This is a genomic window from Microbacterium sp. Root1433D1 (assembly GCF_001426835.1).
Classification (GTDB): Bacteria; Actinomycetota; Actinomycetes; order Actinomycetales; family Microbacteriaceae; genus Microbacterium; species Microbacterium maritypicum.
In genome coordinates this window covers 282,257-397,599 of sequence record NZ_LMFN01000003.1, presented here as the reverse complement: position 1 = coordinate 397,599, position 115,343 = coordinate 282,257, and the positions used below count along the sequence as shown (strand labels likewise).

The 115,343-nt window shown below is 68.5% G+C and carries 99 protein-coding genes and 4 tRNA genes (2 of these 103 running past the window's edge); 32 read left to right on the top strand and 71 right to left on the bottom strand.

What is annotated here, in order from left to right; all coding sequences use genetic code 11:
- The 4 genes from ASD13_RS12865 to ASD13_RS12850 form a co-directional block, all read left to right on the top strand.
- Positions 1–294: the 3' end of an ion channel gene (locus tag ASD13_RS12865; RefSeq protein WP_055876881.1), read on the top strand. The gene continues 417 nt to the left of window position 1, outside the view; only the last 294 of its 711 coding nucleotides appear in the window; its start codon lies off the left edge, out of view; the stop codon is at positions 292–294.
- 186 nt (positions 295–480) lie between these two features.
- Positions 481–1,956: a DUF2252 domain-containing protein gene (locus ASD13_RS12860; RefSeq protein ID WP_055869808.1), complete on the top strand. Its 1,476-nt coding sequence runs from the start codon at positions 481–483 to the stop codon at positions 1,954–1,956.
- Entirely contained in the window at positions 1,953–3,566 is a 1,614-nt protein-coding gene (locus ASD13_RS12855; RefSeq protein WP_055869804.1) for an MFS transporter, read from the top strand. The genes ASD13_RS12860 and ASD13_RS12855 overlap by 4 nt, the downstream gene beginning before the upstream one ends.
- A gap of 83 nt (positions 3,567–3,649) precedes the next feature.
- The gene (locus ASD13_RS12850; RefSeq protein WP_055869801.1) at positions 3,650–6,244 is read left to right on the top strand and encodes an alpha-L-rhamnosidase; all 2,595 of its coding nucleotides are present in this window, start codon (positions 3,650–3,652) and stop codon (positions 6,242–6,244) included.
- Positions 6,245–6,257: 13 nt separating this feature from the next.
- Here ASD13_RS12850 and ASD13_RS12845 read toward each other — a convergent pair whose 3' ends face one another.
- Entirely contained in the window at positions 6,258–8,543 is a 2,286-nt protein-coding gene (locus ASD13_RS12845; protein WP_055869798.1) for a glycoside hydrolase family 3 C-terminal domain-containing protein, read from the bottom strand.
- Positions 8,544–8,636: 93 nt separating this feature from the next.
- On the opposite strand from ASD13_RS12845, the gene ASD13_RS12840 reads away from it, so the two are divergent.
- Positions 8,637–9,221: a TetR/AcrR family transcriptional regulator gene (locus ASD13_RS12840; protein ID WP_055869795.1), complete on the top strand. Its 585-nt coding sequence runs from the start codon at positions 8,637–8,639 to the stop codon at positions 9,219–9,221.
- Positions 9,222–9,250: 29 nt separating this feature from the next.
- On the opposite strand, the gene ASD13_RS12835 is transcribed toward ASD13_RS12840, so the two are convergent.
- The 4 genes from ASD13_RS12835 to serS form a co-directional block, all read right to left on the bottom strand.
- On the bottom strand, positions 9,251–10,504 hold the full coding sequence (locus ASD13_RS12835; RefSeq protein WP_017831501.1) for an LCP family protein: 1,254 nt from the start codon (positions 10,502–10,504) through the stop codon (positions 9,251–9,253).
- Positions 10,505–10,553: 49 nt separating this feature from the next.
- A tRNA-Ser gene (locus ASD13_RS12830) sits at positions 10,554–10,638 on the bottom strand.
- Positions 10,639–10,680: 42 nt separating this feature from the next.
- Entirely contained in the window at positions 10,681–11,502 is an 822-nt protein-coding gene (locus ASD13_RS12825; protein ID WP_055869792.1) for an HAD family hydrolase, read from the bottom strand.
- A complete protein-coding gene (serS, locus tag ASD13_RS12820) occupies positions 11,499–12,815 on the bottom strand; it encodes a serine--tRNA ligase (protein ID WP_055869789.1) in 1,317 nt (438 codons plus the stop codon). Before serS ends, ASD13_RS12825 begins: the two co-directional genes overlap by 4 nt.
- A gap of 109 nt (positions 12,816–12,924) precedes the next feature.
- Here serS and ASD13_RS12815 point away from each other — a divergent pair, with 109 nt between their 5' ends.
- Complete coding sequence (locus ASD13_RS12815; RefSeq protein ID WP_055869786.1) at positions 12,925–13,305, top strand: YybH family protein; 381 nt, start codon at positions 12,925–12,927, stop codon at positions 13,303–13,305.
- 36 nt (positions 13,306–13,341) lie between these two features.
- Here the strand turns inward: ASD13_RS12815 and ASD13_RS12810 are convergent, their stop codons facing one another.
- Positions 13,342–13,872 carry an RNA polymerase sigma factor gene (locus tag ASD13_RS12810; RefSeq protein ID WP_055869783.1) on the bottom strand — a complete coding sequence of 177 codons (531 nt, stop codon included), beginning with the start codon at positions 13,870–13,872 and terminating at the stop codon, positions 13,342–13,344.
- 83 nt (positions 13,873–13,955) lie between these two features.
- Between ASD13_RS12810 and ASD13_RS12805 the strand changes: the two genes are divergently transcribed.
- On the top strand, positions 13,956–14,954 hold the full coding sequence (locus tag ASD13_RS12805) for a diacylglycerol/lipid kinase family protein (RefSeq protein ID WP_055869779.1): 999 nt from the start codon (positions 13,956–13,958) through the stop codon (positions 14,952–14,954).
- A gap of 21 nt (positions 14,955–14,975) precedes the next feature.
- Here the strand turns inward: ASD13_RS12805 and ASD13_RS12800 are convergent, their stop codons facing one another.
- The 3 genes from ASD13_RS12800 to ASD13_RS17570 form a co-directional block, all read right to left on the bottom strand.
- Positions 14,976–15,707, bottom strand: coding sequence for a hypothetical protein (locus tag ASD13_RS12800; RefSeq protein WP_055869776.1), 732 nt, complete (start codon positions 15,705–15,707; stop codon positions 14,976–14,978).
- A gap of 47 nt (positions 15,708–15,754) precedes the next feature.
- Complete coding sequence (gene cls / locus ASD13_RS12795) at positions 15,755–17,215, bottom strand: cardiolipin synthase (RefSeq protein WP_055869774.1); 1,461 nt, start codon at positions 17,213–17,215, stop codon at positions 15,755–15,757.
- 86 nt (positions 17,216–17,301) lie between these two features.
- Positions 17,302–17,475 (bottom strand): hypothetical protein, encoded by a 174-nt coding sequence (locus tag ASD13_RS17570; protein ID WP_017831493.1) that lies wholly within the window; start codon positions 17,473–17,475, stop codon positions 17,302–17,304.
- Between the two features lie 112 nt (positions 17,476–17,587).
- Between ASD13_RS17570 and ASD13_RS12790 the strand changes: the two genes are divergently transcribed.
- Positions 17,588–18,706: a DUF4192 family protein gene (locus ASD13_RS12790; protein ID WP_055871139.1), complete on the top strand. Its 1,119-nt coding sequence runs from the start codon at positions 17,588–17,590 to the stop codon at positions 18,704–18,706.
- A gap of 32 nt (positions 18,707–18,738) precedes the next feature.
- On the opposite strand, the gene lysS is transcribed toward ASD13_RS12790, so the two are convergent.
- Positions 18,739–20,271 carry a lysine--tRNA ligase gene (lysS, locus tag ASD13_RS12785; protein ID WP_055869772.1) on the bottom strand — a complete coding sequence of 511 codons (1,533 nt, stop codon included), beginning with the start codon at positions 20,269–20,271 and terminating at the stop codon, positions 18,739–18,741.
- A gap of 80 nt (positions 20,272–20,351) precedes the next feature.
- Here lysS and ASD13_RS12780 point away from each other — a divergent pair, with 80 nt between their 5' ends.
- Complete coding sequence (locus ASD13_RS12780; protein ID WP_055869769.1) at positions 20,352–22,229, top strand: DUF2207 domain-containing protein; 1,878 nt, start codon at positions 20,352–20,354, stop codon at positions 22,227–22,229.
- A gap of 49 nt (positions 22,230–22,278) precedes the next feature.
- Here ASD13_RS12780 and ASD13_RS12775 read toward each other — a convergent pair whose 3' ends face one another.
- The 10 genes from ASD13_RS12775 to hpt all read right to left on the bottom strand — a co-directional run bounded on the left by ASD13_RS12775 (position 22,279) and on the right by hpt (position 30,998).
- Entirely contained in the window at positions 22,279–22,971 is a 693-nt protein-coding gene (locus tag ASD13_RS12775) for a DUF2520 domain-containing protein (RefSeq protein ID WP_055869766.1), read from the bottom strand.
- Complete coding sequence (locus ASD13_RS12770; RefSeq protein WP_055869763.1) at positions 22,961–24,982, bottom strand: PH domain-containing protein; 2,022 nt, start codon at positions 24,980–24,982, stop codon at positions 22,961–22,963. The genes ASD13_RS12775 and ASD13_RS12770 overlap by 11 nt, the downstream gene beginning before the upstream one ends.
- Positions 24,979–25,560 carry a PH domain-containing protein gene (locus ASD13_RS12765; protein ID WP_055869760.1) on the bottom strand — a complete coding sequence of 194 codons (582 nt, stop codon included), beginning with the start codon at positions 25,558–25,560 and terminating at the stop codon, positions 24,979–24,981. Before ASD13_RS12765 ends, ASD13_RS12770 begins: the two co-directional genes overlap by 4 nt.
- Entirely contained in the window at positions 25,511–25,993 is a 483-nt protein-coding gene (locus tag ASD13_RS12760; protein WP_055869757.1) for a DUF3180 domain-containing protein, read from the bottom strand. Before ASD13_RS12760 ends, ASD13_RS12765 begins: the two co-directional genes overlap by 50 nt.
- Entirely contained in the window at positions 25,990–26,529 is a 540-nt protein-coding gene (gene folK, locus ASD13_RS12755; RefSeq protein WP_017831485.1) for a 2-amino-4-hydroxy-6-hydroxymethyldihydropteridine diphosphokinase, read from the bottom strand. Before folK ends, ASD13_RS12760 begins: the two co-directional genes overlap by 4 nt.
- Positions 26,526–26,921, bottom strand: a complete 396-nt coding sequence (gene folB / locus ASD13_RS12750; RefSeq protein ID WP_055869756.1) for a dihydroneopterin aldolase — start codon at positions 26,919–26,921, stop codon at positions 26,526–26,528. Before folB ends, folK begins: the two co-directional genes overlap by 4 nt.
- Before the next feature lie 32 nt (positions 26,922–26,953).
- Entirely contained in the window at positions 26,954–27,763 is an 810-nt protein-coding gene (folP, locus tag ASD13_RS12745; RefSeq protein WP_055869753.1) for a dihydropteroate synthase, read from the bottom strand.
- A complete protein-coding gene (gene folE / locus ASD13_RS12740) occupies positions 27,763–28,371 on the bottom strand; it encodes a GTP cyclohydrolase I (protein ID WP_055869750.1) in 609 nt (202 codons plus the stop codon). The genes folP and folE overlap by 1 nt, the downstream gene beginning before the upstream one ends.
- Position 28,372: 1 nt before the next feature.
- Positions 28,373–30,373 (bottom strand): ATP-dependent zinc metalloprotease FtsH, encoded by a 2,001-nt coding sequence (ftsH, locus tag ASD13_RS12735; RefSeq protein ID WP_055869747.1) that lies wholly within the window; start codon positions 30,371–30,373, stop codon positions 28,373–28,375.
- Positions 30,374–30,446: 73 nt separating this feature from the next.
- Positions 30,447–30,998 (bottom strand): hypoxanthine phosphoribosyltransferase, encoded by a 552-nt coding sequence (gene hpt / locus ASD13_RS12730; protein ID WP_017831480.1) that lies wholly within the window; start codon positions 30,996–30,998, stop codon positions 30,447–30,449.
- 132 nt (positions 30,999–31,130) lie between these two features.
- On the opposite strand from hpt, the gene ASD13_RS12725 reads away from it, so the two are divergent.
- Positions 31,131–31,727, top strand: a complete 597-nt coding sequence (locus ASD13_RS12725) for a DUF937 domain-containing protein (RefSeq protein ID WP_055869744.1) — start codon at positions 31,131–31,133, stop codon at positions 31,725–31,727.
- A gap of 63 nt (positions 31,728–31,790) precedes the next feature.
- Here ASD13_RS12725 and tilS read toward each other — a convergent pair whose 3' ends face one another.
- Complete coding sequence (tilS, locus tag ASD13_RS12720) at positions 31,791–32,783, bottom strand: tRNA lysidine(34) synthetase TilS (protein ID WP_055869742.1); 993 nt, start codon at positions 32,781–32,783, stop codon at positions 31,791–31,793.
- 76 nt (positions 32,784–32,859) lie between these two features.
- Between tilS and ASD13_RS12715 the strand changes: the two genes are divergently transcribed.
- Complete coding sequence (locus ASD13_RS12715; RefSeq protein WP_235562586.1) at positions 32,860–33,525, top strand: TMEM175 family protein; 666 nt, start codon at positions 32,860–32,862, stop codon at positions 33,523–33,525.
- An 83-nt stretch (positions 33,526–33,608) separates the two neighbouring features.
- Positions 33,609–34,100 (top strand): inorganic diphosphatase, encoded by a 492-nt coding sequence (locus ASD13_RS12710; protein ID WP_055869737.1) that lies wholly within the window; start codon positions 33,609–33,611, stop codon positions 34,098–34,100.
- A gap of 79 nt (positions 34,101–34,179) precedes the next feature.
- On the opposite strand, the gene ASD13_RS12705 is transcribed toward ASD13_RS12710, so the two are convergent.
- Positions 34,180–35,550 carry a M23 family metallopeptidase gene (locus ASD13_RS12705; RefSeq protein ID WP_055869732.1) on the bottom strand — a complete coding sequence of 457 codons (1,371 nt, stop codon included), beginning with the start codon at positions 35,548–35,550 and terminating at the stop codon, positions 34,180–34,182.
- Positions 35,551–35,760: 210 nt separating this feature from the next.
- Between ASD13_RS12705 and ASD13_RS12700 the strand changes: the two genes are divergently transcribed.
- The 6 genes from ASD13_RS12700 (at position 35,761) to ASD13_RS12675 (ending at position 37,468) form a co-directional block, all read left to right on the top strand.
- Positions 35,761–35,833, top strand: a tRNA-Glu gene (locus ASD13_RS12700).
- Positions 35,834–35,862: 29 nt separating this feature from the next.
- Positions 35,863–35,936, top strand: a tRNA-Asp gene (locus ASD13_RS12695).
- A gap of 69 nt (positions 35,937–36,005) precedes the next feature.
- Positions 36,006–36,078: transfer RNA gene (locus ASD13_RS12690), tRNA-Phe, on the top strand.
- A gap of 288 nt (positions 36,079–36,366) precedes the next feature.
- Positions 36,367–36,594: a hypothetical protein gene (locus ASD13_RS12685; RefSeq protein ID WP_157535637.1), complete on the top strand. Its 228-nt coding sequence runs from the start codon at positions 36,367–36,369 to the stop codon at positions 36,592–36,594.
- Positions 36,591–36,923 carry a hypothetical protein gene (locus tag ASD13_RS12680; protein ID WP_055869727.1) on the top strand — a complete coding sequence of 111 codons (333 nt, stop codon included), beginning with the start codon at positions 36,591–36,593 and terminating at the stop codon, positions 36,921–36,923. Before ASD13_RS12685 ends, ASD13_RS12680 begins: the two co-directional genes overlap by 4 nt.
- Positions 36,924–37,177: 254 nt before the next feature.
- On the top strand, positions 37,178–37,468 hold the full coding sequence (locus ASD13_RS12675; protein WP_055869726.1) for a hypothetical protein: 291 nt from the start codon (positions 37,178–37,180) through the stop codon (positions 37,466–37,468).
- 39 nt (positions 37,469–37,507) lie between these two features.
- Here the strand turns inward: ASD13_RS12675 and ASD13_RS12670 are convergent, their stop codons facing one another.
- From ASD13_RS12670 to ASD13_RS12660, 3 genes are all read right to left on the bottom strand, one after another.
- Positions 37,508–38,353, bottom strand: a complete 846-nt coding sequence (locus tag ASD13_RS12670; RefSeq protein ID WP_055869723.1) for a hypothetical protein — start codon at positions 38,351–38,353, stop codon at positions 37,508–37,510.
- Between the two features lie 47 nt (positions 38,354–38,400).
- Entirely contained in the window at positions 38,401–39,726 is a 1,326-nt protein-coding gene (locus tag ASD13_RS12665; protein ID WP_051056645.1) for a VCBS repeat domain-containing M23 family metallopeptidase, read from the bottom strand.
- Positions 39,727–39,858: 132 nt separating this feature from the next.
- Positions 39,859–40,122 carry a hypothetical protein gene (locus ASD13_RS12660; RefSeq protein ID WP_235562622.1) on the bottom strand — a complete coding sequence of 88 codons (264 nt, stop codon included), beginning with the start codon at positions 40,120–40,122 and terminating at the stop codon, positions 39,859–39,861.
- Positions 40,123–40,256: 134 nt separating this feature from the next.
- Here ASD13_RS12660 and ASD13_RS12655 point away from each other — a divergent pair, with 134 nt between their 5' ends.
- The 3 genes from ASD13_RS12655 to ASD13_RS12645 all read left to right on the top strand — a co-directional run bounded on the left by ASD13_RS12655 (position 40,257) and on the right by ASD13_RS12645 (position 42,754).
- Positions 40,257–40,562, top strand: coding sequence for a DUF7882 family protein (locus ASD13_RS12655; protein ID WP_017831470.1), 306 nt, complete (start codon positions 40,257–40,259; stop codon positions 40,560–40,562).
- 47 nt (positions 40,563–40,609) lie between these two features.
- Complete coding sequence (locus ASD13_RS12650) at positions 40,610–41,134, top strand: hypothetical protein (protein WP_235562585.1); 525 nt, start codon at positions 40,610–40,612, stop codon at positions 41,132–41,134.
- A 228-nt stretch (positions 41,135–41,362) separates the two neighbouring features.
- Positions 41,363–42,754 (top strand): hypothetical protein, encoded by a 1,392-nt coding sequence (locus tag ASD13_RS12645; RefSeq protein ID WP_055869715.1) that lies wholly within the window; start codon positions 41,363–41,365, stop codon positions 42,752–42,754.
- An 86-nt stretch (positions 42,755–42,840) separates the two neighbouring features.
- Here the strand turns inward: ASD13_RS12645 and ASD13_RS12640 are convergent, their stop codons facing one another.
- From ASD13_RS12640 to ASD13_RS12625, 4 genes are all read right to left on the bottom strand, one after another.
- Positions 42,841–43,959 (bottom strand): fatty acid desaturase family protein, encoded by a 1,119-nt coding sequence (locus ASD13_RS12640; RefSeq protein ID WP_200942491.1) that lies wholly within the window; start codon positions 43,957–43,959, stop codon positions 42,841–42,843.
- A gap of 147 nt (positions 43,960–44,106) precedes the next feature.
- Positions 44,107–44,391, bottom strand: coding sequence for a hypothetical protein (locus tag ASD13_RS12635; protein WP_151486879.1), 285 nt, complete (start codon positions 44,389–44,391; stop codon positions 44,107–44,109).
- A 201-nt stretch (positions 44,392–44,592) separates the two neighbouring features.
- Positions 44,593–45,546 (bottom strand): dioxygenase family protein, encoded by a 954-nt coding sequence (locus tag ASD13_RS12630; protein ID WP_055869709.1) that lies wholly within the window; start codon positions 45,544–45,546, stop codon positions 44,593–44,595.
- Between the two features lie 75 nt (positions 45,547–45,621).
- Positions 45,622–46,764: a low temperature requirement protein A gene (locus ASD13_RS12625; protein WP_055869706.1), complete on the bottom strand. Its 1,143-nt coding sequence runs from the start codon at positions 46,762–46,764 to the stop codon at positions 45,622–45,624.
- Positions 46,765–47,115: 351 nt separating this feature from the next.
- Here ASD13_RS12625 and ASD13_RS12620 point away from each other — a divergent pair, with 351 nt between their 5' ends.
- From ASD13_RS12620 to ASD13_RS12610, 3 genes are read left to right on the top strand one after another with little or no spacing between them, the layout of a single operon-like run.
- Positions 47,116–48,642 (top strand): sugar transferase, encoded by a 1,527-nt coding sequence (locus ASD13_RS12620; RefSeq protein WP_055869702.1) that lies wholly within the window; start codon positions 47,116–47,118, stop codon positions 48,640–48,642.
- A gap of 4 nt (positions 48,643–48,646) precedes the next feature.
- A complete protein-coding gene (locus ASD13_RS12615) occupies positions 48,647–49,840 on the top strand; it encodes a glycosyltransferase (RefSeq protein WP_055869699.1) in 1,194 nt (397 codons plus the stop codon).
- Entirely contained in the window at positions 49,840–50,976 is a 1,137-nt protein-coding gene (locus ASD13_RS12610; RefSeq protein ID WP_055869697.1) for a glycosyltransferase, read from the top strand. Before ASD13_RS12615 ends, ASD13_RS12610 begins: the two co-directional genes overlap by 1 nt.
- A gap of 66 nt (positions 50,977–51,042) precedes the next feature.
- On the opposite strand, the gene ASD13_RS12605 is transcribed toward ASD13_RS12610, so the two are convergent.
- The 9 genes from ASD13_RS12605 to ASD13_RS12565 form a co-directional block, all read right to left on the bottom strand.
- Positions 51,043–52,353 (bottom strand): lipopolysaccharide biosynthesis protein, encoded by a 1,311-nt coding sequence (locus tag ASD13_RS12605; RefSeq protein WP_055869694.1) that lies wholly within the window; start codon positions 52,351–52,353, stop codon positions 51,043–51,045.
- A gap of 10 nt (positions 52,354–52,363) precedes the next feature.
- The gene (locus tag ASD13_RS17405; protein WP_055869691.1) at positions 52,364–55,162 is read right to left on the bottom strand and encodes a right-handed parallel beta-helix repeat-containing protein; all 2,799 of its coding nucleotides are present in this window, start codon (positions 55,160–55,162) and stop codon (positions 52,364–52,366) included.
- 191 nt (positions 55,163–55,353) lie between these two features.
- Positions 55,354–56,706, bottom strand: a complete 1,353-nt coding sequence (locus ASD13_RS12595) for a polysaccharide biosynthesis tyrosine autokinase (protein ID WP_017831458.1) — start codon at positions 56,704–56,706, stop codon at positions 55,354–55,356.
- Between the two features lie 56 nt (positions 56,707–56,762).
- A complete protein-coding gene (locus ASD13_RS12590; protein WP_055869688.1) occupies positions 56,763–58,073 on the bottom strand; it encodes a hypothetical protein in 1,311 nt (436 codons plus the stop codon).
- Between the two features lie 11 nt (positions 58,074–58,084).
- A complete protein-coding gene (locus tag ASD13_RS12585) occupies positions 58,085–62,791 on the bottom strand; it encodes a PKD domain-containing protein (RefSeq protein ID WP_055869685.1) in 4,707 nt (1,568 codons plus the stop codon).
- Between the two features lie 92 nt (positions 62,792–62,883).
- Entirely contained in the window at positions 62,884–63,417 is a 534-nt protein-coding gene (locus tag ASD13_RS12580; RefSeq protein ID WP_017831456.1) for a DUF4352 domain-containing protein, read from the bottom strand.
- A 198-nt stretch (positions 63,418–63,615) separates the two neighbouring features.
- Entirely contained in the window at positions 63,616–64,233 is a 618-nt protein-coding gene (locus tag ASD13_RS12575) for an arsenate reductase/protein-tyrosine-phosphatase family protein (RefSeq protein WP_055869682.1), read from the bottom strand.
- Positions 64,230–64,949, bottom strand: coding sequence for a CDP-alcohol phosphatidyltransferase family protein (locus ASD13_RS12570; RefSeq protein WP_055869677.1), 720 nt, complete (start codon positions 64,947–64,949; stop codon positions 64,230–64,232). The genes ASD13_RS12575 and ASD13_RS12570 overlap by 4 nt, the downstream gene beginning before the upstream one ends.
- Entirely contained in the window at positions 64,940–65,893 is a 954-nt protein-coding gene (locus tag ASD13_RS12565) for a glycosyltransferase family 2 protein (RefSeq protein ID WP_235562579.1), read from the bottom strand. The genes ASD13_RS12570 and ASD13_RS12565 overlap by 10 nt, the downstream gene beginning before the upstream one ends.
- Before the next feature lie 190 nt (positions 65,894–66,083).
- On the opposite strand from ASD13_RS12565, the gene ASD13_RS17660 reads away from it, so the two are divergent.
- Entirely contained in the window at positions 66,084–68,081 is a 1,998-nt protein-coding gene (locus ASD13_RS17660) for a glycosyltransferase (RefSeq protein ID WP_055869674.1), read from the top strand.
- A 27-nt stretch (positions 68,082–68,108) separates the two neighbouring features.
- On the opposite strand, the gene ASD13_RS12555 is transcribed toward ASD13_RS17660, so the two are convergent.
- Positions 68,109–69,131 carry a glycosyltransferase family 4 protein gene (locus tag ASD13_RS12555; protein WP_055869670.1) on the bottom strand — a complete coding sequence of 341 codons (1,023 nt, stop codon included), beginning with the start codon at positions 69,129–69,131 and terminating at the stop codon, positions 68,109–68,111.
- A gap of 94 nt (positions 69,132–69,225) precedes the next feature.
- A complete protein-coding gene (locus ASD13_RS12550) occupies positions 69,226–70,446 on the bottom strand; it encodes a glycosyltransferase (RefSeq protein WP_055869668.1) in 1,221 nt (406 codons plus the stop codon).
- 120 nt (positions 70,447–70,566) lie between these two features.
- Here ASD13_RS12550 and ASD13_RS12545 point away from each other — a divergent pair, with 120 nt between their 5' ends.
- The gene (locus ASD13_RS12545; RefSeq protein WP_055869665.1) at positions 70,567–71,022 is read left to right on the top strand and encodes an adenylyltransferase/cytidyltransferase family protein; all 456 of its coding nucleotides are present in this window, start codon (positions 70,567–70,569) and stop codon (positions 71,020–71,022) included.
- A 19-nt stretch (positions 71,023–71,041) separates the two neighbouring features.
- Here the strand turns inward: ASD13_RS12545 and ASD13_RS12540 are convergent, their stop codons facing one another.
- Positions 71,042–71,434 carry an SIP domain-containing protein gene (locus ASD13_RS12540; RefSeq protein ID WP_055869661.1) on the bottom strand — a complete coding sequence of 131 codons (393 nt, stop codon included), beginning with the start codon at positions 71,432–71,434 and terminating at the stop codon, positions 71,042–71,044.
- A 140-nt stretch (positions 71,435–71,574) separates the two neighbouring features.
- Between ASD13_RS12540 and ASD13_RS12535 the strand changes: the two genes are divergently transcribed.
- From ASD13_RS12535 to ASD13_RS12525, 3 genes are read left to right on the top strand one after another with little or no spacing between them, the layout of a single operon-like run.
- The gene (locus tag ASD13_RS12535) at positions 71,575–71,838 is read left to right on the top strand and encodes a glutaredoxin family protein (RefSeq protein ID WP_017831447.1); all 264 of its coding nucleotides are present in this window, start codon (positions 71,575–71,577) and stop codon (positions 71,836–71,838) included.
- A gap of 31 nt (positions 71,839–71,869) precedes the next feature.
- Positions 71,870–73,264, top strand: a complete 1,395-nt coding sequence (locus ASD13_RS12530) for an MFS transporter (protein WP_055869658.1) — start codon at positions 71,870–71,872, stop codon at positions 73,262–73,264.
- Positions 73,265–73,292: 28 nt separating this feature from the next.
- Positions 73,293–75,089, top strand: a complete 1,797-nt coding sequence (locus tag ASD13_RS12525) for an aldehyde dehydrogenase family protein (protein ID WP_055869656.1) — start codon at positions 73,293–73,295, stop codon at positions 75,087–75,089.
- 3 nt (positions 75,090–75,092) lie between these two features.
- Here the strand turns inward: ASD13_RS12525 and pip are convergent, their stop codons facing one another.
- Both pip and ypfJ read right to left on the bottom strand, forming a co-directional pair.
- Positions 75,093–76,070, bottom strand: a complete 978-nt coding sequence (gene pip / locus ASD13_RS12520; RefSeq protein ID WP_055869653.1) for a prolyl aminopeptidase — start codon at positions 76,068–76,070, stop codon at positions 75,093–75,095.
- Positions 76,071–76,136: 66 nt separating this feature from the next.
- Complete coding sequence (gene ypfJ, locus ASD13_RS12515; protein ID WP_055869650.1) at positions 76,137–77,021, bottom strand: KPN_02809 family neutral zinc metallopeptidase; 885 nt, start codon at positions 77,019–77,021, stop codon at positions 76,137–76,139.
- A gap of 52 nt (positions 77,022–77,073) precedes the next feature.
- Between ypfJ and ASD13_RS12510 the strand changes: the two genes are divergently transcribed.
- Together ASD13_RS12510 and ASD13_RS12505 are read left to right on the top strand one after the other, a co-directional pair.
- Entirely contained in the window at positions 77,074–78,063 is a 990-nt protein-coding gene (locus ASD13_RS12510) for a malate dehydrogenase (RefSeq protein ID WP_055869646.1), read from the top strand.
- Positions 78,064–78,117: 54 nt separating this feature from the next.
- Positions 78,118–78,594, top strand: a complete 477-nt coding sequence (locus ASD13_RS12505; protein ID WP_055869643.1) for a dehydrogenase — start codon at positions 78,118–78,120, stop codon at positions 78,592–78,594.
- Positions 78,595–78,614: 20 nt separating this feature from the next.
- Here the strand turns inward: ASD13_RS12505 and ASD13_RS12500 are convergent, their stop codons facing one another.
- The 28 genes from ASD13_RS12500 to ASD13_RS12365 all read right to left on the bottom strand — a co-directional run bounded on the left by ASD13_RS12500 (position 78,615) and on the right by ASD13_RS12365 (position 114,154).
- Positions 78,615–79,256, bottom strand: a complete 642-nt coding sequence (locus ASD13_RS12500; protein WP_055869640.1) for a hypothetical protein — start codon at positions 79,254–79,256, stop codon at positions 78,615–78,617.
- A gap of 33 nt (positions 79,257–79,289) precedes the next feature.
- A complete protein-coding gene (locus ASD13_RS12495; protein WP_055869637.1) occupies positions 79,290–80,978 on the bottom strand; it encodes an alpha/beta hydrolase in 1,689 nt (562 codons plus the stop codon).
- Complete coding sequence (locus ASD13_RS12490; protein WP_055869634.1) at positions 80,959–81,273, bottom strand: hypothetical protein; 315 nt, start codon at positions 81,271–81,273, stop codon at positions 80,959–80,961. The genes ASD13_RS12495 and ASD13_RS12490 overlap by 20 nt, the downstream gene beginning before the upstream one ends.
- Positions 81,274–81,440: 167 nt before the next feature.
- Positions 81,441–81,728, bottom strand: coding sequence for a WXG100 family type VII secretion target (locus ASD13_RS12485; protein ID WP_052678951.1), 288 nt, complete (start codon positions 81,726–81,728; stop codon positions 81,441–81,443).
- A 209-nt stretch (positions 81,729–81,937) separates the two neighbouring features.
- Positions 81,938–82,615 carry a hypothetical protein gene (locus ASD13_RS12480; protein ID WP_055869631.1) on the bottom strand — a complete coding sequence of 226 codons (678 nt, stop codon included), beginning with the start codon at positions 82,613–82,615 and terminating at the stop codon, positions 81,938–81,940.
- Positions 82,612–83,499 carry a hypothetical protein gene (locus tag ASD13_RS12475; protein ID WP_055869628.1) on the bottom strand — a complete coding sequence of 296 codons (888 nt, stop codon included), beginning with the start codon at positions 83,497–83,499 and terminating at the stop codon, positions 82,612–82,614. The genes ASD13_RS12480 and ASD13_RS12475 overlap by 4 nt, the downstream gene beginning before the upstream one ends.
- 40 nt (positions 83,500–83,539) lie before the next feature.
- Positions 83,540–84,148, bottom strand: a complete 609-nt coding sequence (locus tag ASD13_RS12470; protein ID WP_157535635.1) for a hypothetical protein — start codon at positions 84,146–84,148, stop codon at positions 83,540–83,542.
- The gene (locus tag ASD13_RS12465) at positions 84,145–85,446 is read right to left on the bottom strand and encodes a putative T7SS-secreted protein (protein WP_055869622.1); all 1,302 of its coding nucleotides are present in this window, start codon (positions 85,444–85,446) and stop codon (positions 84,145–84,147) included. The genes ASD13_RS12470 and ASD13_RS12465 overlap by 4 nt, the downstream gene beginning before the upstream one ends.
- Positions 85,447–85,460: 14 nt before the next feature.
- Positions 85,461–85,808, bottom strand: coding sequence for a hypothetical protein (locus tag ASD13_RS12460; RefSeq protein WP_055869619.1), 348 nt, complete (start codon positions 85,806–85,808; stop codon positions 85,461–85,463).
- 86 nt (positions 85,809–85,894) lie between these two features.
- Positions 85,895–86,794: a hypothetical protein gene (locus ASD13_RS12455; RefSeq protein WP_055869616.1), complete on the bottom strand. Its 900-nt coding sequence runs from the start codon at positions 86,792–86,794 to the stop codon at positions 85,895–85,897.
- A gap of 78 nt (positions 86,795–86,872) precedes the next feature.
- Positions 86,873–87,160 (bottom strand): WXG100 family type VII secretion target, encoded by a 288-nt coding sequence (locus ASD13_RS12450; protein WP_028501988.1) that lies wholly within the window; start codon positions 87,158–87,160, stop codon positions 86,873–86,875.
- Positions 87,161–87,285: 125 nt separating this feature from the next.
- The gene (locus ASD13_RS12445) at positions 87,286–88,152 is read right to left on the bottom strand and encodes a hypothetical protein (RefSeq protein WP_157535634.1); all 867 of its coding nucleotides are present in this window, start codon (positions 88,150–88,152) and stop codon (positions 87,286–87,288) included.
- A gap of 5 nt (positions 88,153–88,157) precedes the next feature.
- Positions 88,158–88,775: a hypothetical protein gene (locus tag ASD13_RS12440; RefSeq protein ID WP_055869612.1), complete on the bottom strand. Its 618-nt coding sequence runs from the start codon at positions 88,773–88,775 to the stop codon at positions 88,158–88,160.
- Complete coding sequence (locus tag ASD13_RS12435) at positions 88,762–89,310, bottom strand: hypothetical protein (protein ID WP_055869609.1); 549 nt, start codon at positions 89,308–89,310, stop codon at positions 88,762–88,764. Before ASD13_RS12435 ends, ASD13_RS12440 begins: the two co-directional genes overlap by 14 nt.
- Positions 89,310–90,572 carry a hypothetical protein gene (locus ASD13_RS12430; RefSeq protein ID WP_055869606.1) on the bottom strand — a complete coding sequence of 421 codons (1,263 nt, stop codon included), beginning with the start codon at positions 90,570–90,572 and terminating at the stop codon, positions 89,310–89,312. The genes ASD13_RS12435 and ASD13_RS12430 overlap by 1 nt, the downstream gene beginning before the upstream one ends.
- Before the next feature lies 1 nt (position 90,573).
- Positions 90,574–90,909: a hypothetical protein gene (locus tag ASD13_RS12425; protein WP_055869603.1), complete on the bottom strand. Its 336-nt coding sequence runs from the start codon at positions 90,907–90,909 to the stop codon at positions 90,574–90,576.
- 124 nt (positions 90,910–91,033) lie between these two features.
- The gene (locus ASD13_RS12420; protein ID WP_055869600.1) at positions 91,034–95,545 is read right to left on the bottom strand and encodes an FtsK/SpoIIIE domain-containing protein; all 4,512 of its coding nucleotides are present in this window, start codon (positions 95,543–95,545) and stop codon (positions 91,034–91,036) included.
- 43 nt (positions 95,546–95,588) lie between these two features.
- A complete protein-coding gene (locus tag ASD13_RS12415; RefSeq protein ID WP_055869598.1) occupies positions 95,589–96,953 on the bottom strand; it encodes an RDD family protein in 1,365 nt (454 codons plus the stop codon).
- Positions 96,950–97,687, bottom strand: a complete 738-nt coding sequence (locus ASD13_RS12410) for a hypothetical protein (RefSeq protein ID WP_055869596.1) — start codon at positions 97,685–97,687, stop codon at positions 96,950–96,952. The genes ASD13_RS12415 and ASD13_RS12410 overlap by 4 nt, the downstream gene beginning before the upstream one ends.
- The gene (locus ASD13_RS12405) at positions 97,675–99,303 is read right to left on the bottom strand and encodes a serine/threonine-protein kinase (RefSeq protein WP_055869593.1); all 1,629 of its coding nucleotides are present in this window, start codon (positions 99,301–99,303) and stop codon (positions 97,675–97,677) included. Before ASD13_RS12405 ends, ASD13_RS12410 begins: the two co-directional genes overlap by 13 nt.
- Positions 99,300–100,583, bottom strand: a complete 1,284-nt coding sequence (locus ASD13_RS12400) for an FHA domain-containing protein (RefSeq protein ID WP_055869590.1) — start codon at positions 100,581–100,583, stop codon at positions 99,300–99,302. The genes ASD13_RS12405 and ASD13_RS12400 overlap by 4 nt, the downstream gene beginning before the upstream one ends.
- Entirely contained in the window at positions 100,583–101,398 is an 816-nt protein-coding gene (locus ASD13_RS12395) for a PP2C family protein-serine/threonine phosphatase (protein WP_157535633.1), read from the bottom strand. Before ASD13_RS12395 ends, ASD13_RS12400 begins: the two co-directional genes overlap by 1 nt.
- Complete coding sequence (locus ASD13_RS17215) at positions 101,395–102,702, bottom strand: RDD family protein (RefSeq protein WP_082531501.1); 1,308 nt, start codon at positions 102,700–102,702, stop codon at positions 101,395–101,397. Before ASD13_RS17215 ends, ASD13_RS12395 begins: the two co-directional genes overlap by 4 nt.
- Complete coding sequence (locus ASD13_RS12385; RefSeq protein ID WP_055869585.1) at positions 102,699–105,095, bottom strand: transglutaminase family protein; 2,397 nt, start codon at positions 105,093–105,095, stop codon at positions 102,699–102,701. The genes ASD13_RS17215 and ASD13_RS12385 overlap by 4 nt, the downstream gene beginning before the upstream one ends.
- Positions 105,092–106,354, bottom strand: coding sequence for a DUF58 domain-containing protein (locus ASD13_RS12380; protein WP_055869583.1), 1,263 nt, complete (start codon positions 106,352–106,354; stop codon positions 105,092–105,094). The genes ASD13_RS12385 and ASD13_RS12380 overlap by 4 nt, the downstream gene beginning before the upstream one ends.
- Positions 106,354–107,325, bottom strand: a complete 972-nt coding sequence (locus ASD13_RS12375) for an AAA family ATPase (RefSeq protein WP_055869575.1) — start codon at positions 107,323–107,325, stop codon at positions 106,354–106,356. The genes ASD13_RS12380 and ASD13_RS12375 overlap by 1 nt, the downstream gene beginning before the upstream one ends.
- Positions 107,326–107,371: 46 nt before the next feature.
- Positions 107,372–113,455, bottom strand: coding sequence for an Ig-like domain-containing protein (locus tag ASD13_RS12370; RefSeq protein WP_055869572.1), 6,084 nt, complete (start codon positions 113,453–113,455; stop codon positions 107,372–107,374).
- A 129-nt stretch (positions 113,456–113,584) separates the two neighbouring features.
- On the bottom strand, positions 113,585–114,154 hold the full coding sequence (locus ASD13_RS12365) for a DNA-3-methyladenine glycosylase I (RefSeq protein ID WP_055869567.1): 570 nt from the start codon (positions 114,152–114,154) through the stop codon (positions 113,585–113,587).
- Positions 114,155–114,273: 119 nt separating this feature from the next.
- On the opposite strand from ASD13_RS12365, the gene ASD13_RS12360 reads away from it, so the two are divergent.
- Positions 114,274–115,343: the 5' portion of an alanine/glycine:cation symporter family protein gene (locus ASD13_RS12360; RefSeq protein ID WP_055871128.1), read on the top strand. The gene runs 397 nt beyond the window's last position; 1,070 of the gene's 1,467 nt are visible here — the first part of the coding sequence; its start codon is at positions 114,274–114,276; its stop codon lies off the right edge, out of view.

The window sequence follows — 115,343 nt, the reverse complement described above, 5'->3', positions numbered from 1 at the left end:
ATCACCGCGTACATCCTGGTCGGGATGTTCTTCGCCTTCGTCTACAACCTGATCTCTCAGTTCTCACCCACCCCCATGTTCGGCGACGAGAATCTCGACTCGCTCGGCAACCAGCTGTTCTTCTCCTTCACGACGCTGACCACGACCGGATACGGCAACCTGGTACCGGTCGGCGCCACCGGACAGGGGATCGCCATCGCCGAGGCCATCACCGGGCAGCTGTTCCTGATCACCGCGGTCGCGCGGATCATGCGGGGTGCCAGCGCGAAGCGCGCCGCGTCATCCGACGCCTGACCCTGTGGCCGCGGTCGAGGAGCGTCGCCGACACCTCCCCGACCTCGCCCGAAAGGGGTGATGCCCTCCCCGTGATCCCCCCGCGGACTGCGACGATGAGCACTGCGACGCCGCCCGCATCCGGCCCGGGATCCTCCTCCGGCCCTCCGGCTCCCGCGCCGTCGACAGACGGGTGGGAGGTACGGCATGGGGGACATCGGAAGCGCCGAGGAGCGCGACGAGTTCGCGCCACCGGATGCGGTCGCGCCGGAGTTCGTCGCCAGGTGGAGCCGCGGTCGCGACGCCCGTGCTCGTGCCCCTCGCTCACACCAGGGCCCGTGGCGTCCGGGAGCGGACCGGCCCGACCCGGTCGCGCTGCTCGAGGGGCAGGCCACCACGCGGGATCTCGACATCGTTCCGTTGCGGTACGAGCGGATGTCGGCCTCGCCGTTCGCGTTCTACCGGGGGGCGGCTCTGCTGATGGCCGCCGACCTCGCCACCGCACCGCACACCGGCATCACTGTGCAGCTGTGCGGTGACGCGCACCTGTCGAACTTCGGCCTGTTCGGCACTCCGGAGCGCCGGCTCATCTTCGACATGAACGACTTCGACGAGACGTTCCCCGGCCCGTTCGAATGGGACGTGAAGCGCCTGGCGACGAGCTTCGCCGTGGCCGGCCGCCATCGTGGTTTCTCCGCGGACGAGGTGCGTGCGTGCGTCCGCGCGTCGGTCGTGGGCTACCGGAAGGCGATGCGGCGCGCGGCCGACTCCCCTGTCCTGGACGCCTGGTACGACCGTTTCGACGCCGAGAGCGCGCGCCGACGGATCCGCGCGGAACGAGATCGGCGACGTGCGGACGACGTGACGGTCGCTCGACTGGATGCGGTGGTGAAGAAGGCACGCAAGCGGGACCGGATGCGATCGTTCGCGAAGCTCGTGCACGTCGTCGACGGACAGCTCCGGATCATCTCGAACCCGCCGCTGGTGACGCCCGTCGAGGACTTCCTGCCGGGGGCCGGCGCCGACTTCGACGAGGCCGCGCTGATGCGGAATCTCCTCTCCGAGTACCAGCACACATTGCCGGGCGAGCACCACCCGATCTCCGAGTACCGCTACCGCCACATGGCCCGGACGGTGGGAGGGATCGGCAGCGTCGGCACGAGGGCCTGGGTCGTGCTCCTCAGCGGCAGAGACGATCACGATCCTCTGCTCCTGCAGGCGAAGACCGCGCAGCCTTCCGTCCTCGAGCGCTACCTCGGTCCGGGAACGCACGGGAACGAGGGAGAACGGGTGGTGCGCGGGCAGCGACTCATGCAGGCGGCCAGCGACATCTTCCTCGGATGGCAGCGGGTGGCCGGCGCCGACGGCACGACCCGCGACTTCTACGTGCGCCAGCTGCACGACTGGAAAGGCGGGATCGATCCGGAGACGATGACTCCGCGCGGGGCGGCGCTGTATGCGCGCATCTGCGGCGAGACCCTCGCCCGAGGGCACGCCAGGAGCGGGGACCGTGTCGAGGTCGCCGGGTATCTCGGCCGTGGGCGGGCATTCGAGGAGGCGATCTGCGTCTTCGCCGACACCTACGCCGATCAGAACGAGCGCGACTTCACGAGCTTCCGCGACGCGCTCACGGCGGGGAGGCTCCCCACGAGGGGATCCGCTCCCTCGAAGGAGTCGCCATGAAGCGCTGGGGTGTCATCGCCGTCCTCGGATCCGCGCAGTTCGTGATGGTGCTCGACGGCACCGTGATGAACGTGTCGATCTCGACGGTGGTGTCCGACCTCGACACCACCGTCACCGCGATGCAGGGCGCCATCACCTTCTACACCCTCACGATGGCCGCGTTCATGCTGTTGGGCGCGAGGCTGGGCGACGTATGGGGTCGTCGCAGGGCGTTCGTGATCGGGTCGTGCGTGTACGCGGCGGGCTCGCTGATCACTGCGTTGAGCCCGAACGTGCAGTTCCTCTTCCTCGGCTGGTCGATCGTCGAGGGGCTGGGTGCTGTGCTCGTCATCCCGGCCATCGCGGCGCTCGTCGCCGACAACTACCGGGGAAGCGAGCGCATCACGGCCTTCGCGATCATCGGCGCTGTGTCCGGAGCGGCCGTCGCAGCGGGACCCCTGATCGGAGGATTCGTCACGACGTACTTCGACTGGCGCTACGTGTTCGCCGCCGAGGTGCTCATCATGATCGGTGTGGTGCTGTGCGCCCGCATCGTCACGGATCCGACGCCACGGCAGAGCGTGCGCATCGATCTCCTCAGCGTCGCCCTGTCCTCGATCGGACTGGTCGCGGTGGTGTTCGGGATGCTGCAGAGCAAGACCTGGGGATGGGTGCTTCCGCTGAATCCGCCCACCATCGGCGACGTCGCCATCGCACCGCTCGGCATCTCCCCCGCCGCCTGGTTCATCGTGCTCGGCATCGTGCTCCTCGCACTCTTCTTCTCCCGCCAGCGTCTTCTCGAGAGCCTGGGCCGCTCTCCGCTCATCCACGTGGGCATGTTCTCGATCACGTCGCTGCGCAGCGGGCTCTTCGTGCTCGGAGCGCAGTACACGGTGACGGCGGGGCTGTTCTTCGTGGTGCCGGTCTATCTGCAGATGACCCTCGGCCTCGATGCGCTGGAGACCGGCGTCCGGATCTTCCCGCTCTCGATCGCCCTCGTGCTGTTCTCCATCGTCGGCACCCGGCTCTCGCGCGTGCTCTCGCCACGCATGATCGTGCGCATCGGGCAGGTGTCCCTCGTCGTGAGCGCCGTCATCCTGCTCGGCTCCGCGACGAGCGACCTGCGCAGCGTGTTCTTCGCCACCGGGATGTTCCTCGCCGGAGCAGCCCTCGGACTGCTCGCCTCGCAGCTGGGGAATGTCAACATGTCGAGCGTGACGGAGAAGGAGACGAGCGAGGTGGGCGGGCTCCAGGGCGTGTTCCAGAACCTCGGCTCGTCGCTGGGGACGGCGCTGATCGGCTCGATCCTCATCGGTGCCCTGTCGACCTCGTTCGCATCGGGAGTCGCGTCGAGCGCTCTCCCTGACGCCACGAAGACGACGGTGGCGAGCGCCACGCAGCAGGGCGTCGCGATCGTGCCGGCAGCGGACGTGGCCGCCATCGCGGAGAAGGCCGGTCTGAGCGACGCGGACGCCGACTCCCTCGCCACGATCTACCGCGACTCGCAGCTGTCTTCACTGCGCATCGCGTTCTTCGCGCTGATCCTCATCAGCCTCCTGTCGCTGTTCTTCTCGAAGGAGATACCCCGCACGAACGACGCCCACCTGCGCCGCACCCCGACGACCGGGTGACCCCGGGGCGGCACAGAAGTCGTGGGGCACGAGATCGTCCGACTCCATCGCCGTTGTCCTCGGGATCGGCAAGGATGAGGAGCATGACGATCGTCTCCGCGCCGCGCATCGAGCACCACCGGGATCCGCTCGGCATCGGCGAGAGCCGCCCCCGTCTGAGCTGGAGGCTCTCCGGCGCACCCGACGGCTGGCGCCAGGAGCGGTATGCGGTCACCGTGGTGCGCGAGGACGGCGAGGAGCGCGTCGAGGTGACGTCCGCCGCCCAGGTCCTGGTCCCCTGGCCGGGCCGGGCGCTCGGTTCGCGAGAGCGCGTCCGCGTGCACGTCGCGGTGCAGGGCGTCGACGGCAGCTGGTCGGACCGGAGTCCCGAGACCTGGCTGGAGACGGGGCTGCTGCATGCCGACGACTGGTCGGCGCAGCCGGTCGGGCTCGATCTCGACGAGGATCCGGAGAGCGACGCCCGCCGCGCCACCCTGGTCCGGCGGAGCTTCCGCATCGACGGCACGATCGCCCGCGCCCGGCTCTACGCCACCGCGCACGGCCTGTACGAGGCCGAGATCAACGGCATCCGCGTCGGCTCCGACACGCTCTCACCGGGCTGGACGGTCTACCGCGAGCGACTGCGGTACTACACCTACGACGTGACCGACCTGCTCGTCGACGGCGAGAACGCGCTCGGCGCCTGGCTCGGAGACGGCTGGTATCGCGGACGTCTCGGCTGGCGCGGCGGCCACCGCAACGTTTTCGGCGGCGATCTCTCCTTCCTCGGGCAGTTGGAGATCGTCTACGCCGACGGGCGACGCGAGACGGTCGTGACCGACGGTTCGTGGAAGGCGGCACTCTCCCCCATCCTGCGGTCCGGGATCTACGACGGTGAGGACTACGACGCGCGCCAGGAGATCCCCGGGTGGACGACGGCGTCGTTCGACGACGGCGGGTGGCTGCCGGTCGCGGTGCGCACGCGCGACCCGCGCACCCTCGTCGCCCCGACCGCCCCGCCCGTCCGGGTGACGCAGGAGGTCGCGCCGATCGCCGTGCTCACCTCGCCCGGTGGCGCGCGCATCCTCGACTTCGGGCAGAACCTCGTCGGACGGGTGCGCATCCGCGTCGCCGGGCCCCGTGGCGCGACCGTCACACTGCGCACCGCGGAGGTGCTGCAGGAGGGCGAGATCTACACGCGCCCTCTGCGCAGCGCACGCTCCAGCGACTCCTACACACTCGACGGACGTCCCGCGGGCGAGGAGTGGGAACCGCGCTTCACGTTCCACGGCTTCCGGTACGTCGAGGTCTCGGGGTGGCCGGGAGACCTCGATGCGGATGCCGCGGCCGGCGCCCTCATCGCGCGCGTGCTGCACACCGACCTGGAGCGCACCGGATGGTTCTCGTGCTCCGACCCTCTGGTCGAGCAGCTGCACCGCAACGTCGTCTGGGGCATGCGCGGGAACTTCGTCGACATCCCCACCGACTGTCCGCAGCGCGATGAGCGCGTGGGCTGGACCGGCGACGTGCAGGTGTTCGGGCCGACCGCCTCGACACTGTACGACGTCTCCGGGATGCTGTCGGGATGGCTCCGCGACGTCGAGGCCGACCAGCTGCCCGACGGCACGGTGCCCTGGTTCGTGCCGGTGATCCCCTCGCACAAGGTGTGGTCCCCGATCAGGGCGGGAGCCGCCTGGGGTGATGTCGCCACGCTGCTGCCCTGGACCCTCTACCAGCGCTTCGGTGATGACGGCGTGCTGGCGACGCAGTTCGAGAGCGCACGCCGCTGGGTCGACAAGGTCGACTCCCTGGCCGGGCCCGACCGCCTGTGGAACGAGGGCTTCCAGCTCGGCGACTGGCTCGACCCCGCCGCTCCCCCACAGGATCCCGCCGATGCGCGCACCGATCGATATCTCGTGGCGACGGCCTACTTCGCGCGGTCGGCGCGAGCCGTCGCGGATATGGCTCGCGTGCTCGGGCGCACGGCCGACGTCGCGCACTACGAAAGCCTCGCCGCCGACGTCGCCGCCGCGTTCCGGGATGCGTATGTGCGCGCCGACGGCACGATGACCTCCGACGCACAGACCGCTTACGCCCTGGCGATCGTGTTCGACCTGCTCGCCGACGACAGGCGGCGTGCTGTGGCAGGCGCCCGCCTCGCCGATCTCGTGCACGCCGCCGGCAACCGCATCGCGACCGGATTCGTGGGCACGCCGCTCGTCTGCGACGCGCTCACCATGACCGGCCACACCGATGCCGCCTACGATCTGCTTCTCGAGCAGGAGTGCCCGTCGTGGCTCTATCAGGTCGTGCAGGGCGCGACCACGGTCTGGGAGCGATGGGACGCGATGCTGCCGGATGGCACCGTGAACCCCGGAACCATGACGTCGTTCAACCACTACGCGCTGGGAGCGGTCGCCGACTGGCTGCACCGCAGCGTGGCCGGACTCGCCCCGGCGGAGCCCGGCTATCGTCGCATCCGCTTCGCCCCGCGGCCGGGCGGTGGTCTGACGCACGCGTCGGCGACGCAGCGCACACCCTACGGAGAGACCTCGATCTCCTGGCATGTCGAGCAGGATGAGCTGCGGGTCGAGGTCGTGGTGCCGGTCGGTGCCATCGCCGAACTCGATCTGCCAGGCGCGGTCCGTGAGGAGCTCGGGCACGGCGCGCACACGCGCGCCGTGGCCCTGAGTGCGTGACGGCGGTCGCGGCTCAACCGGCCGTGGAACCACCCGCGTTCGCCGCCGCGATCAGCTGCTCGATCTGCTCGAAGTCGACGGGAAGCCCGGGGAATCCGGCGAGGCGTCCGATCGGGAAGGACGCCATCATCTTCTGCATCGCCTCGTCGTTCGGCATCATCGATGCCGCGGCCGCATCTCCGCCTAGCCCGCCCATCAGGCCGCCGAGCGCCTGCTGCACGATGGGTCCGGCGATCGGGTGTGTCATCAGGTCCCCGACGGAGGAGTTCATGGTCAGCTCCTGGTGCACCGCGTCACCCGAGATCTCGACCGAGACACGGGAGCGGATGTCACGGCTGGAGGCGGCCACCTCGACGGTGTACTCGCCGCCCTCGACGACCCAGCGGTCGACGCGGATGTCCCAGTAGGCGAGGTCCTCACGCCGCACGACGAGCTCGACGGAGCGGGTCTCCCCCGCGGCCAGGGCGACCGAGGAGAATGCCTTGAGCTCGCGGGGCGCGCGCTGCACGATCGAGGTCGTCGGTGCGACGTAGACCTGCACGACTTCGCGGCCATCGCGGTCGCCGGAATTGGTGACGTCGAGGCGCACGACGATACCGCCGTCCGCTCCGACCTCGGCCGTCGCACCGGTGTACTCAAACGTCGTGTACGAGAGTCCATGGCCGAACGGGAAGGTCACGTCGAGACCCTTCGCGTCGTACCAGCGGTAGCCGACCAGCAGGCCCTCGCCATAGCGCACGTGTCCGAACTCGCCGGGGAAGTTGCCGAAGGACGGGTTGTCCTCGAGCCGCACGGGCACCGTCTCGGTGAGCTTGCCCGAGGGGTTCACCGCACCGTAGAGCACATCGGCGACGGCGCCGCCACCAGCCTGGCCCAGCAGCCAGCTCTCGATGATCGCGGGCACGCGGTCGGCGAAGGGCAGTGCCACGACCCCGCCGTTGGACAGGACGACCACGACGCGCGGGTTGACCTCGAGCACGGCATCGAGCACGGCCAGCTGCTCGGCAGGCAGGTCGATATGGTCGCGGTCGAAGCCCTCCGACTCCTCCGCAGCCGGCAGACCGAGGAACAGCACCGCCACGTCCGCCGTCCGGGCGACGCCGACGGCCTCGGCCCGCAGCTCCTCCGCGGTGCGACCGGATGCCTCGACGGCTCCGCCTTCGACCGCGAAGCCCGCGGCATAGCTGACGTTCTCGCCGCCCACGACACGCAGCTCGTCGAGCGCCTTGTCCACGCGGGTGGGGTTGATCAGCGACGAGCCGGCGCCCTGGAAACGCGGCTCGGTCGCGAAGGCACCGATCACGGCGACCTTCTGGTCTGCGGCGAGCGGCAGCAGCGCGCCGTCGTTCTTCAGCAGCACGATCGAGCGACCGGCGGCTTCCCGCGCGAGCGCGTGGTGCGCGTCGACGTCGAGCGGACCTGCGACGGCCGGACGCTTTCCCGCTTTGCGCACGAGGTCGATCGCACGGGCGGCAGCGGTGTCGAGCACGCTTTCGGGGAGGGTTCCCGCACGAACGGCCGCGACGAGCTGCGCGTCGGTCCGTCCACCCGAGGCCGGCATCTCCAGGTCGAGCCCTGCCGCGACGCCGACGACGCGATCGTTCACGGCTCCCCAGTCCGAGACCACGAGACCGTCGAAACCCCAGTCGTCGCGCAGCACACTGGTGAGCAGCCACGGGTCCTCCGAGGTCCAGACCCCGTTGAGCTTGTTGTACGAGCACATGACGGTCCAGGGCGCCGCGTCCTTCACGACCCGCTCGAATCCGCGCAGGTAGATCTCGCGCAGCGGGCGCGGGTCCACATCCGAGCTCGCGCGCATGCGGTCGAACTCCTGGTTGTTGGCCGCGAAGTGCTTGAGCGAGGTGCCGACGCCCTTCGACTGGATGCCACGGACCGATGCGGCGCCGAGGATGCCGGACACGATCGGGTCCTCCGAGAAGTACTCGAAGTTGCGTCCGCACAGCGGTGAGCGCTTGATGTTGATGCCGGGGCCGAGCACGACAGCCACGTTCTCGATCGCGGCCTCCACCCCGATCGCGGCACCCACCCGTTCGATGATCTCCGGATCGAAGGACGAGCCGATGCCGACGGCGGGCGGGAAGCAGGTGGCGGGGACGCTGCTGGCGAGACCGAGGTGATCGGTGCTGCCGGACTGCTTGCGCAGGCCGTGCGGACCGTCGGTCATCATCACCGACGGGATGCCCAGGCGGTCGATGGCCTTCGTGGTCCAGAAGTCCGCACCGCTGGTGAGCGAAGCCTTCTCCTCGAGGGTGAGGTCGGAAGCCGAGTTCTCGGTCATTGTGTCCCTTTCGCGCACGACGTCGATGTCCTGCGAAAACCATATGCCCTTCAGTATTAGATATCAAACGACATTCAGGATTAGGGTCGAGGCATGGCACGACGAGGTTCGTACGCGAAGGGCGTGGCGCGACGCGAGGAGATCCTCGAGAGCGCCCTCGACGTGATCGGGCGCAAGGGGTATCAGAACGCCTCGCTCAAGGAGATCGCCGAAGTCGTCGGAGTCACCCCCGCCGCTCTGCTGCACTACTTCGGTTCGAAGGAAGAGCTCTTCACCGAAGTCCTTCGAAAGCGCGATGAGCACGACGGCCTCGATCCCTCGGGCCTCAGTGACGCCGAGGCTCGGACCGGGTTCATCGAGGTGATCCGCCACAACACCGAGGTCCCGGGGCTGGTCGCCCTGTTCTCACGCCTCTCGGTCGACGCCGCCGACCCCGAGCATCCTGCCCACGAGTACTTCCTCGACCGCAGCGCCCGCCTGCGTGAGTCGATCGCCGACAGCTTCGGCGCCGAAGAGCGGCGCTCCGCCCTCGATCCCGACACACTCGCTCGCGTGATCCAGGCAGCATCCGACGGTCTTCAGCTGCAGTGGATGATCGACCCGAGCGTCGACATGCCCGGCATCATGAGCGCTCTCATCGACGCACTCCATCCGCCCGCGCCACCCACCGACGACTAGACCGTCACCGCATGTCGCTCCCGGGGGGGTCAGCGCACGTTGCCGTTGGAGCAGGTCTGCTGCGCGGCGGAGTTGCCCTTGATCGAATCGGGCAGAGCCACGACATTGTCGGGGGTCGCTGCCGGATCCGGAGTCGCTGCGGGGTCGGTCGCCGGCTCCTCGACGGGTGCCGTCGGCTCCTGCACGACCACGCCGTCGTTCTTGTTGTTCTCATGCGTGATCTGCAGCTGCGCGTTCGCCGCGAGCGCCTCCCAGAGCGCCGAGGCGGCGGTGTAGTTGGGGACGACCTTGTTCGGGTTGGCCGAGTCCGTGCCGTTCGGGTACTGCACGAAGACGATGTCCTCGAACGGGACCGACTTGACCGCGAGAGCGATCTGGACCAGCGTCATCGGGTTCGTGAGGGACTCGCTCGGCTCCAGGTTCTGGATCGCGGTGTTCGCGAGCTTCAGCATGACGGGGACGTTGCCGAGCACGTCACCGCTGATCATCTTGCGGGCGAGGCTCGACATGTACTGCTGCTGGTTCCCGATGCGGCCCAGGTCGCTCCCGTCGCCGACTCCGTGACGCGTGCGCAGGAACTGCAGGGCCTGCAGCCCCTCGATCGTGTGAGTTCCTGCGGCCATGTCGAGGCCCGTGTAGCGGTCCTTGATCGGGTTGGCGAGGCAGACGTCGACGCCGCCGATCGCGTTGGTGATCTCGATCACACCACCGAAGGTCACGCCGGCCGCGAACTGGATCTCCTGGTCGGTGAGTTCGGAGATCGTCTTCACGACGCAGTTCAGGCCGCCGTCGGTGTACGCGGTGTTGAGCGGCTGCTTGCTCATCGCGGAGGTGGCGTTGCCGTCCTTGTCGGTGCAGGCCGGGATCGGGACCATCAGGTCGCGCGGGAAGCTGACCACCGTGATCCGGCGCGGCTCCTGCGAGACATGAACCAGCAGGTTCACATCGTTGAGCGTGCCCTCGGAGTCCGCTCCGGAGCATCGCTCGCCGAAGAGGTCCTTGTACTTCTCTTCACAGGTGTCGACCCCGGTGAGCACCATGTTGAAGCCGCCCTCGTACTCGCCGATGTCCGGCGGGATCGGGTCCTGGCCCTCGATCTCGACCGCGTTCGCCGAGACGGTGCTCGAGAGGTCGTAGAAGACGTAGGCGCCGACGCCGAGCCCGCTCACCAGAACCACGGCGAGGCCGATCGCGATGAACTTCAAGAGCTGACCGACGGTGCCAGGAGTGCCCAGCTGACCATGGCGCGCGATCGTGTGACGGCGTCGGGTGTTCTGGCTCACTCGGGTCCTTTCGGATTAAGCGCCGGTGCGGGGGCACCGTGCTCAAATGCGGAGGGTGTGGGATTCGAACCCACGAGACATCTCTGCCCACTGGTTTTCAAGACCAGCTCCATCGGCCGCTCGGACAACCCTCCCGACAGACGCTTCTGTCGACCAGGCGTGAGTCTAGCCGAGAACTATTCTCCTGCGCTGACCTGGGCGGGGGCTGGAAGCGTGTCGAGCGCTCGCGCCAGGCCACCGTCGGCCACGTCTGCGGTGACTTCCCCGGCGGCCTCCTTCACCACGTCGGGCGCCTGACCCATCGCGACGGCGCGACCACCGAGCGCGCGAGCCCAGCCGAACATCCCGATGTCGTTGCGTCCGTCGCCGGCGACGAGGATGCGTCCCTCGTCGAGGCCCAGCTCGGTGCGCACCTGCTCCAGAGCGGTTCCCTTGTCCACGCCCTGCGGCGCGATGTCCAGCCATGCCGTCCAGCCGATCGCGTACGACACCTCGTTGAGACCGGCGTCCGCCACCAGGCGATGGAAGTCGTCTTCGTCATGGCCGGGCGAGACGACGACGATGCGTGAGACGGGGAGTTCCCCGAGCTCGTCGAAGTCGACCTGACGCCCGCCGTCGAGCGTCCAGTCATCGAGTTGCTCGGTGAACAACCGCTGCCCGGAGGCGAGTTCGACCATGTACCTGGCCTCGGGAAGACGCTCTCGCAGCAGGCCGAGGACCGGAGTGGGATCGAACGTCTCCACGTTCCAGCGCTCCCAGTCGTCGCCCGAGCGGCGCATCGTCACCGCGCCGTTGGAGCACACCACGTAGTCCGCGGTCAATCCGAGTTCCTCGACGTATCGTCGGGTCGCCATCCAGCTGCGACCGGTCGCGATGGTGACCACGTGCCCGCCGTCGCGAAGCCGGGCGATCGCTTCCGGAACACCGGGGCTCATCGTCTCGTCCTGCAGCAGGATGGTCCCGTCGACGTCGAGGCCGACCAGCCAGGGGCCCGTCATCGAGCGGCCCGCCCATCGACGAGGGGCTGGATCACGTCGAGGCCGCCGAGGTAGGGGCGCAGGACCTCGGGCACGCGCACGGATCCATCGGCCTGCTGGTGCGTCTCGAGCAGGGCGACGATCCAGCGTGTCGTGGCGAGCGTGCCGTTCAGCGTGGCGACGTGCTGCGTCTTCGCTGCTCCCTGCGTCGCTCCATCCGCCGCATCGACGGGAGGGCGATGACGCACTTCCAGGCGGCGCGCCTGGAAGGTCGTGCAGTTCGACGTCGAGGTGAGCTCGCGGAAGGCGCCCTGCGTCGGCACCCACGCCTCGATGTCGTACTTGCGAGCGGCGCTGGAGCCGAGGTCTCCCGCTGCCACATCGATCACGCGGTAGGCGAGACCGAGCGAGGTCAGCATCTCCTCCTGCAGGGCCACGAGGCGCAGGTGCTCGGCTTCGGCCTCCTCCGCAGTCGTGTAGACGAACATCTCCAGCTTGTTGAACTGGTGCACCCGGATGATGCCGCGGGTGTCCTTGCCGTGCGAGCCGGCCTCGCGGCGATAGCAGGTCGACCAGCCGGCGTAGCGGAGGGCACCGTCTGCCAGGTCGACGATCTCGTCCTTGTGATACCCGGCGAGCGCGACCTCGCTGGTGCCGACCAGGTACAGATCGTCGTCCTTGTCGAGGTGGTAGACCTCATCGGCGTGCTCGCCGAGGAAGCCGGTGCCCTGCATGATCTCCGGGCGCACGAGCGTCGGGGTGATCAGGGGCACGAATCCGTTCTGGAGCGCCTTGTCGAGCGCGAGGTTCATCAGCGCGATCTCGAGACGTGCGCCGATGCCGCGCAGGAAGTAGAAGCGCGCGCCGGAGACCTTGGCACCGCGTTCCATGTCGATCGCTCCGAGGAGCTCGCCGAGCTCGAGGTGGTCCTTCGGCTCGAAGTCGAACGCCGGGACGTCACCGACGCGGCGCAGTTCGACGAAATCGGCTTCGCCGCCGGCCGGCACGCCGTCGATCACCACGTTCTCGATCCGAGCCAGAGCGGCAGCCGCGGCTTCGGCGGCCTCGTTCGCCGCGTGCTGGGCCTGCTTGACGCGCTCGGCGAGGTCTTTCGCCTGCGCGACCAGCGCAGCCTTCTCCTCTTTCGGAGCCTTCGCGACGAGCTTGCCGAAGGCGTTCTGCTCGGCGCGCAGCTCCTCGAACGCGGAGAGCGCGGCCCTGCGCGATCGGTCGGCCTCGAGAGCGACGTCGACGGTGCTCTGGTCGTTTCCACGAGCAGCCTGCGAGCGGCGGACGATCTCCGGATTGTCGCGGAGGAGTGCGAGGTCGATCATCCACCAAGTCTACGGTGAACGCTCCGAGGTGCCGGATGTCACACTCTCGGACCGGTGGCGTCTTCCTCTGCAGTGGTCGGCACCCCGTCGACCCGTGGAAAGGAATCCCATGAGCATCCGCGTCACCTCCCTCGACCAGCTGAACCTCGCCTTCGCCGATCGCTTCAACGCCCGCGACCTCGACGGGCTGATGGCGCTGAACACCCCGGACGTCGTCTTCGTGCCCGCACCGGGAGCGGCCGTGACGGGCACGGACGCGGTCAGAGGGGCTCTCGAGCAGTTCCTCGGTCTGAACCTGCCGATCTCGATGACGGTCCGTCACGTCTTCGAGAGCGAGGGCACCGGACTCGCGGTCGCCGACTGGACGATCACCGGCACGGGTCCCGACGGATCCGCGATCGACCTCGCCGGCACGACGGCCGACGTCGCTGTGCACGACGACGAGCACGGCTGGCGCTACGTGATCGACAACCCCTTCGGCACGGCCTGAGGCGGCTCGGAGGCCCGGCCCTGTGCCCGGCCTCCGTCAGCCCTCGTCCATCCCGGCACGTCGGCACACCCGCAACGCTCTCCGGGCACGCGAGATGCGCTGCCGCGCGGCCGCGGGTTCGATTCCGAGCCGGATCGCCACCTCCTCGGTGGAGAGGCCGTCGACCACGGTGAGCAGCAAGGGCTCCCGGAGCGTCTCCGGGAGCGAGTGGAGGGCAGCGAGCGCGCCGTCGAGGAACACCCGGACCTCCACGGCGGACTCCACGCTCGCCCCCTCGCCCGCGACGTCATCCTCCAGGACGGCCTCCGGCCGCCGCGCACGCTGCCGCGCGAGATCGATGGCGACGTTCCTGGCGATGACATCGAGCCAGGCGCACATGCGTCCCGGTTGCGGGGTCTCCAGGTGCGAGACCGAGCGCCACGCCCGCAGGAGCGCAGTCTGGGCCGCGTCCTCCGCGTCGGAGACAGGGACCCCCAGCGAGATGCTGCGCCGCCGAAGCCGGTCGGGCTCGGTCTCGATCAGCGCGGAGAGCACGGCCTGCGAATCGCCCTGGGAGACATCGCGCATTCGTTCGCTCCCCTCGTCGCGGTCGAGCAGGGTCGCCCTCGCGGATGAGGAGACCCGAGCAGTTCCCGGTTTAGAGTAGCGCCATGACCACCAGCGCCCCCGTCCCGCGACAGGCGGCGCTCGTCTACAACCCGATCAAAGTCGACGGCAAGCACCTTCGAGCCCGTGTCCGCGAGCTCTCGCGCGAGGCGGGATGGGAGCATCCGGCCTTCTACCCGACGACCGTGGAGGATGCGGGTCAGCATGCCACGGCACAGGCTCTCGAGCGCGGCGTGGACGTCGTGCTGGTCGCGGGCGGCGACGGCACGGTGCGCGCCGTGTCGGAAGCGATTGCGAACAGCGGTGTGCCGCTGGCGATCCTGCCCAGCGGCACCGGGAACCTGCTCGCCCGCAATCTCGGACTCCCCCTGGGCGATCCGACGGAGATGATCCGCGCAGCGCTCGGTGACTTCCGGCATCCGATCGACATCGGCTGGGCTCGCCTCACGCGACAGGACGGTGAAGAAGCCCGGCACGCCTTCGTGGTGCTGGCCGGCATGGGGCTCGATGCCGACATGATCGCGAACACCCGCTCCGATCTGAAGAGATCAGTGGGGTGGATCGCGTACGTCGATGGCGCCGCCCGTTCCCTGCCGCGCGCGAAGCCCTTCCGCGCCGTCTACCAGGTCGATGAGGGACGCCTGCATTCGCACCGCGCATACAGCCTGCTCTTCGCGAACTGCGGCACCCTTCCGGCCGGCATCTCCCTGATCCCCGACGCGTCGATCACGGATGCCGCCCTCGACGTCGCCGTCATCCAGCCGACCGGCATCTTCGGCTGGTTCGGGGTGTGGCGGAAGATCTGGTGGGACAACTCCGTGCTGCATCGCTTCCGCGCGGGACGCCGCGTGCTCGAGCATCGCGGCAAGAACGCCTCGGTGCACTACTTCCACGGATCAGCAGCAGAAGCCGCGTCAACCGACCCCGTCCCTATCGAGCTCGACGGCGACGAGTTCGGCGAAGCCGTGCGCATCACCTGCTGGGCTGATCCCGGAGCCCTGCTGCTGGCACTGCCCTCCGGTCACCCGGTACACACCCTCTGAGAGCCGAAGGGCGCCTCGGGATCAGCGGACCTCGACCGTGCCGTCGAGAGCTCCGCCGACGAGGGTCAGGGTGAAGGGAGCATCGTCGTCGACCGTGTCCTCACCGAAGGAGAGGATGGTCGCACGCGGCGCCATGTCCATCGTGCAGGCCTGGTCGGCGTCGGTCGCGAACGTCGCCGTCCCCGCGTTCCCCGATCCCTCGAGCGAATCGACGACCGGCGGGCAGGACGAAGAGCCCCAGGTGAGCAGGACGAGACCGCCGTCGTCGAACCAGCCGGCGGAGGGCAGGTACTCGGTCGAGGTGCCCGGCGTCCCCGTCGCGGCCGGGTCGGCGTCGAGGTCCACATCGTCGGTGATGTCTCCGTAGGAGACGTTGAGGGTGATGTCGGCGGTCGGATCCACTCCCTCGGGAAGCGCACCGATGCTCGCGCGCGGCGCGAGGTCGGCCGTGCAGGCCTTCTCGGCGCCATCGCCGTCCGGATCCACGAGCGTGACCGTGACGGTCTGACCCTGGGCCTCGACCGTGTCGACCTGCGGCACACACGTCGACGAGCCCCAGGTGACGACGGCGAACATGCGTCCGTCATCGAGCAGTGTGCCCTCGACATCGTTCTGGTCGTCGACGCCGCCTGCGCTGGGGGCAGGCGAGCTTGTCGGCGTCTGCGCACCCGGCCCAGCGGTGCACCCGGCGACGAGGAGCGCAGCGGCGACGAGACCGATGACGGAGGCGAGAGGACGAAGTGCGAGGGTCATGCTCACAGGGTAGACCCGGAGAAGTTCGCGCGGATAGCCCGCATCGCCTACTGAAGAGCGGAGGTGAGCCGGGCCAGGTTGTCGAGCACGGTCGAGCGCAGCGGCTGCTGCATCCACTCCTCCAGGGTCAGCTCGCGGCTGAGGGAGCGGTACTTGTCTTCGACCTCGCGCATCTCGGCGACGAACTCCTCGCCGCGCACCAGCATCGAGACCTCGAGGTTCAAGCCGAAGGAGCGCATGTCCATGTTGCTGGAGCCGATGACCGCGACCTCGTCGTCGATCGTCAGCGTCTTGGTGTGCAGGATGTAGGGCTTGCGGTACATCCAGATGCGAACGCCCGCCTTGAGCAGCACCTCGTAGTAGCTGCGCTGAGCGTGATAGACCATCGCCTGGTCGCCCTCTTCCGAGACGAACAGCTCGACGTGCACACCGCGGTCGACGGCTGCCGTGACTGCGAGCAGCAGCGCCTCGTCGGGGACGAAGTAGGGGCTGACGATCATGATCTTCTTCTTCGCCGCATAGAGCAGCGCGAGGAAGAGACGGAGGTTGTTCTCGACTTCGAACCCCGGTCCTGACGGCACCACCTGGCAGTCGAGGTCGCCGGAGCCGATGTTCGCGTGGGCGATGTCGATGCCCTCGAGCACCGTGTCGGTCTCGCTGTACCAGTCGGCGACGAAGATCGCGTTCACGCTCAGCACCACCGGGCCGTCGAGACGCACCATCAGGTCGACCCAGTGCAGGCCGCGCCTGATGTTCTTCTTCAGGTTGTAGGTCGAGTCGGTGACGTTCTGTGATCCGAGGAAGGCGATGTTGCCGTCGACGACGAGGAGCTTGCGGTGATTGCGCAGATCGGGACGCTGCATCTTGCCCTTGAGCGGCTGCACCGGAAGCATCAGGTGCCAATCCGCGCCCATCGCATTGAGCCGCGCGATGGTCTGCTTGTAGCGGGGCTTACCGCGGTTGGCCCAGTGGTCGAGCAGCACGCGCACCTCGATGCCGCGCGCGCGGACCTCTTCGAGAGCACGGAAGAAGTTGTCGGTCGCGGCATCCGACTGCAGGATGTAGAACTCGACGTGCACATACTCCTGCGCCGTGCGGATCGCCTCGGCCATCTCGTCGAGCGACTCCTGGTAGTCGGAGATGAGATGAGCGCCGTTGTCGCCCGAGAGCGGGAGGGCGCCGAGCTTCTGGTTCATCTGCACGATCGGCCCGAACCACGCGGGGGCGTTCGGTCGGAGCGTGCCGAAATGCAGGTGCTCACTGGTCTCGGCGATGTACTCGTTGATCTGGTCCTGCTTGCGCCGGCGAGCCCGCGGGAGACGCGGATTGCCGATCACGAGGAACAGGAAGACACCGACGAACGGGATGAAGAAGACCGCCAGCAGCCACGCCATCGCCGCGGTCGGGCGGCGGTTGCGAGGGATGACGATGATCGCCGTGACACGGATGATGACATCGAGCACCAGCAGGAAGGCGGCGATCCACCATCCCCAGGTCTCCGCAGTCATCGCGCCCCCTTGCCACCGCAGTGACCATCACAGCAGTTGCGCACCAGAGTGGGTGCGCTGGCTTCACAGTAGCCGATGGGTCGGACTCAGGCGCGCGGCGGAAGACCCCGCGCGGCGCGCTCCTCGGCCTCGATCTGCGCGTGCACCTTGCGCTCGGTGCGGTCGAAGCGGAGGATGCCGCGGACCACGAAGAAGAACACGATGCTCACCCCGACGGTCGGCAGAAGCGACCATGCCGCGGCGAGCCAGAAGTTGTCCATCACTCCATGGTACGCGAGCCACTGTTCGTGCACAGTTCCGGGCTCACAGGATCTGTGTCCACAGGCCCCCGTTCGGCGCCCACCGGTGCGCGCGCTCGACCACACTCTGGGGATGACCACAGTTCTCCGCGCCGCAGATTCCGCCGCCTTCCTCGGCATCGTCCCCACTCTCGCGGGCTTCACGCCTCGTCGGAGCACCGTGCTCCTCCCCTTCCGGGGCACCCGCACTGACGGGGCCATGCGTCTCGACCTCCCCCGCGACGGCACCGACCTCGAGGCCTACGCCGACGCCGCGGTCGGCCTCGTGGCTCGCGTATCCGGGACGGATGCGGTCGCCGTCGTCGTCTACACCGACGAGGAGGCGCACCCCACACGAGACGGCCTCGTCCTCCCGCATGCGGTGATGCTCGACGAGCTCTTGGGATGCGCCGAGGATGCGGGGCTCCGCGTGGTCGATGCCCTCTGCGTGACCCCTTCCGGGTGGTCGAGCTACATCGACGACGAGCCGGAGCTCGGATCGCTGACGCAGATCTGCCATCCGTCCGATCTGCTGCCGACGGGCGATGTCTCCGGAGACCAGAGCGTCGGCGCGGAACTCCCCCCGATCGATCTCGCGGAGAAGGAGCGTGTGGGAAGAGCATCGGTCGAGCTCGCCGCGCTCCTCGACGGGAAAGGACGAGGTCGGCTGACGGCGCGGGAGAATCCGCAGCTCGTCGCCGCGCTCGTCCTGCTCGAAGACGTTCCGGCCTTCTTCGAGTCCGTGCTGGCTGCGCCCGACGGTCTCCCGCCTCTCGCGACGGCCACGCTGCTGTGGTGCTTGGAACGACCTCTGCTGCGCGACGTCGCGATCGCTCAATGGGCGACCGACCTCGCGGGCGGCATCCGCACGCTCGATGCACAGACTGCTTTCGCCGCGTCCGGGGTGATGGTCCCCGACGAGGTGGGCCAGGTGTTCCTCGGACGCGGTCCCACCCCTGACACCGACCGCCTGCGATGCGCGCTGTCTGCGATGCGCGAAGCGGCCGCGAGGGCACCGCGCCCCGCGCGACCTGCCCCGCTCACCGTCGCCGCGTGGCTGTCCTGGGCCCTGGGGCGCGCGAGCCACGCGGGCCGATACCTCGATATGGTGCGCGAAATCGACCCCCGCTACCCCCTCGCCGCCCTCCTCGAGACGATGATCGGCGGTGCGATGCTCCCGGAGTGGGCGTTCCGGTCTCGCTCGGCGGAGTGAAGGCGGGGCGGGTGAAGGCGGAACGGATCGAGCTACTTGACCAGGGGGAAGAGGATGGTCTCGCGAATGCCCAGGCCGGTGATGGCCATCAGCAGGCGATCGATTCCCATGCCCATTCCTCCGGACGGCGGCATACCGTGCTCGAGAGCCCGCAGGAACTCCTCGTCGACCGGCATCGCCTCGACATCACCGCGGGCTGCGAGCTTGGCCTGCTCGACGAAGCGCTCGCGCTGGATCACGGGGTCCACGAGCTCGGAGTACCCGGTCGCCAGTTCGAAACCGCGGATGTACAGGTCCCACTTCTCCACGACGCCCGCGATCGAGCGGTGTTCACGGACCAGGGGCGACGTGTCGACGGGGAAGTCCATCACGAACGTCGGGCGAACGAGATCGCCCTTCACGAAGTGCTCCCACAGCTCCTCGACGAGCTTGCCATGGGTGGCTTGCGGCGGCAGGTCGACGTCGTTCTCCTGAGCGAACGCGATCAGGTCTTCGACCGAGTCCTGAGGGGTGACGGTGCGACCCGAGGCGGCGGAGAGCGACTCGTACATCGAGATGCGGTCCCACTCGCCACCCAGCTCGTACTCGGTGCCGTCGGCCCAGGTCACGGTCGTGGACCCGGCGACCGCGATCGCCGCGTTCTGCACGAGCTCCTGCGTGAGCGCGGCCATCTGGTTGTAGTCGCCGTATGCCTGGTAGGCCTCCAGCATCGCGAACTCGGGGCTGTGCGTGGAGTCGGCGCCCTCGTTGCGGAAGTTGCGGTTGATCTCGTAGACGCGCTCGATGCCGCCGACCACCGCGCGCTTCAGGTAGAGCTCCGGCGCGATGCGCAGGTAGAGCTCGGTGTCGAACGCGTTCGAGTGGGTGATGAACGGGCGAGCGGAGGCCCCGCCGTGCTGCACCTGCAGCATGGGAGTCTCAACCTCGAGGTACTCGTGGCTCGTGAAGGTCGAACGCAGGCTCGCGTTGACGGCGGCCCGGGCGCGCACCGTGTTGCGCGCCTGCTCCCGCACGATCAGGTCGAGGTAGCGGCTGCGCACACGTCCTTCCTCGCTGAGCTCGGAGTAGGCGTTGGGCAGCGGCAGGATCGCCTTGGCCGCGATCGTCCAGTCGTCGGCCATGATCGACAGCTCGCCGCGGCGGCTGGAGATGACCTCGCCGTGCACGAACACGTGGTCGCCCAGGTCGACGTACTCCTTCCAGTCCGCCAGCGATTCCTCGCCGACGTTCGCAAGGGAGATCATCGCCTGGATGCGCGATCCGTCACCCGCCTGCAGTGTGGCGAAGCAGAGCTTGCCGGTGTTGCGGCTGAACACCACCCGACCCGCGACCCCGACGATGACGCCGGTCTCGGCGCCTGCCTCGAGCTCGCCGTACTCGGCGCGCAGCGCGGGAATCGTGTGCGTCACGGGCACGCCGACCGGGAACGCCCCGCCGCCCGCGTCCGCCCGCTTCTCGATCAGGCGCTCGCGCTTGGCGAGACGCACGGCCTTCTGTTCGTGGACGTCCTCTTCGAGGGAAGAGTCGGTCGAGGCCGATTCGGGCGCGGCGGACGCGTCAGTCATGTGCGGGGCTCCTTGGAAGTCCCTCCCAGTTTACCGAGGCGGCGTGCCGCTCCTCGGCACGCGCTGGGTAGCCTCGAAGAATGGCCCACACCCGCATCCTCCGCGCGTTCGCCGCCCTCTCGCTCTCGATGGCGGCGGTCCTCGCCCCGGCAGCAGCTCTGGCAGCGCCCGGCGGGTCCGCATCGTCGGTCGCCGCCGCGCCGCATCCGGCCGCTGCGGCAGATGTCGACGACTTCTCCTACAGCTCGTGGGATGCCGTCTACGAGATCGGTCTCGACGACGAGGGCCGTGCTCGCATGCGGGTGACCGAGACCCTGGTCGCTGACTTCCCGGACTTCGACCAGAACCACGGCATCGTCCGCGGACTCGTGACGTCGTACGAGGGGGCGAGCACCGAGACCTCGGTCCTGTCGGTGACCGATGAGAACGGCGCAGACGTGCCGTACGAGACCGACGAGGAAGACGGCCTCCTCTACGTGCTCACGGGCAACGACGATGACTTCGTGCGAGGGCTCACGACCTACGTGATCGAGTACGAGATGCGCGATGTGATCCTCGCGACCGCTCCATCGGCGGGATCATCCGCTCCCCCGGCCGACGAGTTCTACTGGGATCTGCTCCCCCTCGACAGCACGCAGCCCATCGACCGCTTCCGCGCCGAAGTCGTGTTCGATCCCGCATTGAGCGCGAAGCTCAACGGAGCCACGCGGTGCTACACCGGGCCTTCCGGCTCGAAGGACGAGTGCGAGTTGGAAGGCCCGACCACCGACGACGGTGTCGCGACATTCCGCGTCGAGTCGGGCGCGCGCCCGGCCGGCGACGGCGTGACCGTCGCCATCGGCCTCGACCCCGATGCCGTCGCCCAACCCCTCGCCCGCACTCCGGACCCGGTCGCCGACATCACTCCGATAGTGGCGGCGGTGGGCGCTCTCGGGCTCTCCGTCGGCAGCTGGGCGGCCGTGTCGGCGTTCACGCGCAGACGGCGCGTCGCCGCGGGGATCGTGGTCGCCCAGTACGACGTGCCGGATGCGCTGCCGCCGCTGCTCGCCGCCGCCGTGGTTCCCGGTGCCAAGGACGTGATCCCGGCCGAGATCGTGCACCTCGCCGTGCGCGGCGTGCTGCGCATCGAGGAGGGAGGCGAAGACGAAGACCCGCGGCTGCGCCGTCTGCCCGGAGCGCGCATCCCCGACCAGTTGGACGTCGACGCCCTCGAAGCGCTCTTCGCCGATGCGGGCACCGACGATGTGGTCGATCTCCCCGCCGCCGACGAAGCCTTCGCCGCTAGCATGACCGCGCTCCAGCACAGCGGAACGACCGCGGCCCGGAACCGCGGACTCACCGAGAAGGTGCGCAGCCGAGGTGCGATGATCCTGCAGTGGTGCGCGATCGGCATCGCGGTCTTCGGCTTGGGGTTCGGGATCTGGAGCGCGGCCAGCGGACGACTGTCGGCGATTCCCGCCCTCGTCGTGATCGCGTTCGGCACGTTCCTCGTGCTCCTCTCCAGCCTCTACGCCTTCTCGAAGCACACCGTGCTCACCGCCGAGGGCGCCCGCACGTACGAATATCTGCAGGGGGTGAAGGAGTTCATCCGCGTCGCGGACGCCGACCGCCTGCGCATGCTGCAGTCGTACAGCGGGGCTGAGCGAAGAGCCGACGGCACCGCCGACGTCATCCACGTGTACGAGAGGCTCCTCCCCTACGCCATCCTGTTCGGCATGGAGGACGAATGGGGCGATGTGCTCGAGAAGGCCTATACGACGGCCCAGCGCGGAGCATCCTGGATCGGCGATCCCGCATCGTTCGCGCTTCGGGCGCAGCTCGCCACGTTCGTGGCCTCGTCCCACTCGGCCGCGACGTATTCGGCCGCCTCTTCGGGCACGTCGTCGAGCGCCGGCGGATCGTTCGGCGGCGGCTTCTCCGGAGGTGGCGGCGGCGGAGGGTTCTCCGGCGGACGCTGAGCCCGTCCTCCGCGACCGGACGTGCGACGCGGGTCGAGAGGAGGAGCTCTCAGATCAGCGGCGGCGCGTCGGAGGCTTCGCGCAGCGCCCGCTCGACGGTCGACTGCACCAGTGCCGAGAGATAGCCGCCCGGGTTCTCGACGCCGATCTCCCGCAGCCGTGCGGTCGACTGTCCGATGATCGAGCGTGAGAACTCGGTCGCCGTCGCGATGGCATCCGCATATGCCGCGCGATCGGTCTCGGCGATCACGACGGGCTCGCACCCCATCTCCACCGCGAGTGCCTGAGCGATCGGCAGCACGGCGGCTGGAGCGGTCACCGCGGCGAACCCGGCCTGGAGCTGTCGAAGGTCGATCGAGGTCCCGGTGAAGGTGATCGCAGGATGCACGGCGAGGGGGATCGCTCCGCGCTCGGCCGCCGGGCGGAGCACATCGATGCCGTACGCAGGATCGGTGTGGAGCACGAGCTGACCGACCTGCCAGCCTCCCACCTCGGCGATGCCCGCCACCAACGAGGGCAGCTGCTCGGAGGGGACGGCGATGACCACGAGTTCTGCTCGACGGACCACCTCCAGGGCCTCGAGCACCGGCACATCAGGGAGCACGGCGGAGGCGCGTTCGTCGTCGGATCCACTGGTGATCCCGATCACGGCATGCCCCGCGCCTCCGAGCGCCGCACCGACGACCGGCCCGACGCGCCCTGCGCCGATGATGCCGACGCCGAGGCGACCGTCACGCGTCATCGTCGCTCCTCCTCCGCCGCCGCAGCGGGGGTGCGGGAGGGGTGTCCGACGCAGCCGGGGGTGCGACCGGAGGTGCCGGCGGAGGCGTCACCTGTGGCGCGGCCGGGGGCGCCGCAGGAGCACTCGCGGGAGGTGCCGGCGGCGGAGTCACCGGAGGCATGACCGGGGGCGCAGGAGGCGTCATGGGAGCACCCGCGGACGGCCCGACCGGCGGAGCAGGCGGAAGAACCGGCGGCGCAGGCGGAAGAACCGGCGGCGCAGGCGGAGCCGTCTGCACGGGGACGGGGAAGACCGGCGGCGGGCCGGTGTAGGCGGGCGGGGCCGCAGGAGCGGCCACCGTTGCCGCATCGGTGTGCGCGCTCCACCGGTGAGTGGTGTCGCGCGAGGCCGCCTCGGCGGCAGCGAGGCTGACCTCGTCGATCAGCGCCAGCGCGTCCGACCGTTCGAACCCCGAGAGGTATCCGGTGATGGGACCGGGCACGGTGTGCACCTGCGCGCCGGAGACCCGCTGTGCCCGATCGATCGGTCCCTGGCTGAGGGAGACGCCCTGCAGGCGTGCCAGCGGGAACACCGCGAGCTTGCGCCACACGTTCCCGCGGCGCAGCAGCAGACCGAAGTCGGCGACCAGGTAGCCATGACGCTTCCAGGAGAACGGACGCCGCCACCGCGCGCGCCGCGCCATCGTGCGATAGGTGTCGCCGTCTGCGGGGCCGACGATGCCCTGTTCCCAGAGGAACGGGATGCTCTCCGCCGGCACGTCGGGCAGCACCAGAGCGAGCACTCGCTCGACGTCGGCGCGCTTGCCGACCGGCAGCACCACGTTGAACTGCTGCCCGCTCCCGGACGACTGCTGAGCGGCGCTCTTGCCGCTCATCCGGTTGATCTTGATCGTCCACCAGCCGAACGGGCGCCACAGCAGCGACTGCGAGACCTCCACCGCGAAGATGCGTCCGGGCGGAAGGGTCTCGGTCACGGTCGTGAGAAGACCGTAGGTGATCCGCACACCGTCCGGGGTCGGCGCGATCGAGTAGCGGAGGGACTTCGAGATCTGCGCCCAGGTGATACCGACCACGGCGATGACCATGGGCACACCCATGCCGAGGCCCATCCCGAGGATAACGATGCCGCCGTCGGTGACGCCGTCGGCCAGCATGCCGATCAGCGCACTGCCCATCGCGACAGCGAAGATCGCTCCGAAGAACACGAACCAGAGCAGGCCCGAGATCAGTTGCGATCCCACGAGCCGGCCAGTCGGGATCTTGACGACGCTCTCCGGGACCACGTCGGCGAGATCGACACCGGAGATGAGATCGTTCACCCCCGCGTTCATCGATCCGACCAGCTGCGCCCGAGCGGACGCCGATGCGGCCGCTGCCGCGCCCGGGTTCCGTGCGGCATCGCGCGCCGCGCGTGCCCCGGAAGCCAGGCGCAGGATGTCGGCGCGCACGGCCTCGGCCCGCGGCGTCGCAAGGTACTCGAGCTCGACGTTCGCGTCGTTGCCGGCGCCGACGACCTCGAGCTTGGCGAGTCCGATGATGCGAGCGGGGAACGGACGGGTCAGGTTGACGCCCTGCACGCGGTCGAGAGGCGCGCGGCGGTGCGAACGGAAGATGATGCCCTTGCGGACCTCGACATGGTCTCCGGTGATCCGGAACTGCTGGAAGCGCCAGACGAACCAGAAGATCAGCACCAGCACGACCACGAGCCCCAGCACGCCGAGCAGCGCGACGAGGATCAGGTTGTTCGAGAGCACCCAGTCGACGGGGTCGGCGCCGCCGTAGTCGCCGTAGTGCGCCTCTTCGGGCGTGAACAGCGCCACGGCCCAGGCGATGAGCCGGTCCCGCATGTTCGCGATGACGATACCCGCGATGATGATCAGCGCCAGCCCGCCTTTGAAGAGCGGGGTGAGCGGGTGCATCCGGTGCCACTCGCCGTTCGCGAGCGTCTCGGAGGCCTCCCCGCCGACGGGTGCCTGAGCGCTCGGCGCGAGAGGGGGCTGCTGCTCGCTCACAGGCCTGTCCGGCGAGTCTCGGCGACGTGGATGAGCGTGTCGCGCAGCGCCTCGGCCGCCTCTTGGGTGAGGCCCGGGATCTGCACACCGGTCGTGGCCGCGGCCGTGACCATCTTGAGCTGGGCGATGCCGAACGCGCGATCGAGCGGCCCCTGCGTGATGTCGACCAACTGCATGCGGCCGTAAGGCACGGCGATCATGCGCTGCCAGAGGATCCCCTTGCGGAAGACGATGTCGTCGGCGCGGAGCATGTAGCCGATCGCCTTCGCCTGCCGCGGAAGGATGATGAGCGCGAACACGGTGATGAGCAGCATGATCCCGGCGGGGATCCACACCCACTGCTGGTGCAGCACGATGTTCAGCACGACGGCGGCGACGACGACGAGCACGATGAAGATCACGTTCTGCAGGATCTGCGAGACGACGTAGCGCGGCGAGATCTGGTGCCACGTGCCGTCGAGCTCGAGGCGGGCCTCGTTGCGTGCCGTGCGCAGCTGCGTGTACGTCCCCCGGTCGAGGGCGTCGAGGTCAGTGCCCTCCGCCGAGTTCAGGGGCGCGGTCTCTGGGTTCTGAGTCATCAGGATCCTTCGGCAGGGTGCAGAACTGTTCGGCGACGAGCGCGGCGATCACGAGGACGATCGCACTTCCGATCAGGGCCAGCATGGCCACAGTCGACCCTACCTGCGGAACCACGGGACGCGACACGAGGAAGACGAGCAACCCGCCTCCGAAGCCCGCCATGATGGCGCCGAGCAGGCTCGACGCCCGGGCGAGCGTCGCCGCCCTGAGCGCACGGAACGGATCGATGCGGATACCCGATCGCACGCTCCGGCGCACCGGCCAGGCGACGCCGAGGGATGCCGCGGCGATCAACAGCAGGAGCACCGGGAGCAGCAGCGACGGAGTGAAGGTGATGCGGCCCGACGCGGTCAGCAGGTGATCGAGCAGGAAGCCGCCGGCACCGGAGAGCAGCGCGAGGACGACGAGCACGCCTGCAGAGGTGCGTCTCATCCCTCGCCCCGGGCGCGCAACTCGGCTGCGAGGTCGGCGACTCTGCCCCGACCCGGCAGCACCGCGTCCTGGTCGAGGTCCAACCAGGGATCGAGCACGAAGAGCCGCTCAGCGGCCCGAGGGTGCGGCAGCTGCAGACGCGGTTCGTCGGAGAGCACATCGTCATACGCGATGAGGTCGAGATCGAGGGTGCGGTCGCCCCAGCGCTCACGGCGCTCCCGGCCGTTCTCGTCCTCGATGGCGTGCAGCATCCCGAGAAGGATCTCGGGTGCGAGGCGCGTGGTGACCAGCGCCACGGCGTTGACGTATCCGGGCGCTTCGGGGTCGGGGCCGTCGAGACGGAGGGCCACGGTCTCGAACAGCCGGGAGAGGCGCACCTCACTCACCAGCGGCAGCCGGGCGATCCTCTCGGCCGCCGCCCTGATCGTGCCGTGACGATCCCCGAGGTTCGCGCCGAGCGCGACGACCGCGGTGGTCTCCGGGCGTCCGGGGCGAGGCCCCGGCATGTCGGGCGGGTTCGTGAGGTTGCGGCTCATGCGGTCGTGTCCTCCATCGCGTCGGTCGTGCGGCGGCGGGTGATGGTGACCGCCACATCGGCGAAGTTCAGCGGGATCGGCGCGTGCGGCTTGTGCACGGTCACGACGACCTCCTGCACTCGCCGGTCCTCGAGGCCCACGGCGGCGATGCGCTCGGCGAGCGTCTCGATCAGATTCACCGGTTCACCGGCCACCACGGCGGCGACCTTCTCGGCCAGCTCTCCGTAGTGCACCGTGTCCGTCACCTCGTCCGAGTCTGCGGCCTTCGCGAGCGACAGCCGCAGACGCAGATCGATCGTGAAGTCCTGTCCGTCCCGGCGCTCGTGGTCGAAGACGCCGTGACGACCGAATACGGTCAGACCGGTGAGGACGATCTCGTCGAGGGACTGCATGCTTCTAGCGTACGGGGCCGCCCCGATACGCCTCAGCCTTCCCAGGCGTGCGCGATCGCGAGCGCATCACGCGTGGATGCCACGTCGTGCACACGCACGGCCCAGACTCCTGCCCTGACCGCGAGAGCGCTGGTGACGGCGGTCGCGAGATCGCGCCGAGACTCCGACACCTCTTCGTCGGGGCCGGTCTCGTGACGCAGCACCTCGGCGAGGAAACGCTTGCGCGAGGTGCCGATGAGCACGCGAGGCCCCAGTGCGACGATCTCGTCGAGTCCCCGCAGCACGTCCCAGTTCTGCCCACCTGCCTTCGCGAACCCGATGCCGGGGTCGACGATGAGGCGCGACGGGGCGATTCCGGAGGCCGCGGCCTCGCCGATGCGCTCCTGCAGTTCGCCGGCGACCTCACGCGCGACCCTCCGGTACTCGGCTTTCGCGTACATGTCGGCCGAGAAGCCACGCCAGTGCCCGATCGCGAAGTCGGCCCCGGACTCCGCGACGGCCGCACGCATGTCGGGGTCGGCGAGCCCTCCGGAGACGTCGTTCACGATCCTGGCGCCGGCCCGCACGGCCGCGGCCGCGGTCGAGGCGCTGAGCGTGTCGACGCTGACCGGCACTCCTGCGGCGGCGAGCTGCTCGATCACGGGGATGACGCGCTGTTGCTCGATCCTGTCGCCGACGCGGTCGGCACCGGGTCTGGTCGACTCTCCGCCGACGTCGAGCACTGCTGCGCCCTCGGCCCGCAGCCGCAGTGCATGGGCGACCGCGCGATCGACGTCGAGATAGCGCCCGCCGTCGCTGAAGGAGTCGGGTGTGACGTTGACGATGCCCCAGATGCCGGTCATCAGCGCGCCGTCGCCCCGAGGGGGACGGACGCGCCGATCAGCGTGATCAGCTCCGCCCTGGCGACGGCGTCCGTGTACTCGCCGCGCGCCGCGATCGTGAGGGTCGATGCCTCGGTCTGCCGGCCGCCGCGCATCGTCACGCACCCGTGCGAGGCATCGAGCACGACCAGCACGCCCCGGGTGTCGAGGTGCTCCGCGATGGTGTCGGCGATCTGTTCGCCGAGGCGCTCCTGCACCTGGGGGCGAGCCGCGAGAATCTCGACGACACGCACGAGCGCTCCGAGCCCCACGACCTGTTCGCCGGGGAGGTAGGCGATGTGCGCATGCCCGGCGAACGGCAGCAGGTGATGCTCGCAGACGGAACGGAAACGGATGTCGCGCAGCAGCACCGCACCGGAGGGCAGGGTGTCGGGGGCGGGACCGCGCGAGACGCTGATGGTGCGCGCGAGCGGCTCCGCCGGGTCTTCACCGACGCCCGAGAAGAACTCGGAATACAGCTCTGCCATGCGCGACGGGGTCTGCTTCAGCCCCGGTCGGTCCGGGTCCTCGCCGATCGCCTCGAGCAGCTCTCTCGTGAGCCGTTCGACACGTTGCCTGTCTACCGTCACGTCACGCCGTCGCGGGCCGCGGGTTCCCGGCTCCCGCCGAACCCGGCTGCGTGCGCGGCGCGCTGGCCGGAGCCTCGACGGATGCCGCGAGCGAGACGTCCTTCTTCGGCACCTCGATCGGAGGGCGCTCGGACACCGGGCGTCTTTCGCTCGAAAGCCACAGCGGGCGCTCGGGGAGCTTCTTGATCTCGGTGAAGATCTCCGCGATCTGGTTGTGGTCGAGGGTCTCCTCCTCGAGCAGCGCGAGGGCGAGCTTGTCGAGGATGTCGCGGTTCGCGCTGATGACCTCGTACGCCTCGTTATGGGCCTGTTCGATGAGCGCGCGGACCTGGGTGTCGACCCGCTCGGCGATCGTCTCGGAGTACTCACGGCCTCGACCCATGTCGCGGCCGGCGAAGGGCTCGCCGCCTTCCGTCCCCAGCTTGACCGGACCGAGTTCGGCGGTCATGCCGTACTCGATGACCATCTTGCGGGCGATCGAGGTGGCCTTCTCGATGTCGTTCGAGGCCCCGGTGGTCGGATCGTGGAACACGATCTCCTCCGCGACGCGGCCACCCATCGCGTAGGTCAACTGGTCCTGGAGCTCGTTGCGGGTGACGGAGTATTTGTCATCCAGCGGCAGCACCATCGTGTAGCCGAGGGCCTTGCCGCGGGGCAGGATCGTGATCTTGGTCACGGGGTCGGTGTAGTTCATCGCAGCGGCGGCGAGCGCGTGACCGCCCTCGTGGTACGCGGTGATCAGCTTCTCCTTGTCCCGCATCACGCGGGTGCGGCGCTGCGGGCCGGCGATCACACGGTCGATGGCCTCGTCGAGGGCACGGTTGTCGACCAGTTGCGCGTTCGAGCGCGCGGTGAGCAGAGCGGCTTCGTTGAGCACGTTCGCGAGGTCGGCACCCGTGAATCCGGGGGTCTTGCGGGCGACGACCTCGAGGTCGACGCTCTTCGCCAGAGGCTTGCCCTTGCTGTGCACCTCGAGGATCTTCTGACGGCCCTTGAGGTCGGGCGCGTCGACGCCGATCTGACGGTCAAAGCGACCGGGGCGCAGCAGTGCGGGGTCGAGGATGTCCGGGCGGTTGGTCGCCGCGATCACGATGACGTTGGCGTTCGGGTCGAAGCCGTCCATCTCCACCAGCATCTGGTTGAGGGTCTGCTCGCGCTCGTCGTTGCCGCCGCCCATGCCGGCGCCACGGTGACGACCGACGGCGTCGATCTCATCGATGAAGATGATGGCCGGCGCGTTCTCCTTGGCCTGGCCGAAGAGGTCGCGCACGCGCGAGGCGCCGACGCCGACGAACATCTCGACGAAGTCGGAACCGGAGATCGAGTAGAAGGGGGCTCCGGCCTCGCCGGCGACGGCGCGGGCGAGGAGCGTCTTGCCGGTTCCCGGAGGGCCGTACAGCAGCACGCCCTTCGGGATGCGGGCTCCGATGGCCTGGAACTTCGCGGGGTCCTGGAGGAACTCCTTGATCTCATGGAGCTCTTCGATGGCCTCGTCGGCACCGGCCACGTCGGCGAAGGTGACGGTGGGGGTCTCCTTGTTGACGAGCTTGGCCTTGGACTTGCCGAACTGCATGACCTTGCCGCCACCGCCCTGCATCGACGACAGCAGCCACCAGAACAGCAGACCCAGCAGCACGAGGGGAAGGAGGAGCGAGAGGAAGCCGTCGAACCAGGTCGCGCGCGGGACGGCGTCGTTGAAGCCGTCCTTCGGAGCTGCCTCGTTGATCGCGGTGACCACCTCGTCGGCGCGCGCGTCGACGTAGTAGAACTGCACGTTCTCCGAGCCCTGGAACGGCTTGGAGAGCGTCATGTCCACGCGCTGATCGCCGTCGGTGTTCACGACCTCGGTGACCGTGGTGCCGGAGAGGAGCTTGAGCCCCTCCTGCGTCGTGATCTGCTTGGGCGCGCCCAGATTCGAGATCAGCAGGAAACCGCCGAACAGGAGCACGCCGATCAGCGCGACGTAGATCAGCGGATTCCGGGTGAGCTTCTTCACATCCATGATCGGATCAGCGTATCGCGCGCGCCCTAGGGGGCCGCTGTGCGTTCACCCACGGCGTAGCGTGGCGCCGGCGTCAGCTGTACACGTGCGGTGCGAGCACCGCGACATCGCGCAGGTTGCGGTAACGCTCGTCGTAGTCGAGGCCGTATCCGACGACGAAATCGGTGGGGATGTCGAAGCCCACGTACTTGCAGTCGATGACGACCTTCGCGGCCTCGGGCTTGCGCAGGAGCGCCAGCACCTCGATCGACTCGGCTCCGCGGGATCCGAAGTTCTCCAGCAGCCAGCTGAGGGTCAGGCCGGAGTCGATGATGTCCTCGACGATCAGGACGTGCTTGCCGTTGAGGTCGGTGTCGAGGTCTTTGCGGATCTGCACCACGCCGCTCGACTTGGTGCTCGCTCCGTAGCTCGAGACCGCCATCCAGTCCATCGGTGCGTGGAACGGCAGCGCCCGCGCGAAGTCGGCCATGACCATGACGGCGCCTTTGAGCACCCCGACGAGGACGAGGTCCTTGCCCTCGTAATCCTCAGCGACCTGCGCCGCGAGCTGGTCGAGCTTGGCGAGGATCTCCTCCTCTGTGACGAGGATCTGTGCAAGGTCGTCCTGGATCTCCGCGGCGCGCATGGATCGATTTTAGGCGACGCGATCGGATGCTCGGTCCCAGGTTCGTCGATCGGGGAGGCATCTCCCCCTCGCGCGGCATCCGCACTACTGTGAGCGGTGATGTGGGCGGACGCCCCGACGGAAGGATTCACCATGGCTCTTGACGACATCCTCACGCAGGTGCCGATCGACGACATCGCCGAGAAGCTGGGCGTCTCGCGCGACGAGGCCAAGGTCGCGGTCGAGCAGGGCGGCGCGGTGCTGCTGGGCGGGCTCGCCCAGAACGCGCAGACGGATGAGGGCTCCGCCGCCATCCGGAACGCGCTCAAGAAGCACGAGGGCAGCTCCGGTGCCTCGAAGGTCGACAACATCGATCAGGCGGACGGCGGCAAGATCGTCGCGCACATCCTCGGATCGAAGGAGAAGGAGGTCACGAAGGAGCTCACGGAGTCGAAGGCGACCCCCGGCATCGACTTCGGCAAGCTCCTTCCGATCCTGGCCCCCATCGTGATGGGCCTCATCGCCAACGCGAACAAGGACAAGACGGCGAAGGCCGATGCCGGAGCCGAGAGCTCCGGTGGCATCGGCGACCTCATCGGCGGCCTGCTCGGCGGCAACGACAAGGGCGGCGCGTCGGGTGGCATCGGCGACGTGATCGGCGGGCTTCTCGGTGGCGGCAACAGCGGTGGCTCCGGCGGCGGCATCGACCTCGGTGGGATCCTCGGCGGCCTCCTCGGCGGAAAGAAGTAAGACCTCAACCCACCCATCCGGCCGTCGGGCACGGACGCGGAGAGCGTTCGAGACGAGACGCGCTCAGCGGCCGGATGCGGTGAAGACGATGCGCCCGCCGTGACGAACGGCCGAGCACCCTGGCAGGTCGATCGGTCCCTGACCGCTCCAGTCGGTCACCAGTCGCGCGACCTCGACGGTCTGCGTCCTCGTGAGGCTGACCCCGAACTCGCTGTCGACGACGAGACGGATGATGCGGTTGCGCAGCGCCGCAGGGTTGGCGGCGAGCGCTGCCACGCTCACCGAGATTCCCGCCTCCGCGTGTTCGACGATGTCTTCGATCGTCTCCTGGATCATCTCGTCGAACGCCTCGGCGTCTTCCCGCAGCTGCTCGGCCGTGCGCACGAGGGCCTCGGCGATGCCAGGGCCGAGCTCGGCCTCGAGAACAGGGAGCACGCGCTCGCGCACCCGGACCCTCGCGTAGCGGTCGTCGAGGTTGTGCGGGTCGTCCCAGGGGTCGAGCGCGGACGCCGCGCAGAATGCCCTCGTCGTCTCCCGCCGCACACCGAGCAGCGGTCGCACCCACCGCACGCCGTCGTCGTCTTCCCGCACCGGGGCCATCCCCTGCAGACTCGCGGCGCCGGATCCGCGGGCGAGTCCGAGGAGCACCGTCTCGGCCTGGTCGTCGAGGGTGTGGCCGAGCAGCACCGCTGCGGCGCGCACATCTGCGGCCGCATCGCGCAGCACCCCGTAGCGAGCATCGCGGGCGGCAGCCTCGGGGCCGCCCTCCCCCGCGACGTCGACGCGCACGATGAGGGGGTCGAGGCCGAGCTCGGCGGCGGTGCGCGCTGCGCGAGCGGCGACCTCTGCGGAGTCGTCCTGCAGACCATGATCGACGGTCAATGACGCCGCGCGGAGCCCGAGTCTCGAGGCCTCGAAGGCGGTGGCAGCGGCGAGCGCGAGTGAGTCCGCTCCACCGGACAGAGCGACGATGACCGTCGATCCCTCGGGGAGCGCGGCGAGCGCGGTGCGCACGGCCAGGCGGATCTCGGCGATGGCGGGAGGAAGTGACGGCACGATTCCACGCTAGGGCAATCCTCCGATCCGCGTGCCCGCCGCCGTGCGCAGCGGCGTCCGGGGCTATCCTGACGCCGTGACCGACAACACGCGTGCACTCCCCTTCCGGACCGAGAGATTCAAGGCGTTCGTCGACGCCGTCGTCGCTATCGCGATGACGCTGCTCATCCTCCCGCTGATGGAGTCGGTCTCCGAGGCCGCGTCCGGTCACATGAGCACGGCCGAGTTCCTGAACGAGCATTCGGGTCAGCTGCTCAGCTTCGGGCTGAGTTTCCTTCTCATCGCGACCTTCTGGATGGGGCATCACCGCCAGTACCGCGATGTGGAGTGGATCACGGGACCGCTGCTGTGGATCAACGTCGCCTGGATGGCGACGATCGTCTGGCTGCCGGTTCCCACGGCGATGATCGGACAGATGGACACCGACGCTCTGCAGGCCGTGGTCTACATCGGAACGCTGATCATGACGCAGGTGACCACCCTCGCCGGCTGGCTCTACCTGGCGCGTCATCGCGAGCTCAGCACCGTGTCGACTCAGACCATCCGTCTGGGGGCTATCGGCGACCTCGCCGCCATCGTCCTCTTCGGCGCCGCCCTCATCATCGCGGTCGCAGCCTCTCCGAACGGGTACTACGGACTCCTCCTGCTGCTTCTGAGCGATCCGATGAGCCGCGTGCTGAATCACCTGTTCCGGAGTCGGTCGCACGAAGACGGTGCCCCACCCCTCGACGCAGGATCCTGAACGATCACGGCCTCCGAGCGTGCGAGTGCCGCAGGTAGGCTAGTCCGCGGCATCCAACCGAACTTTTCCTGAGGAGCACACGCATGGGCGCACACGACGCCGTCATCGAGATCCCGCGCGGCAGCCGCGTGAAGTACGAGGTCGACCACGAGACCGGACGAGTGCACCTCGACCGCGTGCTCTACACGACCTTCGGCTACCCGGCCGACTACGGCTACTTCGACAACACCCTCGGCGAGGACGGCGACCCGCTCGACGTGCTGGTGCTGCTCGACCACGCGATCTACCCCGGCGTCGTCGTCGAGGTGCGTCCGGTGGCCGTGCTGAAGATGAGCGACGAGGCCGGCGGGGACGACAAGCTCGTCGCCGTGCTCTCGAAGGACCCGCGCTGGGCGCACATCCAGGACATCGACGACATCGCCGAGTACACGAAGAAGGAGATCGCGCACTTCTTCGAGCACTACAAGGACCTCGAGCCCAACAAGTGGGTCAAGGTCGACGAGTGGGGTGACGCCGCCGAGGCGCAGCGCATCCTCGACGAGGCGATCGTCCGTTTCGGCGAGCAGGGCCACTGATCCCGCCGCACGCATGAAGAAGACCCCCGGTACCGCACAGCGGCCGGGGGTCTTTCTTCGTGTCAGGAGTGGTCGACGCTCAGGCGGGTACTCCGCGATCGCCAAGGAAGGCCACGGGGTTCACGGGTCGGCCGCCGACGTACACCTCGAAGTGCAGGTGGCAGCCGAACGAGCGACCGGTGTTGCCCGCGTAGGCGATGAGCTGACCGGAGTTGACCCACTGCCCCGAGCGGACGAGGATGCCGCCGTCGCGGATGTGGGCGTAACCGGTACCGACGCCACCGCCGTGCTGGATGCGGATGTAGTTGCCGTACCCGTCGTTCGGGCCGGCGTAGTCGACGGTGCCGGAGTTTGCGGCGTAGATCGCCGAGCCGCAGCCGTTGGCGAAGTCCGTGCCGTAGTGGAACGAGGAGGAGCAGCCCTTCGGACCGCACTGCACGGAGCGAGGACCGTATCCGGAGCTCTTTCCTCCGCCGTGCGGACGGCACCAGCCACCCGAGCCCTGGCTTCCGCCCCCGCCGCCTCCGCCGCCACCGGCAGCGGCTGCTGCCGCCGCGGCTGCGCGCTCGGCGGCCTCGCGTTCGCGACGTGCCTTCGCCTCTGCCTCGACGCCTGCCTGGTATCCGGCGACCGTCTGGGTCGTCGCATCCTTGAGGGCTGCGAGCTGAGCCTGCATCGTGGCCAGGTTCGCCGACTGCTCGTCCAGGGCTGCCTGCGCCGCATCCGCAGCCTGCTGCGCCGCGACCATCTTCTCTTCGGCGACCTTCTGCAGCCGGTCGCGCTCGTTGCGAGCGACGACCGCCTGGTCGCTGAGGGACTGCGCGGAGTTGCGCGCCGCGACGGCCTTGTCGTAGACGGACTGGTTGTATTCGAGGAGCTTGTCCATCGTGCCGAGGCGCGCGAGCAGCTCATCGGCGTTGTTCGCCGAGCCGGCGAAGAACAGTTCCATCGACGTGTCGTCGCCGCCGTTGCGGTAGAGCTGCGCGGCGACCTGCCCTGCCTTGCGGGCGGAGCTGTCGGCGACCGCAGCCTGCTCGTCGGCCTTCGCCTGCATGGAGTCGGCTTCGGTGGCCGCAGCGAAGTAGGCCTGCTGAGCGTCATAGAACTCCGCCGACGCGACCTTCGCGGCTTCCTGAGTCTCGGCGACCTTCTGCGTGAGCGACTGGATCAGTCCCTCGATGCGCGAGACCTCGGCAGCCTTCGCCGCCTCGTTGTTCTTCGCGCGCTGCACATCGTCCCAGCTCGGGTACGTGGCGGCATAGGCCGCCGACACACCGTTGGTGATGCCGAAGGCGCTGAGCGCGACGACACCGAGCGCGCCGATGCCGAGGGCACCGCGACGGCTGATGCCCATCTTGCCGAAAGCACGGCGTTCTGTCGGAGTGGGCGCGCAGCCGCAGTCCTCGGACGCCGCAGCAACTGCAGCATCCAGCGTGATCTTGTCGTTCACACGGCCCCTTCCGCCGGTTTCACAGTTGCCACACTAACAACAACTTTCACATCCGCACCAGGGGGCATCGCGGCGATCTCGCCCGCTCCCGACACCTCGATCGTCCCCCCGGAACACGCCCGGGGTGCAGCACCACGCCCTCGATTCGCGATTTACTCAAAACATCCCTTATGCTTGAGCGTCGGCAAGGAAGTCCCCCGGGACTGACTCGGCCCCATCGTTTAGCGGCCTAGGACGCCGCCCTTTCACGGCGGTAGCACGGGTTCGAATCCCGTTGGGGTCACACCTTCCGGTATAATTGAAAACAAGTATGGCCCTGTAGCGCAGTTGGTTAGCGTGCCGCCCTGTCACGGCGGAGGTCGCGGGTTCAAGTCCCGTCAGGGTCGCTCCGTGCGATGAGCTCTTTCTTCGGAGAGGGCTCTTCGTCTAGGACGCGACAGGTTCGCCGGTCGCGCGGCTCTGTAGCTCAGTTGGTAGAGCGTTCGACTGAAAATCGAAAGGTCACCGGATCGATGCCGGTCGGAGCCACACGGCTGATCGTTACAATCAGCCCAGAAACCCTCGCCTAGCTTCTACATGGCGGGGGTTTTGCTTTTCCCCGGGCACGTCTGGCTCTCGCCCGCTCCCCCGGCTGTTTCGGCCCGGTTGTCGAGCACGCGGAACCCACGCGTACTGAGCGAGTTCAGCGAGGCGAAGTGCCCTGGACATGGACCTTGTCCCCCGAAGTGTCTACAGACGGCGCAGTGGCCTCCATCTACGCTCATAACGAATCGCTGGATTCGACCATCGAGTCACGGGGACATCTTGAAGATGCTGATGAATGCACACCAGTCGCTGAAGATCGTTGTCACGGAGGCGCTGTCGGAGCCTATGCTCACCGCGATACCAGCGTTCGCCGAAGCCGCTTCATGTCTGGATGGCGAGGCGGTGACAGCCCAAGAGGTCTCCAGCGCACTCCACAACCTGGGTGATGGGCTTCTCGAGGAATCAGTCAGCGCGCAGCTGTCCACGAAGAATGGCGTCACCGCGCGGTGCGTGCGATGACTACCACCGGGAGCAATCTGGGCGGCAGTTCAGTGGCGACGAGAGCCGGTGTCGTGCTGATCGTGATTCACGCGTTCATGATCTCCACCGGGTTGCTCCTCATCGCGGGGATGCTCAGTGCCGCTGCGGCGTTCACAGGCGGATTGACGATCACCATCCCGTTGGTCGCCTCGTTTCAGGGCTCCTCGGAGGTGGGTACCTCGCCGGCCATGACCCTGACCGGATCCTGGTTCGCTGCCGCCGTTCTGGTCGCAACCTTGACGGTGGCGCTCAGCCTCTTGATCATCAAGATCTCGCGGCTGAGGGACGTGCGTAACTCACGATCCTGATACCCGCCGAGAACTCGTTCAGAAGGTAGCTGCCTACCGTGCCGGTGTTGTGCCGGTAGCTCAGCAGAAGCCACTTCAACCTCCAACGGAAAGCCGAATGGCCACCAGATCGCTGCCAGTCGGAGCCACAAGAGTGATCGCTACAATCACTCAAGAACCCTCGCCAGCTTCTGCATGGCAGAGAGTTTCGCTTTTCCCCGGCGAGCCCACCCCGTGTCACCGTTCGACCGGGAGCCCCAAGACGAGGAGCACAGATGAGCACCCGCCGGATCGAGCTCACGATGCACAGGCCGCGCCTCGCGCTCTATGCGGGCATCAGGCCGACGCTCGTCATCGGCGGACGGGGCCAGCCGACGCAGTGGGGCGATGGCACCTGGCAGGTTCCCGCCGACCGGCACACGACCATCGGCGTCTACCTCTACAACCGCATGTGGCGTTTCGGGCAGGCGGAGCTCGTTCTCGATCCCGAGGACGCATCAGCTCTGGAATACAGAGCCCCGGTGCTCCCGTTTCTCCGCGGCCGCCTCATCCACCGCCCGCTCTGACCTTCCCGCGCCGCAAGCGCCACGGATCGCCGGCGCCGTTCAGAGCGCGTCTTTCGCCTTCCGTGCCGCGTCGAGGGCATTGGCCGCAGCATCCGCCCTCATCGTCGCGTCCACCCGGCGCTGCTCCGCCTCCGGAAGGTCGCGCTCTGCCCTGGTCAGATCGGCGCGGGTCCGGGAGAGCTGGGCCTCGAGTTCCGAAACACGCGCGCTGAGCTCGTCTTTCCGGGCACGCAGCTCCCTCAGCGCCGCATCACGTTCGGCGAGCTCGCGCTCGGCCGACGCCTGTTCCTTCTCGGCCGTGGCGATCGCGCGCTCCGCATCGCGGCGGGCCCTTCGCTCTCGCAGTTCGTCCACCGCGGGCGCTGAGAGCGGCTCCAGCTCGGGCAGCTCGCCCGCGACGGCGTCGCGCACATCGGTCGCCGTCGCCGAGGGCGCGAGGGCGCGCACCAGCCGCCCTGACGCGACGGCAGACGCCGCCACCGTGTCGAAGAAGGCGGCGGAGATGCTCTGCTCGACCGCCTCGAGCGTCGACGGTGTGACACGCTCGCCCCGCGACGCGGCCAGCTCTCCCGCGGCCTGAGCGAGCTTCCTCGTCAGCAGACGCCGTTCACGGCCGAGTTTCGCCAGTGCCGCGGCATCCAGGTCGTCCTGCGCCTCACGAAGTTCCCGAGCCAACGCCAAGGCTTCTGCCAGCTGCCCGGCCCGCTCCTGGGCGAACACGTTCACCACCCACGCCGCGATCGAGGGCTTGCGCAGAGCCATGATCCGCGACGCGAGTGCAGCCTGCCCGGCCTCCTCCGCGCGCGCCTTTCGCGAGGATACGAACTCTTCCGGAGGCCCGGAGCACAACCCCGCCGCGATCTCCTCGAACGTCGGCTCGGCCATGCGCCCACCCTACGCCGCGCTCTTGGACGCGGCGGGCATGCCGTCGACTACTCGATGGCGAGGTGATCGGCCCAGTCGGCGCTGACGAGCCTCCGCGCGCCGAATCCGCCGTCGCCGTTGCCCGGATAGAAGAAGAGCTCGCCCGCCGCCGTGCGCACCAGCAGATCGGCTCGCCCATCGCCGTCGTAGTCGGCCCCTCCCGTCGCCGCGGTGAACTCCAGCCATCCGCTTCCGACGACGACCGGCGGCGAGGCCCCGCCCGAGACCCGCGGGTAGAAGTAGAGGGTGCCGTTGTCGCTCATCGCCATGAGATCCCCCCACCCGTCATTGTTGAAGTCGCCGCCGACGAGGAAGTGGAAGCCGTGCCAGCCGCCGCCGACGGTCTTGGGCGTTCCCCCGAGGCCGCCGGCACCGTTCCCGGGGTAGATGACGAGGACACCGCCCGGCGAGACACCCACCACGTCCTGCTTCCCGTCGCCGGTGTAGTCGGCACCGGAGGTGACGTGCAGCATGTCGTACCAGCCGGCACCGATGCCCACCGGCGCCGCCACCCCTCCGGCACCGTTGCCGGCAGAGAACTCGAGCACACCATCCGTCCTGGCTGCGAGGACGTCCCCTCGTCCGTCGCCGTTGAGGTCGGCGCGCGTGAGGTGCCGACGGTCGCCGGCCCAGCCACTGACCAGGGTCGTCGGAGCCTGGAAGCCTCCGGAACCCGTTCCTGCCCGCAGGCGCAGATCGCCGTTGCCCGCCACCAGCAGCAGGTCGGACCTGCCGTCGCCGGTGAAGTCAGCGGGCGGGATCGGAGGGCCGGACTCCGTGCGCAGTCCGGGGAACGTCAGGGGGATCGTCCCTCCGCGCGCGACGTTCGTCAGGCACACGAAGCCATCGTTGATCCCGGTGTACACGGCGCCGTTCCGCCGGACCTCGAAGTGCAGGTGGTACGCCGGCGAGTTCCCCGTGTTGCCCACGATTCCGATCTGCTGTCCACGCTCCACCCGGGTGCCGGGAGCGTAGGTTCCCGGCGAAGCCATGTGCGCGTACCGGGTGACGTAACCGCCCGGATGCTCGACATCGGTGTAGTTGCCGTAGCCGCTGTTCACCGTCCGCGACTTGATCACGCCGCTGTACGCGGCGAGGATCGGCGTGCCACCGGCGGCGGAGATGTCGATACCCTCATGCGCCCGATAGTTGCCACGGCAGCCGTCGCCGACCTTCGATTGGATGTTGCCCGAGGCCGGATACACCATCTGCCCATCGGTGGCCGCGGTCGCCGAGATGCTCGCCGACAATGACGGCACCAGCGCACCGATCACGACCGCGAGCGCGGTGGCGATCCCGATACGACCAAGACGCAGACGGGACGGACCCTTCATCTCGAAGTTCCTCTTGTTCGACGGCCCCAGGGGCGCGATGCCCACCGTCGTCACCGTAGCAGTGCGCCGCGCTGCGCCGCAGAGCGCGGCCGAGGCTCCCGCACATCCGTCTCGGGAGCCCACGGCCCGCGATCACAGCAGGTCGTACTCCCCGCCGTACGGCACGGCACTGTCCCCGGTGTCGCGCGCGTCGTACTCCACCGTCTCGACGGAGATCACGACCTGCGTCGCCGCGGTGATCAGTACGCTCACCGCGCGATTGCCCACCACGACGAATTCGACGAACCCACCGCCCGCGCGCATCGTTCCTTCCATCCGGCCTCTCAGCTCCGCGACGTCCTGGCCCTGCGCCAGGAAGAACTCTGATTCGTTGAGCGCAATCCGCGTACGCGCCATCGTCTGCACCCCGCCCTCCTCGTTGTCATTCCACTGTCGTCATGCTGCGACGGTATCGATCCGATGGCCCTTCGCAGAGGGGGTTGCGCACGGGCCGCAGAAGAGGCAGAACGCGCGCGGTGTAGCGTTCTCTCATGGGCAGACTGCGCTACGACGGGACCTCGGATCCGATCCTCATCGAAGACGCGACGCTGGCGCATCTGAAGATCGTCATCTCGACGAAGCTCCGCCGCCAGGAGAGTTTCATGATGACCTGGCGCCCCGTCACCGACGGCGTGGACAAGCGCGCCACCGTCTGGATCCACCCGGCGATCCCCCTGCAGTTCGGGTACGACGCCGCCGAGCAGCCACCGATCGATCCTCGACTGATCGCGGAGATGATGCAGGCTCTCAACGCGTCGGGCGAGCTGGTGCTCGACCATCTGATGACCTCCGTCTGACGCGCCCTGCGCGAGGGGCACGTCAGGTGTCCGGATACGCTGTGCCCGTGGATGCTGCTGCGTACCTTCTCCTCGGCCTGCCGATCCTCGCGTTGATCATCGGCGGTCCGATCCTGAAGAGCCGCCTGGGCCGCGGAGCCTCGGAGGCCGGTGCCCGAGCCGGCCAGAAGTTCGCCTCTGACCAGCTCGACGCCGCGCTCACCGAACTCGGCACCACAGTGGTGATCCAGGCCGCGGAACCCCGCGCTCGCGAGATCGTGGCATCGGCGATGGCGACGAAGGAGCGCGAGTACGTCATCCGCAGCGACGGCGCCTACGGCATCCGGTTCGTCGAGCCCGATGACACGGTCGCCCGGCTCGTTCCCGTCGCAGACGGAACCCGGATGCAGATCGAGACCTTCCGCGAGTACTTCGGTTTTCCGCAGACCGTGCAGCTGTGGACCGATCTGCGTTCGCGCATCGCCGCCGCAGCGGAGGTCCGCGAGGTCGCGGTCGCCCCAGGAGAACCCGTGCGATACGTGCGCGGCGAGCCTCTCGACGACAGGAACGCGCGCTGGGTGAACGAGGCCTGACCACCCGGCGCATCGAGCGCCCTCGACCGTAGCGCCGGCGGAGCAGGAAGACGAAGGCGAAACATTCAGCAGACGCAACTAGGCTGTAGGGCGCGCCCTGCCCGCCGGTCCTCCGCCGGGTCACGGTGGTGGCGTGCGCCCTGACGACCTCCTCCGGTCCACACCGTCCCGACTGTCGGGATGGAGCCGCCGCTCCCGGTGTGGCCCCGCCAGAAAGGCAAGAAACCCATGAGCGAATCTCCCGGTACCTCCGACCGCGACGGCGAGCGCTCGCCGGACTTCTTCGACCAGCTGATCGAGACCGCGCCCCGCGAGCAGCAGGGTGCGTTCACCGTCGGCTTCCGCGGCTACGACAAGGCCGAGGTCGACGCGGCGCTCTCGACTCTCCGCAACCAGCTCAAGCAGGCCGCCGCAGAGGTCGCCGAGGCCCAGGCCCGCGAAGAGGAAGCCGTCGAGGCGGTGCGGGAAGAAGAGCGCAAGGCTCGCGAAGCTCTCGAGAGCGAACTGACGGCCGCGAACGCGAAGGTGTCCGACGCCGAGCAGCAGGTCGCCACCCTCACCTCCGAACTCGTCGACGCTCCGCAGCCGGACGGCGAAGAGGCTCCGTCGCGCCAGCAGTTCGAGGCGATCCTGCGGGTCGCCGAGGAGCAGGCGAACGTGCTCATCCAGAACGCGGCTGTGCAGGCCGACCGTCTGATGACCTCTGCCCGTGAGGAAGTGACCGCGCAGCGCGCTGAGGCCGAGGCCGACGCCGAGCGGATCACCGCCCAGGCGCAGCGTGACGCCGATCAGGTGCGCCTGAAGATGGACACCGAGTACACGGCGCACGAGGCACGCATCGAGCGCGAAGCCGCGCACGCCGCGGAGAAGGTGAACCAGGCCGCACAGGAGGCCACGGCGATCCGTACCGAAGCTGAGAAGGGCGCGGCCGCGCTGCGCTCGCTCGTCACCCGCGAGACGACCCAGCTGCGTGCCGATGCCGAGCGCGATGTGCGCGACATGAACGCCCGTGTGCTGGAGTTCGAGGAGACCCTCACCCGCCGCCAGGACGACGCGCAGCAGGAGTTCCTCGTGCTGCACAACCAGGCCGTCGCTCACGCGGAGCGGATCACCAACGACGCGAACGAGCAGGTCACGGCATCGCTCGAGCACGCCCAGCGCATCTCGGCACGCGCCGAGGACTACGAGCGCCTGACCCGCTCGCAGGCGCAGGCGATCGAGGCCGAAGCTCAGGTCCGCGCTCGTGAGACGCTCGAGCGCGCTCGCGCCAAGGCCCAGAAGATCGTCGACTCGGTCACCGGCCACACCACTGCGGTGCTGCACGACGCCGAGGACCGCACCCGTCAGCTGCGGTGGCAGCAGCAGCAGCTGACGAGCTTCATGGCCGAGGTGCGCGAGCTGATCCGTCCCGACGGGATCTTCTCCGACGACTCGCTACCCACGGAGATCACCGGAGCGGACGCGCCCGCAGCGCCCGCGCCCGCGACGGTCATCGCCGACGAGGTTCCGGAGGAGACCTTCCTCGGCGACGAGGTGCTCGAGGACGAGCTCGACGACGACCGCCCGCTCGAGAAGATCACGATCGACGTGGTGGAGACCAAGAAGAAGTCCTCCAAGTAGACCCACGAACGACAGAGGCGCGAGCAGGGATTCCTGCTCGCGCCTCTGTCGTTCCCGGACTGATCAGGCCCGGTGATGTCTGGTGGCTACCCCCGGCCGAACTGCGCGACTGCCGGGCAGTCGAAGGGATCTGCTCCGGCGGAGAGTCCGACCCGGTTCAGGTACTCGATGACGATCATGTAGGACCGACCGAGGCTGGTCTCCGTGTAGGGCACGTCGTTCGCCGCGCAGTAGTCGCGTACGATCTCCCGCGCCTTGGCGAGGTGCGGTCGCGGCATGCTCGGGAAGAGGTGGTGCTCCACCTGGTAGTTGAGGCCGCCCATGAGCCAGGTCGTCCACCATCCACCGCTGATGTTGCGGGAGGTGCGCACCTGCTTGGTGAAGAAGTCGAGACGGGCGCCGGGCTCGATGATCGGCATCCCCTTGTGGTTCGGCGCGAACGCGGCTCCCATGTAGACGCCGAAGACCGCGAACTGCACCCCCATGAAGGCGAAAGCCATACCGAGGGGGAGCATCATGAACACGGGCACCAGGATGAGGGCGAACCGGAGCGCGATGATGCTGAGCTCGGTCCAGCGTCCCTTGACGTTCTTCGTCGTCATGAGGTACTTCAGGCCGAGGAAGTGGAGGTTCAGCCCCTCGAGGGTGAGGAGCGGGAAGAAGAGCCAACCCTGCTTGCGGGTGATCAGCTTGATCAGGCCCTTCGCCTTGGCGGCGTCCTCCTCGAGGAACGAGATCGTGTCGACCTCGATGTCGGGGTCCTTGCCGACCTGGTTCGGGTTTCCGTGGTGCTTGGTGTGCTTCGAGTCCCACCACGAGTAGCTCATGCCGATGCTGGCGATCACGATGCGCGCGAGCTTGAAGTTCGCAGGCCCCGTGCTCAGGATCTGGCGGTGCGCGGCCTCATGCCCGAGGAACGCGATCTGCGTCAGGACGATGCCGAGCCCCGCAGCGATCAGCAGCTGGAACCAGCTGTCGCCGAGCAGGATGAAGCCGGTGACGAGGCCGCCGAGGGCCACCGCGATGCCTGCGGCCACGAAGATGTAGAACCACTGGGTGCGCTGAAGCAGGCCGGTCTCCTTGACCACCTGCGACACCTGCTTGTACGCCTGGGCCATGGGCGGGAAGTCCGCATTGCCGGAGTAAGTCTGACGAATCGGGCCCAGCGTTGCCGCGGTCGGTTCGATCTGTGTGATGGAGATGATCTTCTCCTGACGTTCGGAGCCCTCGAGCTGTGGAAGCCCAAGGCAGATGCCCAACGCTTACCTCACAGTAGCCCCGCCCACATGCGCCTTCGGGAATACATCCGCACCCCTTGACGGACCACGCTCGTTGTGCGTGAATCGCTGATTTCAGGCGCGGGCGCGGCGGGTGCGGCGACGCCAGGCCCGAGGCAGCATCGACGGAAAGACGGGCCCACGTCGGGAAGGCTGGTTCGCGTCTTCGAGCGCACGGAAGGCGTCATCGAGCGAGTCGAAGACGCCGAGCTCGGCGCCGTGGTTGTCGCGCACCAGGTGCGCGCTGCCGTCGAACTCGACGAAGCCGGCGAATTCGCCGCCGCGCGTCGCGACGTGCACATCTGTGTCGGCCTGCTTCCAGGTCAACGGATCGGACGGGGGAAAGGTGGTGGTGCTCATGGTCATGCTCATTGCTGTGTGGCGGACACGCGTGGCGCTCCGCAAGATGTGAGACCGAGGGCGGATTCCGCACGCATCGATGTGCGCGGTCCGTAATGGCCCTGATCAGTGGCGACGTGGCGGCCGAGAGGGGCGATGCACACACGCTGCTCGATAAGCATAGCAGACCGGCCCACCCGGCCCCCCATCCACGGTTTCGGCTCAGCTCGACGGCGGCCGACCCCCGCCGCCCGACCCGCCCTGGCCCCCGCCCGCAGCCGGGGTGGTCGCCGTGTCGACGCCGACCGCGAGCGTGGCCGAGTACCCGCCCTGCACGCTTCCGGTGACGGCGGCCACCTGCAGGACACCGGAGTCGTCACCGAAGACGTTGTCGCTCGCGAGCGTGATCTGCGAGAGATTCCTCGCGGAGCCGTCATACGCAGCCTCTGCGTAGACGGCCGCGCAGGCCGCCTCGGGAAGGGCCAGTTGCGACGTCGCGATGGCCGCGCTCGAGTCGGTGATCGCGCCCACATCCGGGTACACCTCGAAGTGGATGTGCGGCCAGCGCCCCGAGTAGCACCCGGGGAACACCGAGGTGAACGACACTCTGCCATCGGCATCGGCGACCTGCACACCGCGCAGGTAGGTGACATCCTCCAGCCCGGAGGAGTACATCGAGTACTCGCCCTGCGCCGTGCAGTGCCACGCGTACACCGCGACGCCCGCGAAGGGGACTCCCCCACTCGCGAGATCGATCACCTGCAACGCGAACGTGAGCGGAACACCTTCGGCGGTCGCACCGCCGTCGATCGACGAGCGGATGTCCTGTCGAACGATCCCCGAGTCCTCGAGCACATCGGGACCGTTCGATCCGTCTCCCGGGTAGGGCCCTGCCGTCTCGTCGGGGATCTCGCCGACGCTCACGGCATCGTCTCCTGAGGGCCCCGACGTCGTCGGCGTCGGGCTCGCCGACCCGACCGACGCCGGCGGCGCGCAGGCCGCGAGCACGACGGCGCCAAGACCCACACCCGCGAGTCCGAGCACACCGCGCCTGGTCACCAGCGTGCGGATATCGAAGGCGGCCCCCTGATCGACGATCTCCTCATCGCGACGATCGAGCAGGCGCCCCTCGTACGCGGGACCATCGGGGGTCTGGGTGGGTTCCGGAATACTCATGATCTGTCTCCTCCTCGACGGACTGTTGCGTGTCCTCAGCGTCGCGGAGCTTCCGATCAGGAGACTTTGCCCGATCTATGCCTTGTCTATGCGCGAGGGCGCGACCGGGGGGCGGAGCACCAGCACGACCACGATGCCGACGAGCACCAGGGCGGTGAGCGTGACCGGGATCGGCAGGACCGGATCGAGCAGCACCAGCACCGCACCTGAGGGCACCACCGTGTTCACGACACGGTCGGCGTTCTCACGGATGGCGATCCACCAGATGGCGAGGAGGAAGATCGCGATCGGGATCGTGACGGTGAGTGATGCCGCGATGCTCGACAGGTGGCTCTTCCCGGTCAGGACGTCGAGCTCCACCTCGATCCCGGCGGAGAAGGCGGCGGCCGCCCCGAACACGAAGTAGTGCGTGTAGCCGTAGCGGAGCGAGCGTCCGAAGCTCGTGATGGCGCGCTGGTGCGGCGGCCAGAAGTAGATCCACCACAGCGACGCCGTGACCACGAGGGTGAGCACCGAGATGGCGATCAGCGGCCCGAGGCTCTCGACCTTGTCGAGGGCGTCGATGATCGCGTTGGCGGAGGCGAGCAGGCTCTCTCCGAGCACGATGAGCGTGAACAGCCCGTAGCGCTCGGTGATGTGGTGTGGATGCCACGGAGTCTGCCTGCGGTACTCGGCGAACACCGGGACGCTGATCTCGGCCAGCACGAAGAGCACGAACGCGACGATCTGCAGCGGGCCCACCGGGATCAGCAGAAACAGGATCCACAGCACCTGGACTGCGGCGATGCCGAGAGCGTACCGACGCGTGGCCGACCGCAGGGGGCCTGCCGACCGTGATGCCCGCAACCACTGCGTCACCATCGCGACGCGCATGACGACATAGCCGAGGACGGGGAGGGTGAAGTCCCCCTCGTTGAAGGCCCCGGGGATGCCCGCAGCCAAGACGAGGACCCCACCCATCTGCACGAACGTCGTGACCCGATAGAGCCAGTCGTCCGTGTCGAACGAGGTGGCGAACCAGGTGAAGTTCATCCAGGCCCACCAGATCGCGAAGAACAGCATCGCGTAGGAGGTGATGCCGTGCAGGAAGTGCCCCTCGCTGAGCGCATGGTGCAGCTGTGCGGAGGCGATGCTCACGGCAACGACGAAGACCAGATCGAAGAAGAGCTCGAGCGGGCTCGCGGTGCGGTGCGGCTGAGAAGGGTCGCGTGGCAGCATCGGTCGAAGCTGGAAGCGCGCAGTGTCTGTATTCACGGTCACCGCGACAGAATAGCCCCGGCTCAAGGGCTCCTCGCAACCTTCTTTCATCCATTCATCAGATTTACCTTCCCGTGGCGGCGATGTTCCGCTACAGTGGTCAAGGTCTGCAGTGCCTGCTGTCAGCGATCATCGTTTGGGACGATGAGAACGCACTCCGTGATGTGGGAATCACGGGGAGTTTCAGCAGGACCCGAGGGGTCGGGACGCAGACGAAAGCCGTGAACGTGGGGTTCATGGTCTGGGGAAACTGGGGAATCACATGTCGCACTGGGTTTTTTTGCGTACATTCACGGCTCATGAGGCTTCGGCATGACTTCGGTCGAGGATGCCCTGAGCATCGCTCGTACCGGCTTCGTGCCGGTCGCAGCTCCGCGAGCCACCAAGTCGGTGACGCGCACGGTGGTCACACCGCGCCCTTCGGCGACTCTGGAACGGCGCCGTCAGTGGGAGCGTCGCTATCGGATGCGGCTGCGGACGACGGATGCGGCTGTCATCCTGTTCGCGATGGGTCTGACGGCAGCGGTCGAGCTGGCCACCGGCGTCTCCGTGCCCGAGGTCCTACGCAACGGCATCCCGCTCGCCGCGCTGTGGTACCTCATGCTCAGCGCGCTGCACACGCGGGACGCCGCGTTGTTCCGCGCCAGCGCCACCGAGTACCGCGGCGTCGCGCACGCCACCGGACTCGCCTTCGGGATCATCGCCATCGTGGCGGTCCTGCTCGCATGGAAGTCGATGCAACTGACGCTGCTGCTGGGGCTGCCCGTCGGTGTGCTGACGCTTCTGGTGACCAGGTGGCTGTGGCGCCACTGGCTGCAGAAGCAGCGCGCCCAGGGGAGATTCGCCTCCCGCACCCTCGTCGTCGGCAACAGGGACGACGTGGAGTATGTGGTCCGCACGCTGCACCCGATCGGCGCATCCGGGTACCAGGTGGTCGGCGCGACGCTCCTCGACGGCAATGCGCGCGACATCGTGATCGACGACACGAGGTTCCCGGTTCTGGGGAACGTGAACTCCGTGTCGTCGGTCGCGGCCGAGGTCGGCGCCGACACGATCATCGTGGCGAGCCGCCCCGAAGGCGAGCCGGAGTTCGTCAAGCAGCTGAGCTGGCAGCTCGAGGGAACCGCTGCCGAGCTCGTGCTCTCCAGCCGACTCACCGACGTCGCGGGTCCGCGCATCTCCTTCGCACCCGTCGAGGGCCTGCCGCTGATCCAGGTGCAGATCCCGACCTACGAAGGCGGACAGCACCTGCTGAAGCGGGCACTGGACGTCGCCGTCGCCACGCTCGCGCTGATCCCGATCGGCCTGCTGGCGCCTGTCCTCGCGCTGCTCATCAAGATGGACTCGCCCGGTCCCGTCTTCTTCTTCCAGGAGCGCGTCGGCCGTGACGGCCGCCGCTTCAAGATGGTCAAGTTCCGTTCGATGAAGACGGACGCCGAGAAGCAGCTCGCCATGCTCAAGGAGCAGAACGAGGGCGCAGGTCTCCTCTTCAAGATGAAGGACGACCCTCGCGTCACCCGTGTCGGCAAGGTGCTGCGCAAGCTCTCACTCGACGAGCTGCCGCAGTTCTGGAACGTGCTCATCGGCGACATGAGCGTGGTCGGTCCTCGACCGCCGCTGCCGAGCGAAGTCACCGCCTACGACGGCACCGTCTTCCGTCGCCTGTACATCAAGCCCGGGATCACCGGCCTGTGGCAGGTCTCCGGACGAAGCGACCTCTCCTGGGACGAGAGCGTGCGCCTCGACCTGCGATACGTCGAGAACTGGTCCGTGATGAACGACCTGCAGATCATGTGGCGTACCGCCAAAGTCATGGTGCAGCCCAGCGGGGCATACTGATCGGATGAGCAATTCGAACCGCCTCACCATCGCGATGGTGGGGACCCGAGGAGTGCCCGCGGCATACGGCGGTTTCGAGACCGCCATCGAAGAGGTCGGGCGCCGGCTCGCGGACCGCGGTCACGACGTCGTCGTGTACACCCGTGGTTCCGAGCGGCGTGAGAAGGAGTACCTCGGAATGCGGGTCGTCCACCTTCCCGCGGTCCCCGTCAAGCAGATCGAGACGCTGAGCCACACGGGGCTGTCGGCCCTGCACCTCATATTCCGACGCCGGCCCGACGCGACCTTCGTCTTCAACGCCGCCAACTCGCCGTTCCTGCCCCTGCTCCGGATGCGCCGAGCACCCGTCGCCCTGCACATGGACGGGCTCGAATGGCGACGCTCGAAGTGGGGACCGCGCGGCAAGGCCTACTACCGCTGGGCCGAGCAGTTCGGGGTGCGCACCGCCGATGCTCTCATCGCCGACGCGCCGGGAATCGCCGACTACTACCGGCACCAGTTCGATGTGCCCACCGAGCTCATCCGCTACGGCGCCCCCATCCTCGATCAGCTGCCCGAGCGCGGAGTCGCCGAGATGGGGCTGGAATCGGGCGGATACCACCTCGTGGTGGCCCGGTTCGAGCCGGAGAACCATGTGCTCGAGATCGTGGAGGGCTACCGCGACAGCGACGCGAAGTTGCCTCTCGTGGTGGTCGGCTCCGCACCGTACAGCGCGGGATACACCCAAGAGATCGAACGCGTGGCCGATGGTGACGAACGGATCCGGCTCGTCGGCGGCGTGTACGACCAGGAGCTGCTCGACGCGCTCTATGCGAATGCACTCACGTACGTGCACGGCCACTCCGTCGGCGGAACCAACCCGTCGCTCCTTCGCGCGATGGGTGCCGGCACCGCCGTCATCGGCTTCGACGTCCCCTTCAACCGGGAGGTGCTCGACGGCAACGGTTGGTTCTTCTCCGATGCTGCCGACGTCGCCAAGCACGTGGTGTCGGCAGAGGCCGACCCGACATCGACCGAGGCCCGCGCCACGGCCGTGCAGGAGATCGCGCGCACCCGGTTCCGCTGGGACGACGTCGCCGACGAATACGAAGCACTCGCCCATCGCATAGCCGAACGCGCGACGATCCACCCCTCCGCTCGACGGGCACGTCGCCGGTCGACAGACTGGGTCCCCGCGCCTGCCGGATCGGGGGCGTGATGAGCGGCGAGAGGAAGAAGCACACCGTTCTGCTCGTGCATCCCGGCGCCGAGCTGTTCGGCTCCGATCGCATGCTGCTCGAGAGCGCGATCGGCCTCGTCGAGGCGGGCGCACGCGTGGTCGTGGCCCTCCCGAGTACCGGACTGCTCGTGAACGAACTCCGCAGCGCCGGCGCCGAGGTCGTCATCGTGTCGATGCTCGTGCTGCGCAAGGTCCTGCTGACGCCACGGGGCCTGCCGAAGCTGTTCCGCGACACTTTCCGCGGCCTGGGTGCCGCGTGGCGCCTGATCGGACGAGTGCGCCCCGACGTCGTCTACGTGTCGACGATCATCATCCCCGAATGGCCGCTGATCGCGCGGCTGCGGGGTATCCGGTCGGTGAGCCACGTCCACGAGGCCGAGGCATCGGGCAACCGACTCGTCAACCGCATCCTCTACTCCCCTCACCTGGCCTCCCACCGCACGCTGGTGAACAGTCGCTTCAGCCTGGATACGATCCGAACCGCGCTTCCTGCCCTCGCGCGTCGGTCGCACGTGGTCTACAACGGTGTCGCCTCTCCTGCGCAGCCGACTTCTCCCCGTCCTCGCACCGAGGGACCGCTCCGTGTGCTGTATATCGGACGACTCTCCCCCCGCAAGGGACCCGACCTCGTGATCGAGGCCGCAGCCCGGCTGCACTCCGCCGGGCGCCCTGTGGATGTGACCCTCCTGGGCGCAGTCTTCGAGGGGTATGAGTGGTTCGAGCGCGATCTGCGCGCGCAGGCCGCAGAAGCCGGGGTCTCCGTCGACTTCGCCGGATTCCACACCGACATCTGGCCGTTCCTCGAGAAGACGGATGTGCTGCTCGTGCCTTCGCGCATCGATGAGCCTTTCGGGAACACCGCCGTCGAGGGAATCCTCGCGCTGCGTCCGGTGATCGCCAGCGACAGCAGCGGTCTCCGGGAAGCGGCAGGCGGCTACGGCACCGCGCAGCTCGTCACCGCCGGCGACTCCGCTGCGATCGCGTCCGCTCTGACCGACATCGACACCCGCTGGGACGAGATGGTGTCGACCGTCGCAGACAGCCGTGGCGAGGCCCTCCGCCGTCACGCGCCCGAGGTGTACCGCTCGAGCATCACCACGCACCTGCTGGGCTGACGCCCCGCATGCGGGGCTGACTCCCCCACCCATCCGGCACGGTTGCCACGGTCGCGCACCGCGCGGCTAGACCTGCTCTAGGTCTCCGACGGTCAGGCGCTTCTTGTTCCGGACGATGTAGATCGAGAACGGGATCAGCTGGCAGACGACGAGCGCGAAGGCGACGCCGATCAGCGGTCCCGCGATTCCCAGCACGGGCGTCAGCACGAAAGAGAGCGTGATCCCCACGGCGGCCATGCTGAGGGTGGGGATCACCTGGAAGCGGATGCCCGGCTTGTCCATGATGAACATGCCCAGCGGATACACCGCCGCGGTCATCATGATCATCAGGCCGAAGGCGAAGATCGTACTGGGACGCACGGTCAGCTCGCCCTGCGTGATGAACCCGAACAGCCACGGACCGACGAGCCACACCATCACCGTGGCGAGCCCGATGGCGACGGCGAACAGCGCCGACAGCAGGAACGGCCCCCGCCGGAGGTCGCCATCGTGCCTGCTCTTCGCGAAATGGGGCCAGAGCGCGAGTCCGCCCGCCATCACCAGGCCGTTGAGGGCGAAGAAGACCTGCCCGGCCACACCGTACTCGGCGACGTCGGTGGGGCCGCCCAGCTGAGCGATCACGTACCGCTGGGAGCCGACCGCGATCGGATAGGTGACCATCTGCGCGAGCATCGGCCAGCCGACATCCATCACCCGGACTCCCGGATACCGCCGGGGTCGCAGGACCATCCGCGCGGCCGAGGGGATCAGGGGCGAGGTGGTGCGCGCCGTGATGAGGATTCCGAGCACCGAGACGAGGAAGGATGCCGCGAAGGACGCGATGGCCACGAAGGAGTGCAGGTTCTCGCCGCCGAACGTGAGCATCAGCCAGACACCGGTCATGGTCAGCGGAGAGATCAGCCCTTGGAGGAGGATCACGATGTGATTGCGGCGCTGTCCCAGCATGATCCGCGCCCAGACGCCGAGAGGGATGCCCAGGCAGAAGATCGTCACGCAGTAGAACGCGGCCAGCGAGGCGCCGGGGCGTCCTCCTGCCTCGCCGAACACCAGCTCCCAGGCCCCGGTGAGCACCAGGATGGTGTTGATCGCCATCGCCGTGGCCGCGAACATGAGCAGCACGCGCCCGACCGACGTGAGCTGGTAACGCAGCTTCTCATCCGTGCGCACGTTCTCGCTCGTCGCGACGGCGTTGACCAGCACCGCCCCGCTGCCGAGGTCGGTGAAGGTCAGCAGCGACGGGATGGTCGTCAGAAGCGTGTACAGGGCGAAGCTGTCGACGCCGGCACCGCCGATGATCATCCGGGTCGTGAGGACGCCGCAGACCAGCGCGATGACCATCGTCAGCGCACGCGCGCCGACAGCGAGAAGAGAGCCCATACTTACATCGTCACCGGGGCAGGGCCCCCAGCGTCGCGCCGTTGCCGGGGAGTCGCGATACTGAGGCGATATCAGACGGCACCGGAACCGCCACGGATCCCTGTGCGGCCGCGTACGCGGGCAGCAGCGCATAGCCGCCGTCGACCACCGGCGCGCCCTCGACGAACTGCGAGCGCCGATCCTGGCCCGTCGCCGCCGTGAACGCGGCGAGCGTGTCGGTCACCGCAGGGTCTCTCGAGACCGAGCCCTTCGACCACGCGGAGAACCACCTGGGGGTCCCCGGCGACGTGCGGTGGTAGAGGTTGCCCTCGACGCTCGACACCATCTGGGATCCGGTGTACTGCAGCGAGAAGTCCTGCACGCAGACCAAGCAGTTGCCGGCGCTCTCGGCGATGACGTTGTTCGACATCACCACGTTGCGCACGATCCACGAGGCCTGTGGCGCGTACCGGGTCCGCGGGTCGTGCCCCGGGGTGTTCGGGTCGGAGGCACGGCGGGAGTCCATCCCGATGCTGATGTTGCGGTTGCCGTTGCCGACGAACGTGTTGTTCCAGATCTTCACGTTGCCGGAGTTGAGCACGAACAGACCGAACTCGCCGTTGCGGGCGATGACGTTGTCGGCGATTACGGCCCGCTCCGAGAGTTCGACCATGACGCCGTGGCCGGTGTTGCCGATCACGTCGTTGCCGGTGAACGCGACGTCGAGCACGGACTCGTCGAACCACGGGCCGCGCCCGTCATTGCCGGTGAACGCGCTGTCCTTCACCGTCACCCCGCGGGTGCGCGTGACCTTGAAGGCTCCTGACACCGGCGAATGGTTGAAGTGCTCGGCGTTGTTGCCGACCGAGAGCATCTGCGTCACCGTGAGTCCGTCCGCCTGCGACGCACCTCCGCCGAGCAGGCCGTTGCCGATCAGCGAGACGCGCGTGAGCGTGGTCGCCGGCGCCCAGGAGTAGAAGCCCGTGGTCGAGTTGTCGCGAATCGTCACGTCGGTGAGCGAGACGTTCGGGGCGGCTGCGACCACGGTGCCCATCTGCGGAACGCTGGTGGCGTACCGGCGCACTCCGATTCCCCTGACCTCGGAGCCCGCCGAGCGGATCGAGAGAGCCTGCGTGAGCACGCTCGCCTCGACCGACTTGCCCGTCGGGTTCGTGCCGATCACCAGACGCTTGGCGGAGTCGTCGACGAAGAATGTGCCTTCTTCGACCTGCGATGCGGAGGCCACCTCGCGCAGCTGCACGCCCGCGACCCAGATCTGGTCGGGGTGCGCGGCCATCGGGTGGGCCGGGTCGACGAACCGCCAGTCCGCCGCCGTGTTGTCCGGAGCGCCCTTGGTGTACGTCGGGCTCGCGTCGAGAGCCGTGCTCCAGCCATCGACGACCCACGCGCTTCCCGAGGCCTTCCAGCCGGTGACCGGCTTCGCACCGTCGAGCCACACCGACTCGTTGGGTGCGGGTTGGATGGTGACCCGCTTCTGCGCAGGCACCACGATCTCCTCGTGGTAGGTCCCGCCGCGAAGGACGATCGTGCCGCCGTTCGGGACGACCCGCAGCGCGGCAGCGATCGTCTTGACGGGTGAGTTCTTGGTCCCCGACGCTCCATCGAATCCTGCGGGAGCGACGTAGACGGCCGTTGCAGGGGCGTCATAGGAGAGCGTCCCCGGGGCCTTGGCACCGGGTTCCCCACGCACGCCCTCCGGCGTGACCGGGGGTACCGGCTCCGTCACCGGGGGCACCGGCGTGGGCGTCGGCGTCGGAGTCGGAGTCGGCGTCGGCGTGGGAGTCGGCGTCGGGGTGGGCGTCGGGGTCGGGGTGGGCGTCGGAGTCGGAGTCGGAGTCGGCTCGGGCGACGGCTCGGTCGTGGGCTCGGTCGTGGGCTCGGGCGACGGCTCGGTCGTGGGCTCGGGCGACGGCTCGGTCGTGGGCTCGGGCGACGGCTCAGTCGTCGGCTCGGGCGACGGCTCCGTCGTCGGCTCCGGCGACGGCTCGGTCGTGAGCGCGGGCGTGGTGACGGTGACGTCGTCGATGCCGACCGGCACAGCGGTGCGGGCCCCTGAGGACGTGTAGAGCGCGAACGCGTAGCCGCCTGCGGCCTGGATGCGGGCGTCGGAATCGTCGGTGTACGTCACCTGCCAGTCGCTCGGCTCGGCAGCGCTCGACTCCCAGGCCTTGGCGCCCAGCTCGACAGGACTCGCACCGGTGACGCTGAGCGCGACCGTCATGGTCGTGCCGCTCGTCACCGTGAGGGGCAGCTTGCGCTCGCTGAGGTGCTGCACACGCATGAGGTCGGAGAGCCGCACGATCGAGACATATGCCGAGCCGTCGGGATGAACGCGCACGCGCACACCATAGGAGTCGGCGCCGGAGACCCGAACCGCTTGAGAGAGGTAGAGCGGCCCTCCGACGGGAAGCTCGGGCACCGTCAGCGAGAAGCGGCTGTCCACGTCGCCCGCAGCGACGCCGTCGAGAGTGGCTCTGGCGGTGATTCCCGGCTTGCGGCTGGCGAGCTGGGCCTGTTCGCCCGACACGCTCGCCGTACCTTCCACCACACGCCATGCGCCCTCAGGAGACGAACCCCATCCCGAGCCGACCGTGCGATCCATGTCGTCGTCGATGACCGGGGTGTCGGTGGACGCCGCACGCGGGGAGAGGGGCACGGCGTCGTCTGCGAGCGCCGACGCGGGAACGGCAGTCAGCGCGGCGGTGACCGCCAGGACAGCGCTCAGTGCGCCGGCGAGAACCCTTCGAGGGTGTCGGTGAGGCGGAGTGGAGGTCTCACGTGATGCGAGATCGAGGAACGGAGTGGACACGATGTCACCGTCTTCTGGGGCAGATTCATGATCACCCCGCATCTCCGCCGCAGTTTAAACCCCGGCAGCAAAGAGCGAGTCCCCCTCGCAACTCATGAAGAATACCCGGCTACCCGGGCAAAGACAAACGGACACAGCGTCTCACCGATATGCTGCGCTGCTGCGTCTTCCGAGCCTGGCCCGACGACGCCTCAGTCGCTGTAGTACTCGCTGCGATGCCGATCCGGGCGGGCGCGGTTGAGCACCGTGCCGAGGATGCGCGCGCCACCCGACTCGAGCGACTTGATGCTCTTCGCGAGCGCGGCACGACGAGTCTTCGTCGCGTCGACGACGAGGATCACGCCGTCTGTCTGGGTTGCGAAGAGGTTCGCATCGGCCACGCTGAGGATCGGAGGAGAGTCGATCACCACGTAGTCGTACTCCGCCGCGGCGAAGTCGAGCAGCTGCGCCATGCGCGCGGAAGTGAGCAGCTCTGCGGGGTTCGGAGGGACGGTGCCCGCGGGCAGGATGTCGAGCGTGCTGTCGGCCACGCTGTGCTTGGCGACCTCGAACTCGACCTCGTCGAGCAGCACGCTCGTCAGCCCGATCGAGCCGTCGATGCCGGCGTGCTCGTGAGCCCGCGGCCGCCGCATGTCGGCGTCGATGAGCAGCACGGAGTTGCGCAGCCCGGCGAGGGTCATGGCCAGATTCACCGAGACGGTCGACTTGCCCTCGGAGGGCATGCCCGACGTCACCAACAGCACCTTCACCCGCGAGGAGACGTTCGCGTAGGCGAGCGCCGAGCGGATGCGACGGAACTCCTCCGAGGTGTGGCCCAGTGGCTCCTGGGCGACGGCGATGCCTCGCATGGCCAGCAGCGGAGACTTCGAGACGACGCCCAGCACAGGATCGCCACCCGCCTCGGTCAGCGTCTCCTCGGTGCGCATGCGGGTGTCGAGCACACCGATCAACGCCGCGATGGCGAGTCCGAGGACGGCACCGAGGAAGCCTCCGAGAAGGGCATCCCGAGGCTTGCTCGGTGTGAACTGGAACTCGGGCACGACGGCGTCATCGATCACCTGCGCGGTGATCGTGGACTCGCCCTGCGGGTCTTTGGGCGCCACGTCCTTGACCACGATGATGAGCTGTTCAGCCACGGCGTCAGCCAGCTCGGCGGCCGCCTTCGCATCATCGGTGATCCCCGTGATGCGCAGTGTCACGGTGCTCTGCGGGATCGTGACCTCGATGTCGCGCGCGAGAGCACGCGGCGTCGTGTCGAGACCGAGCTCCTCGATGACGGGATCGAGCACCCGCGAACTCGTCGCGAGCTGCGCGAAGGAGAGCATCTGGCTCTGCGTGTACACCGAGCCTTGATTGAGGTCGGATGCGCTGGTGCCCTGGTTGAGAGCGAAGTACAGCGAGGTCGTCGCCTGGAAGAGCGGAGTCTGCAGAGAGGCGTAACCGTAGGAACCTGCGGCTCCGACGACCCCGAAGAGCACGACCATCCACCAGAACTTGCGCAACGAGCTGGCGATGACGCGCAGACTCACCCGGCTCTCGCCCATGACTCCCCATTCCCCCCTGAGACTTCGATTCTAGAGGAGTGTTCTCTTCGACGACTTCATGATTGTCCAGGCACTGCTCTGCGCCCTGCTGCAGGCGCGAACGGATCGGCTGATCCCTGCCGCAACTCCGAAGGCACTTCACGCGCTCCGCGCAGCATGTCGGCGTCACGAGCCCACGTGATCGCGAGCCCCACGCAGAACCAGAGGAACATGCTGTACTGCGTGATGAGCGCGACGACCACCAGGCTCGGCAGCTGACCGACGACGGCGATCGACGCCGGGCTCCGGGTGGAGCGTCGCACGGTCATGATCGCCGCGCAGACGAGGGCCGCCATGATCAGAAGGGTCGGCACATAGCCGTACCGGAGCAGCGTGAGGACGAGCGCGTTGTCGACGGAACGTGCGAAGTAGCCGAGGTAGTAGTCGCCCGACACGAGCGAGTGCCAGTCGCCGGGGTTGCCGAACAGCTGCACCTGCTGGAGGAGGACGAGCAGATCGGTGCGATAGTCCGCGCTGCCACCGGCTTCCTCCCCTGCCGCCCCGAAGACCGAGTCGATGATCGGGATCGCGATGGCGGTGCCGATGACACCGGCGACGACGACGGAGATCCGGAACTTCCTGGACACCCCGACGATCAGGAAGGTGGAGAGCACGAGCGTCAGCACGAGGGTGAGTTGACCGGCACGACTGAAGGTCAGCACGGTCGCCACCGCGAGGATCACCACTCCGCCGATCTTCGGGATCAGCCGCCACTTGGTCGCCACGACGAACGCCGACGACATCGCCAGTGCGGCGCCGAGGGCGATCGAGTGCCCGAAGGCTCCCTCGACCCTCAGCACGCCGCCCCGCTCTTGGAGCGGGCTCCACGTGTCGTAGACGACGCCTGATCCGGGGATCAGGACGAACGGGTTGAACGAGGTGAAGAACTCGACGATGCCGAGGACCGCCGCGACGATCGCGACCACGGCGATCGTCGACGTGACCCACTCCGCACCGATCCGTGCGAGCACGACGCGACCCCAGAGGTACGGGATCACCCATTCGAGCAGTGCGGCGACGAGCGATGCGAGGTCGACCGTGCCGAAGCTGTACAGCCCCACGATGACGATGACGAACGCCACGACCCAGGCATCCGCAGCACGCAGCGGTACCACCGACCAGTTGACGATGATCATCAGAGCCGTGAGCAGAGTGATCGCCGCCCAGTAGAAGCCCACGTTCACACCGACCCAGAGCGGCACGAAGAAGAGCACGCAGGCCCACACCACGAAAGCGGTGCGCGGCAGCAGCCGGAGCACGAAAACGACGATGGCCACTGCTGCGATTCCTCCGACGGCGAGGAGCGCGATCGGAACAGCAGTGGCCATGCGTCAGGATCTTACTGGGGCGCGGTGACGCGGAACGAATCGAACGAGACGTTCAGCGGCGCCGTCGAGCTGCCCGACCGGTTGCCGCTGAGACCGACGGAACCTGCCGCCAGCCCGGTCGCGTCCGTGGCGTTGAGCTGCCAGTTCGCCGGCTCCGTGGTGCCGGTCGCCCAGATCTTCGCCGAGATGGCGGTCGATGCGGATCCGGTGACAGACACCTTCAGGCTGTACGACGTGTTCGCCGCCCAGACGAGTCCGGGTACGGCCTGCGTCAGCAGCACCGTCCCTTCACGGTGGACCACGAGCCACACGGTGCCGTCAGGACGCAGCCACGCACGGGCGAAGTACTTCCCGGCAGCAGTCTGTCGCGCGATGACACCGATGTAGGCGCCACCGGCGGCAGGAGCCTGGTCGACGCGGAACTGCGTCTCGAGGATCGCATCGCCGATCGAGGTCGTGTTGAGCGTCGCGTGGCGGGTGTCTCCGGCGACCAGGCTCAGCTTGCCCTGGCCGTCGGCGACGGTCGCCGCCGCCTGCGAGCCCCCGGCGATGCTCCAGGCGCCGCCCGTGACCGCCGAGCCCCATCCGGGACCAGCCGTACGGTCGAACTCATCGCTCACCAGCGCGGCCGGGTTGGGTTCAGGCTGCGGGTCGACCGGCGGTGCCGTGACCGTGACCTGCTGGGTGGCGGTGTTGGTCGCACCCTTGTCGTCCGTCACCGTGAGGGTCACCGTGTAGGTGCCCGCCGCAGCGTAGGCGCGGGAGCTCGTTGCTCCGGTGCCCGTCGATCCATCGCCGAAGTTCCAGGCGTAGGAAGCGATGGTGCCGTCGGAATCCGTCGATGCTCCACCGTCGACGTTGACCGTCAGGCCCGTAGCCGTCGCCGTGAACGCGGCCGTCGGGGCGACGTTCGTGGGCTGGGGTTCGGGCTCCGGCTCCGGCTCCGGTGCCACCACGCCGAGGTTCTTCAGCGTGTAGTCGTCGAAGCTCGCGAGGTTGCTACCGGTCGCACTGCCCGCACGGTAGGAGAAGACGGTCGGCGCGCCGGCCGTCTGCAGTGCCGGCGTCGCGTCTGTCGTGGAGAGCTGCCAGTTGGCAGGCTCCGCGGCTCCGGCAGCCCACACCTTCGCGCGGATCGTCGTGGTTCCGGAACCGGTCGTCTCCATGGCGAGGTTGAACGTGCTTCCTGCGGTCCAGGTGAGACCGGCGACAGCGGTGCTGGCGATCGCCGTACCGTTGCGGTGGATCACGAGCCACGTGCTCCCGTCCGCTCGGTGCCACGCGAGCGCCCGGTAGCCGTTCGAACCCGAGCGGCGTGCACCGAGACCTTCGTAGGCGACACCCGTCGACGGACCGGAGGCCAGCGTGTAGGTGATCCGTGCCGAGGTGTCGAGGAGCGACGTGCCCTGCAGCAGCATCTCGCGGGTCTCACCCGGCGAGAGGTTCACCTTGCCGACTCCGTCTGCAACGGAGGTGACGGCGGCCGAACCGCTCATGGGCGCCCAGGTGCCGCCGACATCAGCCGCACCCCAACCGCTCGAGACCACACGACCGAACGAGTCGGACGCGGCGAACACCTGCTCCTGGACCGTCACGGAGTTCGTGACGCTCGCCGATCCGCCGAGGCTGTCGGTCACCGTCAGGGTGATGTCATGCGCGCCCGGCTGGGCGTAGGTGTGACCGGCGGTCGCGCCGGTGCCCGCCGCGCTGCCATCGCCCCAGTTCCAGGAGTAGGAGAGCGTCGCGCCGTCGGAGGCACTAGACCCTGCGGCAGAGACGTCGACGTTCATCCCCGACGCGGTCGAGGTGAAGGTCGCGACCGGGTTCGCGTGGGTCGTGACGGCCTCTCGCGTGGTCGTGGCCGTGCCACCGCGGTTGTCGGTGACCGTCAGAGTGACCGTGCGCGTGCCCGCCGAGGCGTACACGTGGCTGGCGACCTGGCCGGTCGAGGTCGAACCGTCTCCCCAGTTCCAGTCGTACGACGCGATCGTGCCGTCGGAGTCGACCGAGGCGGAGGCGTCCGCCGAGACCGAGAGCCCGGCGCCCGTCACCTCGAAGGAGGCGGTGGGCAGCACGTTCGCCGCCTCGACCACGACGGGATTCTCGGTCGTGGTGGCCAGGCCGTTGCTGTCCGTGACCGTGAGCTTGATCGTGTAGGTGCCGGCAGCCGCGTAGGTGTGCGAGGCCGTCGCACCCGAGGCCGTCGCCGAGTCGTCGCCGAAGTTCCAGCTGTAGCCGGTGATCGTGGCCGAGCCGGTCGGCGCGGACGCGCTGGCGTCGAACGCCACAGCGAGATCGGTCGGTGTCGCTGTGAACGCGGCCGTCGGCGGCTGGAAGCCCTTACCGATGCCGTAGTGCGTCTGCACCTGTGCTGCGGTCAGCGCGTAGGGGTATACGGCCACCTCGTCGAGGGCTCCCTTGAAGTACTTGGAGCTCGGCGCGGAGGGCCAGCTGGCGATGTTGTCACCACCGATGCGCCAGTACCCCAGGGTGTTCTCTGCACTGGTCGCACCGGGTGCGGACGCGACGAGCGCGCCGTCGACATACAGCTTCATGCCGTCTGCGCCCTGAGTCGCCACCGCGTGATGCCACGCGTTGTTGTTCAGCGCCGTGGAGTTCTGGATCGTCTGCGTGCTGCCCTGGTAGGTGCCGAAGATCAGGCGACCGTTGTTGGTCATGTAGAGATGACGGTCGTAGCTGGTGGAGTCGCCAGAGGCCGCGTTCCCGTAGCCGATCAGCTTGCCACCGGTCGTGGTGTTGGTCTTGAACCACAGCTCCGTCGAGAACTCCGCGGGCGGGGCGACCTTGTCGGTCGTCGAGACGCGGCCCGTGGAGGTACCGGTGAAGGTCGACGCCCCTGTTGCGGTGTTCTCCACACCGGACGACGAGGAGCTCACACCCGAGCCGAACACCGGAGTGTTCGATCCGGCCCAGTCCTGCGGTGCGGTGCCCAGCGGGTAGTAGAGCTGAGGGTTGTCGGCGGTCACCGCGTTGGTGTAGCTCGACACGGCTCCCGACGCGACGGTCACCGAAATGGCCTGACTGCTGACCGTGTTGCCGCTGGCGTCCTTCGCGACGACGGTGTACTCCTGCTGCGAGCCCGGCTCGGCGGACTTGTCTTCGAGGATGACGGCCGATCGCTTCCACCAGGTTCCGTCGGCGGTTGTCGTGGCGACCGGATCAGCCGTGCCGGTGCGACGGAGTTCGTAGGTGAGCGTCAGGTCATCGCGGTCCCAGTTGGCCGGGATCGAGACCCGGACCCGTCCAGGGATGAACGACTGTGCGGTTCCGGTCCAGTTGGCCGCCGAGAGACGGGGGCCGTCTTTGGCTCCGCCAGGAGGGTTCGTCGAGAAGCGCACGAGACCTTCGAAACGACCGTTGTTCACGGAACGGAACTCTCCGCCGATCGAGATCATGTTGCCGGTACCGGTGATGGAGAGTCCGGCCTGCCCCATGCCCGTCGTCACACCGACTGCCCAGTCGGGCGTCCAGGCGTACGGTGACGGAGCAGGGGTTCCCGCCCAGTTCTTGTAGGTGGTGCCGGCTGCAGGCTGGTTGCCGAGCGTTCCACGAGCATCAGCCGTGTACGCCTCCGAGTAGCGGTGCGTGCGCGGGCTCTGCTCGGGGTGCAGGCTCATCGTGCCGCAGGCGTGGGTGTGGCTCGTCGTGTAAACGACCTCGCCCGTCGAGTAGACGCCGTAGTGGTCGCCGAGGCAGTCGGCGATCCAGCGGACCTGCCCGGTACCGGCTTCCGCCGCGAAGGTTCCCTCGAGGTTTCCGATACTGGCGTTGGCGTAGACCCAACCGGTGCCGTAGACGGCCGTCGAATCGGCGGCCAGGCCGAAGATGCCGGCCTTGCCCGAGTTGCTGCCTGTGTTCGAGCCGTTCTTCACGGTCTGCGGCAGCGCCCACGACGAGTCCACCGCCCCGGTCGTCTTGTCCAGCGCGACCGCGCCGCGCATGGTCAGGTCGCCGTTCACCTGTGAGAAGCGACCGGCAGCGATGACGTTCTGACCCGCAGGGTCCATGACCATCGCATCGACCTGGAGGTCGGTCTGCGGAGCCCAGTTCAGCAGGGCGCCGTTGGTGGCGCTGAAGGCGGCGAGGTTCTTGCGGGCGGTGCCGTTGCCCTGGGTGAACAGACCGCCCACGTAGACACTCGATCCGGAGGCCGCGAGGGCGTAGACGCCACTGCCGCCGATCGACGGCGAGAAGCCGGGGACGAGCTGGCCGGTCGTGGCGTCGAGGGCCGCGAAGTTCCAGCGTGCCTGACCGTTGACCGAGTTGAACGAGCCGCCGATGTAGATGCGGGTGCCGTCGGGCGACGCGGCGACGGCCTTGATCACGCCGTTCACCTGCGGGGCGAACGAGAGCAGCTGACCCGTGTTGATGTCATAGGCGAGAACGTTGGAACGCGCCGTCAGGCTGGTGCCGGGTGCGGCCAGGGGCGCACGGGCGTTGTCGAACTTGCCCACCGCGTACACGGTCGACCCGATCATCGCCTGCGCCCAGACATAGCCGTTGTCGATCTGCACCGTCGGGATCGGGTCCGACGTGACGACGTTGTCGTCGCGCTGCAGCAGGGGCGGTGGCGTCGACGGGACGTCTGCCGACGCCGCCTGCGCACCCAATGTCGTCATGCCTGCGACGAGCAACGCCGCCGTCACGACAGACGCAAGCGCGCTCAGCGCCCGCCTCGTGGTCGATGTGTTCCCCATAGTGACTCCCCAGCCGCCAGTTTTCTTCTTTGAAAGTGAGTTAGTGCAAGAACGAAATACCGAAATGTTGCGATGGTGCGCGTATGCGAGCGTCAGGAAAGCTGGCCGGCGAACGTCGCCACCGGCTCCCCCGCCGCGTAGTTGACGCTGATCTTCACCGAGCGCCCCTGCGTCGGATCGAGCATGAACACATAGGTGCCGGTGGTCTTCGCACCGGCGGCGAGCTCACCCTGCAGGGGCTTGTTCGGGCCTGCCGTGGTGGCGACCCCGATGTCACCGTCGTCTGTGACGAGGCTGACCACCGCGGAGTCGACGCTCTGTGCGCGCTTCGAGTCGTTGGCGACCGACAGTGTGACGACGACCGCAGACCCGGCGTACTCGCCGGGCGTCTTGGGCTCGATCGTGGTGGTCGAGATCTTGTCGATCGTGACGACCACATCGGTGGAGAGAGTGATCGGGGCGTCGAGCGCCCCGTTCTCCTCCGTGAGAGCCGGGCCCTCGGTGGGGCCCTCGGCCTCCGTGTCGGCGGGCGGCGTCCAGTCGGTGGTGCTGGTGCCCTCAGGCGCCGGCGTCTCCGACGCGTCTGGCGCTGCGGTGCAGCCGGCCGTCACGAGTGCGAGCGCCACCAACGGCGCGACGAGTATCGCGCGTAGCGATCGCGAAGTGCCGTCCCCAGAACGGCATGATGAAACGTTGAACACTGCAGCTCCCCAGAACCCAGATTCCCCATCCCAAAGCCCCCTCGGCTTCGGGTCCCCTTCAACCGCGCAGAACGCGGCATCGGCTAATCGTAGTGCGAGGAGCGGAATATCGCAAGTGTTCACTCAGGACGAATGGCGCCGATGTCCTCCGAGTTGAGCGAGGATGGTCGCGACGGAGGCCTCGACCTCCGCGACCGTCTCCAGGTGTCCGCGGCTTCCGTGGCGATCGGCGATGCTCGTCGGATCGACGGTCGTGCGGCCGCCGAAGAGCTGCCGCAGGCGGGCGCCGACGCCTCTGGACGGAGTCAAGGGAACGGCTCGCGAGCGGGCCCGGTCGAGATGGGCGACATACTCCGCCACCCGATCGGGCGCGGACGACGCGAAGCCCTCGCCGAGGTGGGCGGCTTCCTTGATCGTGAACATCCAGTCACGGGACCGCGGCGCGAGTCGCACCAACTCGCCGCGGATGTCGCGCGATGCCGTGAGCACGATGCTCGCCTGCTCGATCTGCTCGATCGTGACCGGCGTCGCCCGGTGCGACTGGGCCTGGGCCTGCCACTGCGCGTCATCATGCAGCGACGCCACGGCGGAGCAGATCGGATCGCCCTCGTTGACCCGGACACCGGCGCTGCTCACGGAGAGGGGGGAATCCGCCCCGAGTCCGCGCCGCAGTGCGAGTTCGGCCAACGGCGATCGACAGACGTTGGCGGCGCAGACGACCAGGATCCTCTCGTCGGTCATGCGGACGCACCCAGCCTTCCGATCTCGCGGAACCACTTCACCGCGGCGAGCGCGAGGAACAGGACGGCGGCGACGCAGAGCGCGCCGTAGCCGATCAGGAATGCCGGGGTCCACCCCCACAGGACGAACACGAGGCACACGAGGCCGAAGTCGGTCGGCAGCAGGATGAGGGAACGCATCAGGGTTCCCCCGCCACGCTCATGAGTCGACGCCACCGCATGCTTGCCCTTGAGCAGGTCGTTGAGGAGCATGCCGGAGAAGGTGGTCGTCGCGACGATGCTGAACACGATGGGGATCAGCAGAAGCAGCGGCGTCTCCGGAACGACACGGTAGAGCCCGATCAGCACGGCCAAATGCAGCGAGGCGATCTTGAGCGTGTCGATGAAGTGGTCGAGCCACTCGCCCTGGGGGCTTCCACCCCCACGCAGACGTGCGACCTGGCCGTCCGCGGAATCCCAGGCATACCCGAGCACCAGAAGGAGGGCGATCAGGAGGCCCATCGGCACGTTCACCGGCCCGAAAGCGATGAGACCGATCGCGACGAACGAGTGCACCGCGCTGATGATCGACACCTGGTTCGGGGTGAGCCCGATCCGATAGGCGACGGCGGCGAGCACCCTCCCGATGCGGCGGTTGACGTACACCGAATACGCGGGGGCCCCACGGGCATGCCCCTTCTGCGCACGCGCGAGACGATGGTAGGCGTCTACGACCATTTCCTGCCCTTCTGGACCGTTGTGTGCGTCCGTGCGATCCGGCGAGCCTCGCGCACACCGCGGAGGTAGGCCCGGATCGGCGCGGCCGACTGGATCAGCTGTCGACGTCCGCCGCGGAGGATGACCTCCCTGGCCGTTCGGGGAATCGAGCGGCGCCAGCGCTGCACGGCCGCGTCATCGAGATGGCGCACGGCGTACAGCATCCGGTTGCGGATGTTGTAGTAGTAATAGCCCTCGGATTTCGCCCGTGAGGTCTCGGGCTCCGCGCGCTGTGTCCCTCCCTCGTCGTGCACCGCCCTGGCGTCTTCGACGAGCATGAGGGAACCGCCGGCTGAGACCACCCGACGCGAGAAGTCGACGTCTTCCCAATACAGGAAGTAATCGTCATCGAAGCCGCCGGAGAGCTCCCACACCTCGCGCGTGATCCACAGGCAGGCCCCGCTCAGCCAGGGCTCGAACGGCTGGGTGTCGCCCTCGACGCGCTTGCGACGAGCGCGCATGGTGCCGTCGTGGAGCAGAAGGTCGATCCCGGCGAACCACGTTCTTCCCTCCGAGTCCGTGATCATCGGCGACGCGAGCGTCGTGCGTGAGGCTGCGGTGGCGGAGGCGAGTCGATGCAGCGAGTCGCGGTCGATGTGCGCATCCGGGTTGATCACGAGCACATCGGTCGCCCCTTCGGCGAGCGCACGCGTCACTCCGAGGTTGACGCCGCCACCGAAGCCCGAGTTCGCCTCCGGCTCCATCAGGACCCAGTCGTGCTCGCGCGCGATGTCCTGCGCGGCGCGACGCTCGTCCGCGTTCGACCAGTTGTCGACGACGATGACGAGAGCGTCCTGCGCGATCGCTCGCGCTTCCCGCTCGACCGTCACCAGGTTGCGCTGCAGAAGCCCGGCCGAGGCGTAGTTGACCACGACCACGGCAAGCCGTCCGTGCACGATTGACACGCGATCCTCCCCCCGGATCCGGCTCGCGGATCGCCTCGGGCGCCGGTCGAATTCCCCAGAGTCGCGACCGACGTCGACTCCCAGGACAAAGACTATACGCGAGCCCGCTCCGCAGACCGGTCTCAGGGGTTCACGATACGATGAGCCGGCGTCGGAGTCGAGGCGCGCTACTGCCATGGGGATGGGGCGGATGACCAGGGGACCGGAATCGAACGACATGATCGCGGTGACGATCGGCGTACCTACGTATCGGAGGCCGGAGCTTCTGGAGGCACTGCTGCGCACGCTGCCGTCGCGCATCGCGGAGTGCGCCGACCTCGGCATCACGGTGGACGTGCTGGTCGTCGACAACGACCCTGCAGGCTCTGGACGCGACGTGGCCGCAGGCGCGGACCTTCCGGTGCGCTACGTCGTCGAGCCCGCACCGGGCATCGCCGCCGCCCGCAACCGGATCCTGGATGAGTGCGTGGATCGCGATCTGGTCGCCTTCATCGACGACGACGAGATCCCCCGGGAGGGATGGCTCTCCTCGCTGATCGAGGTCTGGCGCGAGCACGGGGCCGACGCGGTGATGGGTCGCGTGATCTCGGTCTTCGACGAGGACGTCGATCCGTGGCTGCTCGCATCGGGAACGTTCCGGCGACCGCCCAGGCAGACGGGCACCGTGCTGCAGGTGGCCGCCGCCGGCAACCTGCTCCTCGACCTGCGGTCCATCCGCCGGCTCGGGCTGCGCTTCGACACGTCCCTCGGCCTGGGTGGTGGCGAGGACACTCTCTTCTCCCGCCAGCTCGCCCAGCGCGGTGGGTTGATCGTGTGGTGCAACGAGTCCGAGACCGAAGACCTCGTGGTCGCCTCGCGGCTGAGCCGATCCTGGGCGGCGCAGCGCGCGTTCAGCTCGGCGAACGCCGGCACTCGCATCCAGCTGCAGTTGACCGAGGGGAAGGCCCGGCGCGGCATCCTGCGACTGCGGGCTCTGATCGGCGGTGTCGCGCGGATCGTCGTCGGTGGTCTGCGGAGGACCTTCGGAGCACTCACCTCGAACATCACCCACCACGCCAGGGGGACCCGCCTGGTGCACCGCGGCCGCGGCACGATCGCCGCCGCCCTCGGCCGCCGCTACGACGAGTACCGTCGCCCATCGGAGGATGACACGACCATGACCGATACCGGATCGACCATCCGCGTGATGCAGTCGCTGGGCGCTCCGCGTCCGACGACGAACCCGTACAACAAGATGCTCGATGAGGCACTCGGCTCCACAGAGGGCCTCACCCGTCTGCGCTTCTCCTGGGGCACGGCCCTCTTCGGGCGCTACGACGCCTTCCACTGGCATTGGCCGGAGGCGAAGCTGCACGGGTCCACCTGGTGGAAGTCCACGGGCAAGTTCCTGCTCACCGCAGCACTCGTGTTCCGCCACCGCCTCTCGCGCCGCATCGCTGTGGTGCGCACGGTTCACAACATCGAGCTTCCCGACGACAATGCGCCGCGGCTGTGGCTGCTGCGCTTCATCGATCGCCACACCGACTACCGGATCGTCATCAACGAGACGACTCCGCTCGCGCCCGGCACCCCCCACAGCCTGATCCTGCACGGCGACTACCGCGGCTGGTACGCGAAGTTCCCCGCGGCGGAGCGGGTGCCGGGTCAGCTCGGGTCGTTCGGTGGAATCCGCCGCTACAAGGGGCTGGAGGGCTTCATCGACGCGTACGGCGAGGCGGTCGCCGTCGAACCGGCGCTGAGCCTGCGCATCGGCGGACGCCCGTCCACCCCCGAGCTCGGAGACGACCTCCGCGCACGCACCGCAGACCTGCCCGGAGTGTCGCTGCACCTCGACTTCCTCAGCGACGCCGAACTCGTCCAGCTCGCCACATCATCCGACCTCATCGTGCTGGCCTACCGCTTCATGCACAATTCCGGCAGCGTCCTCGCCGCCCTGTCGATGGACCGCCCGGTGCTCGTCCCCCGCAACGAGGCGAACGAGGCTCTCGGACGCGAGGTCGGCCAGGAGTGGGTTCTGATGTACGACGGCGAGCTCGACGCTCCTACGGTCGTCGAGGCCTGGCGTGCCGCGACGACGCTCACGGGCTCACCCGATCTCTCCCGGCGCGACTGGGCCGACGCCGGTCGAGCGCACGCCGATGCGTTCCGCGCGGCCGTGCGGGTGAAAAGACGCGGCGCGAAGCACTAGAGCGCCCCGACCGTCGTCGGCTCGAGGTCAGATCGCGGGCAGCAGCCCTCGCGCCAGGGATGCGACCATGATCTGCGTCGTGAAGTGCTGTTCCACCTCTATGCGGCCGTTCTGCCCGAGCTCTGCGGCGTGCGCCGGATCATCGAGCAGGCGGAGCACGGCGAGGGCAAGCTCCGCCGGATCCTCCGGGGGGACGAGGTGTCCGGTGCGGCCCTCGCTCACGTACTGGTGCATCCCCGGTGTGTCGGTGACGACGACAGGACGGGCCGTCGCGAGTGCTTCGAGCGCCACGGTCATCCCGGAGGCGTGCAGGTTCGGCCTGGTCGGTATGACGACGACGCTCGCGGTCGCGTAGAGGTCGCGGAGTTCCGCGTGCGGCAGGTGCCGGACGACCTGCACCCCCTCAGGCGGGGCGAGGTCCGACCGCGTCTGCACCACCGCTTCGGTCTCGGGACGGATCGCGAGGATGCGAGTGAGCGCCGCGAACAGCGTGGCGGGATCGCGATCCCTGTCGTTGCCCACGCTCACGATGCGCGGACGGGCCGGATACGACCTCGGAACGAAGAACGCGCTGTCGATTCCGAAGGGCACGGCGAACACCCGAGTCGCGCCAGGCCCCAGCATCCTCCGCACGGGCTCGACCTGCGCTTCGCTGAGCACCCACGCAGCCTCGGCCCTCCCCAGCATCGCGACCATCCGCGTCGGCGCGTCGCCGGTCTCGACCATGTCCGTGAGCCAGATCACACCGGTGGCGAATCGGGTGCGCGGATGGGTCGTCTGCATCCGATAGGCCGTGTTCTCGTCCCAGGTGAGCGCGAGCCCGTCGACGGGCCGCGGCCCGACCGCGAATCGAGCACGGGCTCGAGCGATCCGGCCGGGTGGGGCGAGATCGATCAGCTCGACGTCGGCATGGTCGCGCAGCGCGTCGAGGCCGTACGGCCAGACGCTGGGCACCTCTCCCCTGGCGTGGCTCTGCTCCCAGGTGCGCACCGACTGTTCGGCACGATGCACCCAGGTGAGAGATGACGAGGGACCGCCCTCGGATTCCACGAGCCAACTATGGACCTCCCCAGGCGTCCTGGCAAGAGGCGTCACCGCCGACAGCACTGACCGCGATGCCGCAGGAGTCGATGCCGCAGGAGTCTTAGAGCTCGCCCGGCTTCATGACCTCGACGTCGATGGCGCGGATCACGCGCTGAGCCGCGGTATCCGTCGGCGGCTCGGCGCCGACGGACTCCCCCTTGCGCCGCCGTCGAGGCGCGTACACGACGAGGGAGTGGAACAGGAACCGGGCGAAGAAGGCCACGATGAGCGAGAGCCCCGTCGCGACGACGCTCGAGATGTGCCACGACTCGACCATCAGCGCCATCACCGGGATCCGCAGCGCGGCCTCGACGTTGTTGAACGCGAAGGAACTGGCGAAGCGGATGCCGAGGGCGCGCGCATCGGTGCGCATGTCGGCGAACACGAAACGCTCCTGCAGCACGAAGTTGCCGATGATGGTGACCTCGGCGCCGATGATCGCCGCCCAGATGTACGGCACCCCCGCAGCAGTGAGCGCCCACATGATCCCGAGGTTCGCGGCGGCGCCGATCACGCCGATCAGCGCGAACAGCGACATCTTGCCGAAGCGCAGTCGTGCGAGGTGCTCGAGGAACATCGCGCCCTGGCGAAAGCTCGCCTTCGACGTGCCGTGTCGTCGCTCGGCGAACTCCATCGGCACCTCGGCGATGCGCAGGTCGTTGCGCGCGAGGATCTCGAGGAGGATCTTGAAGCCCCGAGGCTGGAGCGTCGACACGTCGAGGCGACCGCGGTCGACCAGGAAGAACCCCGTCATCGGGTCGGTGCTGCGAGCGAGGCGAATCGGGAACATCGCCCTGGTCAGCCAGGTCGCGACGCGGGAGACGCCGAAGCGCACCGCCGTGCCGAGCCCGCTCGTGTCTCCTCCGCCGACGTAGCGGGAGGCGGCGACGACGTCGGCATCCCCCTGCGCGAATCGAGCGAGCAGGACGGGAAGGAGCTCGGGCGGATGCTGCAGATCACCGTCCATGACGATGCAGACATCGGAGGCCGCCGCCTCGAGGCCGATGACGACGGCGCCGCCCAGCCCTCCGGTGTTCTCGGAGCGATGGATGACACGCACGGGGATCGGAGAATCGGCCGCGACGCGCTCGACCTCAGCGGCCGTGTCATCGGTGCTGTCGTCGACGAACAGGATCTCGGCGTCCCACCCCTCGAGCGCCACGGCGGTCCGCGCGACGAGCTCGGCGACGTTGTCGCGCTCGTTGAACGTCGGCACGATGATCGTGACCGGTGTCCCCACGTCCGCCCCCTGTTCCCCACGCGCATCGCGTGCGGCCTCCATCGTTCCACGGGATCCTGTGCAGAGAGAAACCCGAACCTGCTAGACTCTCGAACCGCGGCTGTGGGAGTCGCGAAGCGGATGGGGATCCGCTTACTGGGGAATTACTGATCTGGGGAGATCATGGGGACGCGTATCGGCTATGCCGTTGGTGCTTTCGACCTGTTTCACGTCGGGCATCTGAATCTACTTCGTCACGCCAAGCAGCACTGCGACATTCTGATCGCAGGCGTCGTCAGCGACGAGATGCTGCGTCAGGTGAAGGGCATCGAGCCCGTCATCCCGACCGCGGAGCGTGCGGAGATCGTGAAGCACATCTCGTTCGTCGACGACGTCTACGTCGAGACGACGCCGTCGAAGATGGACTCGTGGCGCGACGTGCAGTTCACGCACTTCTTCAAGGGCGACGACTGGCGCGGCACCGACAAGGGCCTGCGCCTGGAGCGCGAGTTCGCCGAGGTCGGGGTCGAGGTCGTGTACTTCCCGTACACGGCGCACACGTCGAGCTCGTCGCTGCGGCGTGCACTCGATGCGATCACCGCGGGTGCCAACGCTCCCGCGGGCGCCGCCTCGCGCTGAGCAGCACGCCGCCCGGCGGTCAGTTCGCGACGCCGAGCAGGCTGCGCGCCATGCGCGCCACGTGCGGAGGTGTGTGCGGTCCGAGCCACACCGTCCACTGCGACGGCGGCTCGCTGCACGCCCACTCGAGGCACCAGGCGTGCACGGCGTTCGCGAGGCGTTCGCCGCGCGTATGCGCCCTGGTGCCGTCTCCCCGCACCAGCCAGCGCACCGACACCCCGTCCGGGACGTCGATGTGTCGGAACTGGATGCGAGCCGCAGCCTCGAGGATGACGACGCCCTGGGCATCCCACGGCAGCCGCGCAGCGATGCTCGCGATGAAGCCGGCGTCAGCCGCATCGCCGGCGATGAGCACGGCACCTTCGATGTCGTCCCAGTCGGGATCCTCCAGGTGCTCGCATGCGCCGCTCATGCCCCCAGTGTAAGTAAGGGCACCCTTACTTACAAGAGATGCGCGCGGATCCGCGCCGACGGGGCCCTCTTCGCGCGAGTCCGACCATGATCCGCTCGACACTCAGCGCCACCTCACCCGAGCGGTCGTAGGCTGGGTGCATGACTTCTCCTGCCTCCGACACCATCACGATGTTCGGCGCCGACTGGTGCCGCGACTGCATCCGCACCAAGAAGCAGCTGGATGCACTCGGGGTCGAGTACACGTACGTCGACCTGGTCGCCGAGCCCGCCGCCGCAGACGTGGCGAAGGAGATCTCGGGTCGCACCAACATCCCCGTCGTCGTGTACCCCGATGCCTCGCATCACGTCGAGCCGTCGAACGCCGATGTCGAGTCGAAGCTGCGCGAGCTCTCGCTGATCTGATCCCGCGGCATCGCGCCACTACACTGGCGCGATGAGCACCGAGGCTCGGTCCGAACGAGCGCCCGTCCGTCTTTCTCCGCGAACGATCGCGCTGTACGCGATCGGCTCGCTCGGGACCGGCGGCTACGCCACACTGCCCGGGCTGGTGCTGACGTACTTCCTCACCGACAACCTCGGCGTCGCCGCACTCGCGGCAGGGCTGATCGTCACGGCGGCGAAGATCTGGGACGTGCTGATCGACCCGTTGATCGGGGCCGCGTCCGATCGCCAGCTCGCGCGCACCGGCTCTCGCCGCGGGTTCATGGTGACCGGCGCGCTCGCACTCCCCCTCTTCTTCGCCCTCACGTTCGCCGTACCGCCCACCTGGGGTCCCGTCGCCGGAGCGATCAGCGTGCTGCTGGCCTTCCTGGCGACCGCGACGGCTTTCAGCTTGTTCCAGGTGCCGTACGTCGCCCTTCCCGCGGAACTGACCGGCAGCTACGACGAGCGCACGCGTCTGCTCGGGTGGCGCGTCGTCGTGCTCACCGCAGCGATCCTGCTGTTCGGTGCCGGCGGCCCCGCGCTGCGCAATGCGGGCGACGACCCGGTCAGGGGATACCTCTTGATGGGCATCGTCTCGGGCGTCGTGATCGGCGTCGGGATGCTCGTGGCCGCTCGAACCGCGGATGACGCCGCCCAGCGGAGCGCTGTCTCTCCCGCGACGGCCGTGACCGCCTCGACCTGGCGAGACCAGTACATGTCGGGCTTCCGCACCCTCGGTCGCAGTCAGCCCTTCCGCGCACTGCTGGGCACATTCGTGCTGCAGGCTCTCGCGACGGGAACCATGCTCGCCGGCGCGCAGTACGTCGCGACCTGGGTGCTGCGGTCGGAGGATGCGGTGACCTTCGTCTTCGTCGCGCTGGTGGGACCAGCGCTGCTGGCCACCCCTGGGTGGACGGTCATCGCGCGACGGGTCGGCAAGGAGCGGGCCTTCGCGATGGCCAGCCTCCTGTTCACGGCGGCAGCGGCATCACTCGTCTTCGCGGTGTGGTCGCCAGGTGCGTGGATCTACGCATCCGTCGCCGTGGCCGGCATCGCCTATGCAGGCCTGCAGTCGTTGCCGATGGCGATGCTCCCCGACGTGATCTCCCACGACGAGCGCACGAGCGGGCCCGGCCAGGCCGGCACCTTCACCGGCATCTGGACCGCGGGCGAGACGGTCGGCTTCGCACTCGGAGCGACCGCGGTGTCGCTGACGCTCGCGGCGACCGGGTACATCTCGACCGTCGCCGGCACCACCGTCGAGCAGCCGGAGGCGGCGATCACGGGTATCGTCCTCAGCTTCAGCGTCCTGCCCGCCGTGCTGATGGGCGCCAGCCTGCTGACGCTGCGCCGGTACCGCCTGCGTCGCGCGGACATCGATGCCGTCGCCGATTCCGACGCCTAAGCTGGGATCCCGTCCGAAGGAGACGTCGATGACTTCTGCGAGCACAACCGCCACCTCCGCCACGCCCTCGAAGCGTGCGCCGAAGAGCGGGGGCCCGACGCTGGGCGAAGCCGAACGAGAGCGCCTCGACTCCGCTGTCGACGCCCTCCAGACCGGAGCCCGCACCTGGTCGGCCCTCACGGTCGCCCAGCGGGTCACGCTGCTGCGCGCGGTGCGCACGAGTGTCGCCGCGACCGCGGAAGACTGGGCGACCACGGCCGCGGCCTCGAAGGGCCTCGATGCCCGTCATCCGCTGCGCGGCGAGGAGTGGCTCAGTGGGCCGTACAGCGTGCTGGGTGCGCTCGACGCCTACATCGAGACCCTGTCTCGTCTGGCGAAGGGCGCGAACCCCCTCGACGGGATCACGCTCGACCGCGCCCCGGGAGGGCGCACTCGCGTGCACGCCTTCCCGCTGACCGGAATCGATTCCTTCCTCCTTTCGGGTTTCACGGGCGAGGTCTGGCTGGAACCGGGCGTCACACCGGGCGCCGCTCGCGCGTCGGCCGGTCTCGCGCAGCGCACGCCCACCGAATCGGGCGGCGTCGGCCTGGTGCTCGGCGCGGGCAACGTGACCTCGATCCCGGTGCTGGACGTGCTCTACGAGCTGCTGGCCCACAACCGCACCGCGCTGCTCAAGGTGAATCCCACGCAGGATGCCCTGGTGCCGGTCTACAAGCGCGCGCTCGCACCGCTCATCGAGCCCGGCTTCCTGCGCATCGTCCGCGGCGGCCCCGAAGTCGGCGCCCACCTCACCGCACACCCCGGTCTCGTGCACGTGCACATCACCGGCTCCGCGGCGACGTTCGACACGATCGTGTGGGGCCCGTCGAAGGGCACGGGAGCGGCAGCGACCACGCGTCGTCGGCGCGAGAACCGCCCGCAGCTGAAGAAGCCGATCACCGCAGAGCTCGGCGGCGTCTCACCGATCATCGTCGTTCCCGGCGCCTGGACAGACGCCGACCTCACCTACCAGGCCGAGCACATCGCCACCATGCGTCTGCAGAACTGCGGCCACAACTGCATCGCCGGTCAGGTCGTGATCATGTCGTCCGACTGGGACCAGGCCGACGCCTTCCGCGCTGCCCTCCGACGGGCCTACGCCAATGCGCCGGAGCGCCCGATCTGGTACCCGGGGTCCTCGTCGCGGATGGAGCTCGCGACCGACGCCTACCCCGACGCACTCGTGCTGGGTGACCGGCTGCTCGTCGAGATAGACGCGGACGACGACCCGAAGGCTCTGGAGACCACCGAGTACTTCGCGCCGGTGCTGGGTGTCGTGACGCTGCCCGGCACGGGCCAGCAGTTCCTGGACGCCGCCGTGACTCACGCCAACGACAAGCTCCAGGGCACCCTCGGCGCGAACCTGCTAATCGACCCCGCGACCGAGAAGTCGCTCGGGGCCGGCTTCGAGAGGGCGATCGCGGCACTCCGCTACGGCTCGATCGCGATCAACAGCTGGACGGCGTTCGCATTCATCACCCCCACTCTCACGTGGGGCGCGTTCCCGGGCGGGACGATCGGCGACGTGGGCAGCGGCATCGGCATCGTGCACAACGCGCTGCTGCTCGACCGGGTCGAACGCTCGGTGCTCCGCGGCCCGTTCCGCCCGTTCCCTCGATCTCTGCCGATCGCGAACGGCGGCGGGCGATTCACGATCCTGCCGAAGCCGCCGTGGTTCGTCTCATCCCGCACCGGCGCGACCGTGAGCGAGGGGCTGACCCGCTATCGGGTGGACGGGCGCATCGCGGGTCTCGTCAAGACGCTGACGAAGGCGCTGCGGGCCTGAGGGTCAGCGCGCCGCGCGGGCGAATCTGTCGGTCGCCGCGCGGAGCGCCTTCGTCGTGCCGGGCTCGGTGGCCGCGTGACCGGCATCGTCGACCACGACGAGCTCCGCCTCCGGCCACGCCCGGTGCAGATCCCAGGCCGTCATCATCGGCGTCACGACATCATGCCGCCCGTGCACGATGACGGTCGGGATGTGACGGATGACGTCTACGCCGGCGATCAGCTGTCCCTCTTCCCACCAGCCTCGATGGACGAAGAAGTGGTTCTCCATGCGAGCGAAAGCGGTGGCCTTCACCGGGTCGGACATCGCCTCGATCTGCGCAGTGTTCGGCGTCAGCGTGACGGTCGACGCCTCCCAGGTCGACCAGGCGACCGCCGCCGGCACGTGCACGGCGGGGTCGGGATCGAACAGTCGGCGGTGATACGCCTCGATCATGTGCGACCGCTCCAGCAGCGGGATCGGCGCGATGAAGCTCTCCCAGAGATCAGGGAACAGGGCGGCGGCACCGCCCTCGTAGAACCACTCGAGCTCGACCCTGCGCAGCGTGAAGATCCCCCGGAGCACCAGCTCGGTCACGGCATCCGGGTGCGCCTGTGCGTAGGCGAGGGCCAGGGCGCTGCCCCACGATCCGCCGAACACCTGCCATCTCGCGATGCCGAGATTCTTGCGAAGGAGTTCGATGTCGGCGATCAGATGAGCCGTCGTGATGTGACGGAAGTCGGCATCCGGGGCGCTCGCGTGCGGTGTGCTCTTGCCGCAGCCGCGCTGATCGAGCAGCACGATGCGGTAGCGCTTCGGGTCGAAGAACTGCCGCTGCCACGGCGAGGTTCCACTCCCCGGACCGCCATGCAGGAACACCACGGGCTTGCCCTCGGGGTTGCCGCTGACCTCCCAATAGACGCGGTGGCCGTCGCCGACGAGCAGCTCCCCCGTCTCGTACGGTTCGATGGGTGGATACAGTGCATCCGTCTTCTTCATCATCGGCCCCCCAGCCGGTCGTGCTGACTGCTTCGTCAACGGTAGCGGACGTTCATTCGTGCGTCGGGATCACGGCGCCAGCTGGTCAGCGGGAAGGGTCAGCGTCTGCTCGCAGACCCCGAGCCCGTTCTGGTAGCCCTCGGCGAACCAGCGCTGCCGCTGCTCGCTGGAGCCGTGCGTCCAGCTCTCCGGGTTCGAGAACCCCGACTGCGCTTGGATGCTGTCGTCACCGACCGCCGAAGCCGCGTTCAGGGCGTCTTCGATCTGCTGTTCCGTCGGCGCGATCAGGTAGGGGTCGCCGTCGGCATCCGTCTGCTCCGTCATCCGTCCGAGCCATGCACCGGCGTAGCAGTCGGCCTGCAGCTCGATCCGCACGCCGTTGCTGCCGGGACCGGTCCCGTTGTTCGGGTATCGATCCATGTAGCCGGTGATGTTCTGGATGTGGTGGCCCCACTCGTGACCGACGATGTAGAGCTGCGCGAGATCGCCGGCCGATGCTCCGAACTGCTGCTGCATGAGCTGGAAGAACGTGGGGTCCACGTACACGTTCTCCTCGGGCGGGCAGTAGAACGGACCGACGGCATTGGAGGCGGTGCCGCACTGCGTCGATGTCGCGCCGTCGACGACGATCATCTCCGGCGCGCGGTAGCCCTCGACGTTGTCGCTCCAGAAGGCATCGAGCGCGACCTGTGCCCCGGCCATGCGGCAGTCGACGTCGGCGTTCGCGTCGGCACCCGTGTCGCAGTTCTCGATGGCCGATCCGCCGGCGGGCTCGCTCCCGCCGCCCGTGGCTCCCCCGCCGAGCAGCCCGGTCAGGTCGATGCCGAGCAGAGGCCCGGCGATGAGGGCGATGATGCCGAGCACGCCGACACCGGCGCCGCCCGCGATGGCTGCCGTGCGTCCGCGTCGACGTGTGGTGTTGCCCGAGATGTCGGCGTCGGGATTGAAGGTCATGCGTCGAGGGTACTCCGAGCGGAGGCCCCTCCAACGGACGTAGGCTCGGGGCATGACGACCACGATCACCATCACCGGCGCCGGCGGACAGATCGGCTACGCACTGCTGTTCCGCATCGCGGCGGGCGACCTGCTCGGCCCGGATGAGAAGGTGCGTCTGCGACTGCTGGAGATCCCGCAGGGGCTCGGCGCCGCGGAGGGTGCCGCGCTCGAGCTGCAGGACGGCGCGTTCGGTCTGCTCGATCACGTCGAGGTGACCGATGACGCCGCGGTGGGCTTCGACGGTTGCGACCTCGCCCTGTTGGTCGGCGCACGACCGCGCGGCCCTGGCATGGAGCGCGCCGACCTGCTCGCAGCCAACGGCGGCATCTTCGGCCCGCAGGGGGCTGCCATCGCCGCCAATGCCGCAGCAGGCGTGCGTGTCACGGTGGTCGGCAACCCCGCCAACACGAACGCCCTGATCGCGGCGGCTGCGGCCGACGGTGTGCCTGCGGAGCGCTTCACCGCGCTGACGCGGCTGGACGAGAACCGCGCGCGGGCCCAGCTCGCACACACACTCGGCGCTCCCGTGCACACCGTTCGCCGCGTGCCCATCTGGGGCAATCACTCGGCGACGCAGTTCCCCGACATCTCGCACGCGACCGTCGGCGGGCGACCGGTCGCAGAAGCGCTCGAGCAGATCGTGGGCGACGTTCCCGCCTGGCTCGACCAGACGTTCATCCCGCGGGTCGCCAAGCGCGGCGCCGAGATCATCGAGGTCCGCGGCTCGTCGTCCGTGGCATCGGCCGCGAGTGCCACCATCGACCACGTACGCGACTGGGTGCAGGGCACCGACGACTGGACCTCGGCCGGCGTCGTCTCGCACGGCGAGTACGGGGTCCCTGAGGGCCTGATCTCGTCGTTCCCGGTGCGCTCCGTCGACGGCGAGTGGCAGATCGTCGACGGGCTCGAGGTGAGCGACTGGGCGCGCACCAGGATCGACGCCTCCGTGGCGGAACTGCTCCAGGAGCGGGAGACGGTTCAGGCGCTCGGTCTCTTGTGAATCCGGTCGCCGCGGCGTCCGACGACAGGGCAGAATGGATGCCGGAGGTGCGCGATGAGCGAGACGATTGATCCCACGAAGACCACGGCATCGGTCGACGAGGCTCTGACGAGCCCCCTGCACCTGCCGCACGATGCTGCGACGTGCCCGAAGTGCTTCACCGAGCTGCAGCAGAACCGCAACTTCTGGACGGCCCGTCCCGACGGATCGCGTCTGGTCGGCCTCGTCGTCGCCCGCGAGGGGATGCCGTCGGTCGTCGAGCAGCGCGAAGACCTCACCCGTTTCGGTGTCCCGATCGAGGGATTCCGCCACCCTGCGCCCGACATCCTGGAGAGCTGGAACGACCGCCTCGCGCGTCTCATCTCGACCCTGCGCACGGGTGATGTGGTCGTGGTCGCGAACATCAAGGCACTCGGCCTCGACGCCGACGAAGGCGCCCGCACCGCGTCGGAGCTCCGTCGGCACGGCATCATCGTGAAGGTGCTCAGCCACGACGCGCGGCATCTGGCCGACGCGGCCGCCGCTCACTGACCGGGGCGACGCCTCCGACGCTATGGCGTCGGCGTGGGAGTCGGGCCGAACGCCGGCTCGCCTGGTGTCACACCGAAGAAGAGCGGATCGCTCGGCGACTCCTCACGCGGCAGGTACCCGTCCGAAAGGTTCGCATCACCGAAAATCAGGTCACCGAGCTCGTAGCGGTCACCGGACCAGCACTTGGTCGTCGCCGTCACTAGCACGTTGCCGTTCGTGATGAACGTCACCGTCAACAACGAGAAGTCGCCCTGCTCGCGCACGATCACATCGCTCGACTGAATCTCGCCCGACCCCAAGTCCATGCCGTCGAGCTCATAGCCCGCATCCATGAGGTACTTCTGCACAGCGGCGCCTCGCTCGGCATGCTGCTCCGGGCCCACTTTCGTCGACCTGGCGAGAGAGAATTTGTAAGAACCGTCCGGGCACCCCGCCCCCGAAGGCTCCATGCCGAATGAGCCGCCCGGAGCCTCCCACGGGCCGTCGAAGATCAGCGCCTGGACGCCGTTCGTGACTTCGCGATAGTCAAGGTAGTGCTGCTTCGCCTGGGCGACGAGCTCGTCGCCGGTCGGGGTCGCCATGCCGTCTCCTTCATTCGTGCACCCGGTAAGGCCTAACGCGAGCACCGCCATCGCCGCGGTGATCCGCCAGCGCTTCGCCATCCGCCCGCCCCTTGCTGCCGTTGCCACCACGACTCAGTTCCACGCCTGGCCGTTGGCCACGATGTAGGCAATGTTACGGAAGGATTCCGAATCGCGAGCGAGGTATCCGTTGCCTTCTTCCCACCAGCCCCAGATACTGTTGCCGCCGTCGTGCGCCGCGTGGCCCGGGGTTCCGAGGCCGTCCTCGGTGCCGCCGCCCACCTTCGGCACGGAGCCGCCGTCACTTTCGAAGCTGATCGCTCCCGGCAGCTCTTCGGGGTTGGTGCCGTGTCCGAAGGAGCTGTGCTCACCATAGCGGGCGACCAGATCGCCGGGAGCCCGCGACGCGTAGACCTGTGTGCCGGAATAGTCCATCGGATCATTTCCGGTCCACGTCTGGTGGTAGCCGTCCGGCACCCCCGCCGAGCCGACCGCGATCAGATTGTCGACACCGAGGTTGTCGGGGGATCCACCCACCGCCAGGAAAGCGGTCGTGCTGCCGTACGAGTGCCCGATGACGGAGGTCGTGACGCTCGACGACACCTCGTTGTCGAGCCCTCGCAGCGTGGCGCTGAGAGTCGCGGCCCCCTCAGTAGCGCTGCCCATCGTGTGCTCGGTAAGAAGGTTGGGCGAGTCGTATCCGTACCAGGCGATCGTTGCCGACCTGGTCCCGTCGTTGTACCCGTCGGCGAAGAAGTTCAGATCGCGTGCGCTCTGCCCCCATGCCTCGAGGTCTCCAAGGCCCGAGAACATCCCGCCGACGAGCACGTTCACGTTGGTGACGCCTTTGAGCGGGTCGACGGGGTCACCGTTCTCATCCTGAATGGTCACGCCGTACATGACAGCGGCGGTGGCTTGCGGCTGCTCGAAGGGGTTGAACATCAGCAACTGCCCCTGGAACCGGTTGATCTCGATCCCGAGGTTCTCGAACTGCGTGTCCAGCGGCTCGCCGTAGGGTCCGGCGTCGATCACTCGTTCATATGCCGCCCTGTTGGCGAGCATGCGATCGAGGTAGGGCACACCTTCGAGGTTCCCGGTGAAGCCCGGGTACGTGAGACGGAGCGCATCGCGCTGCGCATCGGTGAGACTGTCCCAGATCTCCGTGACCTCGGCAGGGGTATCGGCGTTCGCCAGCGCGTCGATCGCCGAGAGGGTCGAGTCGCTGAGGGTCGAGCCGTCCGAACGGACGAGTCCGGCGATCGCTGCACCATACGCCTCGTCCCAGAGCGCGTATGCAGCTTCCCAGCTCTCCCAGAGGCCTTCGAGGGCGCTGCGTGTCGTGGCGAGCGAGCTCTGCGCGTCGGTGACGTCCTGTTCCGCGGTCGAACGCGTGCTCGCGTCGTCGTCGGGGGTGCACATCTGCTGCTGGGATCGTGCATTCTCGAGATCGGCGACCGCCGCCTCGTTCGCCGCATGCGCGGTCTCGATGTCGTCGATCAGGTCGTTCGCGGTTCTGGCATGCGTCGCGACAGCCTCACCGTAGGCCCGCACGACGTCGGCGATGCGCCCGAGTGTGGCGATGGTCGGGTTCATCCGAGTGGCGAGCAGCCCCGATTCGCGCTGCACGAGAGTGATGCTCTGGCCCCGCCCCTCGAGGCCACCGTCGATGTTGCGCAGCACGATCTGCGCGTTCCCTCCGGCGTCTGTGAGCTTTCCGAGATCGGCATGGATCCCTTCGAGCTGCCCACTGTCATACTCGATCTCCTCGAGCGTCCACCCGCGCTTAGGAGAGGTCAGCGACATAGTCGACATCCCATCCGCTGCCCAGTGAGACGTCGAGGTCTTCGAATGACTCGTTGATGCTCGTCAGTCGATCGGTGATGCCGATCCCCGCGAGATGCTGCGCCCGCGCCTCGAGCATCGCCTGTCCCAGCGCGTTCTCGAGCATGACCCGCAGGCCCGTGCGCCCCGCGGGGTTGCCGACGCCCGTGTCGCGCGCGGCGATGTCGTTCGCGTACATGACGTAGTCACCGACCGAGAAGCTGATCTGCAGGACGGCGCCTTCGAGTGCGCGCTTGTCGATCTCGACGTCTGACATGGCTTCCCCCCGGTTCTGCCGTGATCCACCATAGTTGGACGCTCGTACGGCACCGATGGGGAGAACTGCCCATCGGGCGTGATCCGGAGCTAGAGGGCACGAAGAAGGGGCCGACGGCGAACCGTCGACCCCTTCTCGAGACTGTTGTGTCAGCTGGCGCCGCGGTGTCAGCTGCCGGCGAGCTGCTGATCCAGGTCCTGGATCGCCCGCATCATGCCCAGCAGCGACTCGGACATGTCGTTGATACCGTCGACCGCGGTCTTCAGACCCGTCGTCAGCTCCGTGTACCCCTCACCGAACTTGCCCGACGCATGCTGCGTCTTGAAGTCGTCACCCAGAAGCGTGTCCACCTGACCCTTCAACGTGTCCAACTGACCCTGAATGTCATCACGAGCCTGCGACAGCGACGACGCCACCTGCTCCATCTCTGCATAAGACGCACCGAAATCGGCCATCGTCCACACCTCCGGNCTGACCCTGAATGTCATCACGAGCCTGCGACAGCGACGACGCCACCTGCTCCATCTCTGCATAAGACGCACCGAAATCGGCCATCGTCCACACCTCCGCAAATCGAAAGAACCGGACCCCTCCGGCCCGAATACCCCCACCCTACGGGGCAGCCGCAAACACCGTCGATGGGGACAAGTCCCCATCGACCGCCTCAACTGCCGGGAGTGGGCGTCTGCCCTGCCATGTCCGGGACCGCGGGCTCCTCGGCCAGCTGCTCCCACGCGAAGGTCGAGATCATGGCGTCGCTCAGCAGCTCGATGCCGTCGAGCACCTCGGCGGGGATCACGTCTCCGTCAGGGATCACGATGGTCGACGTGAACACGAGCGCCTTGCGACGCAGCGTCCCCGGTACCGGAATGATGTACGTCACCGTTCGGCCGCCGACCCCGTCGATCGCGGGCGCACCCGCGGGGCGCTTGGCCTCGGTGGACCAGCGGACGATGTGCTTGAGGTTCTCGTCGAGGAACACCGCGCCACGCGCGCGGAATGCCTCGGTCACCCAGGCGTCGAGGTTCTCGCCGTCGGGCGCATCGAGGGCAGAGGCCGTGATCGACAACGGCAGCAGCTCCTCCATCGGCACGTCCTCCTGCCGATAGATCGCGAACACCTTGGTGCGCCGCATGCCCTGGTTGGCCTGCGCCATCATCGTGCGGAACTCGGCGTCCAGATCGGGGCGCCCGGCCTGCATGAAGATCGCACTCGCCTTGCGCACGTCCTCCTGCTGCCCCGCGTTCGTCGGGAGGTGCGTCGTCCACCCCGGGGGCAGCACAAGACGGAAGGCGGGGATGCCGAAGCGGAATTCCACGCCGAGGTCGTTCATCTCGTTCATCGCGTCTGCGCTCTCTTCGTCATGCGTTCCTTGACTTCTGGATTGCCCGGCAGCGCCAGCGTGCTCAGACGCGCGGCACCCAGACCCGTGCGCTTCCAGCGCTTCGCCGCCGACCTCGCGATCGGACGGTAGTCGTGCGTTGCCTCCGTCGCGAGCTCCCGCCACGTCGCGAGCATACCGTCGACGACCTGCCCACGCGCTGCTCGGTTCAGATGCGCGACGCTCCTCGCCGCCTTCCGGCCTGCGTGCTCGACCAACGACCACTCGGCCTCGGGATTGAGCGCGATCCATGCCAGCCGCTCCACGAGCGCCTCGAAGAGTTGGTTCAAATCCTCTCGGAGCGCGGGGAGGCCCGAGAGCAGCCGACGTTCCTCGGTATTCCACGCCTCGGTGATGGCGTGTGCGCAGAAGTAGCATGTCCGTTTCGGGACCACGCGGGATGACGCGTACCCGCACGTGCACTTGTCCTCGACCGCGGCGAGCATCTGATCCAACGTCGCCTGACCGCCACAGGTCGCCTCATCCTCGGGGACGGCCTCGAGCCTGTCGAGGAGCGATGCCGCTCCCGGCGCGTCCACGTCGCCGAGAAGCGCATCGTACGCATTCAGCTTCAGTGCGTCTCTCACCGTGATCCACCTCGCGACTTCGTCTTCCGGCAGAAGGCCGCGTACAGACGCGGCGTAGCCTTCCAACGCCGCTCGCTGCACCAAGGACACCTGGGCGACGAATGCCCCGGCATCGGTCTCTCCGGCGGCTTCCAAGCGGCCGATCACTGCCGTGATCTCCTGGGCACCCGCGCGTCTGGCCACGGCGTGGCGAGCGGCGAGCTCCGGGTATCTCTCCAGCAGCTGCTCCTCGATGCCGATCAGGTCGCGGCGAACCACGATTCAGCGCTTTCCGGTCCCGGGGAACGGATCGCCGAGCTTACGCATGCACGTCTGACGGCAGGGTGATGCCGGAGATGATCTTCGGGATCTGCTCCTCCATGAGAGCGAACGGCTCGAGCGTCGACCCCATCGCCTCGATCATGATCGCAGAGTTGCCGTCGCTCAGCATCACCGTCCAGTTCGCGATGGGGCGCGCCTCCCCGTCGTCGAGGAGCACGGCGGACGTGCGTCGCAGAAGGAAGCCCTTGCCGTGGGAGTCGGTCTCCAATGCCGTGAGCTCGGACGCCGTCGAGTCAGGGAGGGTGGCGATCCCGGTCAGGATGGCAGGGATGTCCAGGTCGGCTGCCGCGGAGACCGTCACCTCGATCACGACGTCGCTGTACACCCCGCGCGGCACGAACCACAGTTGCACGGCGGCGTTGCCGGCGAGACCCAACATGCCCTCGGCCGTGAAGAAGAGCGCCTCGCGGTCCCCGTCCGAGAGCGGGGCCCGTTCGGCGTAGTGCTCGACCGCAGCCGACACCCACTGCTCCCCGATGCTCGGCTCTCGCCGCAGCAGATCAGCCGCGGGCAGTGGGATGAACCACTCCGCGTCGTACGCGAAGTCCCATCGCGCCGCGCCGTCGGCGACCGGCACCGACGTCATCGGGTGAGACCGTTGAGCATGCTGGCCGGCGACAGACCACCGGAAGGGCTGCCGCCCGCGAGAGCCACGCCCTTGTCCGCCCACTTGTACACGTTGTAGGCCTGCTCGAACAGGTCGGGCGCCGGAGACTTCGCGAGGCTGGAGAGCGCATCCGGCAGCTGGTTCATCAACCGGTTCCCGTACCCGGTGCCGGCCGCGACCGCCTCCTGGAAGGAGACGGTGAACGAGCGATTCGATCCGCCGAGGAAACGCTGGCCGAGCCCCGCGAGGGTGAACGGACCGGTCATGCGTGTCCGCGAGGCGTTCTGTACGAAGTTCGCGAAGTTCGCCTTGCTCATCACACCCCAGCTGCCCTTCGGAGCCGCGGTGATTCCACGGATGTTACGGATCTGGCCGAGCGGTCCGGTGAGCTGCTTCGGAATCGCCTTGAAGAACTTCCCGAATCCTTGTCCGAGCTTCCCGATCGGGAGGATCCCGATGATCGACATCGCGAGATCGCCCCAGCCCTTGCGCCCATCGAACATCAGGGCGACCGTGAGTGCGAGTGCGATGACGCCGACCACCAGAGCAGCGATAGCGAAGAAGGGCCCGCCGATGATGAGTCCGAGCACGGCGATGGCGAGGCCGATCCAGCTCACCCACTCGGCCACCACGGCGAGGACACCGGCGATGTTCTCCCAGGTGGAGTCCTCGCCGATCTTGTTCGCGTCGGTGAGCCCCGAGACGGCGGTCTCATAGGCCGTGTGCCAGGTGTCGTACTCGCCGTCGAACGCGTCGAGGTTGTCGTTGTGGGTGGTCTCCGCGGTGTTGAGGGTCGATGCCGCGCCGGAGGCGGCGTTCGCGAGATTCGTGCCGGCCGTCGTGCTCGCCGATGTGTCTTCGGGTGCCGGTGGGTTCAGCCGCGTCGACGTGTTGTGCGCCTGGAGCGCATCGGCGGCGTCGGCGGCATTCGACTGCGCGGTCTGCAGCTCGGTGAGGCTGGTCTGGCAGTCGGCCACGATGGTGCGCATGCGGCTCTGCGCGGTCTCGAGCGCCGCGGCGTAGTTGTTCAGCGTGGTCCCTGCGGGCTTGTAGCGGCGACCCGCCTCGTCGAGATCCTTGTGGACGTCGTCGACGACATCCTTGATCTTGTCCATCGCGTAGCCCTCGCCTTCGATGGAGCCGTCCTTGATCCCCTTGAGCGTCGCGGCGGCACTGACCATGCTGTCACCGAGCTCGACGATCTTCGTCCCCCTGTCGGCGATCGCCACGGCATCTCCGGCCACGACCTCGACGTCACGCCCCTTGTTCGTCTGCATCTGCTTCGCTCCCCCTAGACCGCGGCCGGCTGACGGCCGGCGCCCGGCGCGTTCCCCGAACCCGACTGCTCCATCGACGTCGCCATCTCGGTGTCGAGGCTCGTGACCTCGTCGACCGTGCCCTTGACGCGATCGGCGACCTCTTTGAGCTTGGTGAGCAGTTTGTCGCGGCTGTCGTTCCAGCTGCCCTCGAAGTCGTGGCAGCGATCCTTCAGACGTCCGTCGCCGTAGGGCCTGCCGACGGCGTTCTCGACGTCATCCTGCTTCGCCGCGGCCGACTCCAGCTCGGCCACGATCGCCGTGAGCTTCTCGCTGGTCGTCTGCAGATCACTGATCGGCACGAGCATGCGTTCGCCTGCCATGACCCCCTCCTTCTTTCCCGGACGCTATGACGCTACTGGGAAGCTCCGCGCGACGCGATGGGGAGTAGTCCCCATCCGCCGACACCTCAGACCTTCCAGCTGCTGTTCCTGCGCTTCCCCAGAATGCGCTCAGCGACCTTGATCACGTCGGCCATCGAGAGGAGCGAGAGTTCAGTGAGAGCCGCCGCACCGGGGCCGCGCTTCTGCGCCTTCGCAGCGGTGGTCCGAACCGCGGGGCGCGCGTCTCGGGAGAGCATCTCGACGAAGCTCGACCAACGCCGGAGGTCGAGTTTCGCCAGCTCGACGCGGTGCGCGCGGCGAAGACGTGAGAGTCGACGTCCGCCAGCTCTGCGCGTCGCGCTCGCCTCGTCGGCCGTGTAGTCGCCGCGACTCTGCGCCACTTTGGCCTGCTTCTGCGCAGTCACCTCGATGACTCGCGCAACCTCTTCCGCGTACGCAGGCATGGCCCGCAGGAGTCGCCGTTCCTCGGCCACCCAGCGCCGCAGGAGCACGTCACCGCACTCCGGACACAGCTTCTGCGGCATGACGCCATCGACCGCATAGCCGCATGCGCAGTCGATACCGCCGCGCTGCTGCGCCCGATGCGGACGTCCGCCGAGCTTCGCCCGCAGGAGCGAGGCTCCCACCGCGCTGCGCCCGAGCTCGTCCGCGAGGAATCCCTCGCCGCTCCTGCGCTGCATGTCGGCGACCAGCAGCTCCCAGCGCTCCTGGTCTGCCGGTCGGATCAGCGGGCGAGCGGAGGCCGCATATTCGTCCAACACCGCGGTGATCTCCGCCTCCTGAGCGGCGCGCTTCAACGCCGTCGCCGACGTCGCTCCCGGCCAGGACGGGAACGCGATGTGGGCCGCGAGTTCCCGCATCCGAGCGTCACCCGAGACTCCCGCCGCCTCATGCAGCGCGGCCAGGGGCGCATTCGCCTCCAGCACACCGCGTTCGAACTCCTCGACAGCCTCAGACGCACTCATGCTCCCAGAGTAAACGCCTGCGAACGACGAAGAGGGCCGACCGTCATGGTCGACCCTCTTCGTGAAACCGTGCTGCTGTCAGCTGCCGGCGAGCTGCTGATCCAGGTCCTGGATCGCCCGCATCATGCCCAGCAGCGACTCCGACATGTCGTTGATACCGTCGACCGCGGTCTTCAGACCCGTCGTCAGCTCCGTGTACCCCTCACCGAACTTCCCCGACGCATGCTGCGTCTTGAAGTCCTCACCCAGAAGCGTGTCCACCTGACCCTTCAACGTGTCCAACTGACCCTGAATGTCATCACGAGCCTGCGACAGCGACGACGCCACCTGCTCCATCTCTGCATAAGACGCACCGAAATCGGCCATCGTCCACACCTCCGGAAATCGATTGAACCAGACCACTCCGGCCCGGATAACTCCACCCTACGGACAAACCATCAGGGCCGTCGATGGGGACAACTCCCCATCCCCACTGCAGCGCCCGACGAGCGTCAGGGGCGCGGGATGACGCCGGCGATGTCGATCTCGCCGTCATAGGCGAGCCACGTGAGCCATGCGGCCGGTGTCATCGTCCGCGCCTGGGCGACACTGCCGGCATCGACACCGCGCTCCGCCAGCTGATCGAGCCGCGCCAGCCAGTCGGCCTTCGTCGACGCGTCCTGTCGGGTGGACGATGCCGCCCATTCCGCCTCCCGACGCATCTCCCGAACGGAGTCCGTCTGCGGTCGCGACGGCCCGACAGATGCAGGAACCGCGGAGCGCCGGCGCACCAGGTCGCTGCGCACGGCGATGCCGATGATCAACAGCACGCTCACCGCGGTCATCGGCAGCCAGACCGCGAGGTCCTGCGGGGCGAAGCCACGCCCGTCACCGCCGCCGACCGCCAGGCGGAAGATCAGGATGCCCGCGCAGATCACGCCGACCAGCACCGCGAGGGTCTCGCCCGTCCGCGCGCTCTTCGGATCGGGCACGCGCAGCATCAGCACGATCAGCAGTACAGGGAGCGCGATCACGCCGGCGACGAGAGCAACCGAGAGCGCGGTGCTCGGGTCTGTGAACGAGTTCCTTCGATCAGCAGGTCCGAGCATCACGGCCTGCACCAGAGCGGCGACGAGTCCGATACCGAGCAGCACTCCCCAGATCACGCGATAGGCCGTGCCGGACTCGCGCTCCGGTGATGCCCCCGCCGCCGACACCGGTGGCGCACCCGCACTGGTCACGAACCGCGCGCGACGCAGATGCAGCTTCCAGAGCCGACTGAACAGCGCGGACGCGGTCTGCGGATCCGCACGAAGCGCCTTCACGGCTTCCGTTCCGACCACCCGAACCGCGGCGTCGTCTCCGGAGAGACGGATCACAGGCTTCACTCGTCGGTATCCACGTCGTCGGCCACCCAGGTCACGGTTGATGCCATCGCATCGAAGATCATTCGCACGGCGACAGCGTACTCGTCGTCGTCCGCCGTCTCGGCACCGACGATCGTGCTGCCCGTGAGCATGAGCGCCTTCCGGCGGTTCGTGCCCGGCACCGAAATCACGTAGATGCTCTGCGCGCGATGCGTCTCATCGTCGAGTCCGGCCCTGCGGTCCCGCCAGTAGACGATCCGCCCCTCCGTGTCGAGCAGCTCGGCACCGTCGCGGATCCGCGACGTGACCCATGCGTCGAGAGGGCCGTCGGGCGAATCGATGAACGTCGCGATCATCGACAGCGCGAGCGGGTCCTTTCCTGGAGTCCTTTCCGAAGGGAGGAACACGTACTTCGCACCCGCTTCGGCCAGCCCCTTCATCGCACTGTTGAGCTGCGAGGTGAACATGCCGTCGAGGTCAGGCCGACCTGCTCGGGCGAAGGCCGGCCGGGTGCGCTGCTCGAGCTGTGCTCCCAGCTCCGGGGTCACCGGCCAACTCGCCCACTCCGCAGGGAGCAGGATCCGGAAGCGCGGCGTTCCCGAGGAGAGACCGAGCAGTTCCTCACGCAGCGACATGCTGACCCGATCCGATCAGTGCGACGACGATCCGCTCGATGAGCTCTTCGAACACCGGCATCCCCACACCGAGGTGGGGCAGACTCGGACTGGTCACGACGACCTCCAGCAGTGCGCCGTCGCGCAGCAGTTCGTAGTGCAGCGTTCCCAGGATGCCGACGTCCGGCACCTGGGTGATCGTGGAGATGACCCGACCCACTGCGGGATCGTGCTCGCGCAACGGCAGGACCTGCCGCGGAAGCGCGGCGGGTGCGAGCTCCGGCAGATCGTCGAGGGAGGCGAGATCGCTCTCCGTGGCGTAGATCGCCACGAGTGCGCGTCCTGGCAGGCCGTCAGGGCAGAACAGCAGCGTGGCGAACGCTGTCGGATCCGCGCTCGCGGTGAGGGAGATGAGTGCCTCGACGGTCTCCTCGGGGTCGCGCTCCGGCTCGGACTGCAGCGTCGCGACCTTCTCGCGCGCCCAGACTCCCGGATCCACGTCGGAGGGAACCGGCAGCAACCAGCGATCGTCGATGTCGACCTCGATGCTCCGCATCAGAATCCCCACCCGCTCGTCGTCCTGTCATAGGCGAAGCCCGCTCCGGCCTTACCCAGGTTGTCGAGGAAGTCGAGCGCGGCATTGCCGCCGGACAGCATGTCATCCATGACGCTGCCGTTCGGCGTGTTGCCGAGGAACGACCGAAGGTTGTTGAAGGCCGCGTTCGAGAGACCGGAGGCGCCGTCGCCGATCGCACCGGCCCACGAACCTTCGCTGCCGCGGAGCAGCCGGCTGAGCATCGACGGCGACTCGAGTCCGTTGAAGAAGTTCCGCATGACTGCGGTGCCGTTGCGGTTGACGGCACCACCGGCATGGAAGACCTGACCGAGGTTGCCTTCGGCGAGCACACCCGTCAATCTCGACCCGCCACGCCATCCGGCACCGACCATGTCGCCACCCATGCCGAGCAGCCCCCGACCGAGCGACGCCAGTCCCGGAGCAGCCTTGAAGCCCTTGACGAGCGCGAACGCCTTGCCGAACGGGAACACGCCGACGGCCGCCATCGCGATGTCCCATCCGTTGCCGCGGCCGCAGCTGACCTTCCACACCGTGACGGCGAGTGCGGCCAGGCCGATGATCGCCGCCGCGAGGATGAAAGGACCGCCGATGATGCACGCCGCCACCGCGAGCACGATGCCCGCGTAGGAGAGGATCGTGCCGAGAGCCTCCAGCCAGGGCAGCTGGTCATCCCACCACGAGTCCTTGACGCCCTCGTCGTTCGCGGTCTGAATGCCCGCCCTGGCCCGCTCGTAGGCCTCCCACCACGTGTCGTACACGCCCTCGTATTCGACGGCCTTGGCCTTCCAGGCATCGTGGTCGCCGTCGACGTCGGCGAGCGACGTGCGGTCATCCGTGGATTCGCCCTCTGCGGGCTCCGGGAGCTTCGAGTCGTCCTCGTAGCTGCCGGCGGTGGTCTGATAGGCGTTCCAGAGATCCTCGAGGTCGGGGATCAGCGTGCTCAGAGTCGACTTCACGCCTTCGAGTGTCCGTGCGTACTCGATGATGTGCGTGCCGCTCGGCTGGTAACGCTCGCCCGCCTTGCGCAGATCATCCTTGACGTCGGTGACGTCGCCCTTCAAGGCATCGAGGCTCTTCCCCCGGCACTCGGCGCCCAGGTCGATCGTGGCGAGCAGATCTGCGGCGGCCAGCATCTGGTCGCCGAGACTCTCGATCTCGATCCCACGGAGCTCGATCGCGGGGGCCTCCCCCTCGATCGGGATGATCTCGTACTGCTTGCCTGCGGTGGGTGTCCTGTCCATGTCAGCGTGCCCCGTTCGGTTCGACCTGCGGCGGGTTCTCGGTGGTGTCGAGGTTCTTCGCCGCCTCGAGGTCGAAGTCCGTCCACGCCGTGGCGAAGTCGACGACCCGCTCCTTCGCGCTCTCGAGCTTCGACTTCAGGGTGTCGCGCTTGTCGTTCCAGTCGCTTTCGAAGCGGCTGATCTCGCTGCGCAGGGCCGTCTCGCCGTGCGGGGCGCCGATCGCGGATTCCAGGGCGTCGCTGCGTGTACCGGCGCTCTCGAACTCCTTGATGATGTTGCCCAACGACGTGTTCAACTGCTCCAGCTGCGACATGGGGATGTTGATGTCAGTTCCCACGACGATACCTCCTCGATTCCACCGATCGACTTCTGACCACTGCGTGCGCGTCGGCTCTCATCACGACCCTCCCCACCCTAAGGAGAACCGGCGGGTTCCACGATGGGCACAACTCCCCATCGGGTCATGCCTTCCTCTCCGCCTCCACCAACGGCAGCTGGACCGTGACCTGACGGCCCGCCTGCACGAAGATCCCTCGCCCCTCCGGGAAGTCCGTGCGCTTGACCTTCGGGAACGGCACTTTGAACACGGCATCGCCGTCGAAGGCATCCGGTTTGAGGATGATGCCCTTGCGGCCGGCCTTGAAGTCCGCGATGAAACCGAACCCGCTGGTCACCTGAGTCACGTCGGCGTCGCCGATGAGAAGGTGGTCGCTGCGGTTGATCGCCTGGAACAGAGCCTTCATCTCGCGCTCCGCCGGGCTGTCCGCGAACTGCGGGACATCCTCGACGACGACGAGCAGACGCACGCCCAACGTCTCGTCGGTGGCGATCTCGGTGATCTCCTTGGCCAGTTCCTTGGCGTCCTCCGGGGTCACCGCACTGCGGGTCCACTCGACGTAGTCCTTGAGCTGCGCCCGCCGCCCGCCGAAGTGGAAGAGCTTGATCTGCGGGTCGAGCCGACGCATCGAGGTGATGATGGCCTTGAGGGCGTTGGTCTTGCCCGACGAGGGCGGCCCCGCCACGACGAACGTGCCGACCGGATCGAAGTCGCGGGCGGCCAGAGTGTCCTCCGCGACGCCGAGCACCGGGAACTCGCCCAGTCGATCGGGCAGGTCGCGCACCGACAGGCGAGTGGGAAGTGCGCCGATCTCCGGCACCTCACGCGCCCCGGCTTCGCGCAGCGACTCGGCAAGCTTCTCGAGGAGCTTGGTCTGCTCCGCGACGTTCGGAGTCCCCCCGAGCGTCGCGATCTGGGTCTCCCGGCCGTCGACGATGGCACGACCAGGCGCCGAACGCTCGTCCAGCACGTCCTTGGGAGCGTTGAGCATCGCATATCCGGACTCGTCGGAGAGCCGCAGCACCACACGCCGCGAGACGTTCGCACTGACCGCGGTCGGCACAGAGCCCGAGCGGTCGGCGCTCGCGATCACGTGCACGCCCAGCGGGCGCCCCTCCCCGAGGATGCGCATGAACGTCTGATAGAACGGCATGCGCGCGGTGGTGGACTCCCACTCGCTGCGGAACTGCGGGAAGCCGTCGATCAGGAGCAGGATGCGCGCCTCGTCCTTACCGGTGATCTCGCGGTACTCGGTCAGGCTGGAGGCATTGGCGGCGCTGAAGCGCTTTCCACGGTCATCGAGCACCTTGGCGAGCGAGCGGAGAACGCGCTGCACACGCTCGGAATCGTCGCCCGAGATGATCGACCCGACATGCGGCAGCATCTCCAGGCTCTTGAGCGAGCCGGAACCGAAGTCGAGGCCGTACACCTCGACGTTCGAATGCGCGGAGTCGAACCCGGCGGCGATCGCGATCGTGCGCAGCACGGTCGACTTGCCCGATCCACTCGTACCGTAGACGAGCAGCGACCCGTCCTTGTCGGGATGGAAGTAGGCCGGCTCCTGCAGCTGACGCTCCGGGACATCCATCTTGCCGAGCAGCACCTGTCCGTCGCCGAGCACCGGGAGGTCGCGCATGTCGACGGCGCCCTCCAGATCGTCGAGCCACGGGCGTCGGGGCGCCGGGATGCGCGCCTGTCGCGCCGCGTTCACGAGCGTCGCCACGATGCGCTTCTGGTCGTTGGGTCCGAGGTCTTCGTCGTGGGAGTCGGACTCCGGAGCCTGCTCGGCCTCCCAGGTCTGGATCGAGCCGAACCGGAGCTCGGCGACCTTGACCTCGGCGACCTGCACCTCATCGGTCGTCCACCCGCCCGCGTAGGCGGACTGGAAGGGCACGAGACGCCCGGGACCGGTCTTCGCGATACCGCGCCCGGGTAGCGACGGCGAGAACGTCGCCGCCACCGGATCATCGACGACGTCCTTGGAATCGGATTCGTCGGCCATACGCAGCGCGACGCGGAGGTTGGTGTTCGCGCGGAGGTTGTCCTTGATGACGCCAGCGGGGCGCTGCGTCGCCATGATCAGGTGGATGCCGAGGGAGCGACCGCGCTGAGCGATGTCGACGACGCCGTCCACGAACTCCGGCACCTCTCCGGCGAGCGCGGCGAACTCGTCGATCACGAGCACCAGCGCGGGCGGGGTCTCCGGGTCGCGGCGCTTCTCGAGCTCGAGCAGGTCCTTCGCCTTCTTGCGGTTGAAGAGGTGCTCGCGGTGATGCAGCTCCGCGCGCAGGCTGGTGAGCGCACGCCGCACGAGGTGCGGGCTGAGGTCGGTGACGAGCCCCACCGTGTGCGGGAGGTCGACGCAGTCGGCGAAGGCGGAGCCGCCCTTGTAGTCGACGAAGAGGAATGTGACACGGTCAGGGCTGTGGGCGGCCGCCATGCCGAGCACCCACGCCTGCAGGAACTCGCTCTTGCCGGCACCGGTCGTGCCGCCGACGAGCGCATGCGGACCCTGTGTGCGCAGGTCGAGGGTCATCGCATCGGTCTGCGACTGGCCGATGATGGCGCGCAGGTTCCCGGCCTTCTTGAGACGGGACTGGGGCGCGCCGGAGCGGTCGATGATGGTGTTGTTCTGCCGCCAGCGGTCGATCACGGCGTTCGCATCCTCAGCGACCTCGTTCCCCACGAGCGAGAGGAAGCTGACCGAGTTCGGGATGTCGGAGGAATCCTCGATCACGGTGCTCGAATCGACGACCGGAGCCAGACGCTTCGCGAACATCATCATGTACGCGTGCGAGACGCCCTCTACCTGCACTCCGTGGTAGTCCACGCCGCTGCGGACGGTGCCGACCACGGCGTCGCCGAGCCCGGCGCTCACATCCACGAAGGTACGGCACGCCGCGGGCAGCGCTTCGACGACCGGGGCGACGAAGAGGGCGTAGACGCCGACGTCGGCACCACGCTCCAGGATCTGGGTCAGGCGGGCCCGGTCCACGGGGGCGTCATTGGTCACGATGACCAGGATCGCGGTCTGCCCGGGGAACGTGGCGTCCTCGGCCGCGCGCTTGACGTCGGTGCCGTAACGCATCGGATCCCAGTCGGCGCCGTACGGAGGACGCGCCGACTTCGACTCCCGCGAGCGACGCAGCACGATCTCCTCGAGACCGCTGAGCAGGGCCGTGCCGGTCGAGGCGGAATCCGCGAGCGGCATCTCCTTGAACGGGTTGCGCTCGCTCGAGGTGTGCGGCAGCCACTTGAGCCAGTCGAGCTCGTTCGCCCACCCCGGCTCGGTGAGGGCGACCGTGACCAGTTCGTTCGGCGAGTGCGTTCCGAACAGCTGGACCGCGATGCCGCGCAGCGCATCGCTGGCGAGCGAGGTCGGCCCCGCGACACCGATGGACCCCACACTCTGCAGGGATTCCAGGATGGGTACGTCGGCGATCATCCGGTACCGCTCCTCGAGACGGTCGACACGTTCGACGTACTCGACGAGCGCCTCCGGAGTCTCGGTGCGCTTGATGCGGGTGCGCGCCTCGCTCTCGCACACCCCGAGCCGCATGGCGAGGAAGTTCCAGTGCTCCGGTCGGCGCGTCCACAGCAGGGGGCCGAGGCGCATCGCCTCGTCGAACACCACCGCGACGGCCGGCACCTCGTTCTGCCGCACCTCCCGCTCCTTCGGGTGCGAGTGGTAGAGCGTCTCCTCGAGTCGCTCGAACTGCTCCTCGAACGACTCCGCCTCCTTGCGCAGGCGCTGGCCGATGTTGGTCTTCTGCGAGATGAAGTTGCCGAACATCATCATCGGTGATGCGGCGGCGATCAACAGGGACGCGGGGCGCTGCGTGATGCTGAACATCGTGACGGCCAGCAGGATCGGCGCGACGAGCATGGGCCAGGGGAAGAGTCTCGACGGCTGGTCGCGCGGGTAGCGCGGTTCGTCCAGCTCCTGACCGGTGAAGCGTTCCTCGACCCGGGGGCTGCGGTTGAACATCAACGCTCCCCCGCGCTCGAGCACGGGGTCGCCCGACGCCGAACCGTCGAAGTCGCTGACCATGTGCACGACGAACTCGCAGTCGCCGAGCACGAACGTCTGACCGGGAATGACCCGGAGGCGTTGGACCAGACCGCCGTCCACGAGGATGCCGTTGGCCGAGTTCAGGTCGACCAGCTCGACGAACGTGGTCGCGACCTCGATCCTGGCGTGGCGCTTGGAGACGAGCGGATCGGCGATGGTGACATCGTTGGCGGCGTCTCGCCCGATCAGGAAGTGCCCGATGGGCAGCGGGAACTCCTGACCGGCGGCGGGTCCGGCGACGACCGTGAGCACCGCGGCAGGACGCGCACCGGCGCCTCCCGTCGAGGCCCGGTGGGGTCCGACGTTGACCACCTCGGCGAGGAATCCGGAGCCGATCGGGGCGTCACCCACGAGCAGGTCGGGGTTGAGCATAGTGAGCTGCTCGCTGGTCGGCGGCGCCACGGAGAGGGTGAGCACATCGGCCGCTCCCGCCGCGATGCTGCGCGCCGGGTCGGTCGTGGCGATCTGTCGCGCGACATCGGCGATCGTCGCGGTCGAGTCCGCCATCACGACCACATCGGTCAGAGGTGCTGCAGGTCGACGCAGGGTCAGCTTGACTCTCATCGCTCGTCCTCACCGCGCCGAGGGCGCATCTCACTGCTCAGGGTCATACCCACTCCACGTGGAGGGACCTGTCGCCGAAGCGGACCGTGTCCCCGGTCATCAGCTCGGCGGGGTGGCCGGCCGGCAGAGCGGTCTCGGCGCCGCCCCGCACCACCGCACTGCCGTTGGTCGACGCGCGGTCGACGACGAAGACGCCCCGTCGAGCGGGCATCACCGCGATGTGCGTCTTGGACACCGATCGCGTGTCGTCGACCACCGGCACCAGGAGCGCCTCGCCCTCGCCGGGAGCCGCGCTCGGGGACCGCCCGAACAGCGTCGTCCCGCGCACCTCGATGCGCTCCCCGGTGTCGAGCACCAGAATCGCGCGGACGCCCGCGGGAGCGACGACGGGCGTTGCCGGGGCGTCGGCCGGTGCCGGCGTCGCCGCAACAGGCCCAGCCGCTGGAACAGGCTCAGCCACCGGAACAGGCGGCATCGGCGAAGCCGCCGGAGGCGCCACGTACGCCGGGGCCGGGTCCGATGCCGGAGCCGGAGCCGGAGCCGGAGCCGGAGCGAACGATGCCGGACCCGGGGCTCCCGTCGCCAGCGACGGCGGCGTCGACGAGACCAAGGCCCCCGGAGCAGGAGCCTGCGCCGGCTCGACTGCCGGTCCCGACGCGGCGCGGTGCGCACCGATGACACCGCCGGAGAGACGCGCACTGGGGACGTACTCGGCCGGTGCATCGCGATGCACCGGGGTCGCCAGTGACGGCAGCGGGGCCTTCTCCTCGTGTTCGGGCGTCTTCACGCGCTTGCGCGCGATGCGCATGCGCTTCTGGTCATAGGGGTTCAGTCCGCCGCGCACGTCGACGAACCAGGTCGCCGCGGCGAGGTCGAGCCATCCGCGTCCTCGCCGCTCGATGTCGAAGAGCGGGGAGAGCATGATCACCAGCACCGGGCCGATGAGCGGCACGATGAACGAGGCGTAGGCGACGAGGTAGCGGACCACGGCGCCGCGCCAGAAGCCGGGGCGTTCGAGGGTGCGCACGTTCACGGAGCGGATCCCGCAGATCGCCTTGCCGAGCGTCACACCTTTGCGGCCGTGCAGCACGAGCTGGACCACGACGTAGGCGATCATCAGGCCTTGCGAGACGGCCGCCGCGACGATGAGCCACACCAGGTCACCGCGGGCGAAGAACTTCTCGGGGTCGAACTGCCCGGCCACCGCCTGGGCGAGAACCGGGGTGAGCGCGATGATGGCCGGGAGCGCGATGAGCACGGCCACCGTCCACTCGATCACCGCGGCGAGCACGCGCGCCCCGCGCCCTGCTGCCCGCAGGCCCAGCGACTCCGCATACGCGGGATCGGGACGCCCGTGCGCGTCGAGTCCTTCGACCTCCGGTGCGTGGTCGTCGATCTCCCAGATCACTCCTGCTCTCCCTCGACTTCATCGACGGTGTGCGCGGTGTCGAGAAGGGGCAGGTCGCTCTTGCCGACCAGGCGCGATGCGATCACGTGCTCGACGAGGCGCGCACGTCGGTTGGTCGCGAAGCTGCGCTGACCGCCGCGCATACCGGGCACACCGATCCGGTCGAACTTGTCGCACACGTTGTCGAGCTTGCGGTTGAACCGGGTGACGGTCCATCCGAGTCTCTCCGCCGCCTTCGCCGAGGTCGGGATCTCACTCATGCCGGTGCCGTCCCTGCGCAGCTGCGGCTCGGCCAGCGCGAGGATGAGGAGCTTCTGGCTGAGGGTCAACGGGACGTCGCCGATGGTGGAGGCGCCACCGTCGTCGTGCTCGCGCCTGGTCGTGCGGAACGCCGGCTCTGCCGCGTGCAGCGTGAGCTCGTACGTCGTCGGACCCGCGCTGAACACGACCGTGGTCGTCTCGAAGACCACGGGAAGACGTGCGCCGGGAGCAAGCCACGCCTGCACGCCGCCCGCCGAGTCGGTCACGGTCGCCGTGAGCCGCGTGCCGACGTTCGACAGCCACCACAGCCCGTCGGCGTCGGTGATCTCCAGGAAGTGGCGGTGCAGGAACAGGTTGTCATCCAGCTCGAGGTCGCCCTCGCGGCCGACGATGAACCGTCCGCCCGGACGGACGGGGAAGTACTCCCCCGCGAACTCGACGGTCACTCCGCCTTCGCCACTCACTCGACGCACCCCCGCACGGTCTCGGACGCGCGACCGTCGTCACGTCGCAGCATCACGTCGATGCAGACGGTGCCCGCACCGGCGGTGACCGCCGCGGTCGGGTCCGGCGTCTGCTGCGGAGCGACCTCGCCGGAGACGACCACCGGCGTCCAGATGTACGAGTCGCCGTCGAGCGGGCTCGGGTTCGTCCAGGTGAAGACCACCTGATCGCCCTGCCGCGTGCCGGCGAGCTCGGTCACCTTCGGCACGACATCCGTTCCGACATCCTTCGGATCGACGGCCTCCGCCGTCTCTTGCGGTTCAGGAGTGATTCCCGCGACCAGGAGGTTCAGGCCGACGATCCCACCGATCACGAGCACCACGCCCGCTGCGGCGAGCGCGATCCACAGGCCCTTGCGGCTGCGAGCCGGCTCGGCGGCGACCGGGGCAGGGGCGGGGGTGCCCGGAACCGACGGCGGCGGCACGGCGGCATCGGGCGCGACCACCATCGGTGCGCGGGCGATGGTCCGGTCATCGGCGCCCGGCGCCATCGGAGCGGCGGGAGCCGGGGTCGGCGCACGCAGCTGTGTCTGCTCGACGGACGATTCCTCGGCGACCGGCGCGTCGAAGCGCGGCATCCCCGGCAACATGGCCGGAGGGTCCTTCCGCTGCGTCGTCGCCGACGGACGGGTGAACGACGCCATGTCGGGATCGATGCTGACGATCTCCCGCACCCGGGTGAGACCGTCGCCGTCGTCATCCAGGTCTTCCGCGGGCGGGTGGTCGTCGACGATGTCGATCGGCGTCACCGAATGCGAGAGCTCGATCTGCACCTTCTGCAGCGCTCGCGCGAACGCCACCGCACTCGGGAAACGGTCGTCGGGGTTCTTCGCCATCGAGCGCTCGAGCAGCCGTTGCAGACTCTCCGGGGAGTCCGGCCGCTTCAGCGAGGGGAGCGCAGCGCGCTCGATGCGCTCGATGAGGTCGGCGCTGGAGTTGCGCTCTCCCGGTCGCTCGAACGGCGATCGTCCGGCGAGCAGTGTGTACAGCGTCGCCCCGAGTGCCCACACATCCGTGCGGGGTCCGCTCTGCGGCGGCTCGGCGAACGACTCAGGAGGCGACCACGGGATCGACATCCCCGACGCCTCGCCGGTGGCCCCCGTCGTCGACGCGATGCCGAAGTCGGTGAGCGCTGGCCGGTTGTATTCGGTGACGAGGATGTTGGCGGGTTTGATGTCGCGATGCAGCACGCCGGCACGGTGGGCCGTCTCGACGGCGCCGGCCACCTGCACGCCGACCCGGAGTGCCTCGGCGACCGAGAACGGGTCCTTCCGTGCACGGAGCTGGAGGTTGGGCCGCGGGCAGTACTCCATCACGAGATAGGGGCGGCCGTCGCCGGCGACCCCCGCCTGGTAGATCGTGACGATCGCGGGATGCGTGGACAGCATCGCCATGACGTTCGCCTCATCGGCGAACTCCTGCGCCGCACCGCTCGAGATGCGATCGGCGAGCAGGACCTTCACCGCGACTCGGCGCCGAGGCATCTCCTGCTCGTACAGGAAGACATCGGCGAAGCCACCGGTGCCCAGCGGCTCCACATACGTGAAGCCGGGGAGATCCGGCGGCGGTGAGGGGCGACGCGTCACGGGAGGTCCTCGAAGGCCACGGTGACGCCGTCGCCCAGGTCGACCACGTCGCCGGAGAGCACCAGCGTCTGCTCGCCCGGGTGCAGCCGCACGGGGTCGGCCCCCGGACGCAGCAGAGTGGACCCGTTCGTGGTGTGCAGGTCGATGACCACGACGGTGTCGCCTTCGGGTCTGACCTCGAGGTGGCTGCGCGAGATGTCCTGCTGGGGACTCTCGACCGCGATCAGGTGCGGAAGGTTCGCACCGCTCGCACGGGTCGACCGCGGACGGCGTCCGATGATCACGGTGCGGTCGAGGGCGGTCACCTGCCCCGTGGAGAGCCGGATACGACCGACGGACACCGTGGTCGGCGCCGGAGCGACTTCGAGCACCTCGGTCGGCGCGTCGTTCGCGACCGGCGGCTCCTGGCGGAGAGCACGGAGGTCTGCGGCCGAGATCGTCGCACCGTCATGGTCGCCCTCCACGACGACCGGGGCGACCGGTGCCGCCGCCGGTGCCGCTGCGCCGACGGAATGCACGGTGGCTCCCCACAGCTGGTCGAAGTCGTCATCGACGGGCGGAGCGAGCGTCACCTCCGTCGGCGGCAGGAAGGCGTCGTCGATGACGGGGAGCGGCTCCTCCGGCTCCGGCTCCACATCCGACTGCGGCTCGGGCTCCGGCTCCGGCTCCGGTGCCGCGACGGGCTCCGGGATCGGGACGACGACAGGCTCCGGTGCAGCGACAGGCTCCGGTGCAGCGACAGGCTCCGGCACCGCGACGGGCTCAGATGCGGGTGCGTCCGCTGCCGCGTCTCCGACGACCGGTGCCGGACCGAGCGCGGAGATCAGCGGATCGGCGTCGCTCGGTTCGAGCTCGGCGCTCACCGCCGCGGCCCGCACGATGCCGCCCTGCACGGGCAGACCCACGGCGTCGGCGGGAGCCTCGACCGTGATGTCGATCTTCGTGGCACCGCCGAGGAATCGCTCGTTCCAGGTCGTGACCTCGGCGCCCGAGAGCTCGAGCGACTCCGTCCCGGTCTCCACCTGCGCGGAGACCGCCCCCCGCAGGGCGATGCGCACATCGGCGCCTTCGGCGACGGCTGCGACGAACGACGGCAGCGATGTGAACGACCCGCCCGCGTGCGTGGTGAGCACGTCGACGACGGTCGCGAGGGTCTTGTCCTCCGGCAGACGCTCCCACAGCCGGGCGACGACATCGCCGGGGACGTCGGGCGGCAGGGCGACGAGCGCTCCCGGGATGACGATCAGGTACCACTGTCCCGGTCGGTAGATGGTCTGCATCAGCGAACCCCTCCTGCTGCGGTTTCTCGTGGACGTGTGTCCTGGTCGATGTCCGTGTCGGTGGCCATGAGCGTCCCCGGACGTGAGGCGACGGAGACGGCGTCGATGACGAGGACCGTGATGTTGTCCCTGCCCCCGGCGCTGACAGCCTCGTCGATGAGCACGTCTGCGGCTCGCTGGGGGTCCGACTCGGCTTTCAGAACCTCGCGGATGCGCGCGTCCGGCACCTCGGAGGTGAGTCCGTCGGAGCACACCAGGATGCGGTCGCCCAGTTCGGCGGGGAACATCCAATAGTCGGCGTCGCCGGTGCTGCTCGCCCCGATCGCGCGCGTGATGATGTTGCGGCGCCGATCGGAGACGGCGTCTTCGGTCGTGAGCTCGCCCGACTCGATCAGTTCCTGCACCACGGAGTGGTCGACGCTGATCTGCTCGAGCTCGCCGTCGGCGAAACGGTAGGTGCGCGAGTCTCCGATGTTGAGCGCGAGCCAGTAGCCCATGCCGTCGACCGAGGCGATGACCACACCGCTCAGCGTCGTGCCGGCACGGCCGTTGCCGGAGGTGGACAGCTCCTCCACGCTCTCCCTGGAGAGGGACAGCGCATGGCGCACATCGTCGAGGGCGAGAGAAGAGCGGCCGATGTACCGCGCGAACTCGGCGATCACCGCGGCGCTCGCGCGCTCCCCGGCCTCGTGCCCACCCATCCCGTCGGCGACGACGAAGATCGGAGCGGCCGCGAGATGGGCGTCCTCGTTCAGCGCACGCCGAAGACCCGGATGCGTCGCCGATCCGGTCGAGACGATGAGTCCCGGCCTCACGCGTATCCGCCGATCGTGACGATGCGGTCGCCGATCTCGATGGCATCGCCCAGACGCACCGGCACGCGCTGCCCGGCGGGGCAGGCGATCCGCTGGCCTTCGCGGACGATGGTCATGCCGTTCGTGGAGTGCCGATCCATCACCCAACCGCCCGAGGTCTCCGCCGCCGCCTCGAAGTGCGTCTTCGAGAGCGACAGCGTCTCGTCGCGCACCGGCACGAGCGTCGCTCCCTCTTCCGGTGCGGGGTTGCGGCCGAAGACCGTGCGTCGCGACACGGACACACGAGTGCCGTCGTCCCAGGTGAACACCAGACGGTGTCCGGGAACGCTGATCCTGGTGTCTTCGAGGTCGTCCTCATCGGCGGCGACCGGAGCACTCGGGGCGGCCGGAGCCGCGGACGCGAGCGGAGGTTCCGGGGTCGTGGGCGCAGCTGCGGGGGTCTCGACGGCGAGGGGCGTCGGCGGAACGGGCGGCGCCGGGCTGACGATCGGTGCTGCGACGGGAGGGGCCGCGACGGGAGCCGCCGGCTGCTGCTGGATCGTCGCGTCGAGTGCGGGCTCCGGCTCCAGCGACGGAGCGGGCCGTCCGGGCGCATCCTGTGTGATCCCGGGGACGAAGGCGATGAGCGATCCCGCTTCGGCGACCGGTGCCGCGGGTGCGGCCGGGCGCGGCGGGACGGAGGCCGGTGCCGCGGGTGCCGGAGGCATGGCCGGGGTCGCGGCCACTGCCTCCGTCGGCTGCGGGAGCCCCGGGATCGCCGGTGCGGGTGCGGACACCGGGTGCGCCGAAGCCGTGGTCGGAGCAGGCACCGCCGGCGCCGCAGGCGATGCGGCGGCAGACCCGACGGGTGCGGGCACCTTGGCGTCCAGCATCAGGGAGCCGGCGACCTTGTCGTGCCAGCCCTGGAACCGTCCGGAGCCGTCGAAGAGCGGCGTGAAGTACCCCACCACCACGGAGGCGGCGAGGCCGAAGATGATGTTGCGCAGCAGCGCACGCCCGAAGCCCAGCGGGCTCGCGTCGGCCGCAGAGACGAGCCGCAGTCCTTGGGCGCGCATGCCGATCGAGCCGTTACCTGCCTGCATCACCGTGTAGACGACGAACCAGCCCAGGAGCACCAGGCTCACCACGGGACCGCCGACCAGCAAGACCCCGATGCTGCCTTCGATGCTGCCGGTGAGAGAGGCGGCGATGAGGAGTCCGCCGCCGAGCACGATCGCGAGCCCGCCGGCGATCAGGGCATCGATGATGTAGGCGACGGCGCGACGGGCGACGGGCGCGATCTGGTCGGGCGCGGGCTGCGTCATGGGGTCTCGCTCTCGGAGGACGGGGGCGTCGTGCTGTTCTTGATGGTGCCAGGTTCGCGGCGAACGCGCACGGCCGCAGCTTCCTTCAGATTCTGGAATCCGTTCGAAATCGCGGTGCCGCCGATCAGGGAGCGGACGCTCAGTCGTGCCTTGAGGCGCTTCCAGAAGCCGGCGTCCTTCCCGAGGCCACCGACGATGTCATCGACCTCCTGCCAGAAGGACTCGACGTCCGCCGGGCTCGGCTCCGCGGGGCCGAACACCTCGGAGTCCGCGCGCTCGGCGAGGGCCGTGACCTGCGGCACCGTGAGCGAGGACGCCACGACGGCGGCCTCCTCGATGCGGGTACCGCCGGGCGGGATGCGGGCGCCGTAGTCGACCGCGCGGTCGGTCAGCTCGTCCCATCCCCCGCTGATGCGGTCTGCGGTGCGTGCGGCGGCGCGACGCGAGCGACGCTTCGCGGCCTTCCAGGCGCCGATCACGATGAAGGGCGAGGCGAGCAGGGCGATCACCCCGAGGGAGATGCCGCCGATCACCAGGATCGCCCCGATGATGCCCGCGATGTTCAGGGTCTCGTCTTCGGCCTCGCGGTCGTCGGGCAGGGTGGGCGGCAGGTCGACGGGCTCCTGCGGCGGAGGCGGAGGCTGCAGCACCTGCGGCTTCGGGTCGACCCGGGGCTTGGTGTTCTGGTCGTTGGGCACCTGGTCTTCGGGCGGAGTCGGGTTGAAGCTCACCCATCCGATGCCCTCGAAGTTGACCTCGACCCAGGCGTGCACGTCGTCGCCGGTCGCGGCGAACACGGCCTCACCCTCCCGCGTCTCGTCGGGGTAATAGCCCATGACCACGCGAGCGGGGATGTCGATCTGGCCCGCGAGCAGTGCCATGGCGACGGCGTACTGCTCATCGTCACCGATCATCTGCTCGCCGCCGATGAGAGTCGAGATGCGCTCGGCCGTGTGCCCAGCACGGGAGATGACCTCCCCCTCCAGGCCGTGACTGAAGAAGCCGTCTTTGGCGAGCAGGTTCTCGAGCGCGCGCACACGCTCGATCGGCGTCTCGGCGCCCGCGACGGTCTCGGCCGCGAGGGCGGTGAGCTCCTCCGGCACGTTGCTCGGCTTCGGCATCGCGACCTTGCCGAACGGCACCTCGGCGAGCTGCTCGTCGTCGGGCACGCTCGGCAGCACGGCATCCACCGTGTACTCGTCGCCCGTGGTCAGCTTCGTCGTGGCGACGGCCGTGCCCGTCTCGGTGTTCACGTAGGTGCCGCGGCGCAGCTGTTCGGCGTCGTCGCCCGAGAAGCTGATCTCGGAGAGCTCTCCCGCGGTCGGCACCCACACCCCGCGATACTCGTCGATCTCGATCTTGAGCGTCACCGGGACGCCCTCGGCATCGGGCGACATGTTCGAACGCAGCGGCGTGAAGGCGCTCGACGAGGTGGGGCCACCGTCGGTGACGTTGTAGACCATGCCGTCGAACTGGTCCATGACGGCGGTGCGGACACGCGCGCCCTTGGGCAGACCCTGCACCGTGAAGAGGGTCTCATCCGCCTCGTCGCGCACGTTCTTGCGGAAGGCCTGCAACGGGCTCGGATAGTCCCGGATGTCGAACGGCGGGATGATCACATCGCGGAACACGTGCCGTGGCTGCGCCGGGTTCGCTATCGCGCTCGTGGCGACTCCGGCTCCTCCGGCGATGGCCAGCACGGCGACACCCGCGAGCAGGCGGCGGGTGCGCATGTGCGACGCCCGCGACGGATCGACCTCGCTCACGGAGACGGCGGTGTTCTGCGGTGCCCAGAGCTGGCGCAGCGCGAGCCACGACATGCTCACGACGGCGAAGACGAGTCCCTGCACGAGAGGGAACGCGGGTTCGGGCGTCCCGAGCGCGATCACCAGCATGAGCAGGACGCCGGCGGGGATCAGCGCCCAGGCCACCTGCGAGAGGCGCAGCGCGAGGGAGGCGGTCACGGTGGTGATCACGAGGGCCAGCAGGAACGGGACGACGAGGTGTCCGTCGGCGGCCGCGACGGGGGCGACCGTGGTGAGCATCTGCTTCCAGGCGGTCACCGTGCCCAGCGCCAGCTTCTGCAGTGTCTCCAGTGTGGGGATGAATCCGAGGATCGAGGTCTGCGGCAGGGCGAAGGCGCCGCCGAACACGAAGTACGCGGCGACCGTGAGACCCGTGATGATCAGGATTCCCCAGCGGCGCCAGGTCGCGACGACCGCGATCGCGAGGCCGACCAGGATGCCTCCGGCGACGGCGGGCAGGAAGGACCCACCGGCGAACGTGGGCCAGAAGCCGATGAGCGCGGTGAGGACCAGGAGCGCCGTCGCTGTCAGGTCGAGGACCCAGCGGCGCAGGGGAAGATCGCCGAACGCGGCGGAGGATGCGGTCATGCGAGCACCTTCTGCAGGGCGAGCGGGATCTGTTCGAGTGCTCCGACCGTCACCACGTCGGCATCGCCGATGCGACGCAGAGCCGGGGCGGACGCGGTGGTGTCGGCGACGACCACGAGCACCCTGGCGCCGAACGGCAGGCGCGCACACGCGAGGCGGAGGTCGTCGGACTTCACGCGAGCCCCGCACACTAGCACGACCACGCTCGCCAGCGGCATGGTGGCCGACACGACGCCGGCGAGCTCGGCGATGCCGCCCTCCTTCGGCTTGCTGTTCTCGACGGCCGAGAGCGAGTCGAGCAGCTGCTTGCCGGTGCCGGCGGGCAGCTCCCGGCCCTGCACGCGCATGTCGACGCGCTGCGAGTCGCGGAGCGCGCGCAGGCCGATCGATCCCGCAGCCGAGACGCCGAGCTCGAAGTCGTCTTCGGTGGCGTAGTCGGCGAGCGAGCGCGAGAGACCGATCACGAAGTGCGAGCGCCGGGTCTCCTCGTACTGCCGCACCATCATCGTGCCGGTGCGGGCCGTCGAACGCCAGTGCACGTGACGCAGGTCATCGCCCGGCTGGTACTCCAGGAGAGCGTGGAAGGACACATCGTCGCGAGAGAGATCGGCGGCGGGCAGCCCCTCGAGGTCGCGCAGATAGCCGAGCGACTGGCCGTCGAACAGCACGGTGCGCGGATGCACGAAGAGGTCGACGGGATCATCCCGCCGGTGCGCCCGCTCGAACAGGCCGAGCGGGTCGCCGCGCACGACGCTGACCGGTCCCACCTTGACCACGCCGCGCTTCTGGGTGGGGATGGCGAAGAGCTCCTCCGCCTCCTCCCCCGGGGCGAGCCGCTGGATGCCGAACTCGCCGCGGCCGGAGCCGACCGGGAGCACGACGCGCGAGGGCAGGATCGCCCTGGTGCCGCGGTTGGCGAGGGTCAGGGCGCCGACCGCGCGCTCTCCCACGACAACGCGGGTGCGGGCGAGGTCGAGCGCCACGTCGTAGGCGGTGCGCCCGATCAGGAACAGCGCGCACAGGGCCACGGCGATCGCGATGACCACGGCCGCGATCGTGAACTCCGACCAGCCGGCGATCTGCCCGAGCACCCAGAAGCCGACGGCGAGGGCCATCAGCACCCAGGCCAGCGGACGGATCGCCGACGTGATCTTCCGGAGGCGCGTCAGGATGCGCGCGCCGATGACGGCCGCGATGTCACGCCAACCGGCGTCGCGCTCCGTCTGCGGCGGCGATGCCTGAAGGGCCTCCGCGGTCATCAGGCCGCCACTCGGGCCTGGGGTGCCGCCACCGCGTCGAGCACGCGGGCGATCACGGTGTCGCTGCTGGTGCCGGCGAACTCGGCCTCGGCGTCGAGCAGCAGACGGTGCTGCCACACCGGGCGGGCGAGAAGCTTGATGTCGTCGGGGAGCACGAAGTGGCGCCCCTGAGCGGCCGCCCACACCTTGGCCATGCGGACCATCGCGATCGCCCCGCGCACCGAGACGCCGAGCCGGATGGCCCCGTCCTCGCGCGTGGCCTCGGCGAGCTCGGCCACATAGCGGAGCACGGCGGGCTCGACATGCACCGTCGCGGCGAGGTCGGCCATGTCGGCGACGGCGCTCGTCGTGATGATCGCGGACAGGCCGGCCGACGGGTTGCGGTCAGAGGCACCGGCGAGGATGCTCTCGGTCACGGCCAAGTCGGGGTAACCGATCGACGTCTTGATCAGGAAGCGGTCGAGCTGGGCCTCGGGCAGCTTGTACGTGCCCGCCTGCTCGATGGGGTTCTGCGTCGCGATCACGAGGAACGGACGCCCGGCCTCGTGCGTGACGCCGTCGACCGTGACGCGCGATTCCTCCATGACCTCGAGCAGCGCCGACTGGGTCTTCGGCGACGCACGGTTGATCTCGTCGGCGAGCACGATCGATGCGAAGATCGGCCCCTTGTGGAACTCGAAGCGGTGCGACTGCTGGTCGTAGATCGTCACACCGGTCACATCGGACGGCAGCAGGTCGGGCGTGAACTGGATGCGTGCGCTGGTGCCCTGCACGGTCGCGGCCAGCGCCTTGGCGAGGCTGGTCTTGCCCGTTCCCGGTGCGTCCTCGAGGAGCACATGGCCCTCGGCGAGCATCGAGGCCAGCACGAGGCCGACGATCTCCTGCTTGCCCTGCACGGCCTTGTCGATGTTCTCGACGAGGCGCTGGAAAGTGCCCTGGAACCAGGCGGCCTGCTCGGGAGTCATTGTCATGAGTGTGTCGTTCCTTGTTCTTCGGATGTCGAGAAGAGAGAGCGCATCATTGCCAGACGCGGTGTTCGAAGGCGTTGCCGTTGACCATCACCCAGGCTTCGATCACGCCGCGGCGGTTGCCGAGATAGCAGCTCAGTCGACCGCCGTAGTTGCCGTTGCCGTCCATCGTGATCGAGTACGGACCGCCCCAGACCCCGCCGTAGGTCGGGTCGTTGTTGTTGCACCGCACCGAGATGGTCTGACCGGGATCGAAGTCCTGCGCGTTGAGGTAGAAGTACGCGCATGTGCCGTCGTTGCAGTTCGGCTGGCCGTTGGCATTGCCCGTGGAGGTGACCCAGGCCCGGGGGTTGGGCTTCGGTCCGGATGTTCCAGCCTCGGACCGGGTGATCTTCTGCCCCGCCTCATCCGTGACCTCGACATCGATCGTGTGGCGCTGGCTGTAGCCGTTGCCGACGGTGGTGCTTCCGTTCGCTCCGACGTTGGACCATCCACCGCCGTCGATGCGGATGCGCACCGTCTTGATGCCGCGCCCGTTGGCCGAGACGTTCGCGTTCCAGCCGAACGTCACGCTCGTGGGGTTCTGCGCTGCGGTGACCGACGGCTGCTTCAACGGACCGTACGGGTTGCCCGACATCTGGCCGGACGCGTCGCTGGCGTAGGTCTGTCCATCGACCGTCGAGACGGCACGGACCCGCACGTTGTAGTTGGTGCCGTTCGAGAGTCCGGTGATGACGTTGTTGCCCGGCATCGCCGCCCAGTTGCCTCCGACGGAGTACTCGTATCGCACCTCGGTCGATCTGGCGCCATTCAGCGCGCCGGGAGACCAGGTGAGCGTGAGGGACCGGTCGCCCTCGGCGACGTTCGACAGAGAGGGCGCACCCGGCTTGTTCACGCCGCGGCGCGGTGCCGACATCGGACTCCACTCGCCCCAATCTGCCTTGTTGTGCGCGCGGATGCGGTAGGTGTACGGCGTCTCGGATGTCGGCACCTTGACCGCCTGCTCCCTGGCTCCTGCTCCGGGGAAGACCGTGTTGCGGAGCGTTCCCCCCTCCCACACCTGCAGCTCAAAGGAGTCGATCGGGTCGCCGTTGGCGTTCCCCGGCATCCACTTCACCTGCATCTGAGCCTCGTTACCGACACCTGCGAGTTGCGTCACGGTGGGCGCGGCGGCGGGCATCGGCGGGCCCGCGGGGACCTCGGATGCCGACCAGGCGCTCCAGCTCGACGGCTCGGGTGCGCGGTTGTGGGCCTGCACGCGGATCTGGTAGTTCGAGCCGTTCTCGAGGCCGTCCCACGTCATCGAGTTGCCCGTGGCCTGCTTCTGCGACACGCCGGACGGAGGAGCGGGCGAGATCTCGAGCGTATAGCTCTCGACCGGGGATCCGGGCGTGGTCGGGGTGGCCCAGGAGACCTTGAGCGACTTGTCGCCGAAGGCGAGGGTCGGCGGGTTCGGGGTGTCGGGCCGAGCGTCCGGACGGGCGACCGCCGAGGTACCGGACGGCTTCGACTCGCCGACGCGGTTCGTCGCCGTGACCTGGAAGGTGTACTCGACGTTGTTGGTCAGCCCGTCGAGCGTGCAGGTCGTGGACCGGCACTCTTTCGAATACGGGTTGCCGCTGACCGATTTGACCGTGTACTTCGTGATCTCGGCACCGTTGTTCGACGGCGCTCCGTACGAGACGACCACGGTGCGATCCTGCACGCTCGAGACGAGCGGGGCTCCCGGTGCATCCGGAACGCCCTGCACCGTGACGATGATCTGTCCGTTGGCCTCGCGGTCGGCATCCTTCGTCGCATCCTGGATGCGGTAGCGCACGACCATGGTGCCGACGAAGCTCGCATCCGGGGTCACGACCACCTGATCGCCCTTGACCGTGGCGCCTCCGGAGCCCGATTCGGTCACGGCGGTCATGAGCTTGAGCGGCGTCTCGGGGAACGGGTTGTAGTCGTTCGCGAGCACGGGCACCGTGATGCTCTTGCCCTGGTCGGCTTCCGAGATCGTGTCGGTGTTGGCGGCGGGCAGCGGTCGGGTCGAGGCCCCGACGCGCACGGTCACCGTGCCGTCGACCGGCTCGGTCGTCCCGTCGGTGATCTCGAGCTTCAGCGTCGCGACGGTGCCCTTCTCGACGTCGGACGAAGCTTCCACGAGCAGGTCGGAGCCGTCGATCTTGGCTGTGATGCCCTTGCCGGCACCACTGACGTACTTGTACTTGTGCTTGCCTTCGTCTTCGGGGTCGGGATCGGTCGTCAACGCGGCGAGGTCGAGCGTCGAGGCCTTCTCACCGGGGGCGACGATGACCTCTGCGCCGATGAACTCGGGCTGCTGGTTCTCGGGCGGCAGCACGTTGATCGGGATGCTGAGCGTGGCCTTGCGTCCCTCGGGGTCATCCGGGCCCGTGCCGTCGGTCACCTCGAAGGTCAGCGAGTCCTGTCCGAAGTACCCCTCGGCCGAGGTGTACACGAGCGTCGTCTCGTCCTTCACGAGGTCGTCGCCGTTCGCGTACACCGCGTTCACCTTGGCGTGCTCGGTGATCCGCGCGGTTCCTCCGCCGGCGACGGTGACGAACTTGGAGAGCGGGATCTCCTTGGTCTCCCCGCTCATGACTTCGAGCGGTTTGGTCGAGTCGAGGATCGGGCGCAGATCCGATTCGGCCGGGACGAAGATGAACGCCGATGCGGACAGATCGTCCTGATCGGTGAGGGTGTAGCGGATGAGCTGCAGGTTCTCGGTCACGGTGACGCGCACCTTGCCGTTCTCGAGCTGCGTCGCTCCTTCGCCGAGAGAGACCTTCAGGCGGTCGGTCGTACCGTCGGGGTCTTCATCGTTCTTGAGGATGTCGAGATCGGCGCTCATCGTGCCGTCGGTGAGGTCGGTCGGGCGCACGCGATCGTCGCGAGCGACCGGCGCCTGCAACGGCACGTTCTCGTCGACGGTGATCTGCAGCGCCGCGGTGGCCTCTGCTCCGCGCGCATCGCGGATCGTGTACTGCAGCGACGTCTCGAGCTCACGGTTCGGCGCCTGAACCAGCACCCGGTCTCCCGAGACGCGGGCCGTGATGCCCGTGTCGGTCGGGACCTCCAGGCCGTCCTTGACGAGCGCGATCTTGTCGCCCTCGGGGTCGGAGTCGTTCGCCATCACCGGCACCGAGATCTCTCGACCCGGCCGCACGACCACGGCATCCTTGACGGCGAAGGGCCTCTGGTTGACCTGCTCGCCCGGGGCGATACCCACGCGGATCGTGGCGATGCCCTCCTTGCCGAGGCGGTCGCGCACGCGGTAGCGGAACACGTCGACACCCGAGGATCCGTCGAACGCCTCATAGGTGAAGTAGTTCTGCGCGGTCTCGGTGATGCGGCCCTTCGTGGGGCTGGAGGCGATGTCGATCAGCTCGACCGAGTCGCCGTCGGCGTCGATGCCGTCCAGCGGCACGGCGATGTTCGCCGTCGACCCGGCGAGCACGCGAGCCACGAGGTCCTGCGGGCGCGGCGCGGCGTTCGTCTCGGGGTCGACGGGCAGGATCTGGATCGTGACGTAGCCGGCGTCCTTCTGCTGGCGGGAGTCGACGGCCTCGTAGGTGAGGTACACCGTCTTCGCGACAGGGCCCGCCTTGAAGCGGATCGTGTCCTGCGAGACGAAGGCCTCGCCGTCCTCCGGATCGATGAGCGGCTCGACCAGCTCGGGGACGACGTGCATGACGTCGTCGTTCGGGTGCGTGTCGTTGTCGAGCACCGGGATGGTGACGACGTCGCCCGCCCGCACGATCGCGGTGTTGTCGTTCACGACCGGCTGGAGGAGCTGGTCGGGCGCGGGGATCGGGATCACCACGACCTCGCCCTCGGCCGACTTCGAGCCGTTCGAGATGCGGTACTTGATGCGGGCCTGATCGGTGAGCGAGCCCTGGTCAGTGATGCGGAGGGTCTCATGGTTGATGACCGACACCGAGACACCGGAGTCGTCCTCGATCGAGACGGACTGCACGACGAGGATGCCGCCGGCGGGGTCGACATCGTTCGCGAGCACGCCGAGGAGCACATCTCCGCCCGTGGGCAGCAGCGCGACGTCACGGACGGCGACCGGCGGCAGATCCGTCTCGCTCGCCTCCAGCACGTCGACGCGCACGATTCCCTGGCTGCTCTCGGGACCCGCGGTCGCGAGATACAGCACGTAGTAGGTGCCGGGGGCGTCGGCGGTGAAGGTGAAGGTCTTGTTGGGTCCGTCCGGCAGCACGGTCGCGCCGGGTACCTCGTTCACACGACCGAGGCGCAGCAGCTCTCGTCCCGAGCTGGTGTCGTTGGCGAGCGGGGCCACCGTCACCTGCTCGCCGACGCGGGTCACGACATGGTCGGCGTTGGTCTTGGGCTTGGTCGACCCTTCGGGCCGCACGTCGAGCGTCACGGTCGCTGTGGCGGTCTCGCCGTATCCGTCGGCGACCGTGACCTGCACCTCTTTGAGACCCTGCTGGCTCGCCGTGGCCTTGTACGTGATCTGGCCGTCGGTGCTGAAGTCGACCTCGTCACCCGGCGCGGGCACCACGTCTTTGAGGTAGACGTCGTCGCCTTCCGGGTCGATCCAGTCGGGGAGGATGTTGTACGAGATCGTGCCGCCGGTCTCGACCGTCAGCGTCGTCCTGCGCTTGGGCGCAGGAGCGGTGTTGATGCTCTTGTCGTAGACGGTCAGTGTGACGGCCGCCGTGTCCTTGCCGCCGCGGCCGTCGTCGGCCTCGTACGTGAACGTGGTCGACCCGGAGGCGCCTTCCTCCACCGCGATCTGCAACGATCCGCCGTTCTGCACCTGCTGGATCGTCCCGACCGCGGGCTGGGCCTCGGCGAGCGCCGCCACCAGGACGTCGCCGTCGGGGTCGTTGTCGTTGTCGAGCACCGGGAGCATGGTCGTGACACCGGGGCGCACGCCGAACGTGTCATCCTCGGCGATCGGAGGAGTGTTCTCCTCCTTGCGTTCGGGGAGCGTGGTCTCGACGGTCTCCTCGGTGGAGTCGTCCTCGTTCTCGGTCTCGCCCTCCGGCGGGGTGAGGTCGTTCCAGTTGTCGACGCGCTGGAGGCTCTCGTTGGCAAGCCAGGCCGCGCCACCGACGGCGTCGTTGAGGATGATGACGTCGCGGTTGACGCGGAACACGAGGCTCTTCGCGTCTTCGGCGCCGTCGACCTGGGCGTTGACGTCGTTGCCGGTGCCCGGGCACTCGCGGATGAACGTGGCGGTGCCCGCCCACGCGCCGTAGGTGCATCCGCGCAGCCAGACCGGAGCGGCCGCGGTGCCGGTGCCGCCGGCGTCGACCTCGGTCGGCTCGCCGCCGTCGAGGGGAACGCTCACCAGGGCGTTCGTGGTCGCGATCGCCACTGCGTCGGTGTTCTCGGACGCCTGCTGCAGGACCGCCTTGTCGGCGCCGGGGATCTCGGTGCGGATGCCACCGGGCGAGGTCACGACGCCTGCCGAGCGGTCGAGCACGACCGGCGTGCGGCCGACCGCCGTGATCGTCGGCTTCGCGGACGCGTCGAGCTCGCCGACGGATGCGGCCGAGGCGTCGAGGGCTTCGCCCTCGTTGTCCACGGGCACAGTGACGACCTCGCCGCGCTCCGGGGCGAGTCCGAACACCGTGCCGTCCTTGGCGACCGCGACATCGGCTCCGGCGCCGAGTTCTGCGGCGGGCTCGTTCACCTCGGCCTCGAAAGACGAGACGCCCTGGGCGGGGACGACCCAGAGCTCGCCGGTCTTCTGATCGAGGATCGCGGCCGTGCGGTTGCCCAGCGCGACCTTCGCCGAGGAGGGGATGCCTGCGGAGTCGCCGAGAGATACGCGTGCGGGATCGACGGCGGTGAGGGTGGAGGCGTTCTCATCGACGACGAGGATGTTGCTCGTGTCCTGAAGGATGTCGTAGTTCTCGCCCGTGGTGCGCAGACCACCGTCGAGGACCGTCGACTCGTTGTTGAAGTGCCCGACCAGCAGGCTCGACGTCTTCGTGATCCAGACGCCGCCGTCGTTCAGGTCGACCTTGGTGGTCGGGAAGCCCTCATAGGTGAAGGCCATCGTGGTGATAGCGATGACGCCGACGGTGACACCGGCGGCGGACGCCAGTGTTTTGGGCCGCGCGCGTATCCAAGACAACGCCTTCATTCCCGGTTCCCCCCCAGGTGACACTCTTCGTTAGCTCCTGGGCGGTCCCTCCGGGCCCACCGAGCACCCGTTCATCCTAACCGCGTCTCGGAATACCGCTCGATGGGGAGTTCTGCCCATCCGCGATGATCACGCCCGCCAGCACCCCGCGATGTGATCGTCGACCATGCCGCCCGATTGCATCAGGGCGTACATGGTGGTCGGTCCCACGAATCGGAACCCACGACGACGCAGTTCCTTGCTCAACGCCGTGGACTCCGGCGTGACAGCGGGGACGTCGGCGAAGGATGCGGGACGGGCGCCGGGGGCCGCCGGGGCGAACGACCACATCAGCTCGTCGAACTCCCCCTCGGCCATGCCGCGCACGATGCGGGCGTTGCCGATGGTCGCCTCGATCTTCGCGCGGTTGCGAATGATCCCGGCGTCGCCCATCAGGCGCTCGACATCGGACTCGTCGTACTCGGAGACGATCTCGGGCTCGAAACCCGCGAACACCTCGCGGAACCGCGGTCGCTTGCGCAGGATCGTGATCCAGGAGAGGCCCGCCTGGAAGCCTTCGAGCGCCATCTTCTCGAACAGCGCGCGGTCGCCGTGCAGAGGCGTGCCCCACTCTTCATCGTGATAGCGACGGTACTCGTCGTCGTCGCCCACCCAGGCGCAGCGGTCGCGGGCGTCGGGGCCCGTGAGAAGAGAGGTCATCCGGTCAGGCTATCCGCGGCGACCGACACCGAGCGCCGACACGGAGGCGGACGCGTCCCACCGGAATGCTGTGCGCGCGAAAGCTGGTGTCATCGGAGCAGTTCCACCAGACTGTGCGCATGGATTCTGTGAACGAGTGGCTGCTGACGTGGGGCGACAACCTGTGGACGTGGATCGTCCTCCCCCTGGTCGTCCTCCTCGGCCTGTACTTCACGATCCGCTCCGGCGTCGTGCAGTTCCGGTTGATCCCGGAGATGTTTCGCACATTGACGGATCGCACCCCGCGCACCGAGAGCGGCGAGCCGCAATCCGTCTCGGCGTTCCAGGCGTTCACCATCTCCGCGGCCTCGCGCGTCGGCGTCGGCAACATCGCCGGTGTCGGCACGGCGATCGCGATCGGCGGACCCGGTGCGATCTTCTGGATGTGGCTGATGGCGTTCATCGGCGGGGCGTCCTCGTTCATCGAGTCCTCGCTCGCGCAGCTGTACAAGACGCGGGACAAGGACGGGTTCCTCGGAGGTCCGGCGTACTACATGCAGCGCGGACTCGGCGCGCGTTGGATGGGAGTCCTGTTCGCCGTCATCCTCATCGTGTGCTTCCCGATCGCGTTCAGCTCGCTGCAGGCCAACACCATCCAGGCCACCATCGCGGGGAGCCTGGGCGGCGGGGCCCCCGCATGGCTGCCGTGGGCCATCGGCGCGGCGCTCGCGGTCCTCATGGGCCTGGTGATCTTCGGAGGTGTGCGCCGCATCGCCTCCGTCACCCAGACCCTGGTCCCGATCATGGCGCTGCTGTACCTGCTCCTCGGGCTCGTCATCGTGGTGATTCACATCGAGCGCCTCCCCGAGGTCTTCGCCATGATCTTCACGCAGGCGTTCGGGCCGAACGAGATCGTGGGCGCCGCGCTCGGCTACATCATCCTCACCGGCGTCAAGCGGGGCATGTTCTCCAACGAGGCCGGGCTCGGTTCCGCGCCCAACGCGGGCGCGAGTGCCGCGGTGACGCACCCGGTCAAGCAGGGTCTGGTGCAGACCCTCGGCGTCTACTTCGACACGTTCCTGGTGTGCTCGATCACCGCGTTCATCATCCTCGTCTCGGTCCCCGACCTCGCGAACGCCGAGCGGGGCATCGGGCTGACGCAGGGAGCGGTGGTCGGTGCGCTCGGCAGCTGGTCGAACATCCTGCTGAT

What these genes read in the sequence shown, in the direction of transcription:
- ASD13_RS12860 (WP_055869808.1), top strand. Translation starts at nt 481, where the DNA reads ATGGGGGACATCGGAAGCGCCGAGGAGCGCGACGAGTTCGCGCCACCG.
- ASD13_RS12855 (WP_055869804.1), top strand. Translation starts at nt 1,953, where the DNA reads ATGAAGCGCTGGGGTGTCATCGCCGTCCTCGGATCCGCGCAGTTCGTG.
- ASD13_RS12850 (WP_055869801.1), top strand. Translation starts at nt 3,650, where the DNA reads ATGACGATCGTCTCCGCGCCGCGCATCGAGCACCACCGGGATCCGCTC.
- ASD13_RS12845 (WP_055869798.1), bottom strand. Translation starts at nt 8,543, where the DNA reads ATGACCGAGAACTCGGCTTCCGACCTCACCCTCGAGGAGAAGGCTTCG.
- ASD13_RS12840 (WP_055869795.1), top strand. Translation starts at nt 8,637, where the DNA reads ATGGCACGACGAGGTTCGTACGCGAAGGGCGTGGCGCGACGCGAGGAG.
- ASD13_RS12825 (WP_055869792.1), bottom strand. Translation starts at nt 11,502, where the DNA reads ATGACGGGCCCCTGGCTGGTCGGCCTCGACGTCGACGGGACCATCCTG.
- serS (WP_055869789.1), bottom strand. Translation starts at nt 12,815, where the DNA reads ATGATCGACCTCGCACTCCTCCGCGACAATCCGGAGATCGTCCGCCGC.
- ASD13_RS12815 (WP_055869786.1), top strand. Translation starts at nt 12,925, where the DNA reads ATGAGCATCCGCGTCACCTCCCTCGACCAGCTGAACCTCGCCTTCGCC.
- ASD13_RS12810 (WP_055869783.1), bottom strand. Translation starts at nt 13,872, where the DNA reads ATGCGCGATGTCTCCCAGGGCGATTCGCAGGCCGTGCTCTCCGCGCTG.
- ASD13_RS12805 (WP_055869779.1), top strand. Translation starts at nt 13,956, where the DNA reads ATGACCACCAGCGCCCCCGTCCCGCGACAGGCGGCGCTCGTCTACAAC.
- ASD13_RS12800 (WP_055869776.1), bottom strand. Translation starts at nt 15,707, where the DNA reads ATGACCCTCGCACTTCGTCCTCTCGCCTCCGTCATCGGTCTCGTCGCC.
- cls (WP_055869774.1), bottom strand. Translation starts at nt 17,215, where the DNA reads ATGACTGCGGAGACCTGGGGATGGTGGATCGCCGCCTTCCTGCTGGTG.
- ASD13_RS17570 (WP_017831493.1), bottom strand. Translation starts at nt 17,475, where the DNA reads ATGGACAACTTCTGGCTCGCCGCGGCATGGTCGCTTCTGCCGACCGTC.
- ASD13_RS12790 (WP_055871139.1), top strand. Translation starts at nt 17,588, where the DNA reads ATGACCACAGTTCTCCGCGCCGCAGATTCCGCCGCCTTCCTCGGCATC.
- lysS (WP_055869772.1), bottom strand. Translation starts at nt 20,271, where the DNA reads ATGACTGACGCGTCCGCCGCGCCCGAATCGGCCTCGACCGACTCTTCC.
- ASD13_RS12780 (WP_055869769.1), top strand. Translation starts at nt 20,352, where the DNA reads ATGGCCCACACCCGCATCCTCCGCGCGTTCGCCGCCCTCTCGCTCTCG.
- ASD13_RS12775 (WP_055869766.1), bottom strand. Translation starts at nt 22,971, where the DNA reads ATGACGCGTGACGGTCGCCTCGGCGTCGGCATCATCGGCGCAGGGCGC.
- ASD13_RS12765 (WP_055869760.1), bottom strand. Translation starts at nt 25,560, where the DNA reads ATGACTCAGAACCCAGAGACCGCGCCCCTGAACTCGGCGGAGGGCACT.
- ASD13_RS12760 (WP_055869757.1), bottom strand. Translation starts at nt 25,993, where the DNA reads ATGAGACGCACCTCTGCAGGCGTGCTCGTCGTCCTCGCGCTGCTCTCC.
- folK (WP_017831485.1), bottom strand. Translation starts at nt 26,529, where the DNA reads ATGAGCCGCAACCTCACGAACCCGCCCGACATGCCGGGGCCTCGCCCC.
- folB (WP_055869756.1), bottom strand. Translation starts at nt 26,921, where the DNA reads ATGCAGTCCCTCGACGAGATCGTCCTCACCGGTCTGACCGTATTCGGT.
- folP (WP_055869753.1), bottom strand. Translation starts at nt 27,763, where the DNA reads ATGACCGGCATCTGGGGCATCGTCAACGTCACACCCGACTCCTTCAGC.
- ftsH (WP_055869747.1), bottom strand. Translation starts at nt 30,373, where the DNA reads ATGGATGTGAAGAAGCTCACCCGGAATCCGCTGATCTACGTCGCGCTG.
- hpt (WP_017831480.1), bottom strand. Translation starts at nt 30,998, where the DNA reads ATGCGCGCCGCGGAGATCCAGGACGACCTTGCACAGATCCTCGTCACA.
- ASD13_RS12725 (WP_055869744.1), top strand. Translation starts at nt 31,131, where the DNA reads ATGGCTCTTGACGACATCCTCACGCAGGTGCCGATCGACGACATCGCC.
- ASD13_RS12710 (WP_055869737.1), top strand. Translation starts at nt 33,609, where the DNA reads ATGGGCGCACACGACGCCGTCATCGAGATCCCGCGCGGCAGCCGCGTG.
- ASD13_RS12685 (WP_157535637.1), top strand. Translation starts at nt 36,367, where the DNA reads ATGAATGCACACCAGTCGCTGAAGATCGTTGTCACGGAGGCGCTGTCG.
- ASD13_RS12680 (WP_055869727.1), top strand. Translation starts at nt 36,591, where the DNA reads ATGACTACCACCGGGAGCAATCTGGGCGGCAGTTCAGTGGCGACGAGA.
- ASD13_RS12675 (WP_055869726.1), top strand. Translation starts at nt 37,178, where the DNA reads ATGAGCACCCGCCGGATCGAGCTCACGATGCACAGGCCGCGCCTCGCG.
- ASD13_RS12670 (WP_055869723.1), bottom strand. Translation starts at nt 38,353, where the DNA reads ATGGCCGAGCCGACGTTCGAGGAGATCGCGGCGGGGTTGTGCTCCGGG.
- ASD13_RS12665 (WP_051056645.1), bottom strand. Translation starts at nt 39,726, where the DNA reads ATGAAGGGTCCGTCCCGTCTGCGTCTTGGTCGTATCGGGATCGCCACC.
- ASD13_RS12660 (WP_235562622.1), bottom strand. Translation starts at nt 40,122, where the DNA reads ATGGCGCGTACGCGGATTGCGCTCAACGAATCAGAGTTCTTCCTGGCG.
- ASD13_RS12655 (WP_017831470.1), top strand. Translation starts at nt 40,257, where the DNA reads ATGGGCAGACTGCGCTACGACGGGACCTCGGATCCGATCCTCATCGAA.
- ASD13_RS12645 (WP_055869715.1), top strand. Translation starts at nt 41,363, where the DNA reads ATGAGCGAATCTCCCGGTACCTCCGACCGCGACGGCGAGCGCTCGCCG.
- ASD13_RS12635 (WP_151486879.1), bottom strand. Translation starts at nt 44,391, where the DNA reads ATGAGCACCACCACCTTTCCCCCGTCCGATCCGTTGACCTGGAAGCAG.
- ASD13_RS12630 (WP_055869709.1), bottom strand. Translation starts at nt 45,546, where the DNA reads ATGAGTATTCCGGAACCCACCCAGACCCCCGATGGTCCCGCGTACGAG.
- ASD13_RS12625 (WP_055869706.1), bottom strand. Translation starts at nt 46,764, where the DNA reads ATGCTGCCACGCGACCCTTCTCAGCCGCACCGCACCGCGAGCCCGCTC.
- ASD13_RS12620 (WP_055869702.1), top strand. Translation starts at nt 47,116, where the DNA reads ATGACTTCGGTCGAGGATGCCCTGAGCATCGCTCGTACCGGCTTCGTG.
- ASD13_RS12615 (WP_055869699.1), top strand. Translation starts at nt 48,647, where the DNA reads ATGAGCAATTCGAACCGCCTCACCATCGCGATGGTGGGGACCCGAGGA.
- ASD13_RS12610 (WP_055869697.1), top strand. Translation starts at nt 49,840, where the DNA reads ATGAGCGGCGAGAGGAAGAAGCACACCGTTCTGCTCGTGCATCCCGGC.
- ASD13_RS12605 (WP_055869694.1), bottom strand. Translation starts at nt 52,353, where the DNA reads ATGGGCTCTCTTCTCGCTGTCGGCGCGCGTGCGCTGACGATGGTCATC.
- ASD13_RS12595 (WP_017831458.1), bottom strand. Translation starts at nt 56,706, where the DNA reads ATGGGCGAGAGCCGGGTGAGTCTGCGCGTCATCGCCAGCTCGTTGCGC.
- ASD13_RS12590 (WP_055869688.1), bottom strand. Translation starts at nt 58,073, where the DNA reads ATGGCCACTGCTGTTCCGATCGCGCTCCTCGCCGTCGGAGGAATCGCA.
- ASD13_RS12585 (WP_055869685.1), bottom strand. Translation starts at nt 62,791, where the DNA reads ATGGGGAACACATCGACCACGAGGCGGGCGCTGAGCGCGCTTGCGTCT.
- ASD13_RS12575 (WP_055869682.1), bottom strand. Translation starts at nt 64,233, where the DNA reads ATGACCGACGAGAGGATCCTGGTCGTCTGCGCCGCCAACGTCTGTCGA.
- ASD13_RS12570 (WP_055869677.1), bottom strand. Translation starts at nt 64,949, where the DNA reads ATGGTCGTAGACGCCTACCATCGTCTCGCGCGTGCGCAGAAGGGGCAT.
- ASD13_RS17660 (WP_055869674.1), top strand. Translation starts at nt 66,084, where the DNA reads ATGACCAGGGGACCGGAATCGAACGACATGATCGCGGTGACGATCGGC.
- ASD13_RS12550 (WP_055869668.1), bottom strand. Translation starts at nt 70,446, where the DNA reads ATGGAGGCCGCACGCGATGCGCGTGGGGAACAGGGGGCGGACGTGGGG.
- ASD13_RS12545 (WP_055869665.1), top strand. Translation starts at nt 70,567, where the DNA reads ATGGGGACGCGTATCGGCTATGCCGTTGGTGCTTTCGACCTGTTTCAC.
- ASD13_RS12540 (WP_055869661.1), bottom strand. Translation starts at nt 71,434, where the DNA reads ATGAGCGGCGCATGCGAGCACCTGGAGGATCCCGACTGGGACGACATC.
- ASD13_RS12535 (WP_017831447.1), top strand. Translation starts at nt 71,575, where the DNA reads ATGACTTCTCCTGCCTCCGACACCATCACGATGTTCGGCGCCGACTGG.
- ASD13_RS12530 (WP_055869658.1), top strand. Translation starts at nt 71,870, where the DNA reads ATGAGCACCGAGGCTCGGTCCGAACGAGCGCCCGTCCGTCTTTCTCCG.
- ASD13_RS12525 (WP_055869656.1), top strand. Translation starts at nt 73,293, where the DNA reads ATGACTTCTGCGAGCACAACCGCCACCTCCGCCACGCCCTCGAAGCGT.
- pip (WP_055869653.1), bottom strand. Translation starts at nt 76,070, where the DNA reads ATGATGAAGAAGACGGATGCACTGTATCCACCCATCGAACCGTACGAG.
- ypfJ (WP_055869650.1), bottom strand. Translation starts at nt 77,021, where the DNA reads ATGACCTTCAATCCCGACGCCGACATCTCGGGCAACACCACACGTCGA.
- ASD13_RS12510 (WP_055869646.1), top strand. Translation starts at nt 77,074, where the DNA reads ATGACGACCACGATCACCATCACCGGCGCCGGCGGACAGATCGGCTAC.
- ASD13_RS12505 (WP_055869643.1), top strand. Translation starts at nt 78,118, where the DNA reads ATGAGCGAGACGATTGATCCCACGAAGACCACGGCATCGGTCGACGAG.
- ASD13_RS12500 (WP_055869640.1), bottom strand. Translation starts at nt 79,256, where the DNA reads ATGGCGAAGCGCTGGCGGATCACCGCGGCGATGGCGGTGCTCGCGTTA.
- ASD13_RS12495 (WP_055869637.1), bottom strand. Translation starts at nt 80,978, where the DNA reads ATGTCGCTGACCTCTCCTAAGCGCGGGTGGACGCTCGAGGAGATCGAG.
- ASD13_RS12490 (WP_055869634.1), bottom strand. Translation starts at nt 81,273, where the DNA reads ATGTCAGACGTCGAGATCGACAAGCGCGCACTCGAAGGCGCCGTCCTG.
- ASD13_RS12485 (WP_052678951.1), bottom strand. Translation starts at nt 81,728, where the DNA reads ATGGCCGATTTCGGTGCGTCTTATGCAGAGATGGAGCAGGTGGCGTCG.
- ASD13_RS12480 (WP_055869631.1), bottom strand. Translation starts at nt 82,615, where the DNA reads ATGAACGAGATGAACGACCTCGGCGTGGAATTCCGCTTCGGCATCCCC.
- ASD13_RS12470 (WP_157535635.1), bottom strand. Translation starts at nt 84,148, where the DNA reads ATGACGTCGGTGCCGGTCGCCGACGGCGCGGCGCGATGGGACTTCGCG.
- ASD13_RS12465 (WP_055869622.1), bottom strand. Translation starts at nt 85,446, where the DNA reads ATGCAGACGAACAAGGGGCGTGACGTCGAGGTCGTGGCCGGAGATGCC.
- ASD13_RS12460 (WP_055869619.1), bottom strand. Translation starts at nt 85,808, where the DNA reads ATGGCAGGCGAACGCATGCTCGTGCCGATCAGTGATCTGCAGACGACC.
- ASD13_RS12455 (WP_055869616.1), bottom strand. Translation starts at nt 86,794, where the DNA reads ATGAGTGCGTCTGAGGCTGTCGAGGAGTTCGAACGCGGTGTGCTGGAG.
- ASD13_RS12450 (WP_028501988.1), bottom strand. Translation starts at nt 87,160, where the DNA reads ATGGCCGATTTCGGTGCGTCTTATGCAGAGATGGAGCAGGTGGCGTCG.
- ASD13_RS12440 (WP_055869612.1), bottom strand. Translation starts at nt 88,775, where the DNA reads ATGTCGCTGCGTGAGGAACTGCTCGGTCTCTCCTCGGGAACGCCGCGC.
- ASD13_RS12435 (WP_055869609.1), bottom strand. Translation starts at nt 89,310, where the DNA reads ATGCGGAGCATCGAGGTCGACATCGACGATCGCTGGTTGCTGCCGGTT.
- ASD13_RS12430 (WP_055869606.1), bottom strand. Translation starts at nt 90,572, where the DNA reads ATGGACAGGACACCCACCGCAGGCAAGCAGTACGAGATCATCCCGATC.
- ASD13_RS12420 (WP_055869600.1), bottom strand. Translation starts at nt 95,545, where the DNA reads ATGAGAGTCAAGCTGACCCTGCGTCGACCTGCAGCACCTCTGACCGAT.
- ASD13_RS12400 (WP_055869590.1), bottom strand. Translation starts at nt 100,583, where the DNA reads ATGCAGACCATCTACCGACCGGGACAGTGGTACCTGATCGTCATCCCG.
- ASD13_RS17215 (WP_082531501.1), bottom strand. Translation starts at nt 102,702, where the DNA reads ATGACGCAGCCCGCGCCCGACCAGATCGCGCCCGTCGCCCGTCGCGCC.
- ASD13_RS12385 (WP_055869585.1), bottom strand. Translation starts at nt 105,095, where the DNA reads ATGACCGCATCCTCCGCCGCGTTCGGCGATCTTCCCCTGCGCCGCTGG.
- ASD13_RS12380 (WP_055869583.1), bottom strand. Translation starts at nt 106,354, where the DNA reads ATGACCGCGGAGGCCCTTCAGGCATCGCCGCCGCAGACGGAGCGCGAC.
- ASD13_RS12375 (WP_055869575.1), bottom strand. Translation starts at nt 107,325, where the DNA reads ATGACAATGACTCCCGAGCAGGCCGCCTGGTTCCAGGGCACTTTCCAG.
- ASD13_RS12370 (WP_055869572.1), bottom strand. Translation starts at nt 113,455, where the DNA reads ATGAAGGCGTTGTCTTGGATACGCGCGCGGCCCAAAACACTGGCGTCC.
- ASD13_RS12365 (WP_055869567.1), bottom strand. Translation starts at nt 114,154, where the DNA reads ATGACCTCTCTTCTCACGGGCCCCGACGCCCGCGACCGCTGCGCCTGG.